General features: G+C 64.0%; 113 protein-coding genes and 4 tRNA genes (2 of these 117 only partly in view). 43 read left to right on the top strand and 74 right to left on the bottom strand.

The window, feature by feature from the left end; all coding sequences use genetic code 11:
* The 20 genes from rpsH to rpsL all read right to left on the bottom strand — a co-directional run.
* Window positions 1-47, bottom strand: partial view of a 30S ribosomal protein S8 gene (gene rpsH / locus N2603_RS18325; RefSeq protein ID WP_018647252.1) — the 5' portion only. It extends 352 nt beyond the left edge of the window; only the first 47 of its 399 coding nucleotides appear in the window; its start codon is at window positions 45-47; the stop codon falls past the left edge of the window.
* A gap of 14 nt (window positions 48-61) precedes the next feature.
* Window positions 62-367, bottom strand: coding sequence for a 30S ribosomal protein S14 (rpsN, locus tag N2603_RS18320; protein ID WP_018647251.1), 306 nt, complete (start codon window positions 365-367; stop codon window positions 62-64).
* 46 nt (window positions 368-413) lie between these two features.
* Window positions 414-971 (bottom strand): 50S ribosomal protein L5, encoded by a 558-nt coding sequence (gene rplE / locus N2603_RS18315; protein WP_018647250.1) that lies wholly within the window; start codon window positions 969-971, stop codon window positions 414-416.
* Entirely contained in the window at window positions 964-1,278 is a 315-nt protein-coding gene (gene rplX, locus N2603_RS18310) for a 50S ribosomal protein L24 (protein WP_018647249.1), read from the bottom strand. The genes rplE and rplX overlap by 8 nt, the downstream gene beginning before the upstream one ends.
* Entirely contained in the window at window positions 1,278-1,646 is a 369-nt protein-coding gene (gene rplN / locus N2603_RS18305) for a 50S ribosomal protein L14 (protein ID WP_007603030.1), read from the bottom strand. Before rplN ends, rplX begins: the two co-directional genes overlap by 1 nt.
* An 84-nt stretch (window positions 1,647-1,730) precedes the next feature.
* Entirely contained in the window at window positions 1,731-1,979 is a 249-nt protein-coding gene (gene rpsQ / locus N2603_RS18300) for a 30S ribosomal protein S17 (RefSeq protein WP_018647248.1), read from the bottom strand.
* 13 nt (window positions 1,980-1,992) lie between these two features.
* A complete protein-coding gene (rpmC, locus tag N2603_RS18295) occupies window positions 1,993-2,199 on the bottom strand; it encodes a 50S ribosomal protein L29 (RefSeq protein WP_011088144.1) in 207 nt (68 codons plus the stop codon).
* A 5-nt stretch (window positions 2,200-2,204) separates the two neighbouring features.
* Window positions 2,205-2,618: a 50S ribosomal protein L16 gene (gene rplP, locus N2603_RS18290; RefSeq protein ID WP_018647247.1), complete on the bottom strand. Its 414-nt coding sequence runs from the start codon at window positions 2,616-2,618 to the stop codon at window positions 2,205-2,207.
* Between the two features lie 30 nt (window positions 2,619-2,648).
* Entirely contained in the window at window positions 2,649-3,374 is a 726-nt protein-coding gene (gene rpsC, locus N2603_RS18285; protein ID WP_018647246.1) for a 30S ribosomal protein S3, read from the bottom strand.
* Window positions 3,375-3,390: 16 nt separating this feature from the next.
* Entirely contained in the window at window positions 3,391-3,777 is a 387-nt protein-coding gene (rplV, locus tag N2603_RS18280) for a 50S ribosomal protein L22 (RefSeq protein ID WP_008549264.1), read from the bottom strand.
* A gap of 10 nt (window positions 3,778-3,787) precedes the next feature.
* Window positions 3,788-4,066, bottom strand: a complete 279-nt coding sequence (gene rpsS / locus N2603_RS18275; RefSeq protein ID WP_008136357.1) for a 30S ribosomal protein S19 — start codon at window positions 4,064-4,066, stop codon at window positions 3,788-3,790.
* Window positions 4,067-4,078: 12 nt separating this feature from the next.
* The gene (gene rplB / locus N2603_RS18270; protein ID WP_018647245.1) at window positions 4,079-4,912 is read right to left on the bottom strand and encodes a 50S ribosomal protein L2; all 834 of its coding nucleotides are present in this window, start codon (window positions 4,910-4,912) and stop codon (window positions 4,079-4,081) included.
* 12 nt (window positions 4,913-4,924) lie between these two features.
* A complete protein-coding gene (locus N2603_RS18265) occupies window positions 4,925-5,227 on the bottom strand; it encodes a 50S ribosomal protein L23 (protein ID WP_018647244.1) in 303 nt (100 codons plus the stop codon).
* The gene (gene rplD, locus N2603_RS18260) at window positions 5,224-5,844 is read right to left on the bottom strand and encodes a 50S ribosomal protein L4 (RefSeq protein WP_018647243.1); all 621 of its coding nucleotides are present in this window, start codon (window positions 5,842-5,844) and stop codon (window positions 5,224-5,226) included. The genes N2603_RS18265 and rplD overlap by 4 nt, the downstream gene beginning before the upstream one ends.
* 1 nt (window position 5,845) lies before the next feature.
* Window positions 5,846-6,559, bottom strand: a complete 714-nt coding sequence (gene rplC / locus N2603_RS18255) for a 50S ribosomal protein L3 (protein WP_018647242.1) — start codon at window positions 6,557-6,559, stop codon at window positions 5,846-5,848.
* A gap of 51 nt (window positions 6,560-6,610) precedes the next feature.
* Window positions 6,611-6,919 carry a 30S ribosomal protein S10 gene (rpsJ, locus tag N2603_RS18250; protein ID WP_002712302.1) on the bottom strand — a complete coding sequence of 103 codons (309 nt, stop codon included), beginning with the start codon at window positions 6,917-6,919 and terminating at the stop codon, window positions 6,611-6,613.
* Between the two features lie 81 nt (window positions 6,920-7,000).
* Complete coding sequence (tuf, locus tag N2603_RS18245) at window positions 7,001-8,191, bottom strand: elongation factor Tu (protein ID WP_080137239.1); 1,191 nt, start codon at window positions 8,189-8,191, stop codon at window positions 7,001-7,003.
* Window positions 8,192-8,231: 40 nt separating this feature from the next.
* Entirely contained in the window at window positions 8,232-10,304 is a 2,073-nt protein-coding gene (gene fusA / locus N2603_RS18240; RefSeq protein ID WP_260389858.1) for an elongation factor G, read from the bottom strand.
* Between the two features lie 33 nt (window positions 10,305-10,337).
* Window positions 10,338-10,808 (bottom strand): 30S ribosomal protein S7, encoded by a 471-nt coding sequence (rpsG, locus tag N2603_RS18235; RefSeq protein ID WP_018647239.1) that lies wholly within the window; start codon window positions 10,806-10,808, stop codon window positions 10,338-10,340.
* Between the two features lie 15 nt (window positions 10,809-10,823).
* A complete protein-coding gene (gene rpsL, locus N2603_RS18230) occupies window positions 10,824-11,195 on the bottom strand; it encodes a 30S ribosomal protein S12 (RefSeq protein ID WP_007603006.1) in 372 nt (123 codons plus the stop codon).
* Window positions 11,196-11,863: 668 nt separating this feature from the next.
* On the opposite strand from rpsL, the gene N2603_RS18225 reads away from it, so the two are divergent.
* On the top strand, window positions 11,864-13,111 hold the full coding sequence (locus N2603_RS18225; RefSeq protein ID WP_260389857.1) for an FAD-dependent oxidoreductase: 1,248 nt from the start codon (window positions 11,864-11,866) through the stop codon (window positions 13,109-13,111).
* Here N2603_RS18225 and N2603_RS18220 read toward each other — a convergent pair.
* The 14 genes from N2603_RS18220 to N2603_RS18155 form a co-directional block, all read right to left on the bottom strand.
* Window positions 13,030-15,060: an ABC transporter ATP-binding protein gene (locus N2603_RS18220; RefSeq protein ID WP_260389856.1), complete on the bottom strand. Its 2,031-nt coding sequence runs from the start codon at window positions 15,058-15,060 to the stop codon at window positions 13,030-13,032. The genes N2603_RS18225 and N2603_RS18220 overlap by 82 nt on opposite strands.
* 133 nt (window positions 15,061-15,193) lie before the next feature.
* Window positions 15,194-17,254, bottom strand: coding sequence for an FAD-dependent oxidoreductase (locus tag N2603_RS18215; RefSeq protein WP_260389855.1), 2,061 nt, complete (start codon window positions 17,252-17,254; stop codon window positions 15,194-15,196).
* A 193-nt stretch (window positions 17,255-17,447) separates the two neighbouring features.
* Window positions 17,448-21,644, bottom strand: a complete 4,197-nt coding sequence (rpoC, locus tag N2603_RS18210; protein ID WP_018647235.1) for a DNA-directed RNA polymerase subunit beta' — start codon at window positions 21,642-21,644, stop codon at window positions 17,448-17,450.
* A 129-nt stretch (window positions 21,645-21,773) separates the two neighbouring features.
* A complete protein-coding gene (gene rpoB / locus N2603_RS18205; protein WP_018647234.1) occupies window positions 21,774-25,892 on the bottom strand; it encodes a DNA-directed RNA polymerase subunit beta in 4,119 nt (1,372 codons plus the stop codon).
* A 481-nt stretch (window positions 25,893-26,373) separates the two neighbouring features.
* Window positions 26,374-26,751 (bottom strand): 50S ribosomal protein L7/L12, encoded by a 378-nt coding sequence (gene rplL, locus N2603_RS18200; protein WP_018647233.1) that lies wholly within the window; start codon window positions 26,749-26,751, stop codon window positions 26,374-26,376.
* Window positions 26,752-26,805: 54 nt separating this feature from the next.
* Complete coding sequence (gene rplJ / locus N2603_RS18195) at window positions 26,806-27,324, bottom strand: 50S ribosomal protein L10 (protein ID WP_018647232.1); 519 nt, start codon at window positions 27,322-27,324, stop codon at window positions 26,806-26,808.
* Window positions 27,325-27,910: 586 nt separating this feature from the next.
* Window positions 27,911-28,864, bottom strand: a complete 954-nt coding sequence (locus N2603_RS18190) for a 2-hydroxyacid dehydrogenase (protein ID WP_260389854.1) — start codon at window positions 28,862-28,864, stop codon at window positions 27,911-27,913.
* A 90-nt stretch (window positions 28,865-28,954) separates the two neighbouring features.
* Complete coding sequence (rplA, locus tag N2603_RS18185) at window positions 28,955-29,647, bottom strand: 50S ribosomal protein L1 (RefSeq protein WP_018647230.1); 693 nt, start codon at window positions 29,645-29,647, stop codon at window positions 28,955-28,957.
* 6 nt (window positions 29,648-29,653) lie between these two features.
* Window positions 29,654-30,082, bottom strand: coding sequence for a 50S ribosomal protein L11 (rplK, locus tag N2603_RS18180; RefSeq protein ID WP_008136439.1), 429 nt, complete (start codon window positions 30,080-30,082; stop codon window positions 29,654-29,656).
* Between the two features lie 131 nt (window positions 30,083-30,213).
* Window positions 30,214-30,768 (bottom strand): transcription termination/antitermination protein NusG, encoded by a 555-nt coding sequence (gene nusG, locus N2603_RS18175; RefSeq protein WP_018647229.1) that lies wholly within the window; start codon window positions 30,766-30,768, stop codon window positions 30,214-30,216.
* The gene (secE, locus tag N2603_RS18170) at window positions 30,768-30,959 is read right to left on the bottom strand and encodes a preprotein translocase subunit SecE (protein WP_007611620.1); all 192 of its coding nucleotides are present in this window, start codon (window positions 30,957-30,959) and stop codon (window positions 30,768-30,770) included. The genes nusG and secE overlap by 1 nt, the downstream gene beginning before the upstream one ends.
* A gap of 329 nt (window positions 30,960-31,288) precedes the next feature.
* Complete coding sequence (locus N2603_RS18165; RefSeq protein WP_260389853.1) at window positions 31,289-32,557, bottom strand: class I SAM-dependent methyltransferase; 1,269 nt, start codon at window positions 32,555-32,557, stop codon at window positions 31,289-31,291.
* A gap of 85 nt (window positions 32,558-32,642) precedes the next feature.
* Entirely contained in the window at window positions 32,643-33,605 is a 963-nt protein-coding gene (locus N2603_RS18160; RefSeq protein WP_260389852.1) for a lysylphosphatidylglycerol synthase transmembrane domain-containing protein, read from the bottom strand.
* A 72-nt stretch (window positions 33,606-33,677) separates the two neighbouring features.
* A complete protein-coding gene (locus N2603_RS18155) occupies window positions 33,678-34,265 on the bottom strand; it encodes an SIS domain-containing protein (RefSeq protein ID WP_260389851.1) in 588 nt (195 codons plus the stop codon).
* Between the two features lie 160 nt (window positions 34,266-34,425).
* On the opposite strand from N2603_RS18155, the gene N2603_RS18150 reads away from it, so the two are divergent.
* The 20 genes from N2603_RS18150 (at window position 34,426) to N2603_RS18055 (ending at window position 55,612) form a co-directional block, all read left to right on the top strand.
* Window positions 34,426-35,454: an SDR family oxidoreductase gene (locus N2603_RS18150; RefSeq protein WP_260389850.1), complete on the top strand. Its 1,029-nt coding sequence runs from the start codon at window positions 34,426-34,428 to the stop codon at window positions 35,452-35,454.
* Between the two features lie 84 nt (window positions 35,455-35,538).
* Window positions 35,539-37,104, top strand: coding sequence for a PfkB family carbohydrate kinase (locus N2603_RS18145; protein WP_260389849.1), 1,566 nt, complete (start codon window positions 35,539-35,541; stop codon window positions 37,102-37,104).
* Window positions 37,105-37,130: 26 nt separating this feature from the next.
* On the top strand, window positions 37,131-38,132 hold the full coding sequence (locus N2603_RS18140; RefSeq protein ID WP_260389847.1) for an NAD-dependent epimerase/dehydratase family protein: 1,002 nt from the start codon (window positions 37,131-37,133) through the stop codon (window positions 38,130-38,132).
* Between the two features lie 5 nt (window positions 38,133-38,137).
* Entirely contained in the window at window positions 38,138-38,749 is a 612-nt protein-coding gene (locus N2603_RS18135) for an HAD family hydrolase (protein WP_260389846.1), read from the top strand.
* Window positions 38,746-39,783 (top strand): phosphotransferase family protein, encoded by a 1,038-nt coding sequence (locus N2603_RS18130; protein WP_260389845.1) that lies wholly within the window; start codon window positions 38,746-38,748, stop codon window positions 39,781-39,783. Before N2603_RS18135 ends, N2603_RS18130 begins: the two co-directional genes overlap by 4 nt.
* Window positions 39,758-40,606 (top strand): transketolase, encoded by an 849-nt coding sequence (locus tag N2603_RS18125; protein WP_018647220.1) that lies wholly within the window; start codon window positions 39,758-39,760, stop codon window positions 40,604-40,606. Before N2603_RS18130 ends, N2603_RS18125 begins: the two co-directional genes overlap by 26 nt.
* A gap of 10 nt (window positions 40,607-40,616) precedes the next feature.
* Window positions 40,617-41,576, top strand: coding sequence for a transketolase family protein (locus N2603_RS18120; protein ID WP_260389843.1), 960 nt, complete (start codon window positions 40,617-40,619; stop codon window positions 41,574-41,576).
* An 8-nt stretch (window positions 41,577-41,584) separates the two neighbouring features.
* A complete protein-coding gene (locus N2603_RS18115) occupies window positions 41,585-42,691 on the top strand; it encodes a DegT/DnrJ/EryC1/StrS family aminotransferase (protein WP_260389842.1) in 1,107 nt (368 codons plus the stop codon).
* Window positions 42,681-43,799 (top strand): DegT/DnrJ/EryC1/StrS family aminotransferase, encoded by a 1,119-nt coding sequence (locus tag N2603_RS18110; protein WP_260389840.1) that lies wholly within the window; start codon window positions 42,681-42,683, stop codon window positions 43,797-43,799. Before N2603_RS18115 ends, N2603_RS18110 begins: the two co-directional genes overlap by 11 nt.
* Window positions 43,796-44,602: a sporadic carbohydrate cluster 2OG-Fe(II) oxygenase gene (locus N2603_RS18105; protein ID WP_260389838.1), complete on the top strand. Its 807-nt coding sequence runs from the start codon at window positions 43,796-43,798 to the stop codon at window positions 44,600-44,602. The genes N2603_RS18110 and N2603_RS18105 overlap by 4 nt, the downstream gene beginning before the upstream one ends.
* Window positions 44,595-44,987, top strand: coding sequence for an LIC12192 family sporadic carbohydrate cluster protein (locus tag N2603_RS18100; RefSeq protein WP_018647215.1), 393 nt, complete (start codon window positions 44,595-44,597; stop codon window positions 44,985-44,987). Before N2603_RS18105 ends, N2603_RS18100 begins: the two co-directional genes overlap by 8 nt.
* 25 nt (window positions 44,988-45,012) lie before the next feature.
* A complete protein-coding gene (locus tag N2603_RS18095; RefSeq protein ID WP_260389837.1) occupies window positions 45,013-45,678 on the top strand; it encodes a class I SAM-dependent methyltransferase in 666 nt (221 codons plus the stop codon).
* Window positions 45,656-46,234 (top strand): WbuC family cupin fold metalloprotein, encoded by a 579-nt coding sequence (locus tag N2603_RS18090; RefSeq protein ID WP_260389836.1) that lies wholly within the window; start codon window positions 45,656-45,658, stop codon window positions 46,232-46,234. Before N2603_RS18095 ends, N2603_RS18090 begins: the two co-directional genes overlap by 23 nt.
* A gap of 61 nt (window positions 46,235-46,295) precedes the next feature.
* Window positions 46,296-47,273 (top strand): lysylphosphatidylglycerol synthase transmembrane domain-containing protein, encoded by a 978-nt coding sequence (locus N2603_RS18085; RefSeq protein ID WP_260389835.1) that lies wholly within the window; start codon window positions 46,296-46,298, stop codon window positions 47,271-47,273.
* Between the two features lie 2 nt (window positions 47,274-47,275).
* Complete coding sequence (locus N2603_RS18080) at window positions 47,276-49,591, top strand: hypothetical protein (protein WP_260389834.1); 2,316 nt, start codon at window positions 47,276-47,278, stop codon at window positions 49,589-49,591.
* A gap of 48 nt (window positions 49,592-49,639) precedes the next feature.
* A complete protein-coding gene (locus N2603_RS18075; protein WP_260389833.1) occupies window positions 49,640-51,373 on the top strand; it encodes a hypothetical protein in 1,734 nt (577 codons plus the stop codon).
* Window positions 51,321-51,893, top strand: coding sequence for a hypothetical protein (locus tag N2603_RS18070; RefSeq protein WP_260389832.1), 573 nt, complete (start codon window positions 51,321-51,323; stop codon window positions 51,891-51,893). Before N2603_RS18075 ends, N2603_RS18070 begins: the two co-directional genes overlap by 53 nt.
* A 265-nt stretch (window positions 51,894-52,158) precedes the next feature.
* The gene (locus tag N2603_RS18065; RefSeq protein WP_260389831.1) at window positions 52,159-53,376 is read left to right on the top strand and encodes a class I SAM-dependent methyltransferase; all 1,218 of its coding nucleotides are present in this window, start codon (window positions 52,159-52,161) and stop codon (window positions 53,374-53,376) included.
* Entirely contained in the window at window positions 53,369-54,574 is a 1,206-nt protein-coding gene (locus tag N2603_RS18060; protein WP_260389830.1) for a class I SAM-dependent methyltransferase, read from the top strand. Before N2603_RS18065 ends, N2603_RS18060 begins: the two co-directional genes overlap by 8 nt.
* Before the next feature lie 3 nt (window positions 54,575-54,577).
* Window positions 54,578-55,612, top strand: coding sequence for a Gfo/Idh/MocA family protein (locus N2603_RS18055; protein ID WP_260389829.1), 1,035 nt, complete (start codon window positions 54,578-54,580; stop codon window positions 55,610-55,612).
* Here N2603_RS18055 and N2603_RS18050 read toward each other — a convergent pair.
* Window positions 55,602-57,290: a hypothetical protein gene (locus tag N2603_RS18050; RefSeq protein ID WP_260389828.1), complete on the bottom strand. Its 1,689-nt coding sequence runs from the start codon at window positions 57,288-57,290 to the stop codon at window positions 55,602-55,604. The genes N2603_RS18055 and N2603_RS18050 overlap by 11 nt on opposite strands.
* A 289-nt stretch (window positions 57,291-57,579) precedes the next feature.
* On the opposite strand from N2603_RS18050, the gene N2603_RS18045 reads away from it, so the two are divergent.
* The 3 genes from N2603_RS18045 (at window position 57,580) to N2603_RS18035 (ending at window position 59,355) form a co-directional block, all read left to right on the top strand.
* Window positions 57,580-57,951 (top strand): hypothetical protein, encoded by a 372-nt coding sequence (locus tag N2603_RS18045; RefSeq protein WP_260389827.1) that lies wholly within the window; start codon window positions 57,580-57,582, stop codon window positions 57,949-57,951.
* A gap of 7 nt (window positions 57,952-57,958) precedes the next feature.
* Window positions 57,959-58,465, top strand: coding sequence for a hypothetical protein (locus N2603_RS18040; RefSeq protein WP_260389826.1), 507 nt, complete (start codon window positions 57,959-57,961; stop codon window positions 58,463-58,465).
* A gap of 128 nt (window positions 58,466-58,593) precedes the next feature.
* Complete coding sequence (locus tag N2603_RS18035; protein ID WP_260389825.1) at window positions 58,594-59,355, top strand: glycosyltransferase family 2 protein; 762 nt, start codon at window positions 58,594-58,596, stop codon at window positions 59,353-59,355.
* 93 nt (window positions 59,356-59,448) lie between these two features.
* Here N2603_RS18035 and N2603_RS18030 read toward each other — a convergent pair.
* Window positions 59,449-59,524: transfer RNA gene (locus N2603_RS18030), tRNA-Trp, on the bottom strand.
* Window positions 59,525-59,672: 148 nt separating this feature from the next.
* Here N2603_RS18030 and N2603_RS18025 point away from each other — a divergent pair.
* Window positions 59,673-60,899, top strand: a complete 1,227-nt coding sequence (locus N2603_RS18025; protein WP_260389824.1) for a serine hydrolase domain-containing protein — start codon at window positions 59,673-59,675, stop codon at window positions 60,897-60,899.
* Window positions 60,900-61,064: 165 nt separating this feature from the next.
* Here N2603_RS18025 and N2603_RS18020 read toward each other — a convergent pair whose 3' ends face one another.
* Together N2603_RS18020 and N2603_RS18015 are read right to left on the bottom strand one after the other, a co-directional pair.
* Window positions 61,065-61,832: an SDR family NAD(P)-dependent oxidoreductase gene (locus N2603_RS18020; protein WP_260389823.1), complete on the bottom strand. Its 768-nt coding sequence runs from the start codon at window positions 61,830-61,832 to the stop codon at window positions 61,065-61,067.
* Between the two features lie 82 nt (window positions 61,833-61,914).
* Window positions 61,915-62,613: a histidine phosphatase family protein gene (locus tag N2603_RS18015; RefSeq protein WP_260389822.1), complete on the bottom strand. Its 699-nt coding sequence runs from the start codon at window positions 62,611-62,613 to the stop codon at window positions 61,915-61,917.
* A 134-nt stretch (window positions 62,614-62,747) separates the two neighbouring features.
* On the opposite strand from N2603_RS18015, the gene N2603_RS18010 reads away from it, so the two are divergent.
* Both N2603_RS18010 and argE read left to right on the top strand, forming a co-directional pair.
* Complete coding sequence (locus N2603_RS18010; protein WP_260389821.1) at window positions 62,748-63,533, top strand: SDR family NAD(P)-dependent oxidoreductase; 786 nt, start codon at window positions 62,748-62,750, stop codon at window positions 63,531-63,533.
* A 977-nt stretch (window positions 63,534-64,510) separates the two neighbouring features.
* On the top strand, window positions 64,511-65,683 hold the full coding sequence (gene argE / locus N2603_RS18005; protein WP_260389820.1) for an acetylornithine deacetylase: 1,173 nt from the start codon (window positions 64,511-64,513) through the stop codon (window positions 65,681-65,683).
* A gap of 116 nt (window positions 65,684-65,799) precedes the next feature.
* Here the strand turns inward: argE and N2603_RS18000 are convergent, their stop codons facing one another.
* The 3 genes from N2603_RS18000 to N2603_RS17990 form a co-directional block, all read right to left on the bottom strand.
* A complete protein-coding gene (locus N2603_RS18000) occupies window positions 65,800-66,426 on the bottom strand; it encodes a LysE family translocator (RefSeq protein WP_260389819.1) in 627 nt (208 codons plus the stop codon).
* Window positions 66,427-66,787: 361 nt separating this feature from the next.
* The gene (locus N2603_RS17995) at window positions 66,788-67,846 is read right to left on the bottom strand and encodes a phosphotransferase family protein (protein WP_260389818.1); all 1,059 of its coding nucleotides are present in this window, start codon (window positions 67,844-67,846) and stop codon (window positions 66,788-66,790) included.
* 146 nt (window positions 67,847-67,992) lie between these two features.
* Entirely contained in the window at window positions 67,993-69,228 is a 1,236-nt protein-coding gene (locus N2603_RS17990) for an acyl-CoA dehydrogenase family protein (protein ID WP_260389817.1), read from the bottom strand.
* 211 nt (window positions 69,229-69,439) lie between these two features.
* Between N2603_RS17990 and N2603_RS17985 the strand changes: the two genes are divergently transcribed.
* Window positions 69,440-70,102, top strand: a complete 663-nt coding sequence (locus N2603_RS17985; RefSeq protein ID WP_018647194.1) for a TetR/AcrR family transcriptional regulator — start codon at window positions 69,440-69,442, stop codon at window positions 70,100-70,102.
* Between the two features lie 3 nt (window positions 70,103-70,105).
* Here the strand turns inward: N2603_RS17985 and N2603_RS17980 are convergent, their stop codons facing one another.
* The 7 genes from N2603_RS17980 to N2603_RS17950 all read right to left on the bottom strand — a co-directional run bounded on the left by N2603_RS17980 (window position 70,106) and on the right by N2603_RS17950 (window position 77,060).
* Window positions 70,106-70,498, bottom strand: a complete 393-nt coding sequence (locus N2603_RS17980; protein ID WP_260389816.1) for a RidA family protein — start codon at window positions 70,496-70,498, stop codon at window positions 70,106-70,108.
* 93 nt (window positions 70,499-70,591) lie between these two features.
* Window positions 70,592-70,807 (bottom strand): hypothetical protein, encoded by a 216-nt coding sequence (locus N2603_RS17975; RefSeq protein WP_063682708.1) that lies wholly within the window; start codon window positions 70,805-70,807, stop codon window positions 70,592-70,594.
* 175 nt (window positions 70,808-70,982) lie between these two features.
* On the bottom strand, window positions 70,983-71,858 hold the full coding sequence (locus N2603_RS17970; protein ID WP_260389815.1) for a beta-keto acid cleavage family enzyme: 876 nt from the start codon (window positions 71,856-71,858) through the stop codon (window positions 70,983-70,985).
* Window positions 71,859-71,979: 121 nt separating this feature from the next.
* A complete protein-coding gene (locus tag N2603_RS17965; protein ID WP_018647190.1) occupies window positions 71,980-73,209 on the bottom strand; it encodes a CaiB/BaiF CoA transferase family protein in 1,230 nt (409 codons plus the stop codon).
* 168 nt (window positions 73,210-73,377) lie between these two features.
* Window positions 73,378-74,583, bottom strand: a complete 1,206-nt coding sequence (locus N2603_RS17960) for an MFS transporter (protein ID WP_260389814.1) — start codon at window positions 74,581-74,583, stop codon at window positions 73,378-73,380.
* Between the two features lie 130 nt (window positions 74,584-74,713).
* The gene (locus tag N2603_RS17955; protein ID WP_260389813.1) at window positions 74,714-75,541 is read right to left on the bottom strand and encodes a 3-oxoadipate:acetyl-CoA acetyltransferase; all 828 of its coding nucleotides are present in this window, start codon (window positions 75,539-75,541) and stop codon (window positions 74,714-74,716) included.
* Between the two features lie 121 nt (window positions 75,542-75,662).
* Window positions 75,663-77,060 (bottom strand): MFS transporter, encoded by a 1,398-nt coding sequence (locus tag N2603_RS17950; protein WP_260389812.1) that lies wholly within the window; start codon window positions 77,058-77,060, stop codon window positions 75,663-75,665.
* Window positions 77,061-77,632: 572 nt separating this feature from the next.
* Between N2603_RS17950 and N2603_RS17945 the strand changes: the two genes are divergently transcribed.
* Window positions 77,633-78,052 carry a CopG family transcriptional regulator gene (locus N2603_RS17945; protein ID WP_260389811.1) on the top strand — a complete coding sequence of 140 codons (420 nt, stop codon included), beginning with the start codon at window positions 77,633-77,635 and terminating at the stop codon, window positions 78,050-78,052.
* A 3-nt stretch (window positions 78,053-78,055) separates the two neighbouring features.
* Window positions 78,056-79,246 (top strand): extracellular catalytic domain type 1 short-chain-length polyhydroxyalkanoate depolymerase, encoded by a 1,191-nt coding sequence (locus tag N2603_RS17940; RefSeq protein WP_260389810.1) that lies wholly within the window; start codon window positions 78,056-78,058, stop codon window positions 79,244-79,246.
* 531 nt (window positions 79,247-79,777) lie between these two features.
* On the opposite strand, the gene N2603_RS17935 is transcribed toward N2603_RS17940, so the two are convergent.
* The 6 genes from N2603_RS17935 to N2603_RS17910 all read right to left on the bottom strand — a co-directional run bounded on the left by N2603_RS17935 (window position 79,778) and on the right by N2603_RS17910 (window position 84,333).
* Entirely contained in the window at window positions 79,778-79,981 is a 204-nt protein-coding gene (locus N2603_RS17935) for a hypothetical protein (RefSeq protein WP_018647184.1), read from the bottom strand.
* 33 nt (window positions 79,982-80,014) lie between these two features.
* Window positions 80,015-81,349 carry a PQQ-dependent sugar dehydrogenase gene (locus N2603_RS17930; RefSeq protein ID WP_260389809.1) on the bottom strand — a complete coding sequence of 445 codons (1,335 nt, stop codon included), beginning with the start codon at window positions 81,347-81,349 and terminating at the stop codon, window positions 80,015-80,017.
* Window positions 81,346-81,798, bottom strand: a complete 453-nt coding sequence (locus N2603_RS17925) for a DUF2231 domain-containing protein (RefSeq protein ID WP_260389808.1) — start codon at window positions 81,796-81,798, stop codon at window positions 81,346-81,348. The genes N2603_RS17930 and N2603_RS17925 overlap by 4 nt, the downstream gene beginning before the upstream one ends.
* Window positions 81,799-81,873: 75 nt before the next feature.
* On the bottom strand, window positions 81,874-82,818 hold the full coding sequence (gene fcl / locus N2603_RS17920) for a GDP-L-fucose synthase (protein WP_425248992.1): 945 nt from the start codon (window positions 82,816-82,818) through the stop codon (window positions 81,874-81,876).
* Window positions 82,799-83,869, bottom strand: a complete 1,071-nt coding sequence (gene gmd / locus N2603_RS17915) for a GDP-mannose 4,6-dehydratase (protein WP_260389806.1) — start codon at window positions 83,867-83,869, stop codon at window positions 82,799-82,801. The genes fcl and gmd overlap by 20 nt, the downstream gene beginning before the upstream one ends.
* 200 nt (window positions 83,870-84,069) lie before the next feature.
* A complete protein-coding gene (locus tag N2603_RS17910) occupies window positions 84,070-84,333 on the bottom strand; it encodes a hypothetical protein (protein ID WP_018647179.1) in 264 nt (87 codons plus the stop codon).
* On the opposite strand from N2603_RS17910, the gene N2603_RS44945 reads away from it, so the two are divergent.
* Window positions 84,325-84,714, top strand: coding sequence for a DUF6894 family protein (locus N2603_RS44945; protein ID WP_425248991.1), 390 nt, complete (start codon window positions 84,325-84,327; stop codon window positions 84,712-84,714). The two genes, N2603_RS17910 and N2603_RS44945, sit on opposite strands and share 9 nt — an antisense overlap.
* Here the strand turns inward: N2603_RS44945 and N2603_RS17905 are convergent.
* Window positions 84,711-85,466, bottom strand: coding sequence for a Crp/Fnr family transcriptional regulator (locus N2603_RS17905; protein ID WP_260389805.1), 756 nt, complete (start codon window positions 85,464-85,466; stop codon window positions 84,711-84,713). The genes N2603_RS44945 and N2603_RS17905 overlap by 4 nt on opposite strands.
* A gap of 163 nt (window positions 85,467-85,629) precedes the next feature.
* Window positions 85,630-86,097 carry a metallophosphoesterase family protein gene (locus tag N2603_RS17900; RefSeq protein WP_260389804.1) on the bottom strand — a complete coding sequence of 156 codons (468 nt, stop codon included), beginning with the start codon at window positions 86,095-86,097 and terminating at the stop codon, window positions 85,630-85,632.
* Window positions 86,098-86,190: 93 nt separating this feature from the next.
* On the opposite strand from N2603_RS17900, the gene N2603_RS17895 reads away from it, so the two are divergent.
* Entirely contained in the window at window positions 86,191-86,400 is a 210-nt protein-coding gene (locus tag N2603_RS17895) for a hypothetical protein (protein ID WP_018647175.1), read from the top strand.
* Window positions 86,401-86,597: 197 nt separating this feature from the next.
* Here N2603_RS17895 and N2603_RS17890 read toward each other — a convergent pair.
* Both N2603_RS17890 and N2603_RS17885 read right to left on the bottom strand, forming a co-directional pair.
* Window positions 86,598-86,671 (bottom strand) — tRNA-Gly (locus N2603_RS17890).
* Window positions 86,672-86,989: 318 nt separating this feature from the next.
* Window positions 86,990-89,401, bottom strand: a complete 2,412-nt coding sequence (locus N2603_RS17885) for an ATP-binding protein (RefSeq protein ID WP_260389803.1) — start codon at window positions 89,399-89,401, stop codon at window positions 86,990-86,992.
* 330 nt (window positions 89,402-89,731) lie between these two features.
* On the opposite strand from N2603_RS17885, the gene N2603_RS17880 reads away from it, so the two are divergent.
* The gene (locus N2603_RS17880) at window positions 89,732-90,445 is read left to right on the top strand and encodes a substrate-binding periplasmic protein (RefSeq protein ID WP_260389802.1); all 714 of its coding nucleotides are present in this window, start codon (window positions 89,732-89,734) and stop codon (window positions 90,443-90,445) included.
* 10 nt (window positions 90,446-90,455) lie between these two features.
* Here the strand turns inward: N2603_RS17880 and N2603_RS17875 are convergent, their stop codons facing one another.
* Window positions 90,456-90,659, bottom strand: coding sequence for a hypothetical protein (locus N2603_RS17875; protein ID WP_018647172.1), 204 nt, complete (start codon window positions 90,657-90,659; stop codon window positions 90,456-90,458).
* Window positions 90,660-90,685: 26 nt separating this feature from the next.
* Window positions 90,686-90,865, bottom strand: coding sequence for a hypothetical protein (locus N2603_RS17870; protein ID WP_260389801.1), 180 nt, complete (start codon window positions 90,863-90,865; stop codon window positions 90,686-90,688).
* A gap of 202 nt (window positions 90,866-91,067) precedes the next feature.
* Between N2603_RS17870 and N2603_RS17865 the strand changes: the two genes are divergently transcribed.
* On the top strand, window positions 91,068-91,448 hold the full coding sequence (locus tag N2603_RS17865; RefSeq protein WP_026312655.1) for a YciI family protein: 381 nt from the start codon (window positions 91,068-91,070) through the stop codon (window positions 91,446-91,448).
* A 9-nt stretch (window positions 91,449-91,457) separates the two neighbouring features.
* Here N2603_RS17865 and N2603_RS17860 read toward each other — a convergent pair whose 3' ends face one another.
* Window positions 91,458-92,048 (bottom strand): TMEM175 family protein, encoded by a 591-nt coding sequence (locus N2603_RS17860; RefSeq protein ID WP_026312654.1) that lies wholly within the window; start codon window positions 92,046-92,048, stop codon window positions 91,458-91,460.
* 129 nt (window positions 92,049-92,177) lie between these two features.
* Between N2603_RS17860 and N2603_RS17855 the strand changes: the two genes are divergently transcribed.
* Together N2603_RS17855 and N2603_RS17850 are read left to right on the top strand one after the other, a co-directional pair.
* On the top strand, window positions 92,178-94,235 hold the full coding sequence (locus tag N2603_RS17855; protein ID WP_260389800.1) for an ATP-dependent helicase: 2,058 nt from the start codon (window positions 92,178-92,180) through the stop codon (window positions 94,233-94,235).
* 56 nt (window positions 94,236-94,291) lie between these two features.
* A complete protein-coding gene (locus N2603_RS17850) occupies window positions 94,292-95,272 on the top strand; it encodes an NADPH:quinone oxidoreductase family protein (RefSeq protein WP_260389799.1) in 981 nt (326 codons plus the stop codon).
* 38 nt (window positions 95,273-95,310) lie between these two features.
* Here the strand turns inward: N2603_RS17850 and N2603_RS17845 are convergent, their stop codons facing one another.
* Genes N2603_RS17845 through N2603_RS17835 form a run of 3 tightly spaced genes read right to left on the bottom strand, consistent with a single transcriptional unit; the run spans window position 95,311 to window position 98,430 of the window.
* Entirely contained in the window at window positions 95,311-96,558 is a 1,248-nt protein-coding gene (locus tag N2603_RS17845; protein WP_260389798.1) for a metal-dependent hydrolase family protein, read from the bottom strand.
* Window positions 96,559-96,571: 13 nt separating this feature from the next.
* A complete protein-coding gene (locus N2603_RS17840; RefSeq protein WP_260389797.1) occupies window positions 96,572-97,075 on the bottom strand; it encodes a GAF domain-containing protein in 504 nt (167 codons plus the stop codon).
* Window positions 97,072-98,430 (bottom strand): MFS transporter, encoded by a 1,359-nt coding sequence (locus tag N2603_RS17835; RefSeq protein WP_260389796.1) that lies wholly within the window; start codon window positions 98,428-98,430, stop codon window positions 97,072-97,074. Before N2603_RS17835 ends, N2603_RS17840 begins: the two co-directional genes overlap by 4 nt.
* 112 nt (window positions 98,431-98,542) lie before the next feature.
* On the opposite strand from N2603_RS17835, the gene N2603_RS17830 reads away from it, so the two are divergent.
* Window positions 98,543-99,466 (top strand): LysR family transcriptional regulator, encoded by a 924-nt coding sequence (locus N2603_RS17830; RefSeq protein WP_260389795.1) that lies wholly within the window; start codon window positions 98,543-98,545, stop codon window positions 99,464-99,466.
* A 136-nt stretch (window positions 99,467-99,602) separates the two neighbouring features.
* Window positions 99,603-100,634, top strand: a complete 1,032-nt coding sequence (locus N2603_RS17825; protein ID WP_260389794.1) for an LLM class flavin-dependent oxidoreductase — start codon at window positions 99,603-99,605, stop codon at window positions 100,632-100,634.
* Window positions 100,635-100,643: 9 nt separating this feature from the next.
* Here the strand turns inward: N2603_RS17825 and rlmB are convergent, their stop codons facing one another.
* A complete protein-coding gene (rlmB, locus tag N2603_RS17820) occupies window positions 100,644-101,471 on the bottom strand; it encodes a 23S rRNA (guanosine(2251)-2'-O)-methyltransferase RlmB (RefSeq protein ID WP_260389793.1) in 828 nt (275 codons plus the stop codon).
* A gap of 207 nt (window positions 101,472-101,678) precedes the next feature.
* Here rlmB and N2603_RS17815 point away from each other — a divergent pair.
* Window positions 101,679-101,764: transfer RNA gene (locus N2603_RS17815), tRNA-Tyr, on the top strand.
* A gap of 188 nt (window positions 101,765-101,952) precedes the next feature.
* Here N2603_RS17815 and N2603_RS17810 read toward each other — a convergent pair.
* Entirely contained in the window at window positions 101,953-102,438 is a 486-nt protein-coding gene (locus N2603_RS17810) for a hypothetical protein (protein ID WP_260389792.1), read from the bottom strand.
* A gap of 79 nt (window positions 102,439-102,517) precedes the next feature.
* Window positions 102,518-103,003, bottom strand: a complete 486-nt coding sequence (locus tag N2603_RS17805) for a hypothetical protein (RefSeq protein WP_018647160.1) — start codon at window positions 103,001-103,003, stop codon at window positions 102,518-102,520.
* A gap of 306 nt (window positions 103,004-103,309) precedes the next feature.
* Here N2603_RS17805 and N2603_RS17800 point away from each other — a divergent pair, with 306 nt between their 5' ends.
* Both N2603_RS17800 and N2603_RS17795 read left to right on the top strand, forming a co-directional pair.
* Window positions 103,310-103,762 (top strand): hypothetical protein, encoded by a 453-nt coding sequence (locus N2603_RS17800; RefSeq protein ID WP_260389791.1) that lies wholly within the window; start codon window positions 103,310-103,312, stop codon window positions 103,760-103,762.
* Between the two features lie 168 nt (window positions 103,763-103,930).
* A tRNA-Thr gene (locus N2603_RS17795) sits at window positions 103,931-104,005 on the top strand.
* 370 nt (window positions 104,006-104,375) lie between these two features.
* Here N2603_RS17795 and N2603_RS17790 read toward each other — a convergent pair.
* The 6 genes from N2603_RS17790 to N2603_RS17765 all read right to left on the bottom strand — a co-directional run bounded on the left by N2603_RS17790 (window position 104,376) and on the right by N2603_RS17765 (window position 110,295).
* Window positions 104,376-104,795 carry a GFA family protein gene (locus N2603_RS17790; protein WP_260389790.1) on the bottom strand — a complete coding sequence of 140 codons (420 nt, stop codon included), beginning with the start codon at window positions 104,793-104,795 and terminating at the stop codon, window positions 104,376-104,378.
* A gap of 115 nt (window positions 104,796-104,910) precedes the next feature.
* Complete coding sequence (locus N2603_RS17785) at window positions 104,911-105,504, bottom strand: PQQ-like beta-propeller repeat protein (protein ID WP_260389789.1); 594 nt, start codon at window positions 105,502-105,504, stop codon at window positions 104,911-104,913.
* A complete protein-coding gene (locus N2603_RS17780; protein WP_260389788.1) occupies window positions 105,497-106,738 on the bottom strand; it encodes an outer membrane protein assembly factor BamB family protein in 1,242 nt (413 codons plus the stop codon). The genes N2603_RS17785 and N2603_RS17780 overlap by 8 nt, the downstream gene beginning before the upstream one ends.
* 101 nt (window positions 106,739-106,839) lie before the next feature.
* Window positions 106,840-107,553, bottom strand: coding sequence for a class I SAM-dependent methyltransferase (locus tag N2603_RS17775; protein WP_260389787.1), 714 nt, complete (start codon window positions 107,551-107,553; stop codon window positions 106,840-106,842).
* Window positions 107,554-107,628: 75 nt separating this feature from the next.
* On the bottom strand, window positions 107,629-108,348 hold the full coding sequence (locus N2603_RS17770; RefSeq protein ID WP_018647157.1) for a class I SAM-dependent methyltransferase: 720 nt from the start codon (window positions 108,346-108,348) through the stop codon (window positions 107,629-107,631).
* Between the two features lie 249 nt (window positions 108,349-108,597).
* Window positions 108,598-110,295 (bottom strand): methyl-accepting chemotaxis protein, encoded by a 1,698-nt coding sequence (locus N2603_RS17765; protein ID WP_260389786.1) that lies wholly within the window; start codon window positions 110,293-110,295, stop codon window positions 108,598-108,600.
* A gap of 201 nt (window positions 110,296-110,496) precedes the next feature.
* Between N2603_RS17765 and N2603_RS17760 the strand changes: the two genes are divergently transcribed.
* A complete protein-coding gene (locus tag N2603_RS17760; RefSeq protein ID WP_311741470.1) occupies window positions 110,497-110,736 on the top strand; it encodes a hypothetical protein in 240 nt (79 codons plus the stop codon).
* Between the two features lie 3 nt (window positions 110,737-110,739).
* Here N2603_RS17760 and N2603_RS17755 read toward each other — a convergent pair whose 3' ends face one another.
* Window positions 110,740-110,907: a hypothetical protein gene (locus tag N2603_RS17755; protein ID WP_018647153.1), complete on the bottom strand. Its 168-nt coding sequence runs from the start codon at window positions 110,905-110,907 to the stop codon at window positions 110,740-110,742.
* A 104-nt stretch (window positions 110,908-111,011) separates the two neighbouring features.
* Between N2603_RS17755 and N2603_RS17750 the strand changes: the two genes are divergently transcribed.
* Window positions 111,012-111,085: the start of a hypothetical protein gene (locus N2603_RS17750; RefSeq protein WP_260389785.1), read on the top strand. The gene runs 316 nt beyond the window's last position; only the first 74 of its 390 coding nucleotides appear in the window; its start codon is at window positions 111,012-111,014; its stop codon lies off the right edge, out of view.

Here is a 111,085-nt window from a genome sequence, read left to right as displayed (position 1 = left end):
TTGCGGATGCGGGTGATCAGATCGCTGATTGGATCGTGCGTAGACATCTAAACGCCCCTCCTTACCAGCTGGACTTCACGAGGCCCGGGACCATGCCCTTGGAGCCAAGGTCGCGCAGCGCGATACGGGACAGCTTGTTCTTGCGATAGTTCGAGCGCGGGCGGCCCGACAGCTCGCAACGCAGACGGATGCGGGTCGCCGACGAGTTGCGCGGCATCTCGGCCAGCTTCAGCGTCGCAGCGAAACGCTCTTCCATCGGCAGCTTCTTGTCGGCGATGATCGCCTTCAACCGCTCACGCTTGGCGGCGGCGTTCTTCACCATCCGCTTGCGCCGGTTGTTCTTCTCGACTGAACTCTTCTTTGCCATGCTTGGCTCCTGGGTATCCGCGTTTGAGAGGCTTTAGGTCAGCGTCTCACTGCCGGAACGGGAAATTGAAAGCGGTCAACAAGGCCCTCGCCTCTTCGTCGGTCTTGGCCGTGGTGCAGACGGTGATGTCCATACCGCGGGCTTCCGTGACCTTGTCGAAGTCGATCTCGGGGAAAATGATGTGCTCCTTGATGCCGAGCGAGTAGTTGCCGCGGCCGTCAAAGCTCTTCGGGTTCAGGCCGCGGAAGTCGCGGACGCGCGGCAGCGCGACCGTCACCAGGCGATCGATGAACTCGTACATGCGGGCCTTGCGCAGCGTGACCTTGCAGCCGATCGGCTGGTTCTCACGCAGCTTGAAGGTCGCGATCGCGATACGCGAATAGGTCACGATCGCCTTCTGGCCGGCGATCTGGGTCAGCTCGGCAGCGGCGGTCTCGGCCTTCTTGCGGTCGTTGACGGAATCGCCAACGCCCATGTTCAGCACGACCTTGTCCAGGCGCGGAACCTGCATCACGTTCTCATAACCGAACTTCTCGGTCAGAGCCGTGCGGATCTTCGCGTCATATTCCGCGCGCAGGCGCGGCGTGTAAGCGGCCTCAGCCATCGATCTCAGCTCCCGAGCTCTTGGCGATGCGGACCTTCTTGCCGTCCGCCAGAATCTTGAATCCGACGCGGGTCGGCTTTCCGTCCTTGCCGACATACGCGATGTTGGACAGTTGGATCGGCGCCTCTTTCGAGATGATGCCGCCCTCCTGGGCCTGCGTCTGCTTCTGGTGACGCTTGACCATGTTGACGCCGCGCACCAGCGCGGTGCCGGCGTCGGGACGAACCTCGAACACTTCGCCGGTACGGCCCTTGTCGCGGCCGGTCAGCACGACGACCTTGTCGCCCTTGCGGATCTTCGCAGCCATCACAGCACCTCCGGCGCGAGCGAAATGATCTTCATGTGGTTCTTGGCGCGCAGCTCGCGCGGCACGGGCCCGAAGATACGGGTGCCGACCGGCTCGGACTGGTTGTTGATCAGAACGGCGGCGTTGCGGTCGAAGCGGATGACCGAACCGTCGGCGCGGCGGATGTCCTTGCGGACGCGCACCACGACGGCCTTCATCACGTCGCCCTTCTTCACCTTGCCACGCGGAATCGCTTCCTTGATCGAGACGACGATGATGTCGCCGATCGTGGCGTAGCGGCGCTTGGAGCCTCCGAGCACCTTGATACACATGACACGGCGTGCGCCAGAATTGTCGGCCACGTCGAGGTTGGTCTGCATCTGAATCATTGATGCACCTCGTCCTCTTTCTAATTGCGCCAGCCCAGCCGGCGCTCAACATTTCCCTGAAGTCAGTCGGCTAAAGCCAACAGATCAGGCGCTTTTCTTGTGTTCGCCCCGGATCACGACCCAGCGCTTCAACTTCGAAATCGGCTTCGATTCCTCGATCCACACCACATCGCCCGGCTTGAACTCGTTGCTCTCGTCGTGCGCGTGATAGTTCTTCGAACGGCGGATCGTCTTCTTGTAGATCGGGTGCGTGAAACGGCGATCGACGCGCACCACGATGGTCTTGGCTTGCTTGTCGCTGACGACCACGCCCTGCAAAGTACGTTTCGGCATCTTCGTAAGCCTCTTACTTCTTCTTCGCGCGCGTCTGCGCGGCGACGGTCTTGATCCGGGCGATGTCACGGCGGGCCTCGCGCAGGCGCGAGGTGTTCTCGAGCTGCCCGGTGGCGCGCTGGAAGCGCAGGTTGAAGCGCTCCTTCTTCAGGTTCAGGATGGCGTCATCCTGCTGGTCGGGGCTCATCGCGCGGATGTCTTCGATCTTCATCTGGGCCATGGCCATTACTCCGCAATGCGCTCGACGAAGCGCGTCTTGATCGGCAGCTTGGCCGCCGCCAGGGTCAGCGCCTCACGCGCCGTCTGGGTGTTGACGCCGTCGATCTCGAACAGCACCCGGCCCGGCTTGACGCGAGCCACCCACAGTTCCGGCGAACCCTTGCCGGAGCCCATGCGGACTTCGGCCGGCTTCTTCGACACCGGAACGTCGGGGAACACGCGGATCCAGACGCGGCCGGCGCGCTTCATGTGGCGGGTCAGCGCGCGGCGGGCGGCCTCGATCTGGCGCGCGGTGACGCGCTCAGGCTCGGTCGCCTTCAGGCCGTACTGGCCGAACGCCAACGTCGCGCCCGAAGACGCAACGCCGTGGATGCGGCCCTTATGCGCCTTCCGGAACTTCGTTTTCTTAGGTTGCATCATGGCTTTAAGCCCTCAAATTCCTGTCTGGCTTTAGGCCGCAGCCGTATCGCGGCGCTGACGGCCACCACGATCACCACTACCGCCCGTCTCGCCTTCGGCCATTCTCTTGTCCTGGGCCATCGGATCGTGCTCGAGGATCTCGCCCTTGAAGATCCAGACCTTGACGCCGCAGGTGCCGAAGGTCGTGAACGCGGTCGCAACGCCGTAGTCGATGTCGGCACGCAGCGTGTGCAGCGGCACGCGACCTTCGCGGTACCACTCCATGCGCGCGATTTCCGCACCGCCGAGACGTCCCGAGCAGTTGATGCGGATGCCTTCCGCGCCGAGACGCATCGCCGACTGCACGGCGCGCTTCATGGCGCGGCGGAACGCAACGCGGCGCTCCAGCTGCTGCGCGATCGACTCGGCCACCAGCGTCGCATCGAGCTCCGGCTTGCGGATCTCGACGATGTTGATGACGACGTCGGACGAGGTGATGTCCGCAACGCGCTTGCGCAGCTTGTCGATGTCGGCGCCCTTCTTGCCGATCACCACGCCCGGACGGGCCGAGTGGATGGTGACGCGGCACTTCTTGTGCGGACGCTCGATCACGATGCGGGCGACGGCCGCCTGCTTGAGCTCCTTGTGCAGGATCTCGCGGATCTTGACGTCCTCGTGCAGCAGCTTGCCGTATTCCTGCTTGCCGGCGAACCAGCGGGAATCCCAGGTCCGGTTGATGCCGAGACGCAGACCGATCGGATTGATCTTTTGACCCATCGTGTTCTCCTGCGCCTTAAGCCGCTGCTTCGGCTTCGACCTGACGAACGATGATCGTCAGCTGCGAAAATGGTTTGTAGACACGGCCCGAACGGCCACGGCCGCGGGCGGCGAAGCGCTTCATCACGAGGCCGTTGCCGACGAAGGCCTGCGCCACGACGAGATCGTCGACGTCGAGGTCGTGGTTGTTCTCGGCGTTGGCGATAGCCGATTCCAGGCACTTCTTCACGTCGACCGCGATCCGCTTGCGCGAGAACTGCAGGTCGGCGAGCGCAGCGGAAGCCTTCCGGCCGCGAATGAGCTGGGCGACCAGGTTGAGCTTCTGCGGGCTCACCCGCAGCATCCGGGCGACCGCCTTGGCCTCGTTGTCGGCGAGGCTCCGTTCGCGCTTAGGTTTGCTCATCGTTTAATCCTCAAGCCTTCTTGGCTTTCTTGTCGCCGGAGTGGCCATGGAAGGTCCGGGTCGGCGAGAACTCGCCGAACTTGTGACCGACCATTTCCTCGTTGACCGCCACCGGCACGTGCTTCTGACCGTTGTAGACGCCGAAGGTCAGACCGACGAACTGCGGCAGGATCGTCGAGCGACGGCTCCAGATCTTGATGACGTCGTGACGGCCGGACGCGCGCGCGGCATCTGCCTTCTTGAGCAGAGAACCCTCGACGAACGGGCCTTTCCAGACTGAACGAACCATGTCCGGCGTTCCTTACTTCTTCCGCTTGTGGCGGCTTAGGAGAATGAATTTGTTGGTCGACTTGTTGGTGCGGGTCTTCTTGCCCTTGGTCGGCTTGCCCCACGGGGTGACCGGGTGGCGGCCGCCCGAGGTACGACCTTCACCACCGCCGTGCGGATGGTCGATCGGGTTCATCGAAACACCGCGGTTGTGCGGCTTGCGGCCCAGCCAACGGTTGCGGCCGGCCTTGCCGATCGAGGTGTTCATGTGATCCGGGTTCGACACCGCGCCGATCGTGCCGCGGCAACGGCCGTGCACGAGACGCTGCTCGCCCGAGTTCAGGCGGACGATGACGTAATCCTGGTCGCGGCCGACGAGCTGGGCGTAGGTGCCCGCGGAACGGGCGAGCTGGCCGCCCTTCCCGATCTTGACCTCGATGTTGTGGATGATCGTGCCGACCGGCATGTTGCCGAGCGGCATGACGTTGCCCGGCTTCACGTCGACATAGTTGCCGGCGACGATGGTGTCACCCACGGCCAGGCGCTGCGGCGCCAGGATGTAGGCCTGCTCGCCGTCCTGATATTTGATCAGCGCGATGAAAGCAGTGCGGTTCGGATCGTATTCCAGCCGCTCGACCGTCGCGGGCGCATCGACCTTGTCGCGCTTGAAGTCGACGATGCGCAGCGTCTGCTTGTGACCGCCGCCGCGGAAGCGCACGGTGATACGGCCGGTGTTGTTACGACCGCCCGAGGAGTGCTTGCCCTCGGTCAGCGCCTTGACCGGCTTGCCCTTGTACAGGCTCGAACGATCGACCATGACCAGCTGGCGCTGGCCCGGCGTCGTGGGATTGAATGTCTTCAGTGCCATCGTCGTACGACCTTACAGACCGGTGGTGACGTCGATCCGGTGGCCCTCTTCGAGGGTCACGATCGCGCGCTTGGTGTTCGACTGCGAACCGAGATTGCCGCGGAAGGCCTTGACCTTGCCCTTGCGGACCAGCGTGTTGACGCTCTTGACCTTGACGTCGAACAGCTTCTCGATCGCTTCCTTGATCTGCGGCTTGGTCGCCTTCGCGGCCACCTTGAACAGCACCTTGTTGTGCTCCGAGGCGATCGTCGCCTTTTCGGTCACGACCGGCGACAGGATCACGTCGTAGTGGCGAGGCTCGATGTTCTTCGTCATTTGAAGCGCGCCTCCAGCGCATCGATGGCGGCCTTGGTCAGAACGAGCTTCTGACGGCGCAGGATGTCATAGACGTTGATGCCCTGGATCGGCAGCACGTCCATGTTCGGGATGTTGCGGGCCGCAGCGGCAAAGCCGTTGTTGAGCTCGGCACCGTCGATGATCAGCGCGTTGGTGAGGCCGAGGCCCGAGAAGTGACCGAGCAGCGCCTTGGTCTTGGCAGCTTCCAGCGCGGCCTTCTCGATCACGACGAGATCGCCGTCCTTGGCCTTGGCCGAGAGCGCATGCTTCAGAGCGAGCGCGCGGACCTTCTTCGGCAGGTCGGTGGCGTGCGAACGCACCACCGGACCGAAAGCACGGCCGCCGCCACGGAACTGCGGCACGCGGGCCGAGCCGTGACGAGCACCGCCGGTGCCCTTCTGCTTGTACATCTTCTTGCCGGTGCGCCAGATCTCGGCGCGGCCCTTGGCCTTGTGCGTGCCGGCCTGGCGCTTGTTGAGCTGCCACTGCACGCAACGCGCAATGATGTCTTCGCGCGGCTCGAGACCGAAAATGGCGTCGGAGAGCTGGACGGAGCCGGCTTCCTTACCTTCGAGGGTGGTGACCTTCAGTTCCATCTCACGCCTCCTGCGCAGCCGGAGCGGCGTCCGCTTCGCCAGCAACCTTGAACTTGCCGGGCTTCGGAGCTTCCTTCGGCAGCGGCTTCTTGACGGCGTCGCGCACGCGGATCCAGCCGCCCTTGGAGCCGGGAACGGCGCCTTCGACGAGGATCAGGCCGCGCTCGACATCGAGCTGAACGACGCGGAGGTTGAGCGTGGTGATGCGGTCGACACCCATGTGGCCGGGCATCTTCTTATTCTTCCAGGTCTTGCCGGGGTCCTGACGACCACCGGTCGAACCGATCGAGCGGTGCGAGATCGACACACCGTGCGTGGCGCGCAGACCGCCGAAGTTCCAGCGCTTCATACCGCCCGCGAAGCCCTTACCGACCGAGGTGCCGGTGACATCGACGAACTGGCCGACGACGAAGTGGTCGGCCTGGATCTCGGCGCCGACCGGGATCATGGCGTCCGCGGTGACGCGGAACTCCTCGACCCGGCGCTTCGGCTCGACCTTGGCAACCGCGAACTGGCCGCGCTCAGCCTTGGGCATGTAAACGGTCTTGCGAGCACCAGAACCAAGCTGGAGCGCGACGTAACCGTTCTTCTCTTCGGTGCGGTGGCCTACGACCTGGCAATTGCCGAGCTTCAGCACGGTCACGGGGATATGTTCGCCGGCCTCCGTGAAGACCCGCGTCATCCCGACCTTTTGTGCGATCACTCCGGAGCGCATCGGCTTGCTTCCTGTTCTCTTTGTCCGCTTTCGCGAACGGGATCCAAAATCTTAGAGCTTGATCTCGACGTCGACACCGGCGGCCAGGTCGAGCTTCATCAAAGCATCGACGGTCTGCGGGGTCGGATCGACGATGTCGAGCAGGCGCTTGTGGGTGCGCATCTCGAACTGTTCGCGGCTCTTCTTGTCGACGTGGGGCGAACGGTTGACGGTGAACTTCTCGATGCGGGTGGGCAGCGGAATGGGTCCGCGGACCTGCGCGCCGGTGCGCTTCGCCGTGTTCACGATCTCACGGGTCGACGTATCGAGGATACGATGGTCGAACGCCTTGAGACGGATACGAATGTTTTGGCCGTTCATTGCCGTGGTCTCTCTTCAGTGGGTGGCGAATAGCGAATAGCGAATGTCACCATTCGCTACTCGCCGTCCCTTTTCTCGTAATTACTCGATGATCGAGGCGACGACGCCGGCGCCGACGGTGCGGCCGCCTTCGCGGATCGCGAAGCGGAGCTTCTCTTCCATCGCGATCGGCACGATCAGGTGCACTTCCATCGCGATGTTGTCGCCCGGCATCACCATCTCGGTGCCTTCCGGCAGGTGCACGACACCGGTCACGTCGGTGGTGCGGAAGTAGAACTGCGGACGGTAGTTGGTGAAGAACGGGGTGTGGCGGCCGCCCTCTTCCTTGGTGAGGATGTAGGCCTCAGCCTTGAACTTGGTGTGCGGCTTGACCGAACCCGGCTTGGCCAGAACCTGGCCGCGCTCGACGTCCTCGCGCTTGGTGCCGCGGAGCAGAGCGCCGATGTTGTCGCCGGCCTGACCCTGATCGAGCAGCTTGCGGAACATCTCGACGCCGGTGACGGTGGTCTTCTGGGTGGCGCGGAGACCGACGATCTCGATTTCCTCGCCGACCTTGACGACGCCGCGCTCGACACGGCCGGTCACGACGGTGCCGCGACCCGAGATCGAGAACACGTCTTCAACCGGCATCAGGAACGGCTGATCGATCGGACGCTCCGGCTGCGGGATGTAGCTGTCGACGTTCTTCATCAGCTCGATGATGGCATCGTGGCCGAGCTTCTTGTCGCTGTCTTCGAGAGCGGCGAGAGCCGAACCCTTGATGATCGGGATCTTGTCGCCCGGGAATTCGTACTTCGAGAGCAGCTCGCGGACTTCGAGCTCGACGAGCTCGAGCAGTTCCGGATCGTCGACCATGTCGCACTTGTTCAGGAACACGACGAGCGCGGGCACGCCGACCTGGCGGGCGAGCAGGATGTGCTCGCGGGTCTGCGGCATCGGGCCGTCAGCAGCCGACACGACGAGGATCGCACCGTCCATCTGGGCGGCGCCCGTGATCATGTTCTTCACGTAGTCGGCGTGGCCGGGGCAGTCGACGTGGGCGTAGTGGCGGTTCGGCGTCTCGTACTCGACGTGCGCGGTCGAGATGGTGATGCCGCGCGCCTTCTCTTCCGGCGCCTTGTCGATCTGGTCGTACGCGGTGAACGTCGCACCGCCGGCTTCGGCGAGAACCTTGGTGATCGCCGCGGTCAGCGACGTCTTACCATGGTCGACGTGACCGATGGTGCCGATGTTGCAGTGCGGCTTGGTACGTTCAAACTTTGCTTTGGCCATTTGACTCTCCGTTCAATCGTCAGCTTGAGACCGACGACAATCAGGCAAACTTCTTTTGGACTTCTGCCGACACGTTGGCCGGCGCTTCTGCGTAGTGATCGAACTGCATGGTGAAGGTCGCGCGACCCTGGCTCATCGAGCGCAGGTTATTCACGTAACCAAACATGTTCATGAGCGGCACCATCGCGTTGATGACGTTGGCGTTGCCGCGCATGTCCTGACCCTGGATCTGACCGCGCCGGGAGTTCAGGTCGCCGATGACCGAGCCGGTATAGTCTTCCGGGGTCACCACTTCGACCTTCATGATCGGCTCGAGCAGGACGGACTTGCCCATCTGCAGCGCTTCGCGGAAGCAGGCGCGCGAAGCGATTTCGAAGGCGAGCGCCGACGAGTCGACGTCGTGATACTTGCCGTCGACCAGCTGCACCTTGACGTCGACCACGGGGAAGCCCGCGACCACGCCGGACGACAGCACGCTCTCCAGGCCCTTCTCGACGCCGGGAATGTATTCCTTCGGCACCGCACCGCCGACGATCTTCGATTCGAACTCGTAGCCCTTGCCGGGCTCGTTCGGCTCGACGATGAACGACACGGCCGCGAACTGGCCGGTACCGCCGGTCTGCTTCTTGTGGGTGTAGCTGTGCTCCACCCGCTTGGTGACGCGCTCACGGAACGCAACCTGCGGCGCGCCGATGTTGGCGTCGACCTTGTAGGTGCGCTTGAGGATGTCGACCTTGATGTCGAGGTGGAGTTCGCCCATGCCCTTGAGGATGGTCTGGCCGGACTCGTGGTCGGTCGACACGCGGAAGGACGGATCCTCCGCCGCGAGCTTGGCCAGCGCCACGCCCAGCTTCTCCTGGTCGGCCTTGGACTTCGGCTCGATCGCGATCTCGATGACCGGCTCGGGGAATTCCATCTTCTCCAGGATCACCTGCTTGTCGGGATCGCACAACGTGTCACCGGTGCGCGCTTCCTTCAGGCCGGCCAGCGCGACGATGTCGCCGGCATAGGCTTCCTTGATGTCCTCGCGGTTGTTCGCATGCATCAACAGCATGCGCCCGATGCGCTCCTTCTTCTCGCGGGTCGAGTTCACGACGCCGGTGCCGCTCTGGAGAACGCCGGAGTAGATGCGGCAGAAGGTGATGGTGCCGACGAACGGGTCGTCCATGATCTTGAACGCGAGCAGCGCCAGCGGCTCCTTGTCGTCCGCCTTGCGCACGACTTCGTTGCCCTTGTCGTCGGTGCCCTTGATCGCAGGCACGTCGAGCGGCGACGGCAGGTAGTCGACGACGGCGTCGAGCAGCGGCTGCACGCCCTTGTTCTTGAAGGCCGAGCCGCACAGCACGGGATAGAACGCGCCGGTCAGCACCGCCTTGCGGATCAGGCGCTTCAGGGTCGCCTCATCCGGCTCCTTGCCGTCGAGGTAGGCGGCCATGGCATCGTCGTCGAGCTCGACGGCGGCTTCCACCATCTTCTCGCGGTATTCCTTGGCCTGGTCGACGAGATCTTCCGGAATGTCGACATAGTCGAACTTGGCGCCGAGCGCTTCATCGTTCCAGACGACGCCCTTCATCTTCACGAGGTCGACGAGACCCTTGAAGTTGTTCTCGGCACCGATCGGAAGCTGGATCGCGACGGGCTTGGCGCCCAGGCGATCGACGATGTCCGCCAGACACTTGAAGAAGTCGGCACCGATCTTGTCCATCTTGTTGGCGAAGACGATGCGCGGAACCTTGTACTTGTCGCCCTGGCGCCAGACGGTCTCGGTCTGGGGCTCGACGCCCTGGTTCGAGTCGAGCACGCAGACGGCGCCGTCGAGCACGCGCAGCGAACGCTCGACTTCGATGGTGAAGTCGACGTGGCCGGGAGTGTCGATGATGTTCAGGCGCTTGCCGGCCCAGAAGGCGGTGGTCGCAGCCGAGGTGATCGTGATGCCACGCTCCTGCTCCTGCTCCATCCAGTCCATCGTCGCGGCACCTTCGTGCACTTCGCCGATCTTGTGGCTCTTGCCGGTGTAATAGAGGATGCGCTCGGTCGTCGTCGTCTTGCCGGCGTCGATATGCGCCATGATACCGAAGTTACGGTAGTCCTCGATGGCATGTTGGCGGGGCATGGGGTGTTCCTTGCGAGTCCGTTTGTTTCGCCGTTACCAGCGATAGTGCGAGAAGGCGCGGTTGGCTTCCGCCATGCGGTGCACGTCTTCGCGCTTCTTGACGGCGTTCCCCCGGTTGTTCGATGCGTCCAAGAGCTCCGCAGAGAGCCGCTCGGTCATCGTCTTCTCGTTGCGCTCGCGCGCAGCCGCGATCAGCCAGCGGATGCCCAGGGCCTGCCGGCGGGTCGAGCGAACCTCGACCGGAACCTGGTAGGTCGCGCCGCCGACGCGGCGGGAGCGAACCTCGATCGTCGGCATGACGTTCTCGAGCGCCTGCTCGAACACGCCGAGCGGGTTCTGCTTGGTCTTGCTCTCGATGATGCCGAACGCGCCGTAGACAATACCTTCGGCGACCGACTTCTTGCCGGCGTACATCACCGAGTTCATGAACTTCGTGACGATGATGTTCCCGAACTTCGGATCCGGGAGAACTTCGCGCTTTTCCGCAGAGTGGCGACGAGACATAGGCTTGGTTCCCGCTTACTTCGGACGCTTGGCGCCGTACTTCGAACGACGCTGCTTACGGTTCTTGACGCCCTGGGTATCCAGAACGCCGCGGAGGATGTGGTAGCGCACGCCGGGCAAGTCCTTGACGCGGCCGCCGCGGATCATGACCACCGAGTGCTCCTGGAGGTTATGACCCTCGCCGGGGATGTAGCCGATCACCTCGAAGCCGTTGGTCAGGCGCACCTTGGCAACCTTACGAAGAGCCGAGTTCGGCTTCTTCGGGGTCGTGGTGTAGACGCGGGTGCAAACACCACGCTTCTGAGGCGACTGCTGCAGCGCCGGCACCTTCTTGCGCGACTTCTGCACTTCCCGCGGTTGAGCGATCAGCTGGTTGATCGTCGGCATCCTGGCCTTACCCTTTGTTATCGCGGCCCCTTGCGGATCCGCTGTCTTGCCGCAGCCCGTTGCCGGGACCGCAAATTCTGTTCGGGCCACCCACCCGACGAGGCCGCCTCAGGCGGAACAATCCGCACAAAGCGAAATTGCGCCAACCGCTCCATCAACGAGCGGAAAGCGTTACGACGCCACAGAGGACCGCAGTTTTCGGGCCAACCAGCGTAAAGCTGCGGCCCGCGCACCGAGGTCATGCATCCGAATTCGATCTCAAGAGAACATGCTCAAGAGAACTAGAATCGCACTGGCATTGCCTAGCTATGATCGACAGCGTCTGAGCGGCATTCGTCGAGGTTGGTGCCTGCCGGACGATCCTAAAAGGATCAGGCAGGTGGTCCGTACCGACGTTGGCGATGCTCACCGCCTGTCGTTAAGTGAGGCGCTTTCTATAAGTGAGAATCGGTCAAGTCAAGGTGAAACGACAGTCACAAAGCGCTTCTCGCGCCTGTCGAAATCGAGGTTTACCGCACTCACCGCCCTACGCCCATATGGGAACGCTGCGCCTGTTCCGCCACCCCAATGCCGCATTATACCCGGGTGAAATATACTTTTATAACTCTTGCTAAGGCTTTTTTTCCTGTTGATGCGTCAATCTGCCGCCTTAGGCAGAGATTTGCGCCATGCGGTACACCGACATTGCCATCATCGGCGGGGGATTGTCCGGCTCGACCGCCGCCGTGATGCTCGGCCGCGCCGGCATTTCTGCGGTGCTGATCGATCCGCATGAGACCTATCCGGCGGACTTTCGCGTCGAAAAACTCAGCGGCGAGGTGCAGGTCGAGCGATTCCTGAAGACCGGAATCGCAGAATCGGTGCTGCGGCGCGCGACCTATTCGGGCGAGAACTGGATCGCGAGATTCGGCCATCTGCTCGACAAGGCGCCGAGCCGGCAATTCAACATCCTCTACGATTCCCTGGTCAACGCCATCCGTGACGAGATTCCCGCGAGCGTCGGGCGCATTTGCGCCAAGGCAATCGCGGTCGAGACCAGCGCGGAGCGGCAGAGGATCACGCTCTCAAATGACGAGACCATCTCGGCCCGGCTGGTCGTGCTCGCCAATGGCCTCAATGTTGGCCTGCGCCACCAGCTCGGCATCGCGCGGAAAATCGTCAGCGCCTGCCATTCGATCTCGATCGGATTCGACGTGGTCCCGGCCGGCCGGAATGCGTTCGACTTCCCGGCCCTCACCTACTTTTCGGAGCGGCCCAGCGACCGCATCCCCTACATCACGCTGTTTCCGGTCGGCACGCGGATGCGCGCCAATTTGTTCGTCTATCGCGGCTTCGACGATCCCTGGCTGCGCGAGCTGCGCCGCGTCCCGGCCGAGACGCTGCATGCCGCCCTGCCCCGGCTCGAGCGCATCACCGGCCCGTTCGACATTCCCGGCGAGCTGAAGATCCGCCCGGTCGATCTCTATGTGAACGATGCCAGCGGCCAGCCCGGCCTCGTGCTGGTGGGCGATGCCTTCTCGACCTCCTGCCCGGTCGCCGGGACCGGCTGCGACAAGGTCTTCACCGACGTCGAGCGGCTCTGCAACGTCTACATCCCGCGATGGCTGGCCTCCGACGGGATGGATGCTGCCAAGGTCGCCACGTTCTACGCCGATCCGGTCAAGCGGGCTTGCGACGAATGGTCGGCGGCGAAGGCGTTCGACTTCCGCTCAGTCTCGACTGCGACAAGCCCCTATTGGACGGCACAGCGCTGGGCACGCTTCATTGCCTGGTCGGTTCAAGGGCTCCTGCGGCCGCTCGGAGGCGCCTTCGATCTGGAGCCGAACTTCCTCGGTCACTCCTCCTCGTCGTCCTCGTCCTCATCATCCTCGAGGTCGTCTTCATCCTCGTCGTCGTCGCTGTCGTCGTCGGCGTGAGCCGCTGCGCCGTGCGGCTGGTGGATCTGGTCGTTCCACAGCTGGCGATAGGTGCCGTTCTTGGCGAGCAGCTCGGCATGCGAGCCGCGCTCGATCGCCCTGCCCCCTGAAATCACGATGATCTCGTCCATCTCGACCACCGAGGTCAGGCGGTGGGTCGACCAGATCATGGTGCGGCCTTTGGCAACCTTGAGCAGCGTGCGGTTGATCGCGGCTTCCGTGGTCTGGTCGAGCGCCGAGGTGGCCTCGTCCAGCAGCAGAACGGACGGGTTGCGGATGATCGCGCGCGCGATCGCGATGCGCTGGCGCTGGCCGCCCGAGAGCGTATCGCCGCGCTCGCCGACCGGCGTGTCGTAGCGCTGCGGCAGGCTCATGATGTAGCGGTGGATCTCGGCCTTCTTGGCCGCCTCTTCCACCTCCGCGTCGGTCGCGCCTTCCTTGCCGAGCCGGATGTTCTCGCGGATCGACATGTTGAACAGCATGTTCTCCTGGAACACCACGGCCATGCTCCGGCGCAACGAATCCAGGGTGACCTTGCGGACATCGACGCCGTCGATGGTGACACGCCCCTCGTCCGGCACGTACAGCCGCAGGATCAGGTTGAGCAGCGTGCTCTTGCCCGAGCCCGAGGGGCCGACGATGGCGATGCTCTTGCCGACGTTCAGCTTGAGGCTGAGATTGTCCAGCACCGGCGTCTGGCTGCCCTCGTACTGGAAGGTGACGCGGTCGAAGGTGATGTCGTGGGTGATGCGCGGCAGGTCGGGTGCGCCGGGCCGATCGGCGCCGCGGGTCGGCTCGTCGAGCAGCTCCTGGATGTGCCGGATCGCGGCAGCCGAGGAGATCGACACCGGGATGAAATGCATCACGTGGGCGATGTTGTAGGAGACCTCCCAGAACGCGCTCTCGAAGGTGACGAAGGTGCCGATGGTGATCTGGCCCTTGGTCGCCAGATAGGCACCGATCGCGAGCACCACGAGGTGCAGCATCAAGACCGAGATGGTGACCGTCCGTTCCACCATGGTCGACAGGAACGCGGCCGAGGCGATCCTGTTACGGGTCTCGTCGTTGCGGAAGCTGAAGAAGCCGAACATCTTGCGCTGCAGGCTGAACGCCTTGATCACGGCCTGGGCGCCGATGTTTTCCTGCACCATGCCGAGCAGCGCGGCTTCGTTCTGCTTCTGCTCGTAGTTGGCCTGCACCGCCTTCGGAGTGAGGATGCGCGGGCCGATCAGCGTGATCGGAAACACCAGCAGCGCGACCGCCGCGAGCTGCCAGTTCAAAAACACCATCAGGATGATGCCGGCGATCAACTCCAGGAACGGCAGCGCCGCGCTGTTGGCGAAGGTTTTCACCGAACCTTCAAAAGCCGAGAGGTCGACCGAGAAGCGCGACAGGATCTCGCCGCGCTTGGTGCGGCCGAAATAGGCGGCCGGCAGGTCCTGGACGTGCTCGAACAGACGCTTGCGGACGTCGGAGATGATGCAGGCCGCCAGCCGCGCGTCCCAGCGCTCGTACCAGACCGCGACGATCGAGGTGAAGATGCCGGCGGCCGCAAGCACGCCGAGGATCTTGTACAGCGCCTGGAAATCCTCCTCGCCGAGCGCGTCGTCGATCAGGTACTTCAGGCTGAGCGGCATGATGACGTTGAACAGCGTCTCGACGACGACGCCGAACGCCACGAATGACAGCATCCGCTTGTAGTTGGTCAGATAGGGCTTGACGAAACCCAGGATGGTCGCGAGCGCGCCGGCGGCCTCGCGCGCGGTAAAGACGACGAGGTCCTCGTCCTCATCGTCGTCGTCGAGCTCCAGCTCGTCATCCTCTTCGTCTTCCTCGTCCTTGTCGTCTTCGAGGTCGGACTTGGCGGCGGAGGCGAGCTTGTCGTCGAGCTCGGCCGCCTCTTCGGCGGCGAGCTTCTGTTTGTCGGGCGAAAGAGGCTTGGACGCCATGAAACCAACCGATGCTGACGGCCGGCATGACCGCAGAGAAAGCATGAGATAGCGGAGCGCCGCTATCGCACCGATTCTATGCGATCACGATGAATTCGGCAAAGCAATTGGCGAATTCACCCGATCTTAAGGGCTAGTCGTCGTCCTCGTCCTCGACCTTGTCGAAGAACGAATAACGCAAAGAGTCCGCGTCGGCGTACCACTGGCCCGGGCCCTTGCCCGCGGCGAGCGTCGCCTCCCAGAGCGCATCGGTGCAGTCCTTGCGGTGCATCGACAGATCGAAGCCGTTGCCGAAGAACAGCTCGGACCATTCCCACCAGGTGCCGAGCTTCTTGACCCCGCGCAGCAGGTCGTAGCGGTCGATCAGAGCCGGCGCCATGTCCGAGGTGACCGAGCCGAACACGAGGCCGGTCTTGACCACGCGGTTGAGCTCGCGGATCGCGCGGACCACCTGCTTCGGGGAAACGTGGCAGAGGCTGGTCTCGAACACGAAATCGAAGCTGCCGTCCTTGAACGGCATGTCGGTGATCGACCCAAGCTTGTTGTATTTCTTCAGCGCCTTCGGCGTTTTGGCATGGATGGCACGGTTGCTCTCGATGCCCCAGGCATCAATGCCGCGCTCGCGCAGCGCGCCGACCAGTTCCCCACTCGCCGCGCCCGCAACAAGAAGCTTGGAGCCCTTGGCCTTGCCCCAGACGATGCCGATCAGCTTTGTCAGGTAGTCGGGATCGGTGAAGTGCTGCCACGCCTCGCCGTAGGGACCGAGACCGCGATAGTTCTCGAAATAGTCGCGGTCGATCTTGTCGGAGAGTGGCTGGTCCTCCTGCGCGCGTTCGCGGCGCAGGCGCATCATCTCGGTCAGGATGATGTCGGTGGCCGCATCCGAGGAGTCGAGCAGGCCGTTCAGGGTCGAGTCGAACAGATAGTCGCCAACCACGACGATGCCGGGATGTTCCTTCGGCTCGGGCCGGTGATTGGTCATGACGTCGCGCACGGGCAGACCACCCGGCAGCGCGTTCACCGACGACAGCCAGCGATGGATCTTGCCTTCCATGAAATGCGCGCGCGCATCGCCGAGCGAAGCCGGCAGCGATTTCAGCGCGGCATCGATCAGCTCCTGATCGGAGAGATTGGCGAAGGCCAGCGCGTCGGAACCGGGAATGAGCCAGTTCAGCACGCCATGCTTGCCGACGTCGTGGCGCGCGCCCTCATTGTAGACGCAGCAGCCGCCGAAGGCTTCCGACATGAACCAGGCGCCCGGAATCTTCTCGCCCCAGAACGGCTCGTCGAACAGGATCGAGACCCGCAGATAGTGCGCCGGACGGTCGAAATAGGAGACGTGCTTGACCATCGACTTGCGCAGCTGCTCGCCTTCCCACCCCATGGTGGCGAGCCAGGAATGCGGCAGGCAGACCAGCACGAGGTCGAAGTCGCGCGTCTCCGGGCCCTTGCCGTTCATCATCTTGAGCTGGTAGCGGCCGGTCGGCGCCTTGCCGACGGTCAGCACGCGGTGATTGAGCTCGATGTCGGCATTGACCTCCGACTGCAGGCACTCGATCAGCTGCTCGTTGCCGTTCTGGATGGAATAGAGGCCGATATAGCCGTCGACGTCCATCAAGTAGTTCTTGAGCGCGTTGAGGCCGTTGGTGTTGTGGCTCTCGGTCGCGATGTCCGAGCGCGCCATCACCTTGAAGAAGCGTTTCGCGGTCTCGTCCTCGACCTCCTCGTCGAGCACCTGCTCGGCGGTCTTGTAGGCCCAGGGATTCTCGTTGTCGTGCGCGCCGACGCCTTCGTAATATTCGATCGGCGACATCATCTCGGTGCAGCGCTGGCGGAACGCCTCGATCGCGGCCGCGGTCTTGGCGCCGTATTTGCGGCGCATGCCGGGCACGTCGTTGAGCAGCTCGCCGCCGAACTGCACCTGCTCGGCGTCCATCGGAATGGTCTGGAGACCGAAATGCTGGATCAGCTCGCGCAGCGGATCCGGACCGGTCATCGAGTAGTCGTAGATCTCGGCGACGCCGGCCTCGTACATCGCGGGCGCGGAATCGAATTTGCGCGTGACGATCTTGCCGCCGAGCCGGTCGGACGCTTCGTATATGGTGACGCGGCAGAGGTCGCCGAGCTTACGCTTCAGATACCAGGCGCTCATCAGCCCGCCGGGGCCGCCGCCTACGATTGCGAGATCAAGCATATCCGTTCCGTGGTCTCCGGCCCTGCCCCCGTCACGGGATCCACCGGTCTAAGCTCCCCTAGCAGAAGCGCTTTTGCGTCTGAAGGAAAGATGAACAAAGGTTGATCCTGCACCGCAGCAAGCAAACAAAGCAGCAAAAAGGCCGGCTTGCGCCGGCCTTTTCATTGTCCTCGGTATTCCTACGGATGAACGATCATTCCGCGGGCGGCAGCGCAGGAAGCTCTGCTTCCGGTGCGGGCGGCACGACGGACGCCTGCTTCTCGCGCTCGTCCAGGATCAGCTTGTCGCGCTTCATCGCGACTTCGCGGATCTTGGCCATGGAGGCGCCGGTGCCTGCCGGGATCAGCCGGCCGACGATGACGTTCTCCTTGAGACCCTCCAGCGGATCGATCTTGCCGTTGACCGCCGCCTCGGTGAGGACGCGGGTGGTCTCCTGGAACGAGGCCGCCGAGAAGAACGAGCGGGTCTGCAGGCTCGCCTTGGTGATGCCGAGCAGAACCGGCGTTCCCGTGGCGGGCTTCTTGCCCTCTTCCTTGGCCTTCTCGTTCAGCGCGTCGAACTCGATCTTGTCGACCTGCTCGCCGGAGATCATGTCCGTGTCGCCCTGGTCGGTGACTTCCACCTTCTGGAGCATCTGACGGACAATCACCTCGATGTGCTTGTCGTTGATGAGCACGCCCTGGAGCCGGTAGACCTCCTGGATTTCGTTGACCAGGTAGGCCGCGAGCTCCTCGATGCCCTTGACCGCAAGGATGTCGTGCGGCGCCGGGTTGCCTTCGACGATGAAGTCGCCCTTTTCAACGACGTCGCCGTCCTGAAGGTGGATGTGCTTGCCCTTCGGGATCAGGTACTCGCGCGGCTCCTCGGTCTTGTCCATCGGCTCGATCGAGATGCGACGCTTGTTCTTGTAGTCGCGTCCGAACCGGATGGTGCCCGCGATTTCGGCGATGATCGCCGCATCCTTCGGACGCCGGGCCTCGAACAGTTCCGCCACCCGCGGCAGACCGCCGGTGATGTCACGCGTCTTGGCGCTTTCGGTCGAGACACGGGCGAGGATGTCGCCCGGGTTGACCTTGGCTCCGACGTCGACCGAGAGAATGGCGTCGACCGACAGCATGTAGCGGGCATCGCCGCCACGGGCGAGCTTGAGCACCTTGCCGTCCTTGCCCTTGACCACGATGGCCGGACGCAGGTCCGAGCCGCCGCGGGTCGAGCGCCAGTCGATGACCACGCGCTTGGCGATACCGGTGGCCTCGTCGAGCGTTTCCGAGATCGACTGCCCCTCGACCAGATCCTCGAAGCCGATGGTACCTTCGACTTCAGTGAGGAGCGGACGAGTGTAGGGATCCCACTCGACGATGCGCTGGCCGCGCTTGACCATGTCGCCTTCGTCGACGTGCAGGCGCGAGCCGTACTGGACGCGGTGCGTCGCACGCTCGGTGCCGTCGGCATCGACGATCGCCACCACCATGTTGCGCACCATCGCGATCAAGTGACCTTCGCTGTTGCGGGCGATGGCCTTGTTCCGGATCACGATCTTGCCGTCGAAGTTGGCTTCGACGAACGACTGCTCGTTGAGCTGCGCCGCACCACCGATGTGGAAGGTACGCATGGTGAGCTGGGTGCCCGGCTCACCGATCGACTGCGCCGCGATGACGCCGACGGCTTCACCGTGGTTGACCGGCGTGCCGCGGGCGAGGTCGCGGCCGTAGCACTTGCCGCAGATGCCGTTGACGAGTTCGCAGGTCAGCGCCGAGCGGATCTTCACCTCCTGCACACCACCCTGCTGGATGGCGTCCAGATGGCTCTCTTCCATCAGCGTGTCGCGCTTGATGATCACCTTGCCGGAGCTGTCACGGATGTCTTCGCAGGCCGTGCGTCCGAGGATGCGCGAGCCGAGCGAAGCGACCACGGTGCCGGCATCGACGATGGCGCGCATCTTGATGCCGAGCTTGGTGCCGCAGTCGGACTGCGTGATGATGCAGTCCTGCGCGACGTCCACCAGACGACGGGTCAGGTAGCCCGAGTTCGCGGTCTTCAACGCGGTGTCCGCGAGGCCCTTACGGGCGCCGTGGGTCGAGTTGAAGTACTCGAGAACCGAGAGGCCTTCCTTGAAGTTCGAGATGATCGGCGTCTCGATGATCTCACCCGACGGCTTGGCCATCAGGCCGCGCATGCCGGCGAGCTGGCGCATCTGGGCCGGCGAACCGCGGGCACCGGAGTGAGCCATCATGTAGATCGAGTTGATGTCGGCATCGGCCCCGCTCGCCGTCTTCTTGGTCGAGGAGATCTCCTTCATCATCGCCTTGGCGATTTCTTCCGTGGCCTTCGACCAGGCGTCGACGACCTTGTTGTACTTCTCGCCATGGGTGATCAGACCGTCGTTGTACTGCTGCTCGAAATCCTTCGCCAGCGTACGGGTGGTGTCGACGATCTTCCACTTGCCATGCGGCACGACCATGTCGTCCTTGCCGAACGAGATGCCGGCCTTGAACGCGTTGTAGAAGCCGAGCGCCATGATGCGGTCGCAGAAGATCACCGTCTCCTTCTGACCGCAGTGACGGTAGACCTGGTCGATGACGCCCGAGATCTCGCGCTTGGTCATCAGCTTGTTGATGATCTCGTACGAAATCCGCGGATTCTTCGGCAGCAGATTGCCGAGCATGACGCGGCCGGCGGTGGTCTCGATCCAGCGCGTCGAGACCTTGCCGGTCTCATCCATGCCCTGCCACCGGTACTTGATCTTGGTGTGGAGGTGGATGACCTTCGCGTGCAGCGCGTGCTCGAGCTCGGCCATGTCGCCGAAGATCTTGCCCTCGCCGGGCAGACCTTCGCGCATGATCGAGACGTAGTAGAGACCGAGCACGATGTCCTGCGACGGCACGATGATCGGCTGGCCGTTCGCCGGATGCAGGATGTTGTTGGTCGACATCATGAGGACGCGCGCTTCCAGCTGCGCTTCGAGCGACAGCGGAACGTGCACGGCCATCTGGTCGCCGTCGAAGTCGGCGTTGAACGCGGAGCAGACCAGCGGGTGAAGCTGGATCGCCTTGCCCTCGATCAGCACGGGCTCGAACGCCTGGATGCCGAGGCGGTGCAGCGTCGGCGCGCGGTTGAGCAGCACCGGATGCTCGCGGATGACCTCGTCCAGGATGTCCCAGACCTCGGGCCGCTCCTTCTCGACCAGCTTCTTGGCCTGCTTCACCGTGGTGGACAGGCCCTTGGCGTCAAGCCGCGAATAGATGAACGGCTTGAAAAGCTCGAGCGCCATCTTCTTCGGCAGGCCGCACTGATGCAGGCGCAGCTCGGGACCGACCACGATCACCGAACGGCCCGAATAGTCGACGCGCTTGCCGAGCAGGTTCTGACGGAAGCGGCCCTGCTTGCCCTTGAGCATGTCGGCGAGCGACTTCAGCGGACGCTTGTTGGCGCCGGTGATGACGCGGCCGCGGCGGCCGTTGTCGAACAGCGCATCGACCGCTTCCTGAAGCATGCGCTTCTCGTTGCGGATGATGATGTCCGGCGCGCGCAGCTCCATCAGCCGCTTCAAGCGGTTGTTGCGGTTGATGACGCGGCGGTAGAGGTCGTTGAGATCCGAGGTCGCGAAGCGGCCGCCGTCCAGCGGCACCAGCGGACGCAGATCCGGCGGGATCACCGGGACCACGGTCATGATCATCCATTCCGGCTTGTTGCCGGAGTGGCGGAACGCTTCCACGATCTTCAGGCGCTTGGCGAGCTTCTTGTGCTTGATGTCGGAGTCGGTCTCCTGCATCTCCGCGCGCAAGGACAATTCGAGCTTCTCGAGGTCCATGCCCTTGAGCAGCTCGCGGATCGCTTCGGCGCCGATCATGGCGGTGAAGCTGTCCTGGCCATACTCGTCCTGCGCCTTCAGATACTCGTCTTCAGACAGCAGCTGACGGTCCTTGAGCGCGGTGAGGCCCGGCTCGAGAACGACGTAGTATTCGAAGTAGAGGATCCGCTCGAGATCCTTCAGCGTCATGTCGAGCAGGAGGCCGATGCGCGAGGGCAGCGACTTCAGGAACCAGATGTGCGCGACGGGGGCGGCGAGCTCGATATGGCCCATGCGCTCGCGCCGGACGCGCGACAGCGTGACCTCGACCGAGCACTTCTCGCAGATGATGCCCTTGTACTTCATGCGCTTGTACTTGCCGCACAAGCACTCATAGTCCTTGATCGGCCCGAAGATGCGGGCGCAGAACAGGCCGTCGCGCTCGGGCTTGAAGGTACGGTAGTTAATGGTCTCCGGCTTCTTGATCTCGCCGTAGGACCAGGACAGAATCTTCTCTGGAGACGCGATCGAGATCCGGATCTGGTCGAAGACCTGAGCCGGCGTCGTCGGGTTGAAGAGATTCATAATTTCTTGGTTCATCGTCTTCTCCTCGCGTGCCGGTCGCCTCCGGCCGCAAATTCGAAAATCACTCGAGCACGGCGCCCTGCCCTCAAGGCCTCGGGAGGGGCGCCAATGCCCGGCCGCGAAGGCCGGGCATGAAAGGTCGAATTACTCGGCCGCTTCCGACGTCGGCGCCGGTCCCATCTTGGAGTTGTGCAGGTCGACGTTGAGGCCGAGCGAGCGCATTTCCTTGACCAGCACGTTGAACGATTCCGGAATACCGGCCTCGAACGTGTCGTCGCCGCGCACGATCGCCTCGTACACCTTGGTGCGGCCGGCGACGTCGTCCGACTTCACCGTCAGCATTTCCTGGAGCGTGTACGCCGCGCCGTAAGCCTCGAGCGCCCACACCTCCATTTCGCCGAAGCGCTGGCCGCCGAACTGCGCCTTGCCGCCCAGCGGCTGCTGGGTGACGAGCGAGTACGGACCGATCGAACGCGCATGGATCTTGTCGTCGACGAGATGGTGCAGCTTGAGCATGTAGATGTAGCCCACCGTCACCTTGCGATCGAACGGATCGCCGGTGCGGCCGTCATAGACGGTCGACTGACCCGAAGCGTCGAGACCGGCAAGCTTCAGCATCTCCTCGATGTCGGCTTCCTTGGCGCCGTCGAACACCGGCGTCGCGATCGGAACACCGCGGCTGAGGTTATGGCCGAGCTCAAGCAGCTCGTTGTCGTTGAGCGACTTGATGGTCTCGTCCTCGCCGTAGACCTTCTTCAAGGTTTCCTTCAGCGGCTTGATGTCCTGCTTCGACAGGTAGGCATCGACCGTCTGGCCGATACGCTTGCCGAGGCCGGCGCAGGCCCAGCCGAGATGGGTCTCGAGGATCTGTCCGACGTTCATGCGCGAGGGCACGCCCAGCGGGTTGAGCACGATGTCGGCGTGCGTACCGTCTTCGAGGAACGGCATGTCCTCGATCGGCACGATCTTCGACACCACGCCCTTGTTGCCGTGGCGGCCGGCCATCTTGTCGCCGGGCTGGATCTTGCGCTTCACCGCGACGAAGACCTTGACCATCTTCATCACGCCGGGCGGCAATTCGTCGCCGCGCTGGAGCTTCTCGACCTTGTCGAGGAAGCGCTGCTCGAGCCCCTTCTTCGACTCGTCGTACTGCTTCCGCATGGCCTCGATCTCGGCCATCAGCTTGTCGTTCGGCGAAGCGAACAGCCACCACTGCGACTTCGGATACTCCTCGAGCACCGCACGGGTGATCTTGGTGTCCTTCTTGAAGCCCTTGGGACCCGCAATGCCCTGCCGCCCTTCGAGCAGCTCGGCAAGACGGTTGTAGACGTTGCGGTCCAGGATCGCCTGCTCGTCGTCGCGGTCCTTGGCCAGACGCTCGATCTCTTCCCGCTCGATCGCCAGCGCACGCTCGTCCTTGTCGACGCCGTGACGGTTGAACACGCGGACTTCCACGATCGTGCCCTGCACGCCCGGAGGAACGCGCAGCGAGGTGTCGCGAACGTCGGAAGCCTTCTCACCGAAGATGGCGCGCAGGAGCTTCTCTTCCGGCGTCATCGGGCTTTCGCCCTTCGGCGTGATCTTGCCGACCAGGATGTCGCCGGCGCGCACTTCCGCACCGATGTAGACGATACCGGCTTCGTCGAGGTTCTTCAGCGCTTCTTCCGAGACGTTCGGAATGTCGCGGGTGATTTCCTCGGGCCCGAGCTTGGTGTCGCGGGCCATCACCTCGAACTCCTCGATGTGGATCGAGGTGAAGACGTCTTCCTTCACGATCCGCTCGGAGAGCAGGATCGAGTCTTCGAAGTTGTAGCCGTTCCACGGCATGAACGCGACGAGCACGTTGCGGCCGAGCGCGAGCTCGCCGAGATCGGTCGACGGACCGTCGGCGATGATGTCGCCCTTCTTGACGATGTCACCGACCTTCACCAGCGGACGCTGGTTGATGCAGGTCGACTGGTTCGAGCGCTGGTACTTCATCAGACGGTAGATATCGACGCCCGACTTGGTCGGATCGAGATCTTCCGTGGCGCGGATGACGACGCGGGTCGCGTCGATCTGGTCGATCACGCCCGACCGGCGCGCCGCGATCGCGGCACCCGAGTCACGGGCAACGACGCCTTCCATGCCGGTACCGACGAACGGCGCCTCGGCGCGAACCAGCGGCACCGCCTGGCGCTGCATGTTCGAACCCATCAGCGCGCGGTTGGCGTCGTCGTTCTCGAGGAACGGGATCAGCGCCGCGGCGACGGAGACGAGCTGCTTCGGCGACACGTCCATGTAGTCGACCTTGTCCGGCGTCACCGGCAAGACTTCGCCGGCGTGACGGCAGACCACGAGATCTTCGGTGAAGCGGCCCTTCGGGTCGAGCGGCACGTTGGCCTGCGCGACCGTGTAGCGGCCCTCCTCCATCGCCGAGAGGTACACGACCTCGTCGGTGACGCGGCCGTCCTTGACCTTGCGATAAGGGGTCTCGACGAAGCCGTACTTGTTCACGCGCGCGAAGGTCGCGAGCGAGTTGATCAGGCCGATGTTCGGACCTTCCGGCGTCTCGATCGGGCAGATGCGGCCGTAATGCGTCGGATGCACGTCGCGCACCTCGAAGCCGGCGCGCTCGCGGGTCAGACCGCCCGGTCCAAGTGCCGACAGGCGGCGCTTGTGGGTGATCTCGCTGAGCGGGTTGGTCTGGTCCATGAACTGCGAGAGCTGCGAGGAGCCGAAGAACTCGCGCACCGCGGCGGCCGCGGGCTTGGCGTTGATCAGGTCCTGCGGCATGACCGTGTCGATGTCGACCGAGGACATGCGCTCCTTGATCGCGCGTTCCATACGCAGGAGGCCGATGCGGTACTGGTTCTCCATGAGCTCGCCGACCGAGCGCACACGGCGGTTGCCGAGATGGTCGATGTCGTCGATCTCGCCCTTGCCGTCGCGCAGGTCCACCAGCGTCTTGATGACGGAGAGGATGTCTTCCTTGCGCAGCGTACGCTGGGTGTCGGGCGCATCGAGGTCGAGGCGCATGTTCATCTTGACGCGGCCGACCGCGGAGAGGTCGTAACGCTCGGCGTCGAAGAACAGCGACTGGAACATGGCCTGCGCCGAATCCAGCGTCGGCGGCTCGCCCGGACGCATCACGCGGTAGATGTCGAACAGCGCGTCTTCACGCGTCATGTTCTTGTCGGCCGAGAGCGTGTTGCGGATGTAGGGGCCGACATTGACGTGGTCGATGTCGAGCAGCGGCAGCTCCTTGTAGCCGTGCTCGTTGAGCGCCTTCATGTTCTTGTCGGTGATTTCCTCACCGGCCTCGGCGTGGATCTCACCGGTCTTCGGGTTGACGAGGTCCTCGGCGAGGTAGTTGCCGACGAGCTCCTCATCCGACAGACGCAGCGCCTTCAGCCCCTTCTCCTGGAGCTGGCGGGCGGCACGGACGGTGAGCTTCTTGCCGGCCTCGAGCACGACCTTGCCGGTGTCGGCGTCGATCAGGTCGTTGACGGTCGAGTAACCGCGGAAACGGTTGGCGTCGAACGGAACGCGCCAGCCTTCCTTGGTCCGCTTGTAGAGGATCTTCTTGTAGAACGTGGACAGGATCGCTTCGCCGTCGAGGCCGAGGGCGAACATCAGCGACGTCACCGGAATCTTGCGGCGACGGTCGATACGCGCATAGACGATGTCCTTGGCATCGAACTCGATGTCGAGCCAGGAGCCGCGATAGGGGATCACTCGGGCGGCGAACAGCAGCTTGCCCGAGGAGTGGGTCTTGCCCTTGTCGTGGTCGAAGAACACGCCGGGCGAACGGTGCATCTGCGAGACGATGACGCGCTCGGTGCCGTTGACGATGAAGGTGCCATTCATCGTCATGAGCGGGATGTCGCCCATGTAGACGTCCTGCTCCTTGATGTCCTTCACCGACTTCGCGCCGGTTTCCTCGTCGATATCGAACACGATGAGGCGCAGCGTCACCTTGAGGGGAGCCGCGAAGGTCATGCCGCGCTGGCGGCACTCGTCGACGTCGTACTTCGGCTGCTCGAACTCGTAGCGGACGAATTCCAGCATCGAGGTGCCCGAGAAGTCCGAGATCGGGAACACCGAGCGGAACACCGCCTGCAGACCCTCGTCGAGACGACCGCCCTGGGGCTCGTCGACCATCAGGAACTGGTCATAGGACGCCTTCTGAACCTCGATGAGGTTCGGCATCTCGGCGACTTCCTTGATGTGTCCGAAGAACTTGCGAACGCGTTTGCGACCGGTGAATGTCTGCTGCGCCATCGTGGCCTCTCATTTCGTCGCCCGCTGTGGGCGCGCCGTCCGGAACGCGGCTGCCACCGCTCCCCGGGTTGAATTTTTCGAACCCGTTTTTGGGGCCGGAAACTCAGGTTCAGGCGGGAATGTCCTGAATCTGTTCTTCAGACCTTCAAAACGCAAAACGACGCGCGGGGCGCTGGTGTGCGCGCCCGCCCGTCACAACGATCGTCTTCACGGACTGCAAAAGCCCGAAATAGCCTGCTCTCCCAACGGCTTCCAGGGAAATCCGGCCTCCCTGCCCACCGCGCTTTCGTGCTGCCGACCCGATATGGGGCGACAATAGTGCAGATTCGAGGGACAAACCCTCAAATCCCCACACTTTTTCGTGTTCGGCCCGCGTCGGATCGTTCCGTCGCACGCCTTTTGCATCCGGTCCACCCTCTCGAGGGGACCAGGATCCCGGGCTGAGCCGACGCTCGCCCGGGATCCCGCCAGTAAGCAGTGCTTACTTGAGCTCGACCTTGGCGCCAGCCTTCTCGATCTGGGCCTTGATCTTCTCGGCTTCTTCCTTGTTCACGCCTTCCTTCAGCGGCTTCGGAGCACCCTCGACGAGATCCTTTGCTTCCTTGAGGCCGAGGCCGGTGATGGCGCGGACTTCCTTGATGACCTCGATCTTCTTCTCGCCGGCGGAGGCGAGAACGACCGTGAACTCGGTCTTCTCTTCAGCCGGAGCGGCGGCAGCGCCACCACCAGCCGGGCCGGCCACGGCGACAGCCGCGGCAGCCGAAACGCCCCACTTCTCTTCGAGGAGCTTCGCGAGTTCAGCGGCTTCGAGCACGGTGAGGCTCGAGAGGTCGTCAACGATCTTCTGCAAGTCAGCCATTGTTCAGTTTCCTTAGGTGTAAGTCTGGTTCGGGTTTGAGTTTTGCGAAGGGCGTCAGGCCGCTTCGCCCTTTGAGGCATGAGCCTGGATGACGCGCGCGAGCTTGCCCGCGGGCGCGTTGGCGAGCTGAGCGATCTTGGTCGCCGGGGCCACAAGCAGGCCGACGATCTTGCCGCGCAGTTCGTCAAGCGACGGCAGCGAGGCAAGCGCCTTCACGCCGTCGACATTCAGGACGGTCTTCCCCATCGAGCCGCCAACGATGACGAACTTTTCGTTCGCCTTGGCGAATTCGACGGCGACCTTTGGCGCCGCTACCGGATCGTTCGAAGTGGCGATCACGGTCGGTCCCTTCAGCATGGGGCCGATGGCAACGACGTCAGTGCCTTCAAGAGCAATTTTGGCGAGACGGTTCTTCGAGACCTTCACCGATGCACCCGCCTGCTTCATCTGCTGGCGCAGCTTCTGCATCTGGGCGACGGTGAGGCCGGAATATTGAGCAACGATCGCGACGCTCGTGGCCTTGAAGACCCCATTGAGCTGTTCGACCGCGTCCTTTTTTGCCGCTCGTTCCACAGCAAGCTCTTTCCGGTTGGCAGTCTTCGCGAAAAGCGGGACCGCCGGGTTGCACCCATCGTCCCGCCCAAACCTGAACCTCCGGGTCAAAAACCCTTCGGACACGCCGGGCAAGACGACAATTCAAAGCCTGCCCTCCGGGAGCCCCTGAAAGGCCCACGGCGTGTCGAGGTCCGAACCAGACCCGTTTCGCGAAGCCAGCCCTTAAAGCTGGATGCGAAGTGAAATCCGGTCTTCACCCGTCTATGCAGGCCATGCGATTAAGCCGTTGAGAAATCGAAATTTCCCGCGGGCGCCTGCAGTCTTGGACAGGACAAGGTCAGCCGGCGAACCGTCCGACCTCTGCCCGCATCCCAGCCAACCGACGGATTTTCCTTCCTTTTCGGGCAAATCCTTGCGGACGTCCTGAAAAGGAATGATCTCCTGTCGCGTCGGGTTTTCGGAATGCGTGCACGAACGCGCCAGCCGAGGCCGGCACGTCCGGAGGCGGTTCTTTAACCGCTCCGGGCCTGCTTGCCAAGAGCAAAATTCACACCAGTTCCAATCTGTTGCCGACCGGGCTTGAGATGGCCCAACAAGGACCGATTCAGACCGATTTGACCGCGTAAGGGAGCGGCTTGCCTTCGAAGAACGCGGTCAGGTTCGCCAGTACGCAGTTCTGCATGGCGACGTGCGAGTCCAGGGTGTGGCCACCGATATGCGGGGCGAACACGACGTTCGGGAGCGCGGTCAGCGCGTCGGGCGCATGCGGCTCCTTCTCGAAGACGTCGAGGCCGGCGCCGGCGATGGTCTTGTCGGTGAGCGCCGCGACCAGGGCCTTCTCGTCGATGACAGAGCCGCGGGAGATGTTGACGACATAGCCGTCTGTCCCAAGTCGCCCGAGGATATCGGCATTGACGACATGTTGGGTCTCGGCCCCTGCCCGCACCGCGATCATCAGCACGCTGCACCAGTCGGCCAGCGCCTCCAGCGACGGAAAATATTGATACGGCAGATCGTATTTGGTGCGGCTGAAATAGCCGACCTCGCTTTCGAAGGCGGCGCAGCGCGCCGCGATCTTGCGGCCGATCTCGCCCATGCCATAGACGCCGATGCGGCGGCCGGGCATGCCGGCTTGCGGGCGCATCATCGGCGATTGCTTCGAGGCCGCCCAATCGCCGCTGCGGACATACTGGTCGGCAACCAGGATCCGCCGCGTCGTCGCCAGCATCAGGGTCATCGCGATATCGGCCACGGAAGCCGCGTTGGCACCCGGGCTGTGGCCGACCGCGATGTTGCGCGCGGCCGCCGCTTTCAAATCGACGCCGTCATAGCCGGTGCCGTAGCAGACGATGGCGCCGAGCTTTGGAAACAGGTCCATCTCCTCCGCGCCCAGCGGCGAGCCGCCCGCGGTCAGCATCGCACGGATGCCGCTGAGTTCGTCCGCCGAAAACACCTCGCGCGGGGGCTTGCCGCCGGTGTCGAGCAGCTCGAACCGCTCGGCGAAACGCGCCATCATCGTCTTGGGAAAGCGCGAGTAGATCAGGACCTTGTCAGCCATTGTTCTTGTTTCCGGTCAACGCCGCCACAAACGACGAGGGGCGGAATCGGTCGCCCGATTCCGCCCCTCGCATCATGCAATTTCCAAACCTTAGCCGAGAATGGTGCCCGGCTCGACCTTCACGCCGGGGCCCATCGTCGAGGACACCGCAACGCGCTGGATGTAGGTGCCCTTGGAACCAGCCGGCTTCGCCTTGGAGACAGCGTCCGCGAGAGCCTTGATGTTCTCGACCAGCTTCTCCTCGGAGAACGAGGCCTTGCCGACGCCGGCCTGCAGAATGCCGGCCTTCTCGACGCGGAACTCGACCGAGCCGCCCTTGGCACCCTTCACCGCGCCGGTGACGTCCATGGTCACGGTGCCGATCTTCGGGTTCGGCATCAGGCCGCGCGGGCCGAGCACCTTACCGAGACGGCCGACCAGCGGCATCATGTCGGGGGTGGCGATACAGCGGTCGAAATCGATCGAGCCGTTCTGCACCTTCTCGACCAGGTCCTCGGCGCCGACGACGTCGGCACCGGCGGCCTTGGCTTCATCGGCCTTGGCGCCGCGGGCGAACACGCCGACGCGGAGCGTACGGCCGGTGCCGTTCGGCAGGGTCACGACACCGCGGACCATCTGGTCGGCGTGACGCGGATCGACGCCGAGATTGATGGCGACCTCGATGGTCTCGTCGAACTTCGCCTTGGCGCGTTCCTTGACCATCTTGATGGCGTCCGCGAGCGGGTAAAGCTTTTCGCGGTCAATGCCTTCGCGGGCTTTGTTCAAACGCTTTCCGATTGCCATAGCCGCTTACCCCGCAACTTCCAGACCCATCGAACGGGCAGAGCCCTCGACCATCTTCATGGCCGATTCGATGGTGTCGCAATTCAAGTCCTTCATCTTCTTCTCGGCGATCTCGCGCACCTGCGCCTTGGTCACCTTGCCGGCCTTGTCACGGCCCGGCGCCTTCGAGCCGGACTGGATCTTGGCAGCCTGCTTGAGGAAGAAGGACATCGGGGGGGTCTTCATCTCGAACGTGAACGAACGATCGGCATAGATCGTGATCACGACGGGAATCGGGGTGTTCTTCTCTTCCTTCTGGGTCTGGGCGTTGAACGCTTTGCAGAACTCCATGATGTTGAGACCGCGCTGACCGAGCGCGGGACCGATCGGGGGCGAGGGATTCGCCGCACCGGCCGGGACCTGAAGCTTCAGGTATCCGGTCACTTTCTTTGCCATGTATCACTCCTGTTGTGCCGGCGGAGCCGGCGGTTTCAGGTTCGTGGTCGGGATCGATGTGCGGCTGGCAACCGCCCTCGTCCTCCCACGGCCTCTTGTCGCGTGAGACCGAAGCCTCACGCCTCGTCCGGTCAGACCTTCTCGACCTGACCGAATTCCAGCTCGACCGGCGTGGCACGGCCGAAGATCGACACCGCGACCTTCACGCGCGAGCGCGCCTCGTCGATTTCCTCGACCACCCCCGAGAACGAGGCGAACGGGCCGTCGGCCACGCGCACGTTCTCGCCGATCTCGAACGACACCGACGCCTTCGGCCGTTCCACGCCCTCCTGCACCTGGTGCAGGATGCGCATGGCCTCGGCCTCCGAGATCGGCATCGGCTTGTTTTCCGCGCCGAGGAAACCCGTCACCTTCGGCGTGTTCTTGATCAGATGGAACGCCTCGTCGGTCAGCTTCATCTTCACCAGGACGTAGCCCGGGAAGAACTTGCGCTCGGCGTCGATCTTGCGGCCGCGGCGCACTTCCGTGACCTTCTCGGTCGGAACCAGCACCAGCTCGAACAGCTCCTCGAGCCCGCGCTGCTTGGCCTGCTCGCGGATCGATTCGGCGACCTTCTTCTCGAAGTTCGAATAGGCGTGGACGATGTACCAGCGCTTGTCGGACACTTGAGCGGTTGCTGTAGCCATCAGTGGATGCCCAGAAGGAAGGTGATGAGGTAGCGGATGATCTGGTCGGCGGCGAAGAAGAAGATCGAGGCGACCGCGACCATGACGAACACCATGATGGTGGTGATCGTGGTCTCGCGGCGGGTCGGCCAGGTGACCTTGGCGGTCTCCGAGCGCACTTCCTGCAAGAACTTGAACGGGCTGACTGCCATCGTTTGAGGTCCAGCGTCCGTCGACAGACGCACATGAATTTCAGGGATCCGAACAGCCGCCGTTGGCCCAGCCCTCTGTCTCGAAGGATGAGCCGGGAACCGGGCTCGATTGTTCGGGGATTTAAAGCCGCGCCGGAGATCCGCGTCTAACGGGCCGGCTGCGAGTGCGGGGTATCTACTGCGGATGAGGCCAAAGGTCAAGATAGAGAGGGCTTGTGCGGGCAAGCCGCCCTCCCCCGGACCGCCGTGCAGAGGTCATGTGGATCAAGGACTTATCCACCACCCGCAAGGCGCCATCCCGGGGAGGCCTTCAGCCCCCGCCGGCCCCGTCAGTCGGCCCGGTCCACCATGGTAATGCCCGGCAGCGGCACCACGAACTTTCCGCCCTCGGCGAAATAGCGGGCATGCTTGGCCCGGATCGGGTCGACATAGCGCCAGGCGAAGACGACGACGAAGGCCGGCTTGCGCTCGTAAAGGGCCGCGGGCGGCAGGATCGGGATGTCGTATCCCGGGCCGGCCATCACGTTCCCCTTCTTCGGATCGTCGTCCACGAGGAAGTCGATCTTGTTCTCCAGGCCGAACTGCGGCAGCAGCGTCGTGGTACCGACCGAGACGCCGTAGCCGGCAACCGATTGACCGCGCGCATGGGCGGCATCAGCCATCGCAATCAGTTCGTCGCGGATGGCGGCGATTCTCTTCACATAGGGTGCGTAATAAGCCGGCTGATCGACACCGAGCCGGTCCTCCTCGGCGACGAAGCGCGCGACTTCCGCGGACGGCTTCTTCGGGCCGCCGGCGCGCTGAACCGTGACGCGAATCGAGCCGCCCTTGGTCCAGATGTGCTGGACGTCGATCAGCTCCATGCCGAGCCGGGCAAAGAAACGGATCAGCGGCTTGATGTTAAAATACGACAGATGCTCGTGATAGACGGTGTCGAGCAGGTTCTTCTCGGTGACGTCGACGCCATACTGCGTTTCGAACACGAACAACCCATCCGGCGCCAGCACGTCGCGGACCCCGATCACCAGCGGATCGAGGTTGTCGACATTGGCGATCATGTTGTTGGCGATCACGACGCTGGCGGCACCGTGGCTCTGAAGGATGCGGCGACCGATCACGTCGGTGAAGAAATCGCCGATGGTCTCGATCCCCCTCTCCGTCGCGCGCCGCGCAATGTCGACGGCCGGATCGACGCCCAGCACCCGCATGCCCCGCTCCTTGAAGAAGCCGAGCAACGATCCGTCATTGCTGCCGAGTTCGACGACCAGCGAGCCCGGCGCAATCCCGAAGCGGCTGACGACGTCGTTGGCATAACCGGCGAAATGCTCCCGCAGGCCGAGCGAGAGCGAGGTGGTGTAGACGTAGTTGCGGTACTGGACCTCCGGATTGCCGACATGGAGGATCTGGAGGTGGCCGCAATCCCTGCACAGGTGCAGCGCCATCGGCACCGCGGCCCGGAAGACGGGATCGTCGACGCTGGCGTTCGGCACCTGGAAGTTGGGCGTGCCAATGGGCATGCCGGCCATCGGAACGACCAGCTCTTGCTTGTCCGAATGACAGAGGCGGCAGGTATGGCGGACGTAGAACAGGTTTTGCATCATAGATCCGGAAAACGGAGACATGCGAGCGAGCGGGACAACCCCACCCTGTGAAGATCAGATCGACGGTAATGGTTCAAGACAGTCAAGGGTGGCTCGAGACCTCCCTGGCCTTCGCCAGCCCGTAGCCCGGCGCTTCTTCGGCAGCCTGCGCGGCCTTGTCCGCTGAATACGAGCCCCGCTCCGGACTTGCCAGCCAGATCACCCCGCCCGCCAGACCGACGATCACGCTGACCGCCCCCAGCAGGAGCGAAACCGACAGCGCTTCCTCGGAAGGAACGCCGGCCAAGCCGAGACAGGCAACCATTGCGCCCTCGCGAACGCCCCAGCCGCTGATCGAGATCGGAACCGCCGTCAGCAGGACCACCGGCGGAATCAGGATGGCGGCGTCCACCACCGAGAGCTGAGCTCCTACGCCGCGCGCCAAGGCATAGCACGCCGCTGCCGTCACAAGATGAATGAAGAGCGCCGACCCGAACAGCAAACCGCGGTGCTCGGATCGCAGGAGAAGAAATCTGACGAGCGTTCCGAACCGGACGAAGCTTGCGATCGCGGGAAGCGTGATGAGGCGCTTCGGCAGGCGATCGAGCGTCAACAGGACCACGGTACCGGCGACGCCCGCCAGCGTCAGCCCGCCGATCGCCAGGATCGCAGCCTGATTCGACACCCGCGACATCAGGACCGGTAAGCCGGCCACCATCAGCACGATCAGCCCGATCAACGCCGTGAAACGGTCCGCCGCAACGCCCTTGACCGCCTCCGGCCACTGCACGCCGCGCTGGCGCAGCAGCCACATCCGAACCGCGTCGCCGCCCACCGACGACGGCAGCACCTGGTTGAACCAGAGGCTGATCATCAGGATCCGCCAGCCAGCGAGCCAATCCAGCGACACGCCGAGCGCGCGCATGATCAGCTCCCACCGGCCATTCAGTGCGAAGGTCTGAACGAAGATCAGCGCCAGTGCGAGGATAAAGAGCAACGGATTGATCGAGACGAGATGGGTGCGCAACTGCTGCAGGTCGAGACCGCGCGCGATGTAGACCAGCACCGCGATCGACAGCAGCAGCTTTACCGAGAACAGGGCTGCCTGTTTGAACCGCGCATGCATCCGATGCCCGCCTCAGGATGCCGGGTATTCCGCGCGACCTATGACGAGGTCGATCGCGGCCATCATCCAGAACTGGTGCGTGGTCTCGACAATGTTGTAGCTGCGGCTGTCCACCCAGAAATTGACGTCGCCGAGATTGCGCAGCGGATTGTCCACATTCATGCCCGACAGCGTGATCACGCCGAGCTTCATCGTCCGCGCCTGCGCAACCGCATTGAGGATGTTCTTCGAGCGCCCCGACGAACTGATCGCAACGAGGCAGTCGCCGGCGCGGGCGCTCAGCCGCACGGCGTGCGCGATCCAGTCCTCGAAACCGTAGTCGTTGGCAAGGCACGACATCATGCTGGCATCGCTGAAGCAGAGCGCTGGCACGGACGCGTTCTTCGCCAGATCGATCGCCAGATGCGAAGCAATGCCGGCCGAGCCGCCATTGCCGATGAAGATGACGCGACCGCCCTGCTCGCGCGCACGCAACCAGGCGGCGCGGGTGGCGGAGATGCTGGCGAAAACACCGTCGTCGATCGCCGTCGCGCGATGCAGGCGCCCCATGTAATCGACGAGGAAGGCCTTGTGATCGGGATCAAGAGTCTCGGCGGGCATGGGCTGGCGGCTCGACTGCAACATGACGCCCTGATACCGGCTATTACCAGGGATTGCAAAGGTATAATACTTGCAAAAATCGCGACCGGCTGTTAGTCGGCGTCAGGGTTTCACTCAACATTGGCGACGCCCGCAGGGCATTCGCGCTACGGATGTTCCTATGAAATGCATCGTCACTGGCGGCGCCGGCTTCATCGGCAGTCACCTCGTTGATCGCCTTCTCGATGACGGCCATGAGGTGATTGCGCTCGACAATTTCGTCATCGGACGTTCCGAAAATCTGTCGTCGCACGCCGGTTCGAGCCGGCTGAAGGTCGTCCGGGCCGACGTCACTGACCGCGAATCGATCAGCCCGTATTTCAACGGTATCGACTGGGTGTTCCACCTCGCGGCACTCGCCGACATCGTTCCCTCGATCGAATCGCCGATCCCGTATCACCGCGCCAATGTCGACGGCACGGTCAACGTTCTCGAGGCTGCGCGGCAGGCTGGCGTCAGCCGCTTCGTGTATGCGGCGTCGTCGTCCTGCTACGGCATCCCCGACGTCTATCCGACGCCGGAGAGCGCCGAGATCCGGCCGATGTATCCCTACGCTCTCACCAAGAATCTCGGCGAGCAGTGCGTCATGCACTGGTGCCAGGTCTACAAGCTTCCGGCGGTCGCGCTCCGTCTGTTCAACGTGTTCGGGCCGCGCCATCGCACCACGGGGACCTACGGCGCCGTGTTCGGCGTGTTCATGGCGCAGAAGCTTGCCGGCAAGCCCTTCACAGTGGTCGGCGATGGCGAGCAGACCCGCGATTTCACCTTCGTCAGCGACGTCGCCGACGCCTTCGTCACGGCCGCACGCTCCGACGTCTCGCACGAGATTTTCAACGTCGGCTCGGACAACACCTACAGCGTCAACCGGCTGGTTGAACTGCTCGGCGGCGACAAGGTCCACATTCCCAAGCGTCCCGGCGAGCCCGACTGCACCTACGCCGACATCACCAAGATCAAGCGGATCCTGAAATGGACGCCGAAGGTGAAATTCGAGGACGGCGTCGCGACGATGCTGAAGTCCATGGACCAGTACAAGGACGCTCCCCTGTGGACGGTGGACAAGATTGCCGACGCCACCAAGGACTGGTTCAAATATCTTGGCGACGACAAGGATGCGGCGTCCGGTGCGCCGCAGAAGGCAAGCTACTGAACAGGTTCGCTACGTATTGTCGCCGCGAGTCGATCAATTTCGGGCCAGCCGGCCGAGGCCGGCCGGTGCTTTTGGGTAATTCACATGGGTAATTCTGCGACAGACAAGGCGGCGGTCCATCCGGCACCGCACGAGAAGATCAAGACGCTCGAGGAGCTGGGAGCGATCGCGCGGACCGCACAGGCCGAGGGCCGTACCGTGGCGCTGTGCCACGGCGTGTTCGATCTGGTCCATCTCGGTCACGTCCGGCACATCCTGGCGGCGCGCAACGAGGCCGACGTGGTGATCGTGACCATCACCGCCGACCGTTTCGTCAACAAGGGCCCGGGACGGCCGATCTTTCCCGAGAACATGCGCGCCGAGATGCTGGCCGCACTCGGCACGGTCGACTGGGTCGCCATCAACCGGACCTCCAGCGCCGAACCGGTCCTCGACACCGTACGCCCCGACATCTACGTGAAGGGCTCGGACTACGAAAATCCCGAGGATGACGTCACCGGCAAGATCGCCACCGAGCGCGAGGCCGTCGAGCGCCATGGCGGGCGCATCGTATTCACGCGCGACGTGACCTTCAGTTCGTCGTCGCTGCTGAACCGCTATTTCGACATCTACGACCCTCCCCTGCGCGACTACCTCCAGAAGGTGCGCGAAGGCGGCGGCGCCGAACGCCTCCTGAAGCTGATCGACAAGATCCAGGACATGCACGTCGTGCTGGTCGGAGATACGATCATCGACGAGTACCAGTACGTCACCGCGCTCGGAAAGGCCTCGAAGGAGAACATCGTCGCGACCCTGTTCAAGAACCGGGAGCAATTCGCAGGCGGCGTGATCGCCGCGGCGAACCACGTCGCGAGCTTCTGCAAGTCGGTCGAGATCGTCACGACGCTCGGCGGCGACGACTATCCCGAAGAATTCCTTCGCGCGCATATCCGACAGAACGTCAAGCTGACGCCGATCCGCGTCGAAAACCGCCCCACCACCCGCAAGCTCCGCTACGTCGAGCTCGGCTACCTGCACAAGTTGTTCGAGGTCTACACCATGAACGACACGCCGGTCAGCGAGACCCAGCGGCAGGAGATCGACCGGGTCACCGCGGAGCGCGTGCGCGGCGCGGACGTGGTCATCGTCACCGATTTCGGCCACGGCATGATCGCGTCCAGCACGATCGATACGTTGATCGCGAATTCCAAGTTCCTGGCCGTCAACGCCCAGAGCAACAGCGGAAATCACGGCTACAATCTGGTGACGAAGTATCCGCGGGCCGACTACATCTGCATCGACGCGCCGGAAGCGCGGCTGGCCGCCACCGACAAGTTCAGCGACATCGCGTCGGTGATCGAGAACAGCCTGCACGGCAAGATCGCCTGCGACAACATGATCATCACGCACGGCTCCTTCGGCTGTTACCCGTTCTCGTCGAAGACCGGCGTCGCGCGCGTACCCGCTTTCACCAAGACCGTCGTTGACACCGTCGGCGCCGGCGACGCCTTCCTGACGATCACGGCACCACTGGTTGCCGCCGGCGGCAATATCGAGGACGTCGCGTTCATCGGCAACGCGGCGGGCGCGATCAAGGTCGGTATCGTCGGCCACCGCAGCTCGGTCGAAAAGGCGCCGCTGGTCAAGTTCGTGACCGCGTTGTTGAAGTAGCGCAAAGAGAATTCTGGAGAACGACAGTGATTGATCAGAAATGGAACGTGATGGTCACCGGTGGCGCCGGCTATGTCGGCAGCGTGCTGGTTCCCCAGTTGCTCGCCGCAGGCCACAAGGTCACGGTGCTCGACCTGTTCATGTACGGCGAAAACGTCTTCGACGCCGTCCGTGACAACCCCAATTTGCGCCTGATCAAGGGCGACATCCGCGACGAGGCCGCGATCAACGAAGCGCTGCGCGGCAACAATGCGGTGATCCACCTCGCCTGTATTTCCAACGACCCCTCGTTCGAGCTCGATCCGACGCTCGGCAAGTCCATCAACTACGACTGCTTCCGGCCGATGGTGCGCGCGGCGAAGAAGGCCGGCATCAAGCGCTTCATCTACGCGTCCTCCTCCAGCGTCTACGGCATCAAGGACGAAGCCGAGGTGACGGAGGAGCTGTCCTGCGAGCCGCTCACCGACTATTCCAAGTTCAAGGCGATGTGCGAGACCGACCTCGCCGACGAAGCCGCATCCGGGTTCGTCGCCTGCACCGTGCGTCCAGCCACTGTCTGCGGCTACGCACCGCGGCAACGGCTCGACGTCGTCGTCAACATCCTGACCAACCTTGCGGTCAACACCGGCCGCATCCGCGTGTTCGGCGGAACGCAGCGCCGGCCCAACCTGCATATCCAGGACATGTCGGCGGCCTATCTGTTCCTGCTCCAGCAGGACGACGCGAAGATCGACGGCAAGACCTACAATATCGGCTACGAGAACCACTCGCTGATGAAGATCGCCGACATCGTCAAGTCGGTGGTCGGCAATAACGTCGACATCGCGGTCGAGCCGACCGACGATCTGCGCTCGTATCACGTCTCTTCGGAGAAGATCCGCCGCGAGCTCGGATTTGCGCCGACACACACGATCGAGCAGGCCGTGTCGGGTCTGGTGGACGCCTTCAAGACCGGCCGTCTGCCGAACTCGCTCAACGACCCCCGGTACTTCAACATCAAGATGATGCAGAATATCAGCCTGAAGTGAGCGGCGTGCGGATCGGCATCGATTTCGACAACACGATCATCTGCTACGACAAGGTCTTTGCCGCCGCGGCGCGTCAGCGCGACCTGGTGCCGGAGGGCTGGGAGGGGCTGAAGACCGATGTGCGGGATTACTTGCGATCCCGCACCGGCGGCGAGCTCGCCTGGCAAGGCCTGCAAGGCTTCGTCTACGGCAAGGGCATTGGCGGCGCCGAAATCTATCCGGGCGTGCGGGAATTCCTGGCGGCGTGCAGACAGGCCGGCGCGAAGGTGTACGTCGTCAGCCACAAGACCCGATTCGGTCATCAGGATCCGGACCGTACCGATTTGCGCGAAGCCGCGCGCGGCTGGCTGCGCGGTGCCGGCCTGATCGACGCCGCGGATGCGGCGGTGGCCGCTGGCGATGTCTACTTCGAGGACACGATGGCCGCCAAGGTCGACAGGCTCGTGAGCCTGGAGCTCGACATCTTCATCGACGATCTCATCGAGGTCTTCGAGCAACCGCATTTCCCGAAAGGCACGCGATCGATCCTGTTCACGCGCTCGCAATCCCCGCACCCCGGACATTGCAAGCCGATCGCGACATGGGCTGCCATCCGCGACGAGGTGTTTGCGGCATGAGCGAACCGGACATCAGCGCAATGGACGCGATGGCGATCGGCAGCCGCCTGGCGGGCGCCCCCGTTGCTGCCGTCCAACCGGCGCGGTCCGGCGGCAACAACCGGGTGTTTCGGCTCGAGATGGCAAAGGGACCGGCCCTTGCCCTCAAGCATTATCCGTCCGACGGGCGCGATCGCCTGGGACAGGAATATGATGCGCTGTCGTTTCTGTCGCGCCACAGCATCATGTCGACACCGCACCCGGTCGCCAAGGATGAGGATGCGTTCTGCGCGCTGTATCAATGGTTCGACGGCGAAGCGGCGGTGCTGCGCCCCCAGGACGGCGATGCCGATCAGCTGGCCGATTTCCTGATCGAGCTGCAGAAACTGCGCGACGCCGACGGCGCGCAGACGTTGCGCGACGCCTCGGCCAGCATCTTCTCGCCCGAGGAGGCGATCGCCCAGTACGAGCAGCGCCTGGACGGACTGAGGCGGGCCTCGGACGATCATCCGGACCTGCGCGCATTCGTCGACGGCAGCCTGGTGCCCAGCACGTCCATCGCGATCCGAAAGCTGCGCCTGCGCTATGCGGAACTCGGCCGCAATCCCGCAGCAGACCTTGCGCCCGCGCATCGCGCGTTGAGCCCGTCCGATTTCGGGCTGCACAATGCACTGCGCGGCGAAGACGGCCGGCTGCGATTCATCGACTTCGAGTATTTCGGCTGGGACGATCCGGTCAAGCTCGTGTCCGACACCGCGCTTCACCCCGGTAGCGATCTGCCCGACGCCAAAGCAAATCGATTGACCGAACGCCTCACGCAAGCTTTCGCGGCTAGGGATGACGCGTTTGCGATCCGTCGTGACGTACTGTATCCTGTGTTTGGGGCGATCTGGTGCCTGATTGTCCTGAATGCTTATTTGCCGGAAAGCCGCTCCCGACGCGCATTGGCCGCGCAAGGTGGCGATCTGACGGTCCGCCTTGCTGGTCAGCTCGACAAAGCGCGCCGGCTCCACCAAACGATTTGCCAACGTGATCCAGACCTCACCCCACGCTGAAGCCGCCCTCACCTGCACGCTGGACGAGCGCAGCCTTTATTTGCGCCGCCTGGTGCTCGGTTCTGTCCGTTCCGCGGGACGCGGACATGTCGGACCCGCCCTGTCGCTGATCGAGATGGTCCGCGTGCTCTACGACGACGTGTTGCGGATCGATCCGAAGAATCCGCGCGATCCCGATCGCGACCGCGCCATCCTCAGCAAGGGACACGGGTGTCTGGCGCTCTATGCGCTGCTGGCCGATCGCGGCTTCTTCCCGCTGTCGGAGCTCGACGGCTTTTGCGGCCCCGACAGCATCCTGGGCGGACATCCCGAATACGGCATGGTGCCGGGGGTCGAGGCGTCGACCGGCGCGCTCGGGCATGGCCTCTCGATCGGCGTCGGCCTTGCGCTTGCCGCACGCATGCGCGAGCGCAGCTACCGGACCTTCGTCCTGCTCGGCGACGGCGAGATCAACGAGGGATCGGTGTGGGAAGCTGCGATGGGCGCGGCCAAGCACGGGCTCGACAACCTGGTCGCGCTGATCGACTACAACAAGCTCCAGAGCTACGGGCCTACCGACTACGTGCTACCGCTGGAGCCGCTCGCGGACAAGTGGCGCAGCTTCGGCTTCGCCGTGCAGGAGGTCAACGGCCACGACGTCGGCGCCCTGCGCACCGTGCTGAAGCAGATCCCGGCCGTTGCGGGCAAGCCCACCGCCATCATCTGCCATACCGTCAAGGGCAAGGGACTTCCCGCTGCGGAATCCAATGCCGATTGGCATCACAAGAACAAGCTGACCGACAGCGAGCTCGACGCTATTCGCGTTGCTGTCGGCGATTTTTGATCGGCTCCCCATGCGCAACACCGCGATGAACATGGTCCACAAGCTCGCCGCGCGCGACGAGCGTGTGCTTTACATCGGCTCCGATCCCGGCGCCGGCACGCTGCGCGCGATGAGCAAGGAGTTTCCCAAGCGCCACCTGATCGAGGGCATCTCGGAAGCGCACATCATCGGCATGTCGGCCGGCCTCGCGATGGAAGGCTTCGTGCCCTACGTCAACACCATCGCGACCTTCCTGACGCGTCGCTGCTACGAGCAGGTCGCGGTCGATCTCTGCCTGCACAATCTGCCGGTGCGGCTGATCGCCAACGGCGGCGGCCTCGTCTATGCGCCACTCGGCCCCACCCACCAGGCGATCGAGGACATCGCCATCATGCGGGCGCTGCCGAACATGACGGTGATCTGCCCGTGCGACGCCGACGAGGCGGCGCGCATGATGGAGCAGACGCTGGACTGGAAGGGCCCGATCTACATCCGGCTCGGCAAGGGCGGCGACGCCATCGTCTCCAAGGCCGAGCACGGCTTCGAGATCGGCAAGGCCATCCTGATGCGGCCGCCCGGCGACGTCCTCATGGTCACCACCGGCATCATGCTCCAGCGCGCCCTCGCCGCGGCCGACCTGCTGGCCGCGCAAGGCGTTCGCGCCGGCATCCTGCACATGCACACCGTGAAGCCGCTCGACACCGAGGCGCTGCTGCAGGCCGTGCGCGCCACTCGCCTGCTGGTGACGCTCGAGGAGCATGTCCCCTCCGGCGGCCTCGGCAGCGCGGTCGCGGAGACGCTGATCGACAAGCTCGGATCCGGCCTGCCCGCCATGCTGCGGCTGTCGCTGCCGGACCGCTTCATGCACAATTACGGCTCGCAGGACTCGCTGCTGAAGAAGCACGGGCTCTCTGCCAACGCCATTGCGACCTCGATCGAGCATGCGCTCGCGGCGTCGCGCACCTCCTCTCCTCAACTCCATTCCACCTGACGGGCCACATGTACGACGTTCGATATTCCTACCTGCTCGAGCAATTCGCCGATCCCGCACCGATCCTCGCCGAGATCGGCCGCCTGGTGGCGACCGGTGACTTCACTCTTGGCAAGCCCGTCGCCGAATTCGAGAAGCGCTTTGCCGAGCTGATCGGCGTGCGTCACGCCATCGGCGTCGGATCAGGCACCGATGCACTCAAGCTGCCGCTCAAGGCGCTCGGCATCGGCCATGGCGACGAGGTCATCACCGCCGCCAACACCTTCATCGCCACGGTCGGCGCGATCGCAGAGACCGGCGCGACGCCGGTGCTGGTCGACTGCGACGATTCCTTCTGCATGAACGTCGACTACGTCGAGGCCGCGATCACCAAAAAGACCAAGGCGATCATGCCGGTCCAGTTGACCGGCGAAGTCACCGACATGGGCAAGCTGATGGCGATCGCCCAGCGCCACAACCTCCCCGTGGTCGAGGATGCCTGCCAGGGCATTCTGTCCGAGTTCGCCGGAAAGCGGTCCGGCACCCACGGCATCGCGGCCGGCTTCTCCCTGCATCCACTCAAGAACCTCAACGTCTGGGGCGATGCCGGTGTCGTCGTCACCAATGACGACGGCATGAACGAGAAGCTCCGCCTGATCCGCAACCACGGCATGAAGAACCGCGACGAGATCGCGATCCTCGGCTGCAATTCACGGCTCGATTCCTTGCAGGCCGTCGTCGGCAACTGGCTGATCGGCCAGACCAGCGAGATCACGCGCCGCCGGATCGAGAACGCGGCCTATTACGACGCGGGCCTCGCCGGCCTGCCCGGCCTGCGCGTGCCGCCGCGCCGCCCCAACGTGAAGCACGTCTATCATCTCTACATGGTGTTCGCCGAACGCCGCGACGAGCTCTACAAGTACTGCCTGGACAACGGCATCGAGGCCAAGATCCACTATCCGATCCCGCTGTATCAGCAGGAGGGCCTCAAGCATCTCGGTTACGCACCGGGCACGTTCCCAGTCACCGACCGCCATGCAAAGGAAGTCATCAGCTTCCCCGTCGATCAGCACCTGACGCGCGCTCAGCAGGACCGCGTCATCGAGACCGTCAGGAAGTTCTGCCATGGACGCTGACACCGGCCGCCGGCGCATCGGTTACGTCAATCTTCCCGCGCAGTTCGAGGAAGAGCGCGCCGAGATCATGCAGGCGGTGGAAGGCGTGTTCCAGCGCGGCGATTTCATCGGCGGAGCGGCGGTCGCAAAGCTCGAGGACGAATTGTCGGCCTATCTCGGCTCGCCGCATGTGGTGACGCTGAACTCCGGCACCGATGCGCTGATCCTCGCCATGCGGGCGCTCAACATCGGTCCCGGCGACGAGGTCATCACCCCGCCGAATTCGTTCGTGGCTTCGACCGCAGCGATCATCGCGGTCGGCGCCACGCCGGTCTTTGCGGACGTGCTGCCGGACCAGAACATCGATCCGGCCGCCGTCGAGGCGGCCGTCACGCCGCGCACCAAGGCGATCATGCCGGTGCATCTGACCGGGCGCATGGCCGACATGAACCCGCTGATGGCGATCGCGAGCAAGCACGCTCTCGCCGTGATCGAGGACAGCGCGCAGGCCGTCGGCTCGACCTATGATGGGCGCATGAGCGGAACTGTCGGAACGTTCGGCTGCTTCTCCGCGCATCCCCTGAAGAATCTCAATGCCGCGGGCGATGCAGGCTTCCTCGTCACCGCCGATGCAGAGCTCGCCGCACGAATCCGCCGGCTGCGCAATCACGGCCTGATCAACCGCAGCGACGTCCAGGAATGGGGCCTCGTGTCGCGGCTCGACACGCTGCAGGCGGAGGTGCTTCGCATTCGCCTGCGCCACCTGCCCTCTGTGATCGAACGCCGGCGGCGCAACGCCGCGCAATATCGCGCCGAGCTCGCGGGCCTGCCGCTGTTCATCCCGCCCTGCCGCAACATCGAGTTCAACACCTTCCACACCTTCGTCGTGCAGACCGACCGTCGCAACGATTTCCAGACCTATCTGGCCGACAAGGGCATCGAGACCGCGATCCACTATCCGGTCCCGATCCATCTGCAGCCGGCGGCAGCGCATCTGGGTCACGGTCGCGGCGCGTTTCCGGTGACCGAGCGGCAGGCGGACCAGATCCTCACCCTTCCCATCAACCAGTTCCTCTCGGCCGCCGATATCAGCGATATCTGCGCGACCGCCCGGGAGTACTTCGCATGACGGATACGGACTTCCTCGAGGCCGATGAGCAGGCGCTGGCGCAGCGCTTCATCGACAATGGCTTCGTGACCACGCCGGCTGACGACCGCGCCGGGCTCGACCGCATCCAACGGCGCGCCGCGGAACTGGCCGCCGACTATCTGAAGCTGCCGCACAGCAACGATCCCTATGCGATGCTCGACAGCATCCATACGCGCGTGAGCGTCGACGATCTCAACGGCCTGCGGCTGCACGTCTTCAACGGCCTCAACGCCGAGGCCTGGTTCCGCCCGACCTATTTCCGCCTGGCTCGCTCGACGATCGAAACGATCGTCGGGAACGAGCTCTGCATGCAGCGCCGCGTCAATCTCAGCATCCAGATGCCCGGCGACGATTCCTCGCTGCTCGCCACCCATTCCGATGTCTGGTCGGGCGACTCGCCGTTCGAGGTCGTGGTGTGGGTGCCGCTGGTGGATGTCCACCACACCAAAGCGATGTATCTGCTGCCGCCGTCGCTGAATGGCGACATGCAGGACCGGATGGCAAGCCTGCGCAGCGCCGAGGAGCTGTACAAGACCATCAAGCCGCACGCAACCTTCATCGAGATTCCCTACGGCCACGTGATGCTGTTCAACCAGACCCTGATGCACGGCAATCGCGTCAACGAGGAAGCCGGCACGCGCTGGAGCATGAACTGCCGGTTCAAGAGCATCATGTCGCCGTACGCGGACAAGCGCTTCGGCGAGTTCTTCGAGCCGATCCTGCTGCGTCCGGCGACGCGCGTCGGCATGCAGTACAAGCTGCCGGGAGGTTTCCATGGCTGAGCGAGCCGGCCACCGCGGCTATATCGGCGCCCGACCGCTGAACGGCAGCCGCACCCCGCAGCACGTCCAGAACATCGTGATCCGCGACTATGCGCGGCGCAAGAACCTGCAATATCTGCTCAGCGCGGTCGAGCACATCATGCCCGGCAGCTACATGGTGCTCGAGGACATCCTGGACGAGCTACCCCGTCTGAACGGCCTGATCCTCTACAGCATCTTCATGCTGCCGCCCGACGAGGCGCGGCGGCGGCAGATCTACGACCGCGTGCTGCGCGAGGGCTGCGATCTGCACGCGGCCGTGGAGGAGATCACGCTCTCGTCGCCGAAGGACATCCAGGCGGTCGAGGACATCCTGCTCGTCAACAAATTCGCGACCATCCTGTGACGATGCCGCGATCCGGTTAACGACCATGGCCGAGGTCAACCTGCTCCAGCCGATGCACGCGTCGACCAAGCGGAACTACGTTCAGCGCGTGGTCGAGCATGACAAGGCGGAATCGGCGACCGTCGCCCGGCAATGGGGACGCGACTATTGGGACGGCGACCGGCGCTACGGCTATGGCGGATATAGCTATGACGGAAGGTGGCGCCCGCTCGCCCAGACCCTGATCGACCGCTACGGCATCAAGCCCGGCATGAGCGTGCTCGACGTCGGTTGCGGCAAGGGCTATCTGCTCTACGAGTTCACCCAGCTCATCCCCGACATCACGATCGCCGGCATCGACATCTCCGACTATGGCATCGCCAACGCCAAGGAGGAGGTGCGGCCACACCTGAGGGTCGGCAGCGCCGTCGAGCTCCCCTACCCCGACCACAGCTTCGATCTCGTCGTGTCGCTCGGCGTGCTGCACAACCTTCCGCTCGAGGACGTCTTCCGCGCGGTGCCCGAGATCGAACGGGTCGGACGCGGCACCTCGAAATATCTGATGGTGGAATCGTTCCGCAATGAGCGCGAGAAGGCGAACCTCCTCTACTGGCAGCTCACCTGCCTGAGCTTCCACGGTCCGGACACATGGGCCTGGATCTACGACAAATGCGGCTATCGGGGCGATCATGGGTTCATCTTCTTCGAATGAGACGGCGCGTTCGCGCCCGCCGACCTCGCTGCGCGCGCAAAATCCGGAAGTCTACTATTCCGACGACGCCATCGTCACCGCGGACGATGCCACGATCGCGGAGCTGAAGCGCATCGCCGCCGGCAACCCGCGCCTGCGCAGCCGCCTGTGCACGCATCCCGATCCCGCCTCCGGCCTGCACGAGATGCTCATCGTGCATCATCGCGAGGCCTACGTCCGGCCCCACAAGCATCTTGGCAAACCTGAATCGTTTCACGTGATCGAAGGCACCGCGCAGGTCGTGATCTTCGAGGACGACGGCCGCATTCGCGATGTGCTCGAGATGGCGCCTTACGGCCAGGGCAAGCGCTGCTATTACCGCATGCCGGAAAAGGTCTTCCACTCGATCCTGATCACCTCGGAATGGCTGGTGTTTCACGAAACCACCGCCGGCCCGTTCGACCCCTCCCGCACGGCATTCCCCGATTGGGCGCCTGATGGCAGCGATGCCGCCGCCGTGCAGGACTACGTGACAAGGACTGGTACGCTCGCCACCGAGCATCTGGCGAGAAAATAGACTCCGACCGCTATCGCTGCTCGACGATCCCGCCGCGAATGATCGAGGACGACACCAGCCAATGAAGCCGCCTGCAAAAGCACTGGTTACTCTGGCCAAGTTCGCTGTCTCGATCGGTATTCTCGTATTGCTGCTGCGTGCCCAGGATTTGTCGTCCCTGAAAGCCGATCTTCTCGCTGTCAAATTGGACATGCTGGCACTTGCAGTGCTGCTGCTGTTCCTCCAGACCTTCGCGCTCTGTCACCGCTGGATCCTGATCCTGCGCGCCATGAACGTGCTCCTGGATTGGCTGCCCGGCTGGCGCATTCTCATCATCAGCACCTTCTTCAATCAGGTGCTGCCCGCGGGCGGTGACGCGGTCCGCATCTGGATGCTGCGGCGTCACGGCGTTCAATGGTCGCCAACCATCAGCAGCATCGTGGCCGATCGCTTCCTCGCCCTGTTGGCGCTTGGTGTCGTCATACTGGCAGGAATGCCGTTCCTGCTGTCACGAGTCAGCGATAATTCGCTCCTGTTCGCGATTCTCATCGTTCTCGTAGTCGCGTGTTTCGGCCTGATCGCCCTGCTCACGCTGGATCGCTGGCCGCCCCGCATCATCACGGCCCTGCCGGACCGGATCGTGCAGTTTGCAATGCTGGTCAGGGCTCCACTGGCGGCTGAAGGGCGTGGGACGTTGATCACGGCTGCCATCATCATCCACCTGATCACGATCGCAGCCTGTTACGTCCTCGCGATCGGCCTCGACGCGCCACTCTCCCCGCTTGGTGCATTCGTTCTTATTCCGCTTGTCATTCTGTCGTCCGCGGTTCCGATCTCGATCGGAGGCTGGGGCGTGCGAGAAGGCGCAATGGTTGCTGCGCTTGGCCTGACCGGGATCGCATCCGACAAGGCGCTCGCGATATCGGTTTTGCTCGGCCTCGGCGGCCTGATCGTGGGACTGTTCGGCGGCCTGGTGTGGCTAGTCGCACCGGAGCGCGCCAATTTCAGCACGGACCACGCAAGGGCCGTCGCCGAACGGACTGACGCCGCATCGATTTAGCAATGGGCAACAGCGGACAAGATCAAGCTATGGGAGCTGCCAAGGTGCACTTGCCCACCAGCCTCGAGGCGTGGCTGTGGCGCGTGCTTGTCTTCGCGCCGGCCGCTGTTTCGATCTGGTGCCTAAATCGGCCCGATACTTACCGGGCGCTGGTGTTCGAGGGCGGTTGGGCAACGCGATTCTACGTTATCGCCTGGATCATCCTGACACCGTATCTCGGCTGGCTCGTCATAGCGACCGGCCGCCTGACGTTCTCCCTCATCAAGCACGAATCCGCTCGGCTCGTCGACGAATTCTTCGTCGGCGCGGCCACGCTCATATTGACGGGATTTGGGTTCGGCGTTCTGTCACTTCTATATCCGCAAATCGTGCTCGGGTTATCGATCGCTATTCTCTTGTGGGATATGCGAAGCGTCTGGAGACCGCAGAAACTCGCGCTAGCTCTCCCGCTGATCGCAACATCGCTGCTCGGTCTTTGGCTTCTGGCAGCGGTGTTTCTGGATCGCGCCGTCATACCTGACGTCATTTCGACCGACGTTCAGCAGCTCTATGCACCCTATCTTGCGGAGGTCGCGAGAAATCACAGCATCTGGCTTGCGGACGACAACCCCATCTTTTCCGACTTCGAGATCGGCCACGGAAACGGGCTGCATTTGTGGCTGGGGACGTTTCTGCCTCCGCACGTCGCCCAGATCATTTCATTTCTCTACTTCGTCGGTATCGGTGCGGTCATTTTCGAGCTCGCCCAACTCATTCTGCCATTGCAGTTTCTGGGACGGCGGTGGCAAGCCGCAACGGTACCGATTGCACTCGGCCTGGCAATTCTCGGTCTTGCCTGGCCCAGGACCATGCCGAGCGTCACCCCCGGTCTCCACATCATGGAGTTCGGAAAGTACCACCTTCAGACAGCGGCGTTCTTCGTCTATTTCCTGCTGGTTGTCATTCGGTCCTCCCAAGATCGAGACAGGCTTGCCGCCGGCATTTGCGCCTTTGCCGTTGCCGCTTCCTATCCGCTCTACGTCGCGCTTGTCTTCTTGATTTCGGCGTTGGGGGTGCTCGCCAAGGCGCTTCAGCGCGACCTATCCGGCGTCATGACAGGCGCGCTGCTCGGAGTGGGAGCGATCGCTGGGTGCACACTGGCCTTCTCTTTCAACTATCTTTACCTCGGAATCCCGGCAACCAACCCATACTCCCTGTTTCGGAGCATCGCATCGTCAGAGCGCTTCTCGCAATTCGGCAGCCTCGATATTCTAGACTACTTTGTGCTGACGCAGTCGCTGGAGGTCAGCGACTTCCTCGGCAAGGCGGGCTTGTTCGCTTTCTTCAAGCAGATCAAGTCCATTCTCCTGGTTGCTATTCTTCTCGCGACGACGACTTTGGCCGTAGCTTTCATCGACTGGAAGCTGTTTCCCGATCGCTCCGACATCTCGAAGTCGCGGACGCTGCCCAATCCCGCTGGGGCTTTCATCGTTATCGCCTACTTAGCCAGCGTCCGGCTCCTGGATATGACCTTGAACATTCCGAGCCTGACCAGACTATCCATTCATGCCAACGCACTAATCCCGCTTGCGACCGTCGCAATCGCCTGTTGGGGCCTACTCATCGTTCGGCGACTGACCCCGATTTGGTTCGCCGGGCGCCACGCTCCTGATGTAGCTGTCCTGGCGCTCTTGATCGCCTGCGCCTGGACGACCGCTTCGTATCCGTGGCGCAGCTTCAGGGATGACGGTGCCATTGCTTTTGCGACCGGGCGCCCGCTTCGCCAGATGCCGCGTGTTGAGGTCGACTGGCAACGATGTGACGTGCTGCAGCAATCGACGGGCTCTGATCGCATTCTGCCCCTCAACGGCTATCGCGCGATGGTGCCATGCTATTTCTCGCCCCTGCTCACGCGCGGCAAGGTCATTCATACCTATCAGAGCGATGTCGCGCGCAATTTCGAAAAGATCGCGCTGGGAACTGCAGATACGGCAGAGTCCGCACTTCGTGCGTTGAAAGTGAATCTCTTTTACGTCCAGAAGGAGAATTGCGATTTTTGGCTAAATGGGTTCTCTGATCTCTTCCAGAAAGACGAACTGGCGAAGCGCTTTACTGTTCGCATCGAGACCCCGGACTACTGGCTGTTGACGTGGCAGAATGGCGATCAACCGATGCGTCCAGATGCTGAGACCGAAATCTCGACGCTAAGAGCGAGATCGAAAGATATCTACCGAGAAGCTTATGGCGTGGAACCATTTGAATCAATCAAGCACCGTCTGCCATCAAACAACACGCGCAGAGATCTCAAGCATCTCGAGCAACTCTCTAAGTGCCGCTGAAGGGTTGGCAATTTGACGGCGGGCAGCGATCCTGCACGGAGACTTCGGATGCATTTCAGCAGATACCTGTCTTGGGGCGGGCCCCGCTGGCAAGCGAGTGCGCGCGCCGTCTTGATGACAGCTCCCTTCCTCATCGCCGCGTTCGGCCTTTTGGTGAGGATTCCTCCCGAGGTCCAATTTTTCAGCGGCGGCTTCCTCACAGCGTGGAACAGCTTGTGTCTCGCTATCCTCGCTCCCTATGTCGCTCTCGCGTTTGTCGGAATGGGGGCCCTGCTCGTTAGCCCGCTCGCCGACGAGGATATCTACCTCGACACCGCCGACTTGCTCGTGCTGCAATTCTTCGGCGGCGCGGCTCTCTGCAGCTTGATTGGCGTTTGCCTCGGTGCGGCCGGGTTGCTCTTCCGGTGGATCACCGTCCCATTCCTGACGGCCATCGTAGCCTGGTATCTTGCGCGGCAGCTGGCTCGACCATCCCGCGGCCATTGGACACTATCTACGGCAGCCGAATGGCTGCTGGTCGGGCTGCTGGGTTTATCCGCCCTCGTCCTCCTGCTCGTGAAGGGCGTTGTGCTCGACGCGACCCGCGGTGATATTCCACAGCTTTATCTTCCGCTTCTCGCCGACCTGCAGAACCGACATACTCTTTGGCTCAATCCCGACGAACCGAAGCTGTTCTGGTTCTTGCTCGGCCGCGGCCATGGGGCCGATATGTTGCTTGTGAGCTTCGCAGGTCCGATGGCTCATCAAGTGCTTTCCGTTGTTTACTTGCTATCCATCGCGGCATTGGTCCATCGCATCGCAGCGCGACTCACAACGGGCTGGATATTGCCGGGCTGCGCGACCTTGATCGCAATGTGGTCGAGCTTTATCGGACTGGAAACTGGACGCTTTCACTACGAGACAGGAGCCTTCCTCCTGTTTGTATGTTGGGCCGGGCTGCTCTATGCCACCACAAAGGTTCGCGTGATCTTCCGCGCCTTGGTGCCGGCCGTTATATCCATCGCGATCATGATCCCTCAAGCCGCAATCATCGCCGCAGCATTCTTGATGGCGGGAGCGGGAGCCGGCTGGTTCGCTCACGGCCCACGCGGTATGGTACGGCCGCTCGTGGTGGCCGCAATCGGCCTTGGCACAGCGGCTCTTAGCCTCCTGGTCAATCAGATCTATCTCGGCATCGCCGAGGTGAATCCGATCGGCGTGTTTATGCCTCTCATCAACGTCGAGCGCTTTCGTCAAATCTCCAGCTTGGACCTCATGGTCTACGTGAACAACGCGCAGGGCATCAAATATGCCGGATTTTCGATGCTCGACGTCGTGGCCGCGGCGCATCGCTTCTGGACGGTGCTCTCCGGCTTGTTTTTTGCGGCGAACTTCTGGGCATACCCTGTCTTCATTGTCGCATGCGCCGCCTTGCTTGGCGTGCGGCGACCACAGGGGAACGGCCCCTTCGCCATCGGCCTGGGTCTCTCTTTGCTCGCCGTAGTTTGCCTCATCACTCTCACTTCGCATGGAAGTCTCGAGCGCATGCTTGCTTTCCGATCGGTCGCAACGCCTCTGATTGCCATTGCAGTGATCGTGCCCCTTGCCGGCGTCTTTCAACGATACCGATTGCAAAACCATGTCGGCTCCCCTGCCTGCTGCGACAATTGCGATCTGTCTGGCGGCCTTGGTTGCAACCGTAGTGGCAAGGTCGCAGGGCGAGATAACCCGGGCGCGCGTCGGGGGTGCCTTGGCATATGTCACTGGTCGCATTGGTTTGGTTGGCACCTCCCCTTCCTTTGACGATCTAGATCCTCGCCGCTGTCTGGAGGTCTCACGCCACGTTCCGTCCGGCTGGCACATTCTGCCCGTCAATTCCGCTCTGCGCTTCCTGCCGACCTGCGCCGAATCCCCTCTCCTGCCATCCGGCCGGGTGGTCGACACCCTGCATCCGGTGTTCCTGCCTGACTATGGAGACGTTCTGCTCGGACCGCCTCCGCTCAGCATCGCCGCTTTGCGTCGGCACGAAGTGAATGCCTTTTACATCGAGAGCAACAGGCTCGATTTCTGGGCACACGGGCAGAGCCCGCTTTTTGATCCGGATAGCATGCAGCGCGATCTGGACGTGCTCCATGTCGGAGCTGACTACATATTGCTGACGTGGAAGGGTTTGGGAGTCCAAATGAGCGACGCACAAGTTGCAGCAATCACCGAGCTGCGGAACCGCAGTCGTGTGACCGGAGGAAGCAAAGAGTATTGGGAGGGTATTGCAGTGCTTGCCGCATGGCGATCCCGGCAACACTCTACCAAACATGAAGAATAGCGCCTTGCGGATGTGCCGCACGGCAAGGCGACGCCGACGGTTTCGCGAGGCCGGCCTCACGCAAGATTGTCACGGCAAAATCCCGTCGAATCGGCTCTTTTTTTCACGCGTCCGTCGATCGGAGAGGGTACTTGCGAACAGTGCGGGATCTTAACTTATCAATTGAGGTGAACGCTGGGGCCCTATATAGCCGTACAATGCCAGTTGCGGGCCGTAATGGCTCGGGGCCACAACTTCAGAACGTTTCCTGCAAAGAGCTAGACCCGTGACCGATCATTGCCGCCTCTGCCATTCGACCGACCTGCGACCGGTCATCGACCTCGGATTGATGCCGATTGCGCATCGGCTTCGACACAGCCGGAACGAGCAGGACGAACGGTACCCGTTCGAGGTACTCGCCTGCGGCGAGTGCGGTCTGCCTCAGATCGTCAAGCCGATCGATCCCGACATCCTGTATCGGCAGTTCAACTACAATTTCAGCAGCTGGAAGCCTGAGCCGCACCAGGTCGACGAGCTCGATACGATCGCGAAATTCTCGAAGCACCAATCCGTGTTCGAGATCGGCTGCAACGACGGCCTGTTCATGGACAAGCTGCGCGAGCGCGGCGCGAAGGTCCTGGTCGGCGTCGAGCCCAACCCGGTATCGGGCAAGATCGCGCGCGAGCGCGGCATCAAGGTCTATGCCGATATGATCAGCCCGGCGATGTGTCACGACGCCGTGGCGCAGGCCGGCAAGTTCGATCTCGTCGTATCGCGCCAGGTGCTGGAGCACATCGTCGATTTCGAGAACTTTTTCGATTGCGTGAAGATCGCGCTCAAGGACGACGGGCTGCTGTTCATCGACGTGCCGGATTTCGCACCCGGCTCGACGGCCGGAGACCTCTCCGTCCTCTGGGAGGAGCACGTCAGCTATTTCACCGAGCCGACCCTGCTCGCCCTGCTGGCGCGCCACGGCTTCGAAGCGGTGTCCGTGAAGAAGTATAATTTCAGCGGCGGCAGCCTCGCGATCGCGGCCCGCCGCGCCGCGCACCAGGTGACGCCCCCGCCCGCCCCGGCCGGCGTCGGCGAGAAATTCGGTCAGCGCGCAAGGGAGTATGGCGCCCGCCTGCGACCGATCCTCGCCAAGGCCCGCGCCAGCGGTGCCGAGATCGCCATCTATGGCGCCGGCTGCCGCGCCTGCACCTTCACCAATGCGCATGAGCTGGCGGATCTCATCGACCTCTCGGTCGACGACCAGAAGGAGCGCCAGGGGCTGTTCCTGCCGGGCACCGGGATCCCGATCCGCTCGCCGGAGGATCTTACCGGCAAGTCGAACGCGCTCGTCTGTCTTCTGGCCGTGAACCAGGAGAACGAGGCCAAGGTCAGCAGCCGGCTGCGCGAGAGCGTGAAGCGCCCGCTGCACATCGTCTCCATCTTCGCGCCCTCCGATATCTGGAGCGAGCTCGATCGCCTCGAAGCGGCCGCAGGGTCGCGGCATGGCTGACGACAAGCTCTTCAACTACTACGAACGTCAGGACGTCCTGCCAACGTTCGGGAATTTCAAATCGGCCGCCGAACTCGACGCATATGCCAGCCAGCGGCGCGAACTGTTTTCGGACAAGCTCGTGCTGCCGCCGCGGCTGTTCCGCGACGCCGAGGTGCTCGAATTCGGTCCTGATTCCGGCGAGAACGCCCTCGTGTTTGCCGGCTGGGGCGCGAACATGACGCTCGCCGAACCGAACCGGCATGCGCATCCGAAAATCGAGGCCTATTTCGCGCATTTCGGCCTGACCGATCGTCTGCGCGAACTCGCGCTGGCCGATGTCGAGGGGTTTCACAGCGATCGGCGTTTCGACATCATCGACGCCGAAGGATTCATCTACACGGTGCAGCCGAGCGAAAAATGGCTCGGCATCTTCCACCGGCTGCTCAATCCGGACGGTTATGCCGTCGTTTCCTATTACGAACGCTATGGCGGCTTCTTCGAGCTCGCGCTCAAGGCGATCCATGCCGCAGGCAAGGCTCTGACGGGCCGACCGGCGCTGGAAACGGCGAAGTCGCTGTTCGAGGCGAAGTGGAACAGCATTCCGCACACCCGCAGCTTCGAATCCTGGCTGATGGACGTGCTCGAAAATCCGTTCGTCCGATACCGGTATTTCCTCGATTCGGGCGCCCTCTGCACGGCGGCGCATGAGCAGGGGTTCGACATCCATTCGGCATGGCCCGCCTATCGTGACAGCCTGGACGTCTACTGGCACAAGAAGGTCCTGCCGGCGGACGAGAAGCTGCGTCGCGCGACGCGCCACCTCGACCGCAGCCGCCTGAGCTTCCTCGGCGGACGGAAGCTTTATCTGGTCGGCCAGGCCGACGCGGTGAGCGCGATCTCGGCTTCGATCGAAGCGCTGGTGCTCGATGTCGACAGGATGATCGACGAGCCCTTCGGCGACAGCCTGCCGCGCGTGATCGCGAGCCTCGCTTCGTTGCGCGAGACGATCCTGACGACGGACATTCTCGCCGACGATGCTTCCGACATCGAAGCCATCACGGCGACGCTCGACAGCTTCCATCGCATCTTCAGCGCGATCGGGCGGCGCGATGCCTCCGCGATCGCCGCCCTTACCCAGTCAGACCCGGCGTTCATCAACACCTGGGGTCAGCCGGCGCATTTCCTCGTCGTCCGGAAGCGCCTCGAGGGATCCTAGCCAGTGAGGCCAGGCATTGGCATGATCGGAACGGGCATGGTCGGCCAGATGTGCCACCTCGCCAATTTCGCTGCCAATCCCGCCTGCCGCGTCGTCGCGATCGCCGATCTCCGGCCCGATCTGGCGGCCGCCGCCGCGCAGAAATTCGGTATCTCGCGGATCTACGGCACGCACCGCGAGCTGCTCGCGGATAGCGAGGTATCCGCCGTCGTGGTCGTGACGAAGCGCCGCGCCACCGGCCCGATCGTGCTGGACGCGTTGAACAGTGGCCGGCACGTGCTGTCGGAGAAGCCGATGGCCTACACGACGGTTCAGGCCGCATCGCTGGTCGAAGCTGCGCGGCGCCAGCACCTCGTCTACAGCATTGGCTACATGAAGCGTCACGACGCCGGCGTAGCGCGCGCGCTGGACAAGCTGACGCGTTTGCGCGCAGACGGCTCACTCGGACGCATCGTCGGAGCAAGAGGCTGGTGCTTCGGCGGCGACACCGGCCGATCGCACGACAACTTCGTCATGACCGGCGAAACCCGGCCGGACGGGCTCGAGCTCTGGCAGGATGGTCCCGACTGGATGCCGGGCACACTACGGCCCGGCTACGACAACTTTCTGAACGTGTTCAGTCATATCATCAACCTCGCGCGCTACCTGCTCGGATCATCGCCGACGGTCGCCGATAGCTTGGTCGAGACCTCCGGCACTGCGACGGTGACGCTCGACTTCGGGGGCGTTGCCTGCGCGCTGCAGCTTGCGAACGGGTCCGAAGGTCCGTGGCGAGAGGGACTGAGGATCGAGTTCGAGCGCGGCGCGGTGACCATTGAACTGCCGCCGCCCTTTGCCGAGCAGGAGGCGGATGTCATCCTCGACCAGGGCGACCAAATCACGCGCTTGACGGGCGAAGGCAGTTGGGCGTTCCGGCGTCAGGCCAATGCGTTCGTCGCCGACATCGTCGAGCGAAGGACGCCACTTGCATCCGGCGCAGATTCGGTGACCGACATTGCGCTTGCCGAGGCGATCTGGAACCGGCAGGTCAGCGGCTAGGCATTGCATCCGCTTTCGGGCGATCGAGCGGTACTATGCCCGCGATCGGACCCGGCTTTATGGTCACCTCCGCAAGTTGCCGCAGAAGCTGTGATACGTCGCAACGCGACAGCAGACGGCACGCGTAGTACTTGCGCACCAGAGCCTGGTTCGGCGCCGCGCCGGGACCCGGCTGGAACAAGATCGTCGCCTGCGGCCCGGACGGATCGAAATGACGGAACGCGCTTCCCGGCGCCGTCCGCGCCATTTCCATTTCCTGGAGGATGGTCGGCCGCTCGGCCCGCAACGCAAATCCGAAGAAGGGTTGACCACCCCAGGCCAGGCGGAGCATGCCGGTGACCTCGGCCAGGCCGAACGGCACGTGCCGGGACGGGTAATCGACGAAACCATCATCGATCGCAAAGACCGTTGCTGCCGGCTGTGCGCGGTTCGCAAGATCGTTCGCAAGAGCTTCCTGCTTGAGGGTTCTCGCCTGCATGAAGATGTATGTGTTCAACAGCAGGCCGATCGACAGCACCGATCCAGTTCCGAACACGAGCGCGAAGGCCGCCTTCGGACCGATCACGTGTTCGACCCATCGCTTGAGACCGAGAAGGACCAACGCCGATGGCAGGCCGAACATCAGTAGATGACGGCTCTCATAGAAGTGCAAGCTGGAGGGCCGCAAGCCGGCGACCAGATAGGGAAACGACAAGGCGAGAAACAGCACGACGGCGAGCAAGAGCGGCGCGGCAACCGTATACTTCGCGGTGGTCGGCCTCGCCTCGGACCACCACAACAACAAGGCCGCGCCGACGAGGAGCGCGGCCACGACGAGCGGCGCCGGTGCCTGGATTGTCATCTTGAGCGCGCCGACCACGATGTCCCAATAGCTCGTGATGAAAAACGCCTTCCAGCCGTTCGCCAACTCGCCGAGCGTCGGGAAATGCGCGCCATAGTGCTGCGCGTACACGCCGATCCGCTTGAACCAGACGTTGAGCGCGCCCCAATAGACCAGAGGAAGCACCATCAATTCCGGATAGCCCAGAGCGCAGCGCCAGGCTGCGAGCCATGTGCGGCGAACGAAGCCGTGCGTAGCGTCCCCGTTGCGCCATATCGCGACGAAGAGACCGAGCACCACGAAGGCATAGAGGACGATCGTCGAGTTGAGCGCGAAACTCAGAAGGAATACCAGCGCGGCGGCGACGCGAAGAAGAACGCGTCGCAGGCCATGAGCACCGAAGGCGAGCGTCAGGAGCCACGCGCCGACGAACAGGAGCCCGAAGCTGAGCACGTAGACCGCATTCGCCTTGCCCGCCCAGAGCTGATAGCCGGGATAAGTCCAGACGATCAGCGCGAAGCCGACCGCCTCGGCGCGATCGAGCAGATCGAGCCGCGTTGCGGTCAGCACCAGACAGGTGGCGCCGAGGAGAATTCCGGCGAAGGCCAGCGCCACCATCACGGCGACCGGCGCACCGGTCCAGTTGGCGATGGTATCGTAGCTGTAGAAGACCGGGTGGCCGGCACCGGACAGGAGAAAATCGATGTCGATCATGTAGTCCGGACGCGGCTTGAGCACCAGCCAGTCGTCCATGAAGAGGCCGTCGTTCAGCAGCATCGGCGCATGCGCGACCAGCAGCAGCGCCAGCAGAACGACTGTCGCGCGCAGCATTGTGCCGGGAGGGGAAAGGGAACGCATCGGCGGCAAGAATTCGCATGCCTATCTGAGCGCCGCAAGGGCCGAATGACCGGATCTCGATAGGTCATTGACCCCAAAAATCCGACCTCCTATAGACACCGCACAGGCTGGTCGGCACCAAAGGCGTCCAAGGCGTCCAAGGCGATTTTCCGCGATGAACTTCCTTCCGGGCCCGGCGCAGACCACTGCGATCTGTCTCAGTGTCGCGCTTCCGCTGCTGTTGCTGTGCTTTGCACGTATCACTGCCATTCGCGGAGCTGGCCGCCGTTTTCGGCTGGGCTGTCTCAGCATGGTGGTACTTTTTGTGATCGCCTGTATCGCAATTCCGGGGCCGAGGCATCTCGACGACGTGGTCAGCGGCCTCCTCCTCCTGGCGACGGCGATGATGCTTTGCTACGTCCTGTTCAGCCTGCTGGCCTGGGGCTTTACCCTGACGCTGCTCACGGCGCTCGCCCGGGCCGGATCTCCCCTCACGCTGGAGCAATGGGCTGCGGCCTACATGCGGGGCGGAGATCTCGGCACCTTCGCGCACAATCGATTGAAGCTGCTGATCGGTTCGGGAATGGTGATGATGGCCGACGGCAAATTGGCGCCAACGGCCAAGGGGCTCGCGGTGGCGCATTTCGTCAAGTTCGTTCGTTTCTCAACCGGGCTTGGATAGCGTCACGATGTCATTCGCTGTCGGTTTCATCGCTGCCGTCGCCTTTGCCGTGCTGGCACCTGTCCTGCAGTTCGTCGCGCGCGCTCGGGCATGGTCGCTTGCACCGGTGATCGTGCTCGCGATCACCGCCGTCGCTTCGCATCTTCTCGGCGTGCTGCTCGGCATCTTGACCGTTCCGCAATTCCGCTATTGGGACGCTGCATCGATTTTCGGCTTTGGCGTCATGGGTTACGTTTTCGCTTTCGGCGCAGTCTACAAATCGGTCTCGCTGGACATCCTGCTGGGTCTTGCCGAGCGGCCCGAGCGGACGGCTCCGCTGTCGGACGTCGTGGAACGGCAAGTTCCAGCTCTGTTCCGGGGGCGGACCGGGATCTTGATGGACGGCGGTCTGGTCGAGCAGGTCGATTCGCGGTTTGCCGTGACGGCGGCAGGGCAGATCACGGCCGGCCGGATCGGGCGCCTGCGGCGTGCCTTCGGCATCGGCGATACCGGGCTATACGATTTTGTCGACTAGTTGTTGCCCGAATGCAACGCACTTGCGTTGACCTGATTGACGGGACCGATATTGTCGGCCGCGTTTCGATCACCTAGAGTTGTGGGTGGGGTTCCAACAGTACCGAGTGGCCGGCGACGGGTTATATTATGACACCTTCCAGGGCGGCAAAAAGGCTTACGATCGTCATCCCTGCTCTGAACGAGCAGGACAAGATCGCCGACACCATCGACGGCGTGCTGCCGCTTGCACGCGAGCTGCTGGACGATTTCGAGATCTTTCTGATCGACGACGGCAGCACCGACGCCACCGGCGCGATCATGGACGAATTCGCGGCCAGCGACCGGCGGATCATTGTTCATCATAACGCCGAGCGGCGGGGTGTCGGCGCCGGCTTCGAATACGCCCTGTCGCGCGCGAAATTCGATTCCATCACGCTGATCCCCGGCGATCATGCCTTCCAGAACGAAGGCATTGAGAGGATGTTCAAGGCGGTCGGCGCCGCCAACATGGTGATCACCCACCGCGACAATCAATCGGACCGTTCCGTCAACCGCTCGATCCAGTCGCATTCGCTGCGCTTCATCCTGAACTGCCTGTTCGGCTTCTGGCTGTCGGACTACCACAGCATGATCGTCTACCCCGTGAGATGGCTGCGCCAGATCGCGGTCAAGGCCGACGGCTACGGCTATCAGATCTGTGCGTTGATCTCGCTGCTCCAGCTCGGCCTTACCTATGTGCAGGTGCCGGTCAGCCTGAATGCGGAGTTGAAGGGCTCTTCCCGTGCGCTGCGGCTGCGGACCTATTTCGAGCTCGGCGGGACGATCTTCTCGCTGCTCCGCCGCGTTCCCATCCGGGACGTCGATCTCAGCCAGGTTCCCGCCGAAGCCGGCCGGACCTCCGCCCGCTGATCCACCGACAAGGCCTGCTGTGGCGGACAACAGCCGCCACCGGGCTTACTTATCCCCGCCCCGCCAAAATTCGACCTAAGTGATTGATTTTGCTGGCAGGAGTGGCAGGGCTCGAACCTGCGACCCCCGGTTTTGGAGACCGGTGCTCTACCAATTGAGCTACACTCCTACGAACCTGCGTCGCCGCGGCTCAGGGCCGCTTTCAAGCACAGGGGGCGACCGGATTGCAAGGGAGAAGCGCACAAGGGCCGCTTGTTCACACCGCGACTTCTGGGCGACAGTCCGTCCCGAACGACAAGAACAACCCGGGAGCCCGCATGAACGCCGCCCAAGCCGCCCTTAATCCCGCCGCCGCAGCCCAGACGCCGCCTTTGCCGGAAGCCAGGCCCGAGACGCTGGGGCTGTCCCGCCCCCGCCTCCAGGCCATGTCGGACGCCTTCAAGCGCGAGGTCGACAAGGGGACCGTCCCCGGCGTCACGGTGCTGGTGGCGAGGGGCGGCCAGGTCGGCTGGTTCGAGGCGCTCGGCAGGCAGAGCCCGGCGGGCGCGGCGCCGATGGCGCGCGATTCGATCTTCCGGATCTTCTCGATGACCAAGCCCATCGTCTCGGTTGCGGTCATGGGGCTGGTCGAGGACGGCCACCTCCTGCTGGGCGATCCCGTGGCCAAGTTCATTCCGGAGTTCGCCGGCCAGAAGGTCGGCGTGGTCAGCGGCGGCAGGCTGGAGCTGGTTCCGCCCAGGCGGGCGATGACGGTGCAGGACCTGCTCCGCCACACCTCCGGCCTGACCTATGAGCACCAGGGTGACGGGCCCGTGCACAAGCTCTACCAGGAGTCCCGCGTCCGGAGCCGCAAGATCACCAATGCCGAGCACGCGGCGCTGGTGGCGAGCTTCCCGCTGGTCTGCCATCCCGGCGACGAGTTCAACTACAGCCGCTCCACCGACATCCTCGGCCGCATCATCGAGGTCATCAGCGGCAAGTCGCTGGGCAGCTTCCTGACCGACCGCGTCCTGGCGCCGTTGCAGATGACCGAGACCGGCTTTGCGACCTCCGGGGCCAACGCCACCAGGCTCGCCGAGCCGTTCGCAGCCGATCCCTGGACCGGCGACAAGGTCGCGCTGTTCAACACGCTGGAGCAGCCGGTGATGGAATCCGGCGGCGGGGGTCTGGTCTCGACCACAATGGACTATGCCCGCTTCGCGCTGATGCTGCGCAACGGCGGCACGCTCGACGGCAACAGGATCATCGGCCGCAAGACGCTGGAGCTGATGGCGTCCGATCACCTTGGGCCCGAGGTGAAGATCAACGGCACGCTGCTCTCGCCCGGCCACGGTTTCGGCCTCGGCTTTGCGGTGCGCCGCGAGGCCGGCGTCGCGCCCTTCCCCGGCAGCGTCGGCCAGTATTTCTGGAGCGGCATCGCGGGCACGTTCTTCTGGATCGACCCGAAGGAGGACCTGTTCGCGGTGTTCATGAGCCAGGGGCCGGGGCAGCGCGACTATACGCGGACCCTGGTGCGGGATCTGGTTTACGCGGCGGTGGAGTGAAGTCTCGTGCCCCGGACGCGCTGCAACGCCCTTAGCGTTGCTGCGCAGAGCCGGGGCCTATGCCTCCGCGATCCCGCCCTCTCACCTTCTGGGTCCCGGCTCAGCAGTGCGGTACTACGCACCGCACTGCGTCCGGGACACGAAACACTCAGCTCATCGCTGAGCTCAACTAATCGTCGCGCCGCCGTCGATCACCATGGTCTGGCCGGTCATGAAGTCGCCGGCCTTCGAGCCCAGGAACACGGCCGCGCCGGCGATCTCGTCGGGGATGCCGATGCGCAGCAGCGGCGAGCGCGAGGTCGAGGCCTTCAGGTTCTCCGGATTGTCCCACAGCGCTTTCGCGAAGTCGGTCTTGATCAGGCCTGGCGCGATGCAGTTCACGCGGATGTTGTGCTTGCCGTATTCGCAAGCGAGGTTGCGCGCGAGCTGCATGTCGGCGGCCTTCGAGATCGCGTAGGCGCCGAGGATGGTCGAGCCTTTCAGGCCGCCGATCGAGGAGACGATGATGACCGAGCCGTCATTGCGCTCGATCATCTGCGGCACCACCATCGAGATCAGCCAGTTGTTGGCGACGATGTTGTTGTCGAGGATCTTGCGGAACTGATCGTCGGAGATGCCGGCGAGCGGGCCGTAATACGGATTCGATGCCGCGTTGCAGACCAGCACGTCGATCTTGCCGAAGGCGCGGTTGCTCTCGTCGACGAGGTCTTGCAGATTCTCCTTCGAGGAGATGTTGGCGGCCACCGCGACCGCGGTGCCCTTGCCGAACTTGTCGTTGATGCCTTTCGCCACCTGCTCGCACACGTCGGCCTTGCGCGAGGAGATCACGACCTTGGCGCCGTGCTCGGCCATGCGCTCGGCGATCGCAAGCCCGATTCCCCGCGTCGATCCCGTGATGACAGCGACTTTCCCCTTCATGTCGAACAAGGTCATGTTTCTCTCCCAAGATTGATCTTCGTATTCACATCGAGATTCCGGGTCCGGTCCTGTGGACCGTCCCGGAATGACAGCTCATTCAGGCGAGCTTCTTGACTTCCGGTCCTGCCGGCTGATGCATCGCCGCGTGCGCGTCATCCGCGATCCACGGTTGCTGATTGACCATCGGCAGCCGCCAGACGGTGCGCTCCGGGCTTGCGAAATAGTCGAGCCGCGTCACCGACACGTTGTCGATATCGAACGCGAGCCCCTGCTCCGGCAAGTCACCGAGCGCGAGCCCCACCGCGGCTTTGATGGTGCCACCGTGCGCGACCGCGATGATGTCCTGCCCAGCCGCCTCATTGTTGATCCGCTCGATGGTGCGGCGGGTGCGATTGTAGAGATCCATGAAGCTTTCGCCGCCGGGCGCCGGCTCGTTGATGTCCGCGAACCAGCTGGTGCCGACGGGACGACTGGCAATGAACTGGGCCCGGTTCATGCCCTGCCAGCGTCCGAGATTTTGCTCGGCGAGGTCCGCTTCCCATTTCATCGAGGCAGGCCGCGGAAAGCCGGCCGCCCAGATCGCTTCGGCCGTCTGATGCGTTCGCTGAAGATTGCTCGAATACCAGACCGCCTTGCGTGGCAGCACTTTGGCAACGGCATTGAACACATAGGTGTCGCTGGTGTCGCAGGCGATATCGCTCTGCCCGTAGATGTTGCCGCCGTCATTGCGCACCGGCGCGTGACGGACCCACCACCACCGTGTCATGACCACATTCGGCTTGTCTTCGGCTGCCATCGAAACCCTTCCATCCCGTCTGATGTCGCTGTACGTGAGTAGGCAACGTGTCTCAAGACACTTTACCGTTTGAAATCTTGTTTGAAATTCCGCCGCGCGGCAAGCGTCGCGCGAGGCACCACAGGGAGAAACGCATGGGCCGTCTGCAAGGCAAATCCGTCATCATCACCGGCGCCGGCAGCGGCATCGGTCGTGCGGCCGCGCTGCTGTTCACCAAGGAAGGCGCAAAACTGATCGCGGTCGATCGCACCGAGGCGGTGAACGAGACCGTCGCGGAGATCAAGAAGGCCGGCGGTGTCGCGGAAGCGATGGTTGCCGATGCCAGCTCCGAAAAGGACGTGATCGCCGTCATCGACAAGGCGGTGAAGACGCATGGCCGGCTCGACGTGATCTGGGCCAATGCCGGCGTCTCCGGCGGGCTCGTCCCGCTCGCCGAGCAGACCGTCGAGCACTGGCAGGAGATTTTGCGCGTCAACCTGATCGGACCGTTCCTCGCGGTGAAATACGCGATGCCGCATATGGTGAAGCAGCAATCGGGCGCGATCGTGCTCACCGCCTCTGTCGCAGGCCTCAAGGCCGGCGCAAGCGGACATCCGTATGCTGCGAGCAAGGCCGGCGTGATCAGCCTGGTGCAGACCACGGCCTATTCGCTCACCGGCACCGGCGTGCGCATCAACGCGGTCTGTCCCGGCCTGATCGAAACCGGCATGACCAAGCCGATCTTCGACCGCGCCAAGGAGCGCGGCACCCAGGACAAGATCGGCCAGCTCAATCCGCTGAAGCGCCCCGGCCAGCCGCACGAGCTCGCGGCGATGGGACTGTTTTTGGCAAGCGACGAGGCCTCGTATGTCAACGGCCAGGCGTTCCCGGTGGACGGCGGCCTGACGGCATCGATGCCGTATACGGGAAAGCCGGTTTAGGCACGTGCTCTCGTGTCCCGGACGCGACGCAGCGCGCAAGCGTCCGGAGCGCGAGACCCAAGTTTCGCGCACACTGCATCCACATCGTCATTGCAAGCGCAGCGAAGCAATCCAGAGTGCCTCTGCGGAAAGACTCTGGATTGCTTCGTCGCAAGGGCTCCTCGCAATGACGGAGTGTGGGGTGACGGCATCGCTTCTTCAATTCGCGTTTCCCTCGCAGACACAGCTTCGCATCCTCGCGGCATCTTCCGCCCGAGCTTTGCTTGGCTGCCCCCAGTGAAAGAGGGCGCAGGGAAGACCGGGTGCCGGCCGGGCACCCACGGTCCACTGTGCGAAAGGTGGCAACAGAGAATTTGCACAGCGGCATACAGGTGAAGCCAAACATCCGGCCTTCCCTGCGCAGTGGTTTTACGGCTTATGTCGTGATCTCCTCGGGGAGCGATGCACTATTGCCCCCGTCGCCATGCGGATGACTGATGCGCGGACCCGGTCGGGCCGCAACATCACCGCAAGACTTGACGCACAGACCCCGGGCGTCAGGACCACACGATTTTGCCGTACGCGAACCGCACCTGTCGCTGGCGCGAGGTCTTCGCTCACAGTTGCCTGCCCTGCGAAGCTTTTCGCGCCGGTGCAACTCACGTCCACCGCCGCCCGGCCCGCGTTCGTGACGATCGCGATACGCCCCTCTTCCTTGGCCGGAGTGCGCGCACTATCCGCCAATTCCGAATTTCGGTAAAGTGGAATATTTTCGGCGAGCGGTCTCGACCAATGGATGGCGTGTTTTGCCCGACGGACAACGCAAGGAATTGTAGCCCGGATGAGCGAAGCGACATCCGGGATTCACGGCACGAGCCTTCCCGGATGTCGCTACGCTCATCCGGGCTACGGAACTGTGTTGATTTGCCCGACCGGCCATCGCATTGGTATGGTTCCTGCAGGCAGCTCAGCCTCCATTCCCTGACAAGACCGTGACAATGCCAAGCTCAAGACCCGACCGTATCCGAAAACTCCTCGCCGACCTCGTCGGCTTCGACACCATCAGCGACCGCACCAACCTGCCCCTGATCGCCCATATCGAGAGCTATCTTGCCGCGTTCGGCATCAAGGGCGAGCGCATCACCGACGAGACCGGGCAGAAGGCCGCGCTGTGGGTCACGATCGGGCCGCAGGACCAGCCGGGCTTCGTGCTGTCGGGCCACACGGACGTGGTTCCCGTCGTGGGCCAGGACTGGAGCCATGATCCGTTCAAGCTCATCGAGCGTGACGGCAAGCTCTACGGCCGCGGCACCACCGACATGAAGGGCTTTGTTGCGGTGTGCCTCGCCATGGTGCCGGAGATGCTGGAAGCCAGGCTCAAGACGCCGATCCATCTGGCGATCTCCTATGACGAGGAGATCGGCTGCGTCGGCGTGCGGCCGATGCTGCACGAGGTCGCGAAGAAGAAGGTCAGGCCGCTCGGCGCCTTCATCGGCGAGCCGACCCAGATGCAGGTCATCATCGGGCACAAGGGCAAGCACGGCGTCCGCGCCACGTTCCACGGGCTCGCCCGCCACTCCTCGATCGCGCCCGACGGCGTCAATGCGATCGAATATGCAGCCGAGCTGATCGTCGAGATTCGCCGCCGCGCGGTGGCGCTCGCGGCTGCGCGATCGACGGACAGCCTCTACGACGTTCCGCACTCGACCCTGCTCACCAGCATCGTGCATGGCGGTGCCGCGCTGAACATCGTGCCCGACACCTGCGCGGTGGATTTCGAATGCCGCGGCATCGGCATTACCGAGTCGCGCGAGGTCACGGATGCGATTGTCGCCTGGGCCAAGGCGGAACTCGAGCCGGCGATGAAGGCGAGGCATCCGGACTGCGGCATCGACTTCGAGGAGATCCTCGACTATCCCGCGCTCGACACCGCCGCCGACGCGGCCATCGTCACGCTGGCCAAGAGCCTTGCGGGGCGCAACGACCACGCCAAGGTCGCCTTCGGCACCGAGGCGAGTTTGTTTGCGAGCATGGCCGACATCCCCTCGGTCGTGATCGGCCCCGGCGCGATCGCCCAGGCGCACACACCGGATGAGTTCGTGGAGATGGCGGAGCTGGAGAAGTGTGCGGGGTTTGTGGAGAAGCTGATCGCGCATTGTGCGAAGGGGTAGTCTCGTCATTGCGAGGAGCGAAGCGACGAAGCAATCCAGACTGTCGCCGCGGAAAGACTCTGGATTGCTTCGCTTCGCTCGCAATGACGAGAGTGTGTGGGAACAGAGCGCTGCGCTCACCGCTCTTGCAAGGCCAGCCTGACACCGACGGCGCAGTAGATGGACCCGACCACCTTGCCCTGCCACTTCACCACAGTCGGATGGCGGCGCAGCAGATTGCCGAGACGGCCGGCGCCGACGGCGAAGACGACGGTGCTGACGAGGCCGAGCAGCACGAAGACGGTGCCGAGGATCGCAAGCTGAACTGCGATCACACCGTGCTCCGGCCGCACGAATTGCGGCAGGAAGGCGAGGAAGAACAGCGCCGTCTTGGGATTGAGCACTTCGGTCAGCACCGCCTGGCGGAAGGCACGGCCCGCGCCGATCGCGGGCGCGGCGCCGTTCAACTCGATCGGCGCCTTGTCGAGCATGGCGCGAATGCCGAGATAGATCAGGAACGCCGCGCCGGCATATTTGACGATGCTGAAGAGCAGCGCGGATGTCGCGATGATCGCCGAGAGACCTACGATCGCCATCGAGGTGTGGATCAAGTCACCGGCTGCAATCCCCGCGCCCGTCGCGATGCCCACCCTCGTTCCCGAGCTGACGGCCCGCGCCATGGTCAATAACGTCGCCGGACCGGGAATGAAGACAAAACCGAGGACGATGAGGACGTACGTAATGAGCGTGGTGTGATCGATCATGCGCGGGTCTCACGTGGCTTGGGCGCACACAGAAATACAAGGACACGGTCGCTTGCGAAAGGCGCTGACACGGCGTGAATTGCGAGTCTCGTATTCCGCCCGTCATTGCGAGCGCAGCGAAGCAATCCAGACTGCCGCCGCGGAAAGAATCTGGATTGCTTCGCTGCGCTCGCAATGACGGTGGAACGAGCTCGCCTCATCACAGCTGTCATGCCCCGGCTTGACCGGGGCATCCAGTACGCCGCGGCTTCTCGGTTCGTACACTGGCGTCACTCGAATACTGGATTGCCCGCTTTCGCGGGCAAAATAGCGACGCGCCAAAGCAAAAAAGGCGCGGCCATCGACCGCGCCTTCGCTAGTCCTACACCGCGCCCGCCTTCTGCGCGTATTGCCATGACGCCTGCGACAGCGGCACGGTGCGCTTGGCTGACTCCAGCGCCTTGGCGTTGGCGGCGGTGCCGTCGCGGATGCGGCCGGCGATGCCCTGGGTGATGCCGGCGAGGCGGAACAGATTGTAGGAGAAGTACCAGTTGAGGTCAGGCACGCTCACCCTGGTGACGTTGCAGTAGATCTGCGCGGCCTCTTCCAGGCTCGGGATGTTGAGCGCCTTGAGGTCGACGCCCTGCAGGCCCGGCATGATCCACTGCATGAGCAGATAGGTGAAGTCGGCCATGGGATCGCCGAGCGTCGACAGCTCCCAGTCCAGCACGGCCTGCACGCGCGGTTCCGTTGCGTGGAAAATCATGTTGTCGAGGCGATAGTCGCCGTGGACGATCGAGACGCGCGCCTGCTCCGGCACGGTCTTGGGCAGCCATTCGGCGACCTTCTCGAACTCGGGAATGTGCTGCGTTTCCGAGGCCCGATACTGTTTGGTCCAGCGGTCGATCTGCCGCGCGAAATAGTTGCCGGGCTTGCCGAAATCGCCGAGGCCGATCGAAACAGGGTCGAACATGTGCAGCTTCGCCAGCGTCTCGATCTTGCTGGTGAAGATCTTGCGCCGCGCGTCAGGATCCTGGCTCGGCAGCGTCGGATCCCAGAATACCCGGCCCTCCTCCATCGACATGATGTAGAAGGCAGCGCCAATGACGCTGTCGTCCTGGCACAGCGCATAGGCGTGCGCGACCGGAAAGCCCTGCTTTCCAAGCGCCGCGATGACGCGATACTCGCGATCGACCGCATGCGCCGACGGCAGCAGCTTGCCGAACGGCTTGCGGCGCATCACGTAGGAACGCTTCGGCGTGTTGAGGCGATAGGTCGGGTTGGACTGGCCGCCCTTGAACTGGAGCACGACCAGCGGGCCTTCAAAACCTTCGACGTTCTCGCACATCCACGCCTCGAGGCGCAGCTCGTCGAAACGATGCCGCTCCTCGACCGGCTTGGTGCCCGAGAACTCCTCGTCTTTCCTGACGCCGTCAGCCACGGTGACGCTCCCTCTTCAGTCCTGACCATTTCAGGTCGAGCATGATCCTAGCGGGCCACAGCTGATGCACTTGCGTCAAGCCGTCGTCCGCCATGGATCATGCCCCGTCGTTTCTTCAAGTCGGGAGCGCCGCCTGGCTCCCCCTGTCAATGACTGGGAGAGTTTGCATACTTCCGAAGTTCAAGTCTGGCAATGGCGCGATTGTGCACCTCGTCCGGACCGTCGGCGAGACGAAGCGTGCGGATGTGGGCGTAGTCCTTGGCAAGGCCCGCCTCGTCCGAAACGCCGGCGCCGCCGAAGGCCTGGATCGCCTGATCGATGATCTTCAAGGCCATGTTGGGACCTGCGACCTTGATCATGGCGATCTCGAGCTGCGCGGTCTTGTTGCCGACCTTGTCCATCATGTCGGCAGCCTTGAGGCACAGCAGGCGGTTCATCTCGATGTCGGTGCGGGCCTCGCCGATGCGCTGCTCCCACACACTGTGCTCGATGATCTTCTTGCCGAACGCGGAGCGCGAGGCGAGCCGCTTCACCATCTTCTCCAGCGCCTCCTCGGCCTTGCCGATGGTGCGCATGCAGTGGTGAATACGGCCCGGGCCGAGGCGGCCCTGCGCGATCTCGAAGCCGCGGCCTTCGCCGAGCAGGATGTTCTCCTTCGGCACGCGCACGTTCTCGAGCAGCACCTGCGCGTGGCCGTGCGGCGCGTCGTCAAAGCCGAACACGGGCAGCATCTTCTCGACCTTGATGCCTGATGTGTCGAGCGGAACCAGGATCTGTGACTGCTGCTGGTGCTTGGCGGCCTTCGGATCGGTCTTGCCCATCAGGATCGCGATCTTGCAGCGGGGATCGCCGACACCCGACGACCACCATTTGCGGCCGTTGATGACGTAGTGATCACCGTCCTTCTCGATGCGGGTCTCGATGTTGGTGGCGTCGGACGAGGCGACCGCGGGTTCCGTCATCAGGAAGGCCGAGCGGATCTCGCCGTCCATGAGCGGACGCAGCCATTTGCGCTTCTGCTCCTTGGTGGCGTAGCGCATGAACACTTCCATGTTGCCGGTGTCGGGCGCGGAACAGTTGAACACTTCCGAGGCCCAGGTGATGCGGCCCATCTCTTCCGACAGCAGCGCGTATTCGAGATTGGTCAATCCCGCGCCGCGGAATTCATCATCTTCATGCTCATTCGGCGGCATGAACATGTTCCAGAGGCCTTCGGCCTTCGCCTTCTTCTTGAGGTCCTCCAGCACCGGGATGACCTTCCAGCGCTCGCCGCTGCGATCCTGCTCGTCATAAACAGGCACCGCCGGGCGCACGTGCTTGGCCATGAAGGACCGCACGCGGTCGAGCCATTCCTTCTGCTTGGGGGACAGGTCGAAATCCATGGGACGCTCCTCGTTTCTCTCTCGCTAGTCCTTTTGCGCCGGACTGTCCTCCCGCCGCGCGCGGCCCGCAAGCGCGAATGCGCAAACTTGCGAGCGCCCCGGAACCCAGCGCAGTTGCGAACGAGTCCCGATTGCGGATTGACTTTTCCCGGCCTTCAAACGATAGTTTCATACAACTGTTTGAATTGCAACTCCCTCCCCGGGGGCACCCATGGCCAGCGATCATACGAGGTCTGCCATTCTCGCCGCCGCCGAACGGCTCTATGCCGATCGCGGCTTCGGCGACGTGACGCTGCGCGACATCGTCGCGGAGGCCGGCGTCAACCTCGCCGCGGTGAACTATCATTTCGGCTCCAAGGACGAGCTGATCGCAGAATTGTTCGTCACCCGCTCGATCGCCACCAACCGCGAGCGCCTGCGTGAGTTGAAGGCCGCCGAGGAAGAAGGCGGCGGCCGCGCGCCGATCGAGGTGATCCTGCGGGCGCTGGTCGGGCCGACCTTGCGGGGCTGCCTGGGGCCTGAGAACCAGCGCTCGACCGCAGCGCGCTTCATGATCCGCGCCTCGATCGAATCCGTGCCGCCGATCCGCCGCATCAAGAACCGCGAGATCGACCATTTGCGCAAATTCGCCGGCGCGATGCGCAGATCCCTGCCCGACCGCAACGACGTCGATATCTATTGGGGCCTCAACTTCGCACTCGCGATGGCGCACCACACCATTCGCGAGAGCGAGCGCCTGACAAAACTTTCGGAAGGCAAATGCGACCTCGACGACGTCGAGGACGTGGTCGCGCGCGTCGTCAGCGTTGCGACGATGGCGCTGACGGCGGGACGGGCGGAAGCGAAGGCGCCGTCAAAGGTGGCGGCGCGCTAGACCTCACATCATCGCGATGCAGTCGATCTCGACGTCGAAGGGACCAAACCATTCCGGCGTGCAGACGAAGATCCGTGCCGGCGGATCGTGCGGGAAGTAGCGCGCATAGACCGCGTTGAATGCGGCGAAGTGTTTTGTCGAGGTGCAGTAGACGTTGCACTTCATGACGTTGTCGAGCGAGGCGCCGGCCGTCTCGAGGCAGAGCTTCATCTGCTCCATGATGAGCTCGCTCTGGCGCTCGATCGGGGCCGCGGCAATTTCGCCGGTCTCGGGGTCAAACGGCGGCAGTCCGGCGACGAAGATCATGTTGCCGGCGCGCGTCACCGGCGAGGTCGGCGCCTTCCAGCGATCGAGAAACGACGAGATCGGTTCGACGCGGAGCGCTTCGCGTTTCATGCGGCCACCTTCGGTTCGAGCGAGACTGACGCCTGACTACATCACAATGCAGCCAGCATGCTTCGCTTGAGCTCGAAGTGTGGGTGCGGGGAACTACGCCCGCTGCGGCATCTCCTCGGCCTCTTCCTTGGCGAGCAGCAGCAGCATCTCGATGCCCATCTCACCTTCCTGCGGCGAGCGGATGAACTTTATTTCGTCGGCGCTTTGCCGCAATGCGGCAATGATAGCGACGGCCTGATTGGCGGTTGCCGCCTCAGTCGCCAGAATGGACTTCTGGTTCTTGGACTGAAACCCGATGGTGTAGGACATTCGTTCCCTCCCGCGCTCACGTGAAGAGATCGAATCAGAGTCGCGCGCCGAGTGGAAGCCTGTGCGACTACGGACCGGGATTATCTGGGGATTGCGCGCAAGCTCCACGCAAGGCCGCGCGCGCGCCACGTTGTCGTCACCAGTCTATGCTTTGCGATCCGGCGCCGGCGCAGCGTTATGCCAGCCCCAGCATGGCACGCGCATCTTCCGCCGTCGCAACCCTCGCACCGAGGCTCTTCACGATGCCCGCGGCATGCGCGACCAACTCGGCATTGGTCTTCGCCAGCACGCCCTTCGACATATAGAGATTGTCCTCCATGCCGACGCGGACATGGCCGCCGAGCAAATAGGCCTGTGCCACCATCGGGAATTCGGCGCGGCCGATGCCGAAGCCGGACCAGATCGCGCCCGGCGGCAGCAGGCTGCGGGCATAGAACATCGTCTCCGGCGTCGCCGAGAAGCCGTACTTCACGCCGAGCACGAGCGAGAACAGGCCCGGGCCCTTCAGCGTGCCGTCGGCGAACAGGTCGCGCGCCAGATGGCAGTCGCCGGAATCGAACAGCTCGATCTCCGGCAGCACGCCGGCGGCCTTCATCCGTTCGGCCATGATGCGGACATTGCGCGGCGTGTTGATCACGACCTCGCCGCCGGAATTCATGGTGTTGAGGTCGAGCGTGCAGATGTCGGGCTTGAGCCGCTCGATATGCTCGACGCGCTTCTCAGGGGCAAGCAGCGTGGTGCCCGGGCCGGCGACGCGGGGGTCTTCGTGCGAAGGAACAAAACGTCCGCCGGGACCGGTCGTCAGATTGATGACGAGGCTCTTGTTGCGGGCACGGATTTTCTCGACCACGTCGCGATAGAGATCGATCTCCATCGAGGGCCGCCCCGTTGCGGGATCGCGCACATGGATGTGGGCGATGGCCGCGCCGGCTTCGGCCGCCTCCAGCGCGGATGTGGCGATCTGCTCGGGGGTGATGGGGAGATACGGCGACTGCTCGGGTTTTGTCAGGTTGCCCGTGATGGCGCAGGTGATGATGGTTTTGGCGGTCATGCGATGCTGTCCTCTATTTCAACGCGATCGCCGCCTTCACCCGTCTCGCCGCTTTGCGGCGAGCCACCCTCTCCCACAAGAAGGGGAGAGGGAAGGAAAGCTCGCGCGCTGCTCGTTAGAGCTAGATAATCCCCTGCTGCTTCAATTCCTCGATCTTCCCGGCATCATAGCCGAGCTTGCCGCCGAGCACCTCCTGTGTGTGCTCGCCCAGCAGCGGCGGCGCGCGGTAGTCCTTGACCGGGGTCTCCGAGAAGGTCAGCGCGTTGCGGATCAGCGACAGCTCCGGCTCGAACTTGTGCTCGGTCTTCACCCGCATGCCGCGCGACTGGACGTGCGGATCGGAGAACACCTGCTCGAAATTGTTGATCGGCCCCGACGGCACGCCGGCCTCCTCCAGCTTGTCCAGCCAGTACGCCACCGGCTTTTTAAGAAACAAGCCGGCGAAGATCGCCATGATCTCCTTGCCGTGCACGACGCGGTCGTTGTTCTTGATGAAGCGCTTGTCATTGGCAAGCTCAGGCTCGCCGAGCACGGCACAGGTGCGCTGGAACTGGCCGTCATTGCCGACCACCAGCATCAGCTCGCCGTCGGTGCAGCGGAACACGCCGGCCGGCATGCCGCCATTGCCCCAGGTGCCGCGGCGTGGCGGGGTCTTGCCGTTGACGAGGTAGATCTGCAGCCAGTGCGACAGCGATGCGATCACGGTATCGAACAGGCAGACATCGATGTGCTGGCCCTGCCCGTCATTGGCGTCGCGATTGTAGAGCGCCGACAGAATCCCGATCGAGGCATTCATGCCGGTCATGTAGTCGACGATCGACGGGCCGACCTTCATCGGGCCCTCGCCCGGCTCGCCGTCGATATGGCCGGTGACGCTCATCAGCCCGCCCATCGCCTGCAGGATGGCGTCATAGCCAGCGCGCGGCGCGTAAGGACCGGTCTGGCCGAAGCCGGTCACCGAGCAATAGATGATGCCGGGGTTGATCGCCTTGATCGTCTCGTAGTCGAGCCCGTAGCGCTTGAGATCGCCGACCTTGTAGTTCTCCATGAAGACGTCGACGTCCTTGGCGAGCTCGCGGATGATCGCCTGCCCTTCCGGCTTGGCGATGTTGACCGTGACCGATTTCTTGTTGCGGTTGGCGCAGAGATAGAACGAGTTGTTGTTGTTCGACTTGCCGTCGGGATCGGTCAGGTAAGGCGGGCCGAAGGCGCGCGCGTCATCGCCGGTGCCCGGCCGCTCGATCTTGATCACCTCCGCCCCGAGATCGCCCAGCATCTGGGCCGACAAGGGCCCGGCAAGCACGCGCGTGAGATCAAGGATCTTGATGCCTGAGAGCGGCAAGGCCGACATGTCGGTTTCCTCCGGGGAACTGGTGTTGGCGCGGTGGCTCCAGCCAGGCCGCGCTCCCTGCGGATACACCATTTTCGCGCCCTGAGCACTGCGCTCCGGGCATAAGGGCATCCGCGCGCCAGCAGCGGGAGCGACCGTGCTGAGAATTTCCGTGTCGCGAATATAGCGTCAGGTCGCTGCTGCGGCCGCGACCTGCGGCCGCCGCCGGCCGAGCAGGACCAGGATCAGCACCGTCACGCAGGAGCAGACGAAGGTGAGACCGAGCGCACTGCGGCTGCCGTACTGGGTGAGCAGGCCGGCCAGCAGCGGCGGAGACAGCGCGGAGGCGAGATTGAGCGGCAATGCGATCATCGACATCGCCTTGGCGAACTCGGCCTGGTCGTAGAACACCAGCGGGATAGTCGCCCGCGCCACCGCCATTGCGCCGCTGCCGGCGCCGTAGAGCAGGATGAAGACGGCGACTGCCCAGGTCGCCCCTTCGCTCATCATCAGAAGAAGCATGGCGACGGGCAGCGCCGTGCCGGCCACCAGCCCGGTCGTGATGCCGTCCCACCGCCCGCCGCCGAGGAAGTCGAGCCCACGGGCGCTGACCTGGATGACGCCGAGCATCGAGCCGAACGCGACCGCCTGGGCCGGCGCCAGCCCCTCCGCCCGCAGCAGCTCGATGAACACGGCGCCGAGGCCGAAATTGACGAAGGCATTGAGGGTGATCGCGGAGACCACGAGGCCGAAGGTGCTGCGCGCAACCGGCGGCACATCCGCGTGCCTTGCCGGCGCCGGGCCCTCGTCCTTCGCGACGCTCCGGCGCGGCGCGGCCAACGCATAGAGCGGGAGCGAGACCACGATCAGCATGGCGGCGTAGACGAGGCACGTCCAGCGCCAGCCGACGAGACCGTTCAGGAACGATGTGGCCGGCCAGAAGATGCTGCTCGAAAGCCCCGTCACCAGCATGAGCGCGCCGATCGCGCTCTTGGCCTGCCGCCCGGCGACCTCGTTGAGCATGATATAGGCACCGGTCGAGAGCGTGGCGCTGCCGGCAAGGCCGAAGACGATCCAGGCGGCGAAATAGAGGGCCGGGTCGCGCGCGAAGAACAGCAGCACGAATCCGGGCACGCTGACGACCGTGCCGATCATCATCACCTTGCGCGCCCCATGCCGCGCGAAGGCCTTGGCGAGCCAGGGTGCGCACAGGCCCATGGTGACATAAAGTGTCGAGGTGCCCGCAAACACCATCGGCAGGCTCATGCCGAGATCGGCGGCAAGGTCGCGGCCGATGATGGGCGGAAGGCCGATCGTTCCCCATCCAATGAGCTGGGTGATTGCAAGCACCAGCAGGACCCCGATGAGCCTGCCGTCAGATTTCAAGAACCGCATTCCAAACGTCGCCTGCCCCAGCTGCGTGCCTGTGCACAGACCCGTCATAGCGGGAGTCTTGGCGCAGCGGAATGCCGGCCGCCGAATGGCAGTCGGCAGCCTTGAGCATGTCAGGAGGAGGCAGCAGCCGCTATCCCGCGAGCCCGAGCAAGGATCGCGCCTCGGCCGCGGTCGCAACGCGCCGACCGTGGCGCGCGACCGCCTCACAGGCGACGGTCACGAGCTCGGCGTTGCTGGCGGCGAGGCGCGTCTTGTCGATCCTGATATTGTCCTCGAGCCCGGTGCGAACCGCATCAGCGCCCCGCGCGAGCGCCCAGCCCATGACCTCGGCTTGGTGCCGCCCGATCCCGGCCGCGGTCCACGTCGCTTTCGGGATCAGGCGCTTGAGCTCTCCCAGAAGGATGTCGAGAACGTGCTCGTCGGCCGGCATCGCGTTCTTGACGCCCATGACGAACTGCACATGCGGACGTGCGTCCATCAGCCCCGCCTCGATCAGGCGGCGGGCGCCATGCAGATGCGACAGATCGAAGATCTCGATTTCCGGCCGGACGTCATTCGCCTTCATGCCGGTGGCGAGAGTCTCGACCAGGGCGGCGCTGTTCTCGTAGACGATGGTCGGAAAGTTCACCGATCCCGTGGACAGCGAGGCCATGTCCGGCTTGAGATAGAGCGATGAGCCGCGCGCCGAGGGATCGCGCCCTCGCCCGCCGGTCGAGAACTGAACGATCATCCCTGGACAATGTATCCTGATGCCCTCCTGCACCAGGGCAAAGCGTTCAGGATCCGAGGACGGCGTCTCGTCATCGTTGCGAACATGGATATGGGCAAGCGTGGCGCCGGCCTCGAAGGCCTGGTGGGTCGATTCGATCTGTTCGGACGGCAGGATGGGCACCGCCGGATTGTCCTTTTTGCGCGGAACGGAGCCGGTGATAGCGACAGCAACGACGACGGGGTTCATCCCTGGACCTCATGATGATCGCGCTCGCGCGCGCCGAGTTCGACTAGGCAGTTACATAACAAGTCGAGCCCTGCCGCTGCAAACATCATCGCTCGCAGCGGCAGGCTTTCTTACGTCAACGTCAGGTCTGAACTGCGGCCGCTCCGCCCGCAGCTTCCGCACGCTGCCGCTCATAGTCGGCCTGCGGTATCGGAACGGCCTTGGGATTGCCGAGATCGTCGATGCGGATCCGATAGGTTTCCCGCGCCGAGACGGCCGCCAGCGCCGCGATGACCGTGATGCCGAAGGCGATCGCCCCCACCGTCAACGGGATGTTGTCCGAGCCGGGAGGCGCCACGGTCGCAAACAGGGCGGGAAGCAACGCGGTGATGGTCGTGCCGATGTTCTGCGAGATCGCCATCGCCGACACCCGGGTGCGGGTCGGAAACAGCTCCGGGTAGAAGCTCGGGAAGATCGCGTTGTAGCCCTGGTAGACGACGCCCCACATCAGCAGCGACAGCAGGATCGCAAGTGGCACGTTCCTGATGCTGATCGCATAGAGATAGCCGAAGGCGAGCAGGCCGGAGAGGAGCGCACCCACGACGATCGGAGGCTTGCGGCCGACCTTGTCGGAGAGGTTGCCGACGAAGGGAATGACGAATATGGCCAGCATGTTTCCGAGGACCGGGATCCACAGATAGACGTCCTTGGCAAAACCGATGCCATAGGCCGGCTGCACCGCATAGGCCGCACCGAAGATGGTCGCAACGACGGGGATGACGTTCATCAGGGCCATGCAGATGACCCTGAGCATATCGCGCCAGCTCAGCTTGATGGCCTGGACGATGGGCGACCGCGGCGTTTCTCCCCGCTCGCCCTCTCGGGCGAAGGCGGGGGTTTCGTCGACTTCGCGGCGAATGATATAGCCTGCGACGATGACGAAGAAGCTGAGCAGGAAGGGAATCCGCCAGCCCCAGCTGTTGAAGGCCTCGGTCGGCATGTAGGCGGCCAGCGGCAGGAACACGGCTGCCGCGAGAATCTGTCCGGCCTGCACGCCCTGAAGCGCGAAGCTTGCGTAGAAGCCGCGCCGACCGAACGGCGCGTGCTCCAGGATCATCGAGCTCGCGCCGGAGATTTCACCGGCAACGGCAAATCCCTGCACGAGGCGCAGGATGACGAGCAGGATCGGCGCGAGGATGCCGACCTGGTGATAGGTCGGCAGAAGGCCGACGGCCATGGTCGAGATGCCCATCAGGAACATGCAGACGATGAGTACGGTCTTGCGGCCATGCGTGTCGCCCCAATGTCCGAGGACGAAGGCGCCGATCGGACGGGCCACATAGCCGACGCCATAGGTCGCCAGCGAAGCGATGATGGCGACGGTGGGATTTTCCGACGGGAAGAAGATTTGCGGGAAGATCAGCGAGGCGGCAGTCGCGTAGATGAAGAAGTCATAATATTCGAGAGCCGAGCCAATCCAGCCGCTCGCAGCAGCCTTCTTGGACTGACTCCTGTCGTGGATCGCGCGAGTCGTGGTCATCTCAGAAATTCCTCCACTGGGTTTATCGACGTCCCGTTGGCGGGCTTCGGTCGAAATCGGACAGCACTCTCCAGGCGCTCTGCGGAGCTCGCGGAGCGCTTGTCATTGCCGATGGCTGTCTGATTGGTCCCAACAATAGGCTTTCGCCGGGCTAACACAATTACCCAGTTATGCGATAAACCTAACATGATGTTATCTAGGCCGGAGCGACCGTCGGGGCGGCGATCAGGCGCGCGGACCCCCAATTGGCACGCCGCCGCGAGAAATCACTCCGGCGGATTGAACAGCGTGGGTGGTTTGGTCGGGTGATGCGCTTTGAAGAGCTGGCCGTCGGGGATCGCAAGCGGCGTGCTCGCCGGTTGTGTCTTCGGTCGCGGCAAAGGTCGTTGACCTTCGCCGCATGCGCGACATCAGGAGCTCCGCCGAGGCCATCGAGACGCCGACCCGCTGCGGCATCCAGATCTCGCGCTCTTGGCGCGGGTCTATCCGCTTGATCCCTTGAAGGCGGCCCGAGAGCATCTATATGACATCCATGCACCATCCAATGGGATGGTAAGAATGGATGTTTAGCTATGGCCAATAATGTGCACGAGCTGCGACCCAAGGCTCCCGACACCGAGAAAATCACGATCAACCTTGGCTATGTCGACCTCGGTCATGTCGATCTCATGGTGCAGGAAGGGTTCTATTCGAACCGGACCGATTTCATCCGGACAGCAATCCGGAACCAGCTCGAGCGCCACGTAGAGGTCGTCAGACAATCCACGGCCCGGAAGAACTTGGACCTCGGGCTGCGCAACTACACTCGCGAGGATCTCGAAGCGGCGCGCCGCGCCGGCGAGATGCTGCAGATCAATGTGTTGGGCTTAGCCACCATCGCCCAGGACGTCACTCCCGAGTTGGCTCGCGCGACAATCGCGTCGGTCTCGGTGCTGGGGGCCCTTCACGCCACTCCCGCGGTCAAGGCCGCTCTCGCCGACAGAATGAGGTGAACGATGCTGAATCAAGACATAGTCCGCGAAGCAACCCGCCTTACGCGTGCCGGCCAACTGGTCGAGGCCACCGCGCTCCTGCAGCGCATGCTCCAGGGCGGTAGCGCTCCAAGACCGGAATCTCGCAGCGCCGCTCAGGCTCGGCTTCCGCCGCTCGATCCGCTTACCATCGACGCCACGGCCGACGTCGTCGAGGAGCGGGAAGCTCCGCAGATATCGCCGGCCCGCTCTGCTCAGGGACGCAGACGCTCCTTACCGCTCGACGGCATGCGGGATTTTTCCGAGCTTGGCCTGCGAAGTCCGATCACGCGCGCTCCTCTGTCCTCATCGGACATCGCGCCCGAGGGCACACGGTTTATCGCCGGTACCTTCAGCAACGCCGCGGGAAGCCGGACCTACAAGCTGTTCATCCCAAGCCGCTGTCAGGGACAACGGCTTCCCCTGATCGTCATGCTTCATGGCTGCACCCAGTCGCCGGACGATTTCGCGGCAGGCACCCGGATGAACTTCTTGGCGGAAGAGCAGAATTGCTATGTGGTCTATCCTGAGCAGCCGAGCGGAGCCAACCAGTCGAAGTGCTGGAACTGGTTTCGCACCGGCGACCAGCGTCGCGGCGGGGGCGAGCCCTCGATGATCGCCGGTATTACCCGCCAGATCATGCGCGACCATGCGATCGATCCGAAGCGCGTATACGTCGCGGGTCTGTCGGCCGGCGGGGCCGCCGCCGCGATCATGGGCGCAACGTATAGCGACCTGTACGCGGCCGTCGGTATCCATTCAGGCCTCGCGTGCGGGGCCGCGAGCGATCTTCCCTCCGCGTTCGTCGCCATGCGACAGGGAGGCGGCTCCAAGGCAAACGCGGGTGGCAAAACTTCTGTGCCGACCATCGTTTTCCACGGCGATCGCGACACTACGGTGCATCCAAAGAATGGTGATCAGATTATCGAGCAGTCCGCCAGGGCAACGAGGCCGACGACGAAGGTACTTCGCGGACGCGTACCCCACGGCCATGCCTATACTCGCACCGTCCTGATCGACGGGGCCGGTCGGGCGATCTCCGAACACTGGAACATCGATGGCGCCGGACACGCGTGGTCAGGCGGCAGCCCCGCCGGGTCCTACACTGATCCGCAAGGGCCGGATGCGACGAGGGAAATGCTGCGCTTCTTCCTCGAGCATTCGCTCGGTGGGTAGTCTGGCTTCATAAGGGGCGCTCAGGTTGTCCTCGAGCACGTCGCAGAGCTTTCGGATCAGCTTGGCGTCGCCGAAGCCGGCCTCTATCCGCCAGCGCGGCGCGCCACAAAGCTCGATTGATCAAGGCGACGCCTCCGCCCGATCCGAAGCTACCGGCACCGACAATGTCCTCCGGACGATAGGGCTGCTGCAACATCAGGGGCACCGGGCGGGGCGCGACGGGCGAGGAAACCGGTCGCATAGATCACCGGGAGTTTGGGATCATCCTCTCGGCAACGTTCGGCGATCTACCATCCGTCGATGCCCCGTTCAGCTTGAGGTTCGGTCACATGGTTACCTATGCAGATGCGCCGGGAATGGCGGATGCCGTGGCGGCGCTGGCGCTCGCCGCAAGGGTCAGGACCGCAGAGGCTTTCTTGTTGCAATGCTGGCGTCCAATGGCCCACAAGCGAAGTCAGGCTATGTCAGCTTCCCTACCGCCGTCGGGACCATAGCAGACATCCAGTGCAGCGTGATTGACGGGTACACGCCCTAGCTTCCCAGCGCATTCTCGCCGGCTTCGCGACCGGGCACGCTGACATGCACCTCATGTCCCTCGCGCAGTGCCAGAGACGCCGCCGCGACCGCCGACTCGAAAGCGGCTTCCTTGGTGGCGTATCTGCTCTTGACGTCGCCGTCATGCAGCACGCCCCATTCGTCCTGCACCGGCACGATCGCGTATTGAGCAAGGCCCATGGTCTCCTCCTCCAGCTCTCCAATATCCAGGCACTATCGCTGCGTGAGCTGCGGATGCGTCGCGCTCACCCGCCACACCGTGTTGCCGCTGTCGTCGGCGACCAGCAGCGCGCCGGTCTTGTCGATGGCAACGCCGACAGGACGGCCACGCGCGTGATTGTCGCTGTTCAGGAAGCCGGTGACGACGTCCTGTGCCGGCCCGCTCGGCTTGCCGTCGCTGAACGGCACGAACACGACCTTGTAGCCGTTCAGGTTCTGCCTGTTCCAGCTGCCATGCTCGCCGACAAAGGCGCCGCCGCGATAGGCGCTCGGCAGGCTTGTGCCGGTGTAGAAAGCCATTCCCAGCGGGGCGACATGCGAGCTCAAGGCGTAGTCAGGCACGATCGCCTTGGCGACGAGATCGGGCCGCTCCGGCTTGACGCGGGGATCGACGTGCTGGCCGTAATAGCTGTAGGGCCAGCCATAGAAGCCGCCCTCCTTCACCGAGGTCATGTAGTCGGGCACGAGGTCGGGGCCGAGCTCATCGCGCTCGTTCACGACCGTCCACAATGCTCCGGTCTGCGGCTCGAAGCTGAGGCCGTTCGGATTGCGCAGGCCGCTCGCAAAGATGCGCCAGCGGCCGCTGTCGCGATCGACCTCGAGGATGGCGGCGCGATTGTGCTCGGCTTCCATGCCGTTCTCGGTGATGTTGCTGTTGGAGCCGACGCCGGCATAGAGCTTCGAGCCGTCGGGGCTCGCGACGAGGCTCTTGGTCCAGTGATGATCGATCGGGCCGCCCGGCAGCGGCGTAAGCACCGTGCCCGGCGCGGTGATCTTGGTATCGCCTTCGGTGTAGGGATATTTGACGATGGCGTCGGTGTTGGCGACATAGAGATCGTTGCCGACCAGCGCGACGCCGAAGGGCGAGTTGAGATGGTCGAGCAAGACGCTCTGCGTATCGGGCACGCCGTCGCCGTTGGTGTCACGCAGCAGCGTGATGCGATTGCTCTCGCCGGTATCGCCGCCTGACGTCGCCCAGGCCTCGACGTAGCCGATCACGATTTCCTTGGGCCGCTTGATCGGAGCTCCCTTCGGCGCCTTGGATTCCACCACCAGCACGTCGCCATTGGGAAGCACGTAGAGGAAGCGCGGATGCTGCAAGCCCGTAGCGAAGGCCTTGGCCTGCAAGCCCTGTGCGACCGTGGGCGTCTCATCCTTCTTCCAGCCGACGATGCGCGCGATATGCATCGGCGGCAGCAGGTATTGCTGAATCTCGGGGAGCTTCGGGTTGGCGCCGATTTGCGCATTTGGATCGCCGCTGCCGTCATTGCAGCCGGCGAGGCACAGCAGCGATGCGCACCAGAGCGCACGGGCAAGCATGGACGTCATCGCGCAACTCCCACGCCGTGACGATAGACCATGGCCCAGCCGAGCCAGCCGGTGACGGGCAGGATCAGCACGGTGATCACCGAAAGGATGAGCCCGGTCGGCCACACCGAGGTCCAGCCATCGCGCGTGTGGATCAGGGCATTGAAGGTCGCGAGAACCAGCGCCACCGCGTTGCCGAGCAGATGCGGCCAGGCCGGCGGCTGCGCGCGCACCAGGCGGTTGCCGAGGAAATCGGTCAGGCCCGCAATCGCGGCCAGCACGCCGAAGATGACGCCGACGAGCAGCAGCCAGGCGGAGAAATTCGCCCACATGATCTCGGCGCTGACGACATAGGCAATGTCGGTCAGCAGCGCCCCGATGAAGCACGCGATCGGAATCGGCACCAGCATCGGATGAATCGGATGGCCTGCGATTTGCGCGGTGCTGCGCACACGCACGTCCTGCTGCACGGTCGGCCTCGTATGGCTTTCGCCCTGCCCGACCGCCAACTCGCGCTTGCGGCGAAGGTTCCTACTGCAGCGCGGTCACTGCGCGCCCGCCTGATACGCCGCATATGCGCGCGTCAGGCCATCGTGAAGCGACGTCGTCGCACGCCAACCGAGCTTGTCGAGGCGGCTGACGTCGAGCAGCTTGCGCGGGGTGCCGTCGGGCCGCGACGTGTCGAAGGAGATCTCGCCGCGGTAGCCGACGATGTCGGCGACGAGGCGTGCGAATTCGGCGATGGTGATGTCCTCGCCGGTGCCGATGTTGACCAGTTCCGCGCTGGAATAGGTCTTCATCAGGTGCACGCAGGCATCCGCCATGTCGTCGACATAGAGGAACTCGCGCCGCGGCGTGCCGGTGCCCCAGACCACGACGTTCTTCGCGCCCGACACCTTGGCCTCGTGGAAGCGGCGGATCAGGGCGGCGACGACGTGGCTCATTTCGGGGTGATAATTGTCGCCGGGGCCGTAGAGATTGGTCGGCATCACGCTGACGAAGTCGCATCCGTACTGGCTGCGATAGGCCTCCACCATCTTGATGCCCGCGATCTTGGCAATCGCATAGGGCTCGTTGGTCGGCTCCAGCGGCCCCGTCAGCACCGAGTCCTCGCGCAAGGGCTGCGGCGCCAGCTTCGGATAGATGCAGGAGGAGCCGAGGAACATCAGCTTCTCGGCGCGGTTCTGATGCGCGGCCTGGATCACGTTCGCGGCGATCGCGATGTTGTCGTAGATGAACTCGGCGCGCAGCGTGTCGTTGGCGACGATGCCGCCGACCTTGGCGGCAGCGAGGAACACGACTTGCGGCCGCATGCGCGCGAACCAATCGAACACGGCGGCCTGGTTGCGCAGATCGACCTCGCGGCGATCCAGCGTGACGAGCTGGACGTCCTCCGCTGCGAGCCGGCGCACGAGCGCGCTGCCGACCATGCCGCGATGGCCGGCGACGTAGACGCTTTTGCCCTTGAGCTCAAACGGTAGGCTTGCCATGGCCTGCATCCCGCTTCGCCTCGGCCAGATCGCTTCTCATCATCTCCGCGACGAGCTCCGCGAACGTCCGCTTCGGCGTCCAGCCGAGCACCTCGCGCGCCTTGCTGGCATCGCCGATCAGGAGATCGACCTCGGTCGGGCGGAAATAGGTCGGATCGATCTTCACGACCGCCTTGCCGCTCTTCTCGTCGATGCCGGTCTCCTCGACGCCCTTGCCGCGCCAGATGATGCGGCGGCCGACCTGCGCGAACGACAGCTCGACCATCTCGCGCACCGAATGCATCTCGCCGGTGGCGAGCACGAAATCATCCGGCTTGTCGGCCTGCAGGATCCTGTGCATGCCCTCGACGTAGTCCTTCGCATGGCCCCAGTCGCGCTTGGCCTCGAGATTGCCGAGATAGAGCGCGTCCTCGAGCCCGACCTCGATGCGCGACACGCCACGGGTGATCTTGCGCGTGACAAACGTCTCGCCGCGGATCGGGCTCTCATGGTTGAACAGGATGCCGTTGGACGCGAACATGCCGTAGGCTTCGCGGTAGTTCACCGTGATCCAGTAGCCATAGAGCTTGGCCACGCCGTAAGGCGAGCGCGGATAGAACGGCGTCGTCTCCTTCTGCGGGATCTCCTGCACGAGGCCGTAGAGCTCGGAGGTCGAGGCCTGGTAGAACCGGGTCTCCTTCTCCATGCCGAGGATGCGGATCGCCTCCAGCAGGCGCAGCACGCCGATGGCGTCGGCGTTGGCGGTGTATTCCGGGCTCTCGAAGCTGACCGCGACGTGGCTTTGGGCCGCGAGATTGTAGATCTCCGTGGGGCGGATCTGCTGCACCAGGCGGATCAGATTGGTCGAATCCGTCATGTCGCCATAGTGCATCAGGAACGGCACGTTGCCGACATGCGGGTCCTGGTAGAGATGGTCGACACGCGCCGTGTTGAACGAGGACGAGCGCCGCTTGATGCCGTGCACGACATAGCCGAGCGACAGCAGATGTTCGGCGAGATAGGCGCCGTCCTGGCCGGTCACGCCGGTGATGAGAGCGATCCGCTCAGCCATATGTGCCACCCACTCCCAACACACCTCGAGGGGCCGCCGGCTTCCCGTTCCGGCCGCTGTCCTTCTCTGACAGATCGGCCGCCGGGGTCAACCCAATATGGGAAAAGGGTTACCGGCCTTCTTGGCCTGACGATGGTCCCGGATCGCCGCTTTCGGCATTTTAAGGCAAGAGCTTCGGCGCGTGAGGACGGCCCGCAGGCTCAATGCGCGCCGCGACAGCCGCCACAGCGGGCGAGATCGCCGCCTTCGATGATGTGATGCTGATATTCGGAGATCGCGCGATTGGCCATCCGGATGCGATTGGTCTGTCCTTCGTCAACCATCGTGGCGACGCGCTGCGCGAGGAATACGCACGCCTCGAATTCATCCCGGATCGCCCCCGTGCGCGCGAGAAAGTCCCACGCGATATCATATGCCTGCTCGGCGGCCGCATTGCGGTAGTCGCTGAAGATGATATGCGTCATCAAATCACACTGTCATTCGACTGCCTTCATTGCCGCAACCGCAACCCGGCCCGATCGTTCCTAAGCTGCCTCCGCCCTCAACCTCCTTGTCCCGTTGCAACAGGTGTGTTCCGAGCGTGGACCCGGCTGACGATTAGGAACGCCTCGCCGGTCCCACCGTTCAACTGGATGACGCGATATTCCTTCAAGATCTCGAACGGCGGTGACTTCTCTGACAGCGAAGAGCTGCCGAATGATCAAGAAGCTTGGCATCAGGCGCTCCGCACCGTGAGGGACATTGAATCCACGCTCAACCCCAACGGAGGCGATTGGTCCCTCGTTGTCCACCGGGAGGGTGATCCGCTCTACCGCATCGATGTGCGGGCCCAAAAGCTCAATTAAGTGCTGGGACTGAGATGCAGATAGGTCGGGTCGAAGCCTGCCAGCTCCTCCATCTCCCTGGGCTTGAGGATGTGAAACTCTGATCTGCTCACCGTTACCAATCCCTCCTTCCGGAGGTTTTGGAGCACCCGGTTGGTATGCACCACCGACAATCCCAGGCAATCTCCAAGGTCGGCCTGAGTAATGGGCAAGCCGAACTCCCCATTTCGGGTATGACCGATTGCCCTGAGCCTCCGATGCAGTTCAATCAGCAGGTGGGCCATTCTCGGTGTCGCCTCCCTTCGTCCGACATTGACGATCCATTCCCTGAAGATCGCCCCGTCGATCAGCGTTTCGCGCCACAGGGCCGCTGCCAGGTTCGGGCGTCGTTGATTGATCACCCTCAGATCGTCGTGGGAGATGAAACCCAGGTTGCAACGCGTGACGGTGACAAGGTCATGATCCATGACCTTGAGATGAAGGCTTTGAAGGTCAGGGATTTCTCCCGGGATGTGGATGGAGAGAACCTGTCGTTCTCCATCCGCCGTCGTCTTCGAGCGGAACGCGAATCCATCCGCGATCAGGCAACAGTCAGTGGGCCGCTCTCCGTCGGCCACGATGATCTGGCCAGCGTCGAGATGCCGCTCGCGAATCCGAAGGCTCTGAATGGCGCGGATGTCATCGGCATCCAGGTCGTTGGACACGGTCAGCTTCGTGATCAATGCGGCAGCGAGGTTTGCCGGCATCGGATGCTCCTTTTCGAGACCCGACATGGCGCAAACCACTCCGGCCTGTCAGGCGGGAGCGCTACACTCTCAGCACCGGCGCCCGAGACTATCTGCCGATGATGTAAGACAACGCAACGTTATAAGATCGTTCCAAAATGCCCCATCGAGCAAGTTTTGGAGCAAAATCATAACTTTGATCTGCCTCTGGCTAGGCCCCGTCGAGCGTGTGCATGACCGGCCGAAGCTCGGCACCAGCATCGAGATCGAGCGTCGCCAGCGTGATCGGGAGCTTGAAGCGTCGCGGCCCGGCGCTTCCGGGATTTAGATAGAGGATGCCGTCGGCCGTCCTGATGCTCGCGCGATGCGAATGGCCGTAGATCACGGCATCGATGCCGTCGGGGGCAGGCTTGCTCTCGAGTTCGGTCAGATCATGCAGGACATAGAAAACGTACCGGCCGAGGCGCACGGTTTCCGTATCCCGATAGTTCCGTGCCCAATCGCCGCTATCGACATTGCCGCGGATGGCCGTGACAGGCGCGATCCTGCGCAGCCCCTCGAGCACATGCTCGGCGCCGATATCGCCGGCATGAATGATATGCGCGACCCCGGCAAAGCAATGCTCGACCTCCGGCCGCAGCAGCCCGTGCGTGTCCGAAATCACCCCGATTGTCGTCACAGCGCTCTCCTGGCGTCCTGCCGATGCCCTGCCCGCGCTTAGGAACCACGACAGCGCGCCCGCATTGCCCGCACATCTAACGGGAGCACACGGATGGGCAATAGCGGTGTTGGCATGTTTTTGGGAGACGTCTCGGCCACGGCGTTGTGGCTTTGGTTCATCGGCGCGTTCGTCCTTGGCGCTGTGATCTGGTACGGCGTCCGACGATCGGGACATCTGCGCCGCAGCGAGCGGGCGCAACTGGACCGGAACACGGAAGCGGCGCAGCGCCGCGATGATCCACAAAAGCCGATGGCAAGGTGATGGGGCCCCGAAGCCGGGGACGGTCAAGACGTGAGGACTTGCGCGCGATCAGCCGTCCTCATCATTTCGCTACTGATGGCCGTGGCTGATGCGGCAAACTTCGTCGCAACCAGGGGATGGCCATTGTGATCGCTGTCCGAATAAGCAGCAGCGCTCAGCGAACAACGCAGTGAGGCGAAATAAGCCATTGAAAACATTGGAGCGGGTGAAGGGAATCGAACCCTCGTATTCAGCTTGGAAGGCTGCTGCTCTACCATTGAGCTACACCCGCGTTGGCGATCCCCTAACACGGCCTGGCGGCGGTCTCAACTGCCTCTGGACGGTCTCTCCCGCGTCAAGAACGATCCTGTTCCCGGCGCTCCGCCCCACCCCTTAACGGCCGGGTGATCCCGCCCTATATTGAAATCTCCCGAAACCAACGAAAGGAGGTGATCCAGTGTCTTATCTCAAGCGCTGTCACCTCGCTGGGATCGCCCGCTAGGCTTTGAAAAGGGCTTGGCATCGGGGCGTTCTCAGCCCTGGACCAGCGAGCAAGAAATCGGGCGCGACGGGGCCTCCCCGCCGCGCCTTTTTCGTGCGCCGGCGCCGCTCAGGCCGGCGGCTCGCCCGCAAGGACCTCGCGAATCTTCTCCGACAGCTCCGACTTGCGGTATGGCTTCTGAAGCAGCGCCACGCCGGGATCGAGATGCCCTTCATGGACGATGGTGTCGTCGGTATAGCCGGAGGTGTAGAGCACCTTCACCCCCGGCCGGCGGAGTCGGACGGCCTCGGCCAATTCCCGGCCATTCATGCCGCCGGGCATGATGATGTCCGTGAACAGGAGATCGAATTTGGCGCCCTGGTCGACCAGTGCAAGCGCGGATGCGCCGTCGCCGGCAGCGAGCGTGCGATAGCCGAGGCTGCCGAGCTGGGCGATGACATAGCCCTGCACCAGCGGATCGTCCTCGACCACGAGGATCGTCTCATGCCCGCGCGCTGCGGCGAGCGCGTGAACCGGCGCCGTCTTGGCCGGCGCCTCGCCCTCCGACCGCGGCAGGAACAAGCGCACCACCGTGCCGCGCCCCTCCTCGCTCTCGATCGCGACGGTGCCGCCGGTCTGGCGGGCGAAGCCGTAGACCATGCTGAGCCCGAGGCCGGTGCCGCGGCCGACGCCCTTGGTGGTGAAGAACGGCTCGAACACGCGCTCACGGATGTCGGCCGGAATGCCGTGGCCGGTGTCGCTGACTGCGACCATCACGAAGGCGCCGCGGACGACATCGCCCTCGTCGGCCCCTTCCGTGCCGTCGAGCTCCCGGTTCGCGGTCTCGAGCATCAGCCTGCCGCCGCCGGGCATCGCGTCACGCGCGTTGACCGCGAGATTGACGATCGCGGACGAAAGCTGCGACGGATCGACCATCGCCGACCAGGCGTCGTCCGCGAGCCGGGTCACGATCTCGACGTGCTCGCCCAGGATCGGCTTCAGCAGCTTTGCGGTCTCCAGCACGAGGGCGTTGACGTCGATCTCGCGCGGCTCGAGCGGCTGGCGCCGCGCGAAGGTCAGGAGCTGCGAGGTGATCTCGGCGCCGCGTGTGGCGGCATCGTCGATGAGCTGCGCGATGGCGGCGAACTGGGGCCTGTCCGCGAGCCCCTCCTGGATGATCTCGATGGTGCCGGTGATGACGGTGAGCACGTTGTTGAAGTCATGCGCGACGCCGCCGGTGAGCTGGCCGATCGCGTCCATCTTCTGGGATTGGCGAAGCCGCTCCTCGGTCTCGTGCTGCGCGGTGAGGTCGGTGGCGGAGCCGCGATAGCCCATGAAGCGTCCATCTGACGCGAACACCGGCTGGCCGTTGACGCTGAAATGGCGCACGCGTCCGCTCGCATCACGGCCGCGATATTCGAACTTCCGGAACGGCTCGTGACGATCGAGCATCGCCACGTGCGCGCGCCATTTCTCCGGCTCGGCGTCGTGGTCGAAAGCGGCGTCGATGCGGCGCTTGCCGATCAGCGCCTTGTGGTCCATGCCGAAGGCGCCAGCCCGCTCCGATATGTAGGTGAACCGATGATCCGGTCCGGTTTCCCAGAACCAGTCGGACGCGGTCTCGGCGTAGTCGCGGAAGCGCTGCTCGCTCGCGCGCGCGTCTTCTTCGGCGCTGCGGCGGATCTTCAGGTCACGCTCGAGATTGGCGTTGGCCTCGCGCAGCTCGCCATAAGCGCGCCCGAGATTGGCGCACATGGCATTGAAGGCGACGACCACCTTGTCGAGCTCGTCGGGATCGTAGGTCGGACGGCGCTCCAGGTGCAAAGCCGGCGGCGGCCGCGCCAGATTGTACTTGCTGACGAAGTCGGCGATGGCAACCAGATGCCGCGTCACCAGCAGGTGGAACATGTAGATGATGAACAGCGAGACGAGAAACGTCTTCGCCGCCTGGCTCGCCAGGATGATCAAGGCACGGTTCATCAATTGCTGGTAGACCTCGCTCAGCGTCGCCTCGACGTGAAGCACACCGATGGTGCGCACGGCCCCCTGCATAGTGGTGGTCAAAGGATAGTCGCGCGTCACGATCGAACGGGTGTTCGGCTCGCCGACCGCGACACGGATCGGATTGGGACGATCGGCGATCTCGCGCACTTCGGCGGCGCGGATGTCGGGCAGCCGTAGGATACCGTCGAGCAGGAGCCTGAGCTGGTTCTGATCGAGATTCCACAGGCTCTCGCCAAGGCTGCCGGTGGTGCTGCGGCCGATCTCGTCGAGCCGCGTCTCGATGACGCCGACCTCTCGGTTGTAGTCGAGATAGAGCTGAAGCGCGGTCAGCACCAGCGTGACGACCGAGGAGAACAGCAGCACGGCGGCCAGCAGGCGCGGCCCGACGCCGCTGCGCGACCAGTTGAAGATCCGCGACAGCAGCGCTCCGATCATCGCCGGCGCGAATGCCGCGCCGATCCCGCTCAAATCCTGCTTCGCGGCTGCCGGGGCGACGGCGCGGCTGCGCTTGGAATCCTCATTGCCTGAGTTACCCATGCACCATGTCCCGGAAATGGCGGCACTGCTCCGGCCGGCCGGCCGTGGCCGCGAGCAATTCGACAGTTGAGATTCTCTTCACGCGAGGCGCGTTGCAATCCTGTCGGCCCATGGGCGGCTTGAGGTCGGCAGGGTCATATCTTGCGCCCAGCAGCAGGATTCCCGCGCAAGCTACCACTTCGCGTGCTAGAATGACATCGGTGAAAGTCCGGAGTCGCCTCACCTCGCAGGCGAGCGTTGATCGTTACGGCCGGGCTCCCGCGCGACCCCCGGTAGATCGCGCGAGCCTCCGAATCCAGCGGTAGCAAGGCCCGACCAAGGAGAAGCGTGATGTGGCGGATTGCCGTCGCCTGGCTGTCTTTGCTCGCAGCCGCTCCATCGCAGGCGCAGGACCTGATCCGGCTGGCGCGCATCGCCGACATCCCCGATCAATATGTCGGCGGCGAGATGCTGCGGGCTGTCTACGCCAAGCTGAACATCAAGCTCGAATTCGAGGACGTTCCCGGCAAGCGGGCGCTCGCACTGTCGAGCGCGGGCGAGGTCGACGGCGAGATCCAGCGGATCGGGACGCTCTCCCGTGACTATCCGACGCTGGTCCAGGTCACGCCGGCGATCAACTACCTCGAGCCCGCGGTGTTCACGACGAAGCTCCATTTCGATGTCGCCGGTTGGGATTCAATTCGAGACTACAGCATCGGCATCGTCCGCGGCGTCGGCTCATCGGAGGCCGGCACGCGCGGCATGGCCCGCGTCACGGCGACAACCAGTCTGGAGAGCATGATCAAGATGCTCGACGCCGATCGCTTCGACGTGATGGTCACCGACCTCTTCAGCGGGCTCGTCGCCGTGAGGAAGCTCAACCTCCAGGCCAGGATCTACCCGCTCTCGCCTCCGCTCGGGCGCATCCATATCTATCACTATCTGCACGAACGCCATCGCGCCCTGGTGCCTGAGGTCGGCAAGGTGATCGCGCAGATGGAGGCGAGCGGCGAACTGGCAACGCTGCGTGAGAGGCTGGTCAAGCAGATCCTGAGCGCACCGTAACGGTGCCGGCTCAGGTTGCGCGAAGCCGTTCGCGAAAGGCGACGGCGGCAATCAGTACGCCGACGCACCAGGCCACCACTGCCCGGTGAGGCTCTTCGCCGAGCAGCACGGTGAATATGCTGGTGATCAGGCATGGCGCGATCGCGCTACCGTTCCGGCTCGCCAGCGAGAGCAGGAACGGCATCGCAGCAATCGATATTTGCAGGACGCTCATTCGCGAAGCCTGTCTCGCCAGAGACTTCAGAAGCCGCAGACATTGCGCGGGTGCTTGCCGCGGCGGCTCTCGACAATGCGCTCGCCACCATTCTCGGCCGAGCTGCCGTAATAACGGTGGTGACCGCTCTGGTCGTGCAGATCGGCCGGCGCCGATTGGGCCGCCCGCCGCGCGTCGCAGATGATCTTGATGGACTGACCCGACATTGCCGCCTCCAAATTCCTCAGCCTTCTTGGTGGTCATCAGTCGCATCGGCTTCAGGCGGCGTTCACACCGGCCGGTCGCAATCGGGTTTCAGGATGGTTTCGTCGAGGCCTGCGCGACGCAATATTTTGTTGAGGGGGATTGTCGGCCGCGGGCATGGTGGTACGTCCTTTGGACGCGCGCAGCAAAATCAACGAGGTGACGATGTTTTACGCGATCCTGGCCTATCATGTGGAAGACGAGCTTTTGTCCTGGACGCCGGAGCAGGATGCCGCGGTGGTGGCCAAAGTCATCGAGGTTCAGGCGCCGCTGCGGGCCAGCGGCCACCTTGGGCCCGCCGCCCGCCTGGACGACACAAAAAAGGCTCGCACCTTGCGCGGCCCCGGCGCGGGCATGGTGCTGGACGGCCCGTTTGCCGAGACCAAGGAGCAGCTTCTCGGCTTCCACCTCGTCGAATACGATACGGATGAGGAGGCGATCGCCGCGGCGCGGAAGCTGCGCGAGGTCAACCCGACCGCGGTCTACGAAATCCGCCCGGTCAAGCTTTACGTGCCGTCCGATGGGTTCGGCGCGACAAAGGGGTGAGCCAGCGTCTTACACGTCCGTCCTGGCCGGCGCGGCATAGAAGCGCTGGATTAGCAGCCCGCCGAAAGCGATGAACCATACGAAAGGCGCGACATGCGGCGCGAATGCCGCCACGATCGTGCCCGGGATGAACACGAGCAGCGGAAACAGCGAGGCCATGATCTCGTGGCGCCAGCCGCCGAGAATGGTCCACCACAGCCAGGCATTGAGCCCGGCGATCGCGGTCAGATGCAAACCGTAGAGCACGGCGACCGCACTGCTCATGCCGTAATTGGTGTAAAGGCCGTTGGTGACCGGCAGCAGCACGATCGAGAGCAGGAAGAACAGGTTGAGGATCACCACGCCGCGGCTGCCGACCGGCTGGCGCGCCAGCCGCCGGTGATGACTGATCCAGAACACGCCGGCGATGATGAAGCTGAGCGCGAGGCCGGCGAGCTTGCCGGAATAGACCTGGGCAAGATCGCTCCAGCCGGGTGCGCTGGTGAAGACGGCGGCCTTGGGCAGATCGTAGGCCAGAAGCGTCATGGCGACGCCGAAAATGGTGTTGCTGAGCGACTCCAGCCGTCGCATCTCGAATTGGTCGGGCTTGAGCTCGGTCATGCCGGGCATGCTCTTCTCGGGCTGGAACCTTGGGCCGCCTTTCCCCCTAAATCCTAATTCCGGTTCCGTCCAGCCGCATTGCGATTCGCGCCGGGATCGCCGACTCTTGGCCTTTCACCGGGGCGATTCGTGGCAACATATCTGGACACGCTCAATGCGGAGCAGCGCCGCGCCGTCGAGCATGGCGTGGCCGATGGCGCGACCGTGGGAAGCCCCCTGCTCGTCATTGCCGGCGCCGGCTCCGGCAAGACCAACACCCTGGCGCACCGGGTCGCGCATCTGATCGTTGCGGGTGCCGACCCGCGCCGCATCCTGTTGATGACGTTCTCCCGCCGTGCCGCAGCCGAGATGGCCGGCCGGGTCGAGCGTATCGCCCGCAAGGTGTTAGGGGAGAACAACGCCGCGATCATGCGCGACGCGCTCACCTGGGCCGGCACCTTCCACGGCATCGGCGCGCGGCTCCTGCGCGAATATGCCGAGCGGATCGGTGTCGATCCCGCCTTCACCATCCACGACCGCGAGGATTCCGCCGACCTGATGAACCTGGTCCGGCACGAGCGCGGCCTGTCGAAGACCGAGAGCCGCTTTCCGGCCAAGGGCACCTGCCTGTCGATCTACTCGCGCTGCGTCAACGCCGAGATGGAGATCGAGAAGGTGCTGGGGGTACACTATCCCTGGTGCGCCGGCTGGGCGGCCGAGCTGAAGGGCCTGTTCGCGGCTTACGTCGAGGCCAAGCAGGCCCAGCACGTGCTCGATTACGACGATTTGCTGCTGTACTGGTCGCAGATGATGAGCGATGCGCTGATCGCCGACGAGATCGGCGGCCGCTTCGATCACGTCCTGGTCGACGAATATCAGGACACCAACCGCCTGCAATCCTCGATCCTGCTGGCGCTGAAGCCCGACGGACGCGGCCTCACCGTCGTCGGCGACGATGCGCAGTCGATCTATTCGTTCCGCGCCGCCACCGTGCGCAACATCCTGGATTTTCCGCAAAGCTTCTCGCCCCGCGCGGAAATGATCACGCTCGACCGCAATTACCGCTCGACGCAAGCGGTGCTGGCGGCCGCCAACGGCGTCATTGGCCTCGCGCGTGAGCGCTTCACAAAAAATCTCTGGACCGACCGCACCGCCGGACAGAGGCCGCAGCTCGTCACGGTGCACGACGAGGCCGACCAGGCCCGCTTCATCGTCGAGGCTGTGCTGGCCAACCGCGAGCAAGGCGCGCTGCTCAAGCACCAGGCGGTGCTGTTCCGGACGTCTTCGCATTCGGGGCCACTCGAGATCGAGCTGACCCGCCGCAACATCCCGTTCGTGAAATTCGGCGGGCTGAAATTCCTCGATGCTGCCCACGTCAAGGACGTGCTGGCCTTGCTGCGCTTCGCCGAAAATCCGCGCGACCGCGTCGCCGGTTTCCGCATCCTGCATCTGTTGCCCGGCATCGGCCCCGCGACGGCGCAGCGCGTGCTCGACCAGATGGCGGAGAGCATGGACCCACTGCACGCACTCGGCCAGCTCCCGGCACCGCCGCGCACGGGCACGGACTGGACCGACTTCGTCCGCACGGTCGAAAACCTGCGCTATTCGGAATGGCCTGTAGATCTCGAGCGCGTCCGGCTCTGGTACGAGCCGCATCTGGATCGCATCCACGAGGATTCCGAGACGCGCCGCGCCGATCTGATGCAGCTCGAGCAGATCGCCAGCGGCTATTCCTCGCGCGAAAAATTCCTGACCGAGCTCACGCTCGATCCGCCGGATGCGACCAGCGACAAATCAGGTCCACCCTTGCGCGACGAGGATTACCTGATCCTCTCCACCGTCCACTCCGCCAAGGGCCAGGAGTGGAAGTCGGTGTTCGTGCTCAACGTCGTCGACGGCTGCATGCCATCCGATCTCGGCGCCGGCACCAGCGCCGAGATCGAGGAGGAGCGCCGCCTGCTCTATGTCGCGATGACCCGCGCCAAGGACGATCTCCACCTCGTCGTGCCGCAGCGTTTCTTCGTCCACGGCCAGGGCGCCAAGGGCGACCGCCACGTCTACGCCTCGCGCACCCGCTTCATCCCGGAATCCCTGGTCTATCTGTTCGAGCGCACAGCCTGGCCGAAGGCCGCTCCGGGCGCGGCGCGCACCGCGGCGCAAGGGCCGAAGATCGACATCGGAGCCAAGATGCGCGGGATGTGGCGGTAGACACAAGAGGCTGGTCCAGGAACCTGTTAGAGTAACCGGAACAACAGGGATCCGACATGAAAGCCGTCGTCGTCGAACAATACGCGCCCATCGATCAAATCGAGCTGAAGGATATTCCTCATCCGCTCATGGAGCCCGGACAACTACGCATTCGGGTGGAGGCAGCGGGAATCGGATTTGTCGATAGCTTAAAGATCCAAGGCCTCTATCAAACCAAGGACCCCCTTCCCTTCATCCCCGGAACGGAGTTCGCAGGGATCGTGGACGAAGCCCCGGGCAGGCCGGGAGGTTATCAACCCGGCATGCGCGTGATGGGGATGACGCGCTCGGGCGCGCTTGCCGAAGAGATCGTCGTCACGCCCGCGGCGCTCTATCCCCTGCCGGACGGCGTCGCGGCCGAGGTCGCCGCCTCGTTTCGCGCCAATTACCTGACCGCGCTCTATGCGCTCAGTACACGCGCCTCGCTCTGCGCAGGCGAACAGCTTCTGGTGCTGGGCGCCGCTGGCGGTACGGGGATCGCGGCGGTGCAGATCGGCAAGCTGCTCGGCGCCCGCGTGATCGCAGCGGCATCGACACCGGACAAGCGCGAGTTCGCGCAACAACACGGCGCCGACGCTGTGATCGACTACACGCAGACCGGCTGGCGCGACACGCTGAAGGAGTTGACTGGAGGACACGGCGCCGACGTGATCTTCGATCCGGTCGGCGGCGAAATCTCGGTGCAGGCCTTTCGCTCGATCGCCTGGCGCGGACGCCATCTGGTGGTTGGCTTCGCCGCCGGTGCCATCCCCGCGCTGCCGTTCAATCTGCCGCTGCTGAAAGGTGGCGCCCTGCTCGGCGTCGACCTCGCGCAGATTCCAACGCGCGAGCCCGAGGTGCAGAAGCGCCTGATGTCGGAACTGACGGGCTGGCTGGCCGAGGGCAAGCTCAAGCCTGTAGTCGGTCGCGTCTTTGCGCTGGACGATTTCCGGGAAGCGTTCAGGACCATGCAGACGCGCGGGGCGCTCGGTAAGATGGTCGTACGCATCTCGAAATAGGACGCATCGGCGCGCGGATGCGCGGGATGTGGCGGTGATTACGCGCCCAGCCTGTCGAACTGGACCTTCCCCGCCTTCATCACCAACGGGATGTGCTCGCCCTGGCCGAGCAGGCAGGCGACGTCGCGTAGCGGGTTGCCGTCGACGACCAGCAGGTCCGCCAGCGCCTCGGGCACGATGCGGCCGAGCTTGCCCTCCATGCCGAGCACCTCGGCGCCGATCAATGTCGCGCTGGCGATGACGGCGCGCGGGCCGAGGATCTCGGCGCGAATGCGGAATTCGTCGCTCTGCAGGCGCTGCGACGGCCCGAGCAGGTCGCTGCCAAACCCCATCTTCACGCCGGCGTCGCGATAGATCGCGAGCGAGCGCAGGCCGGCGTCGCGGACATCGGCGATCTTGGCCACGCTCTCCGGCGGCAGGCCATATTGGGCGCCCTCGTTGGCCAGCGCCTCGTAGGTGACGAGCGTCGGCACCACATAGGCACCCTGCTCGGCCATCAGCCGCGCGGTCGGAGCATCAACCAGATTTCCGTGCTCGATGGTGCGCACGCCGCAGCGGACCGCGCGCTCGATCGCCGCAGCGGTGTAGGCGTGGGCAAGCACATAGGTCTGGCGCCCGCGCGCCTCCTCGACGATGGCGCGGATCTCGTCCTCGGAGTAGCCGAAGGCGCCGACCGGATCGGTCGGTGACGCGACGCCGCCGGAGGCCATGATCTTGATCTGGTCGGCTCCCATCTGGAGCTCTTCGCGCGCGGCCTTGCGCACACCGTCGACACCGTCGGCAACGCGCGCCAGCGCGCCGACACGCACGCAGCAGGGACATGGCGCGTCGCTCGCGAGGTAATCCGAGCGCGCCCGCATGTCGCCGTGGCCGCCGGTCTGGCTGAGCGCGCGGCCGGAGACGAACAGGCGAGGACCGTCGGTCAGGCCGGTGTCGATCGCCTGCTTCAGCGCATGGCCGGCGCCGCCGGCATCGCGGACGGTGGTGAAGCCACGCCGCAGCATGCCGCGCAAGAGCAGCGTCGAGCGTAGCGTTACCATCACGTTCGGCATGTGCACCTGCTGCGCCAGGTTGAGCTCGACCGCGATCGCGTGCACGTGAAGGTCGATCAGGCCGGGCATCAGCGTCTTGCCCTTGAGATCGATGGTGCGATCGGCGGTGACCTGGATCGGCCGGTCCGAGACCTCCTTGATCAGATTGTCTTCGACCAGCACGTGCTGTCCCTCCAGCAGGTCCGGCTGGAGCGGGTCGAGCAGAGCGGCGTTCTTGAAGAGGATGCTGGGCATCGCAACGGTCCTGTCAGAGATCGGCCGGCGCGAGCAACGCCGGCAAGGTGAGCTGGGCAAAGGGAAGGCACGCGGCGACATCATCTTCGCCGTACCAGCCCGCCTCGTGAAGCAGATTGAGCGAGCCGAGCGTGCGCCCGCGCCAGCGCACGGGCATGTTGAGCACGCTCTCGCAGCCGAGCGAGGCGATCAGCTCATGGTCGGAGAAGACGGTGCGCAGATCGTCCCGCGTATAGCCGATATAGGCCTCGCCACGGTCGAGCACGGCTTCGGTCCACGGGCCCGGTGCGAGGCGCTTGCGTCCGCCGGTCGGATACGGACCGGGCAGATTGGAGTAGAGCCGCGCCACCTCGCCGGTCGCCTCGTCATAGGTGAGGATCGTGAACAGCTTGTGTCCGATCGCCGACTTCATGGCTTGGTCCAGCGCCACGAACAGCGCATCCGGTTGATCCGCCCTGCCCTGCGCCGCCGCGACGGCGCAGAGCAACGGATCAGCCGTAACTTTCGGCCGGGTCATGCAACTTCACCCGCCGCGATCTCCTCAAGCGAGCGGCCGCGGGTCGGCACGCCCATCAGCACGACCGTCACAGCCCCGAGCACGAGCACGGTGGTGGTGATGCCGAACACGCCGGCAAAGCCGAAGTTCGGATAGAGATAGCCGACCAGGATCGGCGACACGATCGCGCCGATGCGGCCGATCGCCGACGCAAGGCCTGCGCCCGTGGTTCTCACCGGCGTCGGGAACACTTCGGCGGTGTAGGCATAGACGCCTGCATAGGTGCCGTTCATGAAGAAGGACAGGAGAATTCCCGCCGCCATGATCTGCTGATCGCTCTGTGCGAAGGCAAGCCCGAGCGCGCTGGCGCCGCCGAGCACCATGTAGGTCGCGATCGTCGCCTGCCGGCCAATGCGCTCGTTGAAATACGCGGCGCTGAAATAGCCGGGAATCTGCGCGCAATAGATCGCGATCGAATAGGCGAAGCTCTTGGTGATGCTCATGCCGTTCTGGACCAGCAGGCCGGGGATCCAGACGAAGAAGGAATAATAGCTGAAGGTGATCGCCAGCCACATGATCCAGGTCATGATGGTGATGCGCGCCTGCCGGCCCGCCAGAAGCGCGGCGAAATTGGCGAGCAGCGTCCCGCCTGTTCCTGTGGGCGCCGCGGCCTCGACCACCGGCGGCGGCAGGGCATGGCCCTCGCGCGCAAAGCCCGCCTCTATCCTGTCCAACAAGGCTTCGGCTTCCTTGGCTCTGCCCCGGCTTTCGAGCCAGCGCGGCGATTCCGGCAGCGCCCTGCGCCACCACAGCAGCATGACGACCGGCACTGCCGTGATCACCAGCACGATGCGCCAGCCGTTGTCGGTGGTGGGAACGATGAAGTAGCCGAGCAAGGCTGCGGCGACGAAGCCGAAAGAGAAGAATCCGGCGAGCGCGCCGGTGAAGCTGCCGCGGTAACGCCGCGCCACGAACTCCGCGAGATAAGGTGCGATGATCGCACTCTCCGCGCCGGTGCCCATGCCGGCTACGACGCGCGCGGCGAAGAAGGACGGCCATGTGTCGACCATCGCGCTGACGATGGAGGCCGCGCAATACAGCGCCAGCGCCGACATCATCACCGCGCGGCGGCCGATCAGATCGCCCAGCGTGCCCGCCAGCAACGCTCCGAACAGAAAGCCGATATAGGTGCTGCTGCCGAGCACGCCGATCTGCACGCTCGTCAGATTCCACGCCGTGCGCAGCACCGGCAGGATGAAGGCCAGCACCGCCGCGTCCATCGCGTCGAACATGTAGCCGAGCCCGCCCATCAGCAGCAGATGCGTGTGGAAGCGTGCGAACGGAAGGCGCTCGATGCGCGCCGATATCATCGACATGAAAGTCCCCCTCTGATGTCACGGGCCCGGCGCGCCGCTCGGGAGGGAACCATAGACAAAGTGACATTATCGTCATAATTTATAATCATGATCTGATATATCACTATGGTGAATGTTCGTGTCGTTCCGCGCGCTCGACCTCAACCTCCTGAAAGTCTTCGAGGCGCTGATGACCGAGGGCAGCGTCACGCGCGCGGCGAATGCGTTGCGGATGACCCAGCCCGCCGTCAGCAACGCGCTCGCGCGGCTGCGCGATGCGCTCGGCGATCCCCTGTTCGTGCGCGCCGGCACCGGCATCCGTCCGACCCAGCGCGCCGTGGTGCTGTGGGAGCCGATCGGCGAGGCCCTGGAAAGCGTCCGCGGTGCGCTCGACGAGCAGGTGTTCGATCCCGCACGTGCACAGACCGAATTCAGCCTGTCGATGTCGGACTACGTCTCCTCGCTGGTGATGCCGAACCTGCTCGCCCATCTCGGCAAGGTTGCGCCGAAGTCGCGCGTCCACACCGTGCCCAACACCGTCGTCGAGATCGCCGACCAGCTCGAGGACAACAGAGTGGACTGCGTGCTCAGCGTCTATGTCAACGAGGCGCAACAGCCGGCCGCCATTCGCTCGCGTTCGCTGTGGACGGTCGACTACGCCTGCTTCATGCGACGCGGCCATCCGCTCGCCGCCCAGAAACGGCTGAGCACGCGCACTTTCCTCAACGCGGGACATGTCGACGTGAGCCTCGCCGGCAAGACCATGCCGTCCTACGACCTCTTCCTCGCCTCGCGCGGCCTGTCGCGCAATCTGGTGGCCACCGTCAATCATTACAGCGCGGCCTATGAGGTCGTGCGCCAGTCCGACCTGATCGCCGTGCTGCCGAGCGACCTGCGCTCGCAATCAAGGCATGCGCCGCTCCTGCATGCGATGCCGCTTCCGCTCAAGGCGCCGCCGCGCATCGTCAGCCTGTTCTGGCACCAGCGCAACGACACCGTGCCGGCGCAGCGCTGGCTGCGCGAGACCCTGGTCGAGATGTTCGCCAGATCCGACTGAGCCCACCGGTTCGATGAAAAATCGGAAACGATGCCTTTCCCGGATCAGCATTGTCGGAGCCGCCTCCCCGCCATAGGTGCACGGCAACTATTTCCCTCCCATGACGGGCCTTTCGCGCCCCGCAGAGACCTCACCGATGACCGCACCGCTCGAATTCGGACTGGACACCTTTGGCGACGTCACCAGGGACGCCTCCGGCGCTATGCTTCCGCACGCCCAGGTGATCCGCAACGTCGTCGACGAAGCCGTGCTGGCCGACGAGCTCGGGCTCGACTTCATTGGCCTTGGCGAGCATCACCGCGCCGATTTCGCGATCTCCTCGCCGGAGACCGTGCTCGCCGCGATCGCTGCGCGCACAAAACACATCCATCTCGGCTCGGCCGTGACGGTGCTGAGCTCGGACGATCCGATCCGCGTGTTCCAGCGCTTTTCCACGCTGGATGCGCTCTCCAACGGGCGCGCCGAAGTGATCCTCGGCCGCGGCTCGTTCACCGAATCCTTTCCGCTGTTCGGCTTTGACCTGCGCAAATACGAAGAGCTGTTCGAGGAGAAGCTCGACCTGTTCGTGGCACTCTTGTCGCAGCAGCCGGTGACCTGGCAGGGCAAGCTGCGCCCGCCGCTGAAGGACCAGCTCGTCTATCCGCCGGTCGAGAACGGCACGCTCAAGACCTGGATCGGCGTCGGCGGCAGTCCGCAATCGGTGGTGCGCGCCGCACATTACGACCTCCCCCTGATGCTCGCGATCATCGGCGGTGATCCCGCGCGCTTTGCGCCTTACGTCGATCTCTATCACCGCGCCTTCAAGGAGTTCGGCCGCCCGGCGCAGCCGATCGGCGTGCACTCGCCCGGCTATGTCGCCGAGACGGATGCACAGGCGCGCGAGGAGCTGTGGCCCGATTACAAGGCCATGCGCGACCGCATCGGCAAGGAGCGCGGCTGGCCGCCGATGGGCCGCGACGAATTCGTCAGTGAGGCCGAGCACGGCTCGCTCTATGTCGGCTCGCCGGAGACCGTGGCGCGCAAGATCGCGAAGACCGCGAAGGCGCTCGGGATTTCGCGGTTCCAGCTGAAATATTCTGCCGGGCCGTTGCCGCACGAGAAGCTGATGAAGAGCATCGAGCTCTATGGGCGGAAGGTGGTGCCGCTGGTCCGCGAGATGATGGGGTAGCCCTCGAGGCTACTTCATCAGCCCAAGCCGGCTTGCGCCGACATAGAGCGAGAGTACGGCGGCGTTGGAGACGTTGAGGCTCTTGATCTCGCCCGGCATGTCGAGCCGCGCCACGACGCTGCAGGTCTCGCGGGTCAATTGCCTGAGGCCCTTGCCCTCGGCGCCGAGAACCAGCGCAAGCGGCTCGCGCAGTGCGACGTCCGAAAGGTTCTCGGTGCCTTCGCTGTCAAGGCCGACGGTCTGGAAGCCGCGCGCGTTGAGCGCGGTCAGCGCTCGGGCGAGGTTTTGCACGGTCACCATTGGCACCAGCTCAAGCGCACCCGAGGCGGCTTTCGCGAGCACGCCGGTGGCTTCCGGGCTGTGGCGCGCCGTAGTGACGATCGCCTTCACCGCGAAGGCTGCGGCCGAGCGCAGGATGGCCCCGACATTGTGCGGATCGGTGATCTGGTCGAGCACCAGCACCATGCCTTCCTGCTTCAGGGTCTCGATGTCGGGCGAAGGCAGCGGATCGGCTTCGGCGAGCAGGCCCTGATGCACGGCGTCGGGCGACAGCAGGCGGTCGATCTCCTGGGGCCGGACGATCTCGGGCGTGACGCGGGTCTCGATGTTCTCCTCCGCGAGCCGCCGGGCGGCGTTCTCGGTCAGCGTCAGCTTGCGGATCCGCCGCGCAGGATTGGCCAGAGCCATGGTGACGGTGTGCCAGCCATAGAGGATGACCGGCCCGTCGCCATGCGAATCGCGGTCGCGCCAAGCCGGGCGGCCGGCCGATTTTCCGGGCCTGTTGAAGGGCTTAGCCCCGCCGCGGGAGCCCTTCGGGGCGAATTTTTTGTCCTTCATGGGCTCGCTTGTGTCACGGGTGCCGGAATATGGCAATTTGGGTGCCTTCAGGGGCGATTTTAGCTGTTCGCCTCGGTTGACTTTGCCCCACCGCTTCGCCCATAAACGCGCCCGGTCGCGCCCCCATCCGGGCTGTCGCGGCCTTCACGTTCCATGGCCGTCTTCGGTCCGCCGGCAAGGTCCGGCCCGATTGTGCTGCCGTCGAGCGGGGGAGTGTCCCGAGTGGCAAAGGGAGCTGACTGTAAATCAGCCGCCTCATGGCTTCGCAGGTTCGAGTCCTGCCTCCCCCACCAGCCTTCGCTCGCTTCGCGAGCTACGGCTAGGCAAGCCAGTTCAGAACATCATTAAGCGAAGCGAGCGAAGGCTGCCACGCCGTAGCCGGTAGGCGTAGGCGGGCTGACGGCCAAGCGCAAAACAGAAAAGCAAAACGCCCGTCCGCATCGTGCGAACGGGCGCCTCGCAAATCTCAACCGATCAGAGATCAGTAATAGCGGCGCAGCACGCGGTGACCGCCGTAATACGGCGCGTGACGGTGGGCGTAGCCATAGCGCGGGCCGTAGCCGTAGTGCGTGCGCGGCAGATAGCCGTAGCGCGGGCCGTAGCCGTAGCGATACGGACGGTAGTACGGGCGGTGATAGGACGCGGCGCGATAGCCATAGCCATAGCCGTAGCCGTAATTGGCGGGCGCGACGACCGCGTCCTCACGATAGGTCGGATACGGCGCGAAGGCGCCCGGGCCGGTGTAGGTCGGGCCCTGGTTGACGTAATAGTACTGCGTGGTCGGCTCGGCGAGACGCTCATAGGCGCCGTAGCCGTAGCCATAACCATAGCCGCCGCAGCCGGTGTTGCAGCCGGTATAGACCGGTGCAACCGGCGCGCACGTGCTGAAGCCGCAGGCCGCGGCAGGCGCAGCCCCGACGAACATCACGGCAGCCGCCGCGACCAGTCCCGAAATCATTTGACGCATTACTCTCTCCTGTTGATTTCCGTTTGTTGGATTTTGTCTTGGATCTTGTCTTGGATCTTGTCTTGGATTTTGACGCTTCTTAACCCGGCGGCTTGCCGGGGATCTCTACGTGCGGCCGAGGCCGGGGCCGCCGCGGACGGTCGTTGATCTCAGGCGCGTAGATCACCGGCGGCGGATCGACAGGCACGTCCATCTGCGCCGGCAGCGGCGCGGACGACGCGCCCCAGCTCTGGTGGTAGCTCTCGGCAGGCTTGGGCAATTTGCGGTTCGCGGGCGGCTCGACCTCGAGCCGGCCGTAGCCGGGCCGCAAGCCGAGCGTCGGATAATAATGGCCGACGTCGGAGGGCTGCCGCTCGGCGATATAGCGTCCGCCATAGATCGTCGGCTGCACCTGGATGTTCTTGCCCAGGCCCCAGACACCTTCGACGACGGTGTAGGACGCATCGATGTTGTTGATGATGATGGGCACGCCGGGACGGCCGGGCACGACAATGTCGAAACCGCCGCCGGCCAACGCCGTCGCGGGCAGTCCGATCAGAATGGCAGCGAGCGCCACAGCGCGCATGAGAAGGCCCCGGTTATCCGGAACACAACCTATCCGATCGCAACAGGGAGAGGGTTAAGGCCTGCTCACCAAATTCCGGTAAGCCTAACGCGTAAGGATCGATGGCCGCTCAAATGCCGGAAGGCGCGCTAGCGAAGCGTTAACGCGGCGCAAACGCACGGCACGTGCCGGAGCGAGCAAGGTTGCGTGGCACAAACCTCACATCCTGGGCGGGCTCACGTCGATGTGACCCTGCAGGCGAGAATCCGCGGAACGACTGCCAGAGGTCGCACTTAGCACAGGTCTCAACAACATGGAGAAAATGCCATGACGAGCCCAAGGCTTCTTGGCTTGGCCGCAATCGTCGCGTCCACGCTGGCAACACCGGCCTTCGCGCAAACGACGGTCGACAATGCGGGCCGCTGCACAGGGCTATTCCAGGATCCCAATTGCCAGAATCTCGGTCCCGCCAATTCCACCACCGACCGCGCCTATCGCCGCCGCCACATGGCCCGCAACCAGGTGAATCCGAACGATGGACGGCAATCGGGCTTCTGGCCGCTCGATACGGCGGGCGCAGTGGCTGGCGCAGCGGTCGGAACCGCAGCAACGGTCGCCGCCGCGCCATTCCAGGGTTGGGGTAATTCCTACGCGAGCTACGACCGCGGCGGCGCCGGCTGGAACGGCAATTGGGACGCCTATGCGGCCCGTAACGGCATCGTCTGCAGGCCCGGCACCTGGGTCAAGGGCGAAGACGGCCGGCGGCACCTCTGCCAGTAAGGCCCTTCTCCATCGGGTTGAACGATTTCAGGCGGCCCAATGGGCCGCCTGTTTCATGCCGGTGCGATGCCGCCTTCGGGTTCTGGCACTTTCCACCCAAGTCTGATATTGCGGCGCGCACAGGCGGACAGCCCCGGCGCATGCCGGCCCTGCCCGCTTTCCAGCGTCGCCGGCTTAGCTCAGCGGTAGAGCAGCGGTTTTGTAAACCGAAGGTCGGGGGTTCAATCCCCTCAGCCGGCACCATTAGTTTAGCCGACACCTCGTCGTGGCCTGACACGAGAACTAAATCATCAGTTCGGCGTTATTCCCTCAGCATAGAGCCGTCTCGCGGAGGTCTAGCGATGGACCCGAATGATCGAGCAGCCTTAGCCCTATCCGCTGTCGCCTTGGCCATCGCCATTGTGGTTGCATCGACAGTCACGTTGGAGCGCGTCAATACCCGCACCGCCAGCAACGACGCTCCTCCCGGAACGGTCGGACTTGCCAGGCCTCACCCGCCGCTGGACCGTGCTCCCGGTGAACCGATACAGACAACAGGAACGCCGTCCAACGCAAGGCAGCGTCCCTGATCGAACACCGGCCGCGCCGGCACCAGCGCTCGATGCCTGCGGCCTCAGCCTGAACTCTTCCGCGCACTGCTCTGTTCGAAGTGCTCGACGGCCGTGCCGCCGATCTCGACCCAGGCATGTTTCGATTGCTCGAACACCGATCTGGCGGGCGCCGGAAAATCCGGGTCCGCGATGACGCCGACGGCAACGCCGATCATGTCAGGCAGATTGTCGGCCTTCCAACAGACCGTCGAGCCGCAGTCCGAGCAAAAATAGAAGCGGACCCCACCCCCGCTTGCGGCGGCGCGAACGTACTCCTTCGGCGCACCGGAGATCGTGACGGCTTCGACCGGGTAGAACGCACCGACACCGAACGGTGCGCCGGTTCGCCGCTGGCAGTCGATGCAATGACAGGCCGCGACCAGCCTGGTCGGTCCCGGAAGCGAAAGTGAAACAGCGCCGCAACTGCATCTGGCCTCGATCATCGAATTTGCCTCCCATTGCCGAATGCAAATTGAAAGAGCAGCGCCGCTCACCCTCCGTCGTCGATGAGGCAAGCTCGAGCCGGGTCCCGGACGCAGCGAGGGGAAAGTGACGCCCTCACTCCGTCCCCACCTCGAACGCCAGCAGCACGTTGCCGGCGACGCCGCTCCACTGGCCGTAGCCGGCATTGGTGTAGAGCATACCGCCTGCGATGACCGGCCCGGGGCCGTCGATCGCGCCACCATGGGCGGGGACGCCGTTCACGGCCTTGAAATCCTGCGCGGTGTCGAACTCCCAAAGCAGCTTGCCGTCGGTGGCATAGGCGCGCAGGAAGCCGCTGACGCTACCGGAGAACACCACGCCCGGGATCAGGCTCACCGCCGCCGAGAGCGCGGGACTGCATTGACGACGGTCGCCGCAGGGGACCGGGGGCACTTCCATTGCGATCTTCCCGCTGGCGAGGTCGAGGCCGAACAAACCTCCTCCTTGCGTGGAATCGAGTTGCCGCGTTCCGTCGCGGGTAAAGCGCACATCGGAGTTGGCGACATAGATGCGCTCACCATCCGCGGCCGAGCCCCACTCGCTGCCGCCGAGCGCTCCGCCCTTCCCGATCCGCGTCTGCCACAGGATCTTGCCGCCGTCATCGGGATCGAGCGCGTGCACGACGCCGGATTTCTGCGCGATGGCGAGCACGCGCCTGCCGTCATGCAAGGTCGCAAGGATCGGCGACTGGCCGAAATCGTGATCGGGCCCGTGATCGTCGGGACAATTGGTCTTGTCCGCGCCGTAGCATGCCACGATCCTTGGGCGTTGCCTGCTGCTTCCAGAGCAGTTTCCCGGTCCCGAGCTCGAAAGCGAGGATCGCGTCTGCGGTTGCGGCCGGCGGGTTCGAATAGGAATTGCTGGTGGCGACATAGACGGCGTTACGCTTCGGATCGATCGTCGGCGCCGACCAGATGGCGGCGCCGGACGGACCGAACAGCTGCGTGCCCCTCGCATTCTTGCTCGTCGGATGCGGCACCTCGGGAATCGTATAGGCCTGCCACACCAGCTTGCCGGTCGCGGCCTGCAGCGCCACCACACTGCCGCGGAAGGTGCAGCATTCGTAACTGGGTTGCGAGCCGGCGGCTTCCTCGAGCGAGGACACCGGGACGTAGAGCACGCCGGAATGCAACGTCGGCGCGCCGGTGATGCGCGCGGCGGCATGCTCCTCGACCTTGGTCTTCCAGATCAGCGCGCCGGTCAGCGCGTTCACGGCATAGGCGTTGGCGCGCAAATCGCCGAAGAAGACGACGAACTGGTCGGAGCCTGGAAGTTGTCCAAAGCTGATCGCGGCGCGCACGGCCCCGTCTGTCGCGAATGTCCACAGCGTGCAGCCGCTTCGCGCGTCGAGCGCATGCACCTTGCGATCGGTGCCGCCGATGAACAGCACTCCGCCCATGATGGTCGGCGGCGCAAAGGACACCGAGGCGCCGGGAAACGCATAAGCCCATTTCAGCCGCAGGTGCGGCACCTGCTCCGCCGTCAGCCCCGCCATGTCGGCGGGCTGGAAGCGGCTGTTGTTGAGGTCGACGCCCCACCCGTTCCAGTGCGGACCATCGAGGGCCTGCGGAAAGCCGCTGAGCTGCTGCGCGCAGCGGCCTTCCGCGTCGGCTGCAACGCCGCCACCTGCGGTCTTGCCGGTGACGAAGGCGGCAATCGCGCGGCGTTCCGCCTCGCTACGGTCCTTCGCCATCGCCGCCATGCTGCCGGAGGTCAAGGTCCCCAGCACATGATCGAACGACATCGCCTGCATGGCGGTGCGGCCCGGTACACGGCTCTGCGCATCGCCCTCGTGGCACTGCGCGCAATGCGCGGCGTAGAGCGCGGCGCCGTCCTGCTGCTGCGCCAGGGCCGGAGCGCAGCACCAGGTCAACAACGCGGCCAGGACGGCACTTGCTCTCATGGGTGAGCTCCGGCGGGGTCATCGCGATACGAGATCGCTGCACAACCGAAAGTCTATCGCCGGGACGATCACCTGCGCAATGGACGTTCGACCTGCGCCTGTCACACATCCGTGGCAATGCCGACATGATCGGGCAGTCGATCGAGCTGCCAGAGGCCGAGGCTCTTGTCGCGCCAGCCGCCATTGCCCTCCTCGCAGCGCTCGTTGATCAGCTCGCGCGGCGACGGCCAGTTGAACGGCGCCTGCTCCATGTTCAGGGCGCGCCAGTCGCCGTCCTCGCAATCGCGATTGCCGTCCCATTCGGGAAACGTCGTGACAAGCAGGAAGCGCGCGCCGCTCGCACGAAAATTCCGTAACGCCCGCGCGATGTTGGCGAAGCTCAAATGCACCAGGCAGTCGCGGCACAGGATCAGGTCGGCGGGCGGCAGCGCATCGCGCGTGATATCCGCGACGAGGAAACGACCGGAAAGCTCACCGCGCGCCGCGCGCTCGCTGTTGGCCGCGATCAGCGACGACACGATGTCGATGCCGGTGTAGTCGAGATCGAGCTTCATGTGGCCGATCCAGCTCGCATCGCCGCAGGGTGCATCGAGCAGCGAGCGCACGCCGAGCCGTTGCAGCAGCGCAGGAAGCGCCTCCCGGATCGCGCTCGTTGCGACATCCTCCGAGCCGAGGCCCGAGACCGAACTCGCCGCGCCCCAAAGGTTGGTCCGCTCGATCCGCTCGAACCGGGCGGCGAGATCGAGCCCCGCGAAATTGTCGCGGTCGGCGACGAAGCGTTCGTGGGCGAGCACGGGAGGACGATCGGGGATCATGAGAGGATTCCGATTCCAGTTTCCATGGCGAGCACAGTCTACAGGTCAAGCCTCAGAAATCACCGGCCTCGCCGCTCAAGCCGGCTTCCGCCATTCCATCACGTGAAAGTAGGGCACGCGGCGATGTAAGGCATTCCTGCCGGGGTCACCGCCTGTCGGCTCCGGCTCGACGAACAGGCGCAGCTGGAGCCCTTGGCCGAGCAGCAGCGTCATGTAGGTGCTGAGCGGACGATGCCAGTTCTGGATCCGGATTCCGCTCCAGCTCACCCAGATCGGGCGCTCGTCCATGTAGTGATCGATCGCGAAGCGCATGTCGCCCTCGCGGTCGCGTGTCCAGCCGTCGGGCTGGCCCGCGGTGTTGAAGCTGGTCAGGTTGGCAATGAGGAGCGTGCCGCCCGGCCGCAACGCCCCCACCATCTTCGCGATCGCCGCGGCGAGATCGGGCATGTCGATCAGGCTGAGATAGCTGACGACAAGATCGAAGGACGCATCGAAATCCATCGCCTCGGCGCGGTCCAGCCGATAATCCCCGCCGGGGTCCAGCTCCCTGGCGCGCGCGAGCAGCGCCTCGGTCGGATCGATGCCGGTGGTGCGGATGCCGGCGCGCTGCATGATGCGGCAGAAGCGTCCTTCCCCGCAGCCGACGTCGAGCGCATTGCGGAAACCGCGTCCTTCGATCCGCGCACGCATCGGCGCATCCAGCACGAAGCGGCGGCCATAGTCGCCGTCTTCGCCCTGCTCGATGATCCAGGCGGCCGCAGACGCGGCCCAGCCGTCGCCAACATCTTCGGTCATGGGCTGCCCTCGAAGGGGCGCGGCGCGTAGCGCCGCGGGGACGGCTACAGACCACAGATTGGACCGAAGTTCAACATGAGGTAGCATGCGCTTCCCATGCGCCCCACCACCGCCAAGGAAAAGGCCAAGATGGTCGCTGGTGCGGCTACGGCCGTCATCATGACGGCCATGCTGTTCGTTATCGTTCTTGCACTACTGCTGCCGCAATAGGCGCAATCGGCGCGGCGGGCGACAGCCGCCGCGCTGGGCTTACGCCGCGCGCACCGTGCGCAGGAATTTTCCGACTTCGTCCTTCAGACGATTGCTGTCGCTCGCCAGCATCTTGGCGGTCGAGAGCACCTGCGAGGAGGCCGAGCCGGTCTCGGCGGCGCCGCGCTGCACGTCGGTGATGTTCGAGGAGACTTGCTGGGTGCCGTGGGCCGCCTGCTGCACGTTGCGCGAGATCTCCTGGGTCGCCGCGCCCTGCTCCTCGACCGCCGCAGCGATGGTCGAGGACACTTCCGAGAGCCGCTCGATCGTCGCGGAAATGTCGCGGATGGCGTTCACCGATTCCTGGGTCGCGGTCTGGATGCTGGAAATCTGCTGGCTGATCTCGCCGGTCGCCTTCGCGGTCTGCTCGGCCAGCGTCTTCACTTCGGAGGCAACGACCGCGAAACCGCGGCCGGCCTCACCGGCGCGCGCCGCCTCGATCGTCGCGTTCAGCGCCAGCAGGTTGGTCTGGCCGGCAATGGTGTTGATCAGCTCGACGACGTCGCCGATGCGGGTGGCGGCGACCGAGAGCTCACTGACGCGCTCGGTCGTGGTGCGTGCCTGGGTGACGGCTTCGCCCGCCATCCGCGCCGATTCCTGCACCTGGCGGCTGATCTCGTTCACCGAAGACGACAGTTCTTCCGTCGCGGTCGCAACCGACTGCACATTGCCGGTGGCTTCGCCCGAAGCGGCGACGACGACCGAAGTCAGCTCCTGCGCGCGATGCGCGGTGGTGGCCAGCGTCGAGGACGATGCCTCGAGCTCGGTGGACGCCGATCCAACCGTCTCGATGATCTCGCCGACCGCCCGCTCGAAGCCGTCGGCAAGGTTGATCATGTCGCGGCGGCGCTGCTCGGCCGCCTGCTTCTCGGCTTCGGCCTGCGCCGCCTTGAGCCGCTCGACCTCGAGCCCGTTGGTCTTGAAGATTTCGACGGTCCTGGCCATGTCGCCGATCTCGTCGCGGCGCTCCTTCTCGGGCACCTCGATCTTGAGATCGTTGCGGGCGAGACCCTCCATGGCGAGCTTGAGGCGAGCGATCGGCTGCGACATCGCCTTGAGGCCGATGAACAGCGCGATGGCAATTCCGAGGATCAGGCCGCCGCCGCTGACGCCAATCACGGTCCAGGTCGCAGACCGGGCATCGCGGTTGATGGCTTCCTTGCGCTTGCCCGCCGCCTGCGCGGTGTCGGTCACGAACTGCACGATGCGTGCGAGTGCTGCGTCCAGCACCGGATCGCACTCCTTGTGCGCGCGTTCGGCAGCCTTCGCGTTCTCCTCCACGCTGCTCGCCTGTGCGCCGGCCTGGAGCACCGGATCGCAGCTGACGAACGCGGCCTTGAGCTGATCCCCGATGCTCTTGATCTGGCTCGCGCGGGACGGATCGTCCTTCTCCGCCGCGTCGAGGTATTGACCGATCTCGTTGCGGTTCTGGTTCGCGGTCTTCAGGCGGGCGCCGTTGCCCGCTTCCGTCGCCTCGGTGAAGACCGCATAGAGCGCCGCGTGATAGGTCTCGGCGCGGCGCTGGGCGCGGGTCAGGTTGAGGGCGGAGGATTGCGCGGCAGCGAGCTCGCTGAACCCGTCGACGGTCGCGGAGAGTTCGCGCGTGCCGAAGCCCGCGACGGCGATCATTGCGCAGCCCATCACGGCCACGATCAGCGCAACCTTCCACACGATCTTCAGATTGTTCAAAAAGCTCATCTCAGCCGTCCAATGATTCTTCGGGCAGGGCGTAATCCCAGCAACGTGCATTGGAACCCGGCGGACGTTAAGATTTGATGCCAAATGGCCGGGTCGTCTTACGGAAAAATAACCTTCCGCTGCCCGCCCGTAAGCTTCGCGTAAGCTTGGGCGCATTTTGCCGGCATCTGGTGGCGCCCAGCCGACCGGAACCAATCCTCCGTGTCGATCGTTTTCGGCCCGATGCGAATCCGGGAAGAAGATCGAAACATGTTTCTGTTGGGAGCGGTGACGCTTTGCTGCGCCATCGTGGCCGGCACGCTTGCGCTGCTCGAGCCCGTCTTTGGACGGACGCCGGAGAGGCAGGTCGCGGAGAGAAACTCTGCCGATGTCGCTGCGCCGCTGGAGGTCCGGGTGGTCGGCGCGCCCTTCGTGCCGAACGTCAAACCGCGCGAGCGATAGAGCTCACCTCGCCGGCGTGCCTTCGGCCTCCTCGGCCTGGGCATGAATACGGGCCAGCTCCTCGACGAATGCGATCACCTCCGCCCGCTTGTCGGGCGGCAGCGAGAGGAAGGCACGCACAAGCCTCAAGCCCTCCACTTCGAGCGACTCTTCTTCTTTCCCGGCATCCATCCGCCCACTGTCGGGCGACCGGGAAAATTATGCAATCCCCTTGCAGGATTACCTCCTTGATTCGATCCTCCAGCTTTGATGGAATGGTCCGACAGGGGTCGCCCATGAAGTGGATCGCGGAGCGCGACGCACTGATCGCGCAGACACTGGCCTTCGTCCAATCCGTAACCGGCAAGAA

The organism is Bradyrhizobium huanghuaihaiense (assembly GCF_025200885.1).
GTDB classification, from domain to species: domain Bacteria; phylum Pseudomonadota; class Alphaproteobacteria; order Rhizobiales; family Xanthobacteraceae; genus Bradyrhizobium; species Bradyrhizobium huanghuaihaiense.
The sequence above is the reverse complement of the archived record's forward strand: the minus strand, read 5'-3'. Positions and strand labels throughout refer to the sequence as shown.

What these genes read in the sequence shown, in the direction of transcription:
- rpsN (WP_018647251.1), bottom strand. Translation starts at nt 367, where the DNA reads ATGGCAAAGAAGAGTTCAGTCGAGAAGAACAACCGGCGCAAGCGGATG.
- rplE (WP_018647250.1), bottom strand. Translation starts at nt 971, where the DNA reads ATGGCTGAGGCCGCTTACACGCCGCGCCTGCGCGCGGAATATGACGCG.
- rplX (WP_018647249.1), bottom strand. Translation starts at nt 1,278, where the DNA reads ATGGCTGCGAAGATCCGCAAGGGCGACAAGGTCGTCGTGCTGACCGGC.
- rplN (WP_007603030.1), bottom strand. Translation starts at nt 1,646, where the DNA reads ATGATTCAGATGCAGACCAACCTCGACGTGGCCGACAATTCTGGCGCA.
- rpsQ (WP_018647248.1), bottom strand. Translation starts at nt 1,979, where the DNA reads ATGCCGAAACGTACTTTGCAGGGCGTGGTCGTCAGCGACAAGCAAGCC.
- rpmC (WP_011088144.1), bottom strand. Translation starts at nt 2,199, where the DNA reads ATGGCCCAGATGAAGATCGAAGACATCCGCGCGATGAGCCCCGACCAG.
- rplP (WP_018647247.1), bottom strand. Translation starts at nt 2,618, where the DNA reads ATGATGCAACCTAAGAAAACGAAGTTCCGGAAGGCGCATAAGGGCCGC.
- rpsC (WP_018647246.1), bottom strand. Translation starts at nt 3,374, where the DNA reads ATGGGTCAAAAGATCAATCCGATCGGTCTGCGTCTCGGCATCAACCGG.
- rplV (WP_008549264.1), bottom strand. Translation starts at nt 3,777, where the DNA reads ATGAGCAAACCTAAGCGCGAACGGAGCCTCGCCGACAACGAGGCCAAG.
- rpsS (WP_008136357.1), bottom strand. Translation starts at nt 4,066, where the DNA reads ATGGTTCGTTCAGTCTGGAAAGGCCCGTTCGTCGAGGGTTCTCTGCTC.
- rplB (WP_018647245.1), bottom strand. Translation starts at nt 4,912, where the DNA reads ATGGCACTGAAGACATTCAATCCCACGACGCCGGGCCAGCGCCAGCTG.
- N2603_RS18265 (WP_018647244.1), bottom strand. Translation starts at nt 5,227, where the DNA reads ATGACGAAGAACATCGAGCCTCGCCACTACGACGTGATCCTGTCGCCG.
- rplD (WP_018647243.1), bottom strand. Translation starts at nt 5,844, where the DNA reads ATGGAACTGAAGGTCACCACCCTCGAAGGTAAGGAAGCCGGCTCCGTC.
- rplC (WP_018647242.1), bottom strand. Translation starts at nt 6,559, where the DNA reads ATGCGCTCCGGAGTGATCGCACAAAAGGTCGGGATGACGCGGGTCTTC.
- rpsJ (WP_002712302.1), bottom strand. Translation starts at nt 6,919, where the DNA reads ATGAACGGCCAAAACATTCGTATCCGTCTCAAGGCGTTCGACCATCGT.
- tuf (WP_080137239.1), bottom strand. Translation starts at nt 8,191, where the DNA reads ATGGCCAAAGCAAAGTTTGAACGTACCAAGCCGCACTGCAACATCGGC.
- fusA (WP_260389858.1), bottom strand. Translation starts at nt 10,304, where the DNA reads ATGCCCCGCCAACATGCCATCGAGGACTACCGTAACTTCGGTATCATG.
- rpsG (WP_018647239.1), bottom strand. Translation starts at nt 10,808, where the DNA reads ATGTCTCGTCGCCACTCTGCGGAAAAGCGCGAAGTTCTCCCGGATCCG.
- rpsL (WP_007603006.1), bottom strand. Translation starts at nt 11,195, where the DNA reads ATGCCGACGATCAACCAGCTGATCGCTCAACCGCGGGAAGTGCAGAAG.
- N2603_RS18225 (WP_260389857.1), top strand. Translation starts at nt 11,864, where the DNA reads ATGCGGTACACCGACATTGCCATCATCGGCGGGGGATTGTCCGGCTCG.
- N2603_RS18220 (WP_260389856.1), bottom strand. Translation starts at nt 15,060, where the DNA reads ATGGCGTCCAAGCCTCTTTCGCCCGACAAACAGAAGCTCGCCGCCGAA.
- N2603_RS18215 (WP_260389855.1), bottom strand. Translation starts at nt 17,254, where the DNA reads ATGCTTGATCTCGCAATCGTAGGCGGCGGCCCCGGCGGGCTGATGAGC.
- rpoC (WP_018647235.1), bottom strand. Translation starts at nt 21,644, where the DNA reads ATGAACCAAGAAATTATGAATCTCTTCAACCCGACGACGCCGGCTCAG.
- rpoB (WP_018647234.1), bottom strand. Translation starts at nt 25,892, where the DNA reads ATGGCGCAGCAGACATTCACCGGTCGCAAACGCGTTCGCAAGTTCTTC.
- rplL (WP_018647233.1), bottom strand. Translation starts at nt 26,751, where the DNA reads ATGGCTGACTTGCAGAAGATCGTTGACGACCTCTCGAGCCTCACCGTG.
- N2603_RS18190 (WP_260389854.1), bottom strand. Translation starts at nt 28,864, where the DNA reads ATGGCTGACAAGGTCCTGATCTACTCGCGCTTTCCCAAGACGATGATG.
- rplA (WP_018647230.1), bottom strand. Translation starts at nt 29,647, where the DNA reads ATGGCAATCGGAAAGCGTTTGAACAAAGCCCGCGAAGGCATTGACCGC.
- rplK (WP_008136439.1), bottom strand. Translation starts at nt 30,082, where the DNA reads ATGGCAAAGAAAGTGACCGGATACCTGAAGCTTCAGGTCCCGGCCGGT.
- nusG (WP_018647229.1), bottom strand. Translation starts at nt 30,768, where the DNA reads ATGGCTACAGCAACCGCTCAAGTGTCCGACAAGCGCTGGTACATCGTC.
- secE (WP_007611620.1), bottom strand. Translation starts at nt 30,959, where the DNA reads ATGGCAGTCAGCCCGTTCAAGTTCTTGCAGGAAGTGCGCTCGGAGACC.
- N2603_RS18165 (WP_260389853.1), bottom strand. Translation starts at nt 32,557, where the DNA reads ATGCAAAACCTGTTCTACGTCCGCCATACCTGCCGCCTCTGTCATTCG.
- N2603_RS18155 (WP_260389851.1), bottom strand. Translation starts at nt 34,265, where the DNA reads ATGCCCGCCGAGACTCTTGATCCCGATCACAAGGCCTTCCTCGTCGAT.
- N2603_RS18150 (WP_260389850.1), top strand. Translation starts at nt 34,426, where the DNA reads ATGAAATGCATCGTCACTGGCGGCGCCGGCTTCATCGGCAGTCACCTC.
- N2603_RS18145 (WP_260389849.1), top strand. Translation starts at nt 35,539, where the DNA reads ATGGGTAATTCTGCGACAGACAAGGCGGCGGTCCATCCGGCACCGCAC.
- N2603_RS18130 (WP_260389845.1), top strand. Translation starts at nt 38,746, where the DNA reads ATGAGCGAACCGGACATCAGCGCAATGGACGCGATGGCGATCGGCAGC.
- N2603_RS18120 (WP_260389843.1), top strand. Translation starts at nt 40,617, where the DNA reads ATGCGCAACACCGCGATGAACATGGTCCACAAGCTCGCCGCGCGCGAC.
- N2603_RS18115 (WP_260389842.1), top strand. Translation starts at nt 41,585, where the DNA reads ATGTACGACGTTCGATATTCCTACCTGCTCGAGCAATTCGCCGATCCC.
- N2603_RS18110 (WP_260389840.1), top strand. Translation starts at nt 42,681, where the DNA reads ATGGACGCTGACACCGGCCGCCGGCGCATCGGTTACGTCAATCTTCCC.
- N2603_RS18105 (WP_260389838.1), top strand. Translation starts at nt 43,796, where the DNA reads ATGACGGATACGGACTTCCTCGAGGCCGATGAGCAGGCGCTGGCGCAG.
- N2603_RS18100 (WP_018647215.1), top strand. Translation starts at nt 44,595, where the DNA reads ATGGCTGAGCGAGCCGGCCACCGCGGCTATATCGGCGCCCGACCGCTG.
- N2603_RS18095 (WP_260389837.1), top strand. Translation starts at nt 45,013, where the DNA reads ATGGCCGAGGTCAACCTGCTCCAGCCGATGCACGCGTCGACCAAGCGG.
- N2603_RS18090 (WP_260389836.1), top strand. Translation starts at nt 45,656, where the DNA reads ATGGGTTCATCTTCTTCGAATGAGACGGCGCGTTCGCGCCCGCCGACC.
- N2603_RS18085 (WP_260389835.1), top strand. Translation starts at nt 46,296, where the DNA reads ATGAAGCCGCCTGCAAAAGCACTGGTTACTCTGGCCAAGTTCGCTGTC.
- N2603_RS18080 (WP_260389834.1), top strand. Translation starts at nt 47,276, where the DNA reads ATGGGCAACAGCGGACAAGATCAAGCTATGGGAGCTGCCAAGGTGCAC.
- N2603_RS18075 (WP_260389833.1), top strand. Translation starts at nt 49,640, where the DNA reads ATGCATTTCAGCAGATACCTGTCTTGGGGCGGGCCCCGCTGGCAAGCG.
- N2603_RS18060 (WP_260389830.1), top strand. Translation starts at nt 53,369, where the DNA reads ATGGCTGACGACAAGCTCTTCAACTACTACGAACGTCAGGACGTCCTG.
- N2603_RS18050 (WP_260389828.1), bottom strand. Translation starts at nt 57,290, where the DNA reads ATGCGTTCCCTTTCCCCTCCCGGCACAATGCTGCGCGCGACAGTCGTT.
- N2603_RS18045 (WP_260389827.1), top strand. Translation starts at nt 57,580, where the DNA reads ATGGTGGTACTTTTTGTGATCGCCTGTATCGCAATTCCGGGGCCGAGG.
- N2603_RS18040 (WP_260389826.1), top strand. Translation starts at nt 57,959, where the DNA reads ATGTCATTCGCTGTCGGTTTCATCGCTGCCGTCGCCTTTGCCGTGCTG.
- N2603_RS18035 (WP_260389825.1), top strand. Translation starts at nt 58,594, where the DNA reads ATGACACCTTCCAGGGCGGCAAAAAGGCTTACGATCGTCATCCCTGCT.
- N2603_RS18025 (WP_260389824.1), top strand. Translation starts at nt 59,673, where the DNA reads ATGAACGCCGCCCAAGCCGCCCTTAATCCCGCCGCCGCAGCCCAGACG.
- N2603_RS18020 (WP_260389823.1), bottom strand. Translation starts at nt 61,832, where the DNA reads ATGACCTTGTTCGACATGAAGGGGAAAGTCGCTGTCATCACGGGATCG.
- N2603_RS18015 (WP_260389822.1), bottom strand. Translation starts at nt 62,613, where the DNA reads ATGGCAGCCGAAGACAAGCCGAATGTGGTCATGACACGGTGGTGGTGG.
- N2603_RS18010 (WP_260389821.1), top strand. Translation starts at nt 62,748, where the DNA reads ATGGGCCGTCTGCAAGGCAAATCCGTCATCATCACCGGCGCCGGCAGC.
- argE (WP_260389820.1), top strand. Translation starts at nt 64,511, where the DNA reads ATGCCAAGCTCAAGACCCGACCGTATCCGAAAACTCCTCGCCGACCTC.
- N2603_RS18000 (WP_260389819.1), bottom strand. Translation starts at nt 66,426, where the DNA reads ATGATCGATCACACCACGCTCATTACGTACGTCCTCATCGTCCTCGGT.
- N2603_RS17990 (WP_260389817.1), bottom strand. Translation starts at nt 69,228, where the DNA reads ATGGATTTCGACCTGTCCCCCAAGCAGAAGGAATGGCTCGACCGCGTG.
- N2603_RS17985 (WP_018647194.1), top strand. Translation starts at nt 69,440, where the DNA reads ATGGCCAGCGATCATACGAGGTCTGCCATTCTCGCCGCCGCCGAACGG.
- N2603_RS17980 (WP_260389816.1), bottom strand. Translation starts at nt 70,498, where the DNA reads ATGAAACGCGAAGCGCTCCGCGTCGAACCGATCTCGTCGTTTCTCGAT.
- N2603_RS17975 (WP_063682708.1), bottom strand. Translation starts at nt 70,807, where the DNA reads ATGTCCTACACCATCGGGTTTCAGTCCAAGAACCAGAAGTCCATTCTG.
- N2603_RS17970 (WP_260389815.1), bottom strand. Translation starts at nt 71,858, where the DNA reads ATGACCGCCAAAACCATCATCACCTGCGCCATCACGGGCAACCTGACA.
- N2603_RS17965 (WP_018647190.1), bottom strand. Translation starts at nt 73,209, where the DNA reads ATGTCGGCCTTGCCGCTCTCAGGCATCAAGATCCTTGATCTCACGCGC.
- N2603_RS17960 (WP_260389814.1), bottom strand. Translation starts at nt 74,583, where the DNA reads ATGCGGTTCTTGAAATCTGACGGCAGGCTCATCGGGGTCCTGCTGGTG.
- N2603_RS17955 (WP_260389813.1), bottom strand. Translation starts at nt 75,541, where the DNA reads ATGAACCCCGTCGTCGTTGCTGTCGCTATCACCGGCTCCGTTCCGCGC.
- N2603_RS17950 (WP_260389812.1), bottom strand. Translation starts at nt 77,060, where the DNA reads ATGACCACGACTCGCGCGATCCACGACAGGAGTCAGTCCAAGAAGGCT.
- N2603_RS17945 (WP_260389811.1), top strand. Translation starts at nt 77,633, where the DNA reads ATGGCCAATAATGTGCACGAGCTGCGACCCAAGGCTCCCGACACCGAG.
- N2603_RS17940 (WP_260389810.1), top strand. Translation starts at nt 78,056, where the DNA reads ATGCTGAATCAAGACATAGTCCGCGAAGCAACCCGCCTTACGCGTGCC.
- N2603_RS17935 (WP_018647184.1), bottom strand. Translation starts at nt 79,981, where the DNA reads ATGGGCCTTGCTCAATACGCGATCGTGCCGGTGCAGGACGAATGGGGC.
- N2603_RS17930 (WP_260389809.1), bottom strand. Translation starts at nt 81,349, where the DNA reads ATGACGTCCATGCTTGCCCGTGCGCTCTGGTGCGCATCGCTGCTGTGC.
- fcl (WP_425248992.1), bottom strand. Translation starts at nt 82,818, where the DNA reads ATGGCAAGCCTACCGTTTGAGCTCAAGGGCAAAAGCGTCTACGTCGCC.
- gmd (WP_260389806.1), bottom strand. Translation starts at nt 83,869, where the DNA reads ATGGCTGAGCGGATCGCTCTCATCACCGGCGTGACCGGCCAGGACGGC.
- N2603_RS44945 (WP_425248991.1), top strand. Translation starts at nt 84,325, where the DNA reads ATGCGTCATCAAATCACACTGTCATTCGACTGCCTTCATTGCCGCAAC.
- N2603_RS17910 (WP_018647179.1), bottom strand. Translation starts at nt 84,333, where the DNA reads ATGACGCATATCATCTTCAGCGACTACCGCAATGCGGCCGCCGAGCAG.
- N2603_RS17905 (WP_260389805.1), bottom strand. Translation starts at nt 85,466, where the DNA reads ATGTCGGGTCTCGAAAAGGAGCATCCGATGCCGGCAAACCTCGCTGCC.
- N2603_RS17895 (WP_018647175.1), top strand. Translation starts at nt 86,191, where the DNA reads ATGGGCAATAGCGGTGTTGGCATGTTTTTGGGAGACGTCTCGGCCACG.
- N2603_RS17885 (WP_260389803.1), bottom strand. Translation starts at nt 89,401, where the DNA reads ATGGGTAACTCAGGCAATGAGGATTCCAAGCGCAGCCGCGCCGTCGCC.
- N2603_RS17880 (WP_260389802.1), top strand. Translation starts at nt 89,732, where the DNA reads ATGTGGCGGATTGCCGTCGCCTGGCTGTCTTTGCTCGCAGCCGCTCCA.
- N2603_RS17875 (WP_018647172.1), bottom strand. Translation starts at nt 90,659, where the DNA reads ATGAGCGTCCTGCAAATATCGATTGCTGCGATGCCGTTCCTGCTCTCG.
- N2603_RS17870 (WP_260389801.1), bottom strand. Translation starts at nt 90,865, where the DNA reads ATGTCGGGTCAGTCCATCAAGATCATCTGCGACGCGCGGCGGGCGGCC.
- N2603_RS17865 (WP_026312655.1), top strand. Translation starts at nt 91,068, where the DNA reads ATGTTTTACGCGATCCTGGCCTATCATGTGGAAGACGAGCTTTTGTCC.
- N2603_RS17860 (WP_026312654.1), bottom strand. Translation starts at nt 92,048, where the DNA reads ATGACCGAGCTCAAGCCCGACCAATTCGAGATGCGACGGCTGGAGTCG.
- N2603_RS17850 (WP_260389799.1), top strand. Translation starts at nt 94,292, where the DNA reads ATGAAAGCCGTCGTCGTCGAACAATACGCGCCCATCGATCAAATCGAG.
- N2603_RS17845 (WP_260389798.1), bottom strand. Translation starts at nt 96,558, where the DNA reads ATGCCCAGCATCCTCTTCAAGAACGCCGCTCTGCTCGACCCGCTCCAG.
- N2603_RS17840 (WP_260389797.1), bottom strand. Translation starts at nt 97,075, where the DNA reads ATGACCCGGCCGAAAGTTACGGCTGATCCGTTGCTCTGCGCCGTCGCG.
- N2603_RS17835 (WP_260389796.1), bottom strand. Translation starts at nt 98,430, where the DNA reads ATGTCGATGATATCGGCGCGCATCGAGCGCCTTCCGTTCGCACGCTTC.
- N2603_RS17830 (WP_260389795.1), top strand. Translation starts at nt 98,543, where the DNA reads ATGTTCGTGTCGTTCCGCGCGCTCGACCTCAACCTCCTGAAAGTCTTC.
- N2603_RS17825 (WP_260389794.1), top strand. Translation starts at nt 99,603, where the DNA reads ATGACCGCACCGCTCGAATTCGGACTGGACACCTTTGGCGACGTCACC.
- rlmB (WP_260389793.1), bottom strand. Translation starts at nt 101,471, where the DNA reads ATGAAGGACAAAAAATTCGCCCCGAAGGGCTCCCGCGGCGGGGCTAAG.
- N2603_RS17810 (WP_260389792.1), bottom strand. Translation starts at nt 102,438, where the DNA reads ATGCGTCAAATGATTTCGGGACTGGTCGCGGCGGCTGCCGTGATGTTC.
- N2603_RS17805 (WP_018647160.1), bottom strand. Translation starts at nt 103,003, where the DNA reads ATGCGCGCTGTGGCGCTCGCTGCCATTCTGATCGGACTGCCCGCGACG.
- N2603_RS17800 (WP_260389791.1), top strand. Translation starts at nt 103,310, where the DNA reads ATGACGAGCCCAAGGCTTCTTGGCTTGGCCGCAATCGTCGCGTCCACG.
- N2603_RS17790 (WP_260389790.1), bottom strand. Translation starts at nt 104,795, where the DNA reads ATGATCGAGGCCAGATGCAGTTGCGGCGCTGTTTCACTTTCGCTTCCG.
- N2603_RS17780 (WP_260389788.1), bottom strand. Translation starts at nt 106,738, where the DNA reads ATGAGAGCAAGTGCCGTCCTGGCCGCGTTGTTGACCTGGTGCTGCGCT.
- N2603_RS17775 (WP_260389787.1), bottom strand. Translation starts at nt 107,553, where the DNA reads ATGATCCCCGATCGTCCTCCCGTGCTCGCCCACGAACGCTTCGTCGCC.
- N2603_RS17770 (WP_018647157.1), bottom strand. Translation starts at nt 108,348, where the DNA reads ATGACCGAAGATGTTGGCGACGGCTGGGCCGCGTCTGCGGCCGCCTGG.
- N2603_RS17765 (WP_260389786.1), bottom strand. Translation starts at nt 110,295, where the DNA reads ATGAGCTTTTTGAACAATCTGAAGATCGTGTGGAAGGTTGCGCTGATC.
- N2603_RS17755 (WP_018647153.1), bottom strand. Translation starts at nt 110,907, where the DNA reads ATGGATGCCGGGAAAGAAGAAGAGTCGCTCGAAGTGGAGGGCTTGAGG.